At 36.3% G+C, this 115,343-nt stretch carries 98 protein-coding genes, 1 tRNA gene, 2 pseudogenes and 1 other annotated feature (2 of these 102 cut by a window edge); of the genes and pseudogenes, 36 read left to right on the top strand and 65 right to left on the bottom strand.

What is annotated here, in order from left to right:
- The 3 genes in view from Q5O24_06565 to Q5O24_06555 are tightly spaced (at most 10 nt apart) and all read right to left on the bottom strand, a layout consistent with a single transcriptional unit that may run on beyond the window.
- On the bottom strand, positions 1-160 hold the 5' end (the start) of the coding sequence (locus Q5O24_06565) for a YwaF family protein (protein ID WKY48974.1). 635 nt of this gene lie to the left of the window's left edge; only the first 160 of its 795 coding nucleotides appear in the window; the start codon lies at positions 158-160; the stop codon falls past the left edge of the window.
- Positions 161-170: 10 nt separating this feature from the next.
- Positions 171-2,504, bottom strand: a complete 2,334-nt coding sequence (locus tag Q5O24_06560) for an FtsX-like permease family protein (protein ID WKY48973.1) — start codon at positions 2,502-2,504, stop codon at positions 171-173.
- Positions 2,505-2,513: 9 nt separating this feature from the next.
- Positions 2,514-3,671 carry an ABC transporter ATP-binding protein gene (locus Q5O24_06555; GenBank protein ID WKY48972.1) on the bottom strand — a complete coding sequence of 386 codons (1,158 nt, stop codon included), beginning with the start codon at positions 3,669-3,671 and terminating at the stop codon, positions 2,514-2,516.
- 1,018 nt (positions 3,672-4,689) lie between these two features.
- Between Q5O24_06555 and Q5O24_06550 the strand changes: the two genes are divergently transcribed.
- From Q5O24_06550 to Q5O24_06520, 7 genes and pseudogenes are all read left to right on the top strand, one after another.
- The gene (locus tag Q5O24_06550; GenBank protein WKY48971.1) at positions 4,690-5,820 is read left to right on the top strand and encodes a hypothetical protein; all 1,131 of its coding nucleotides are present in this window, start codon (positions 4,690-4,692) and stop codon (positions 5,818-5,820) included.
- Positions 5,808-6,044 (top strand): hypothetical protein, encoded by a 237-nt coding sequence (locus tag Q5O24_06545; GenBank protein WKY48970.1) that lies wholly within the window; start codon positions 5,808-5,810, stop codon positions 6,042-6,044. The genes Q5O24_06550 and Q5O24_06545 overlap by 13 nt, the downstream gene beginning before the upstream one ends.
- Positions 6,045-6,076: 32 nt before the next feature.
- Positions 6,077-7,024, top strand: a pseudogene (locus Q5O24_06540) (DUF3387 domain-containing protein).
- A gap of 149 nt (positions 7,025-7,173) precedes the next feature.
- On the top strand, positions 7,174-8,382 hold the full coding sequence (locus Q5O24_06535; protein WKY48969.1) for a GTPase domain-containing protein: 1,209 nt from the start codon (positions 7,174-7,176) through the stop codon (positions 8,380-8,382).
- Positions 8,383-8,670: 288 nt separating this feature from the next.
- A complete protein-coding gene (locus Q5O24_06530) occupies positions 8,671-9,279 on the top strand; it encodes a methyltransferase domain-containing protein (protein WKY48968.1) in 609 nt (202 codons plus the stop codon).
- A gap of 190 nt (positions 9,280-9,469) precedes the next feature.
- A complete protein-coding gene (locus tag Q5O24_06525; protein ID WKY48967.1) occupies positions 9,470-11,038 on the top strand; it encodes a hypothetical protein in 1,569 nt (522 codons plus the stop codon).
- Positions 11,039-11,141: 103 nt separating this feature from the next.
- Positions 11,142-11,914 (top strand): annotated as a pseudogene (locus tag Q5O24_06520) (IS5 family transposase).
- An 84-nt stretch (positions 11,915-11,998) separates the two neighbouring features.
- Here the strand turns inward: Q5O24_06520 and Q5O24_06515 are convergent.
- Positions 11,999-12,223 (bottom strand): hypothetical protein, encoded by a 225-nt coding sequence (locus Q5O24_06515; protein ID WKY48966.1) that lies wholly within the window; start codon positions 12,221-12,223, stop codon positions 11,999-12,001.
- 425 nt (positions 12,224-12,648) lie between these two features.
- Between Q5O24_06515 and Q5O24_06510 the strand changes: the two genes are divergently transcribed.
- Positions 12,649-15,330, top strand: coding sequence for a hypothetical protein (locus Q5O24_06510; GenBank protein ID WKY48965.1), 2,682 nt, complete (start codon positions 12,649-12,651; stop codon positions 15,328-15,330).
- A gap of 110 nt (positions 15,331-15,440) precedes the next feature.
- On the opposite strand, the gene Q5O24_06505 is transcribed toward Q5O24_06510, so the two are convergent.
- Positions 15,441-15,647 carry a hypothetical protein gene (locus Q5O24_06505; protein ID WKY48964.1) on the bottom strand — a complete coding sequence of 69 codons (207 nt, stop codon included), beginning with the start codon at positions 15,645-15,647 and terminating at the stop codon, positions 15,441-15,443.
- A 203-nt stretch (positions 15,648-15,850) separates the two neighbouring features.
- On the opposite strand from Q5O24_06505, the gene Q5O24_06500 reads away from it, so the two are divergent.
- The 5 genes from Q5O24_06500 (at position 15,851) to Q5O24_06480 (ending at position 19,770) form a co-directional block, all read left to right on the top strand.
- Positions 15,851-16,423, top strand: coding sequence for a hypothetical protein (locus Q5O24_06500; protein ID WKY48963.1), 573 nt, complete (start codon positions 15,851-15,853; stop codon positions 16,421-16,423).
- 125 nt (positions 16,424-16,548) lie between these two features.
- Positions 16,549-16,698: a hypothetical protein gene (locus Q5O24_06495; protein ID WKY48962.1), complete on the top strand. Its 150-nt coding sequence runs from the start codon at positions 16,549-16,551 to the stop codon at positions 16,696-16,698.
- Complete coding sequence (locus tag Q5O24_06490) at positions 16,691-17,248, top strand: exonuclease domain-containing protein (GenBank protein ID WKY48961.1); 558 nt, start codon at positions 16,691-16,693, stop codon at positions 17,246-17,248. The genes Q5O24_06495 and Q5O24_06490 overlap by 8 nt, the downstream gene beginning before the upstream one ends.
- Before the next feature lie 463 nt (positions 17,249-17,711).
- On the top strand, positions 17,712-19,082 hold the full coding sequence (locus tag Q5O24_06485) for an AAA family ATPase (GenBank protein WKY48960.1): 1,371 nt from the start codon (positions 17,712-17,714) through the stop codon (positions 19,080-19,082).
- Entirely contained in the window at positions 19,075-19,770 is a 696-nt protein-coding gene (locus tag Q5O24_06480) for a hypothetical protein (protein WKY48959.1), read from the top strand. The genes Q5O24_06485 and Q5O24_06480 overlap by 8 nt, the downstream gene beginning before the upstream one ends.
- A 52-nt stretch (positions 19,771-19,822) precedes the next feature.
- Here the strand turns inward: Q5O24_06480 and Q5O24_06475 are convergent, their stop codons facing one another.
- The 3 genes from Q5O24_06475 to Q5O24_06465 form a co-directional block, all read right to left on the bottom strand.
- Positions 19,823-20,479 carry a hypothetical protein gene (locus Q5O24_06475; protein WKY48958.1) on the bottom strand — a complete coding sequence of 219 codons (657 nt, stop codon included), beginning with the start codon at positions 20,477-20,479 and terminating at the stop codon, positions 19,823-19,825.
- 412 nt (positions 20,480-20,891) lie between these two features.
- Positions 20,892-21,074: a hypothetical protein gene (locus tag Q5O24_06470; protein WKY48957.1), complete on the bottom strand. Its 183-nt coding sequence runs from the start codon at positions 21,072-21,074 to the stop codon at positions 20,892-20,894.
- A 48-nt stretch (positions 21,075-21,122) separates the two neighbouring features.
- Positions 21,123-21,290 (bottom strand): hypothetical protein, encoded by a 168-nt coding sequence (locus Q5O24_06465; protein WKY48956.1) that lies wholly within the window; start codon positions 21,288-21,290, stop codon positions 21,123-21,125.
- Between the two features lie 415 nt (positions 21,291-21,705).
- Here Q5O24_06465 and Q5O24_06460 point away from each other — a divergent pair, with 415 nt between their 5' ends.
- Positions 21,706-22,959: an Nramp family divalent metal transporter gene (locus tag Q5O24_06460; GenBank protein WKY48955.1), complete on the top strand. Its 1,254-nt coding sequence runs from the start codon at positions 21,706-21,708 to the stop codon at positions 22,957-22,959.
- Between the two features lie 208 nt (positions 22,960-23,167).
- Here Q5O24_06460 and Q5O24_06455 read toward each other — a convergent pair whose 3' ends face one another.
- Positions 23,168-24,250 (bottom strand): uroporphyrinogen decarboxylase family protein, encoded by a 1,083-nt coding sequence (locus Q5O24_06455; protein WKY48954.1) that lies wholly within the window; start codon positions 24,248-24,250, stop codon positions 23,168-23,170.
- Positions 24,251-24,931: 681 nt separating this feature from the next.
- Between Q5O24_06455 and Q5O24_06450 the strand changes: the two genes are divergently transcribed.
- The 6 genes from Q5O24_06450 to Q5O24_06425 all read left to right on the top strand — a co-directional run bounded on the left by Q5O24_06450 (position 24,932) and on the right by Q5O24_06425 (position 32,030).
- Positions 24,932-25,471 carry a nitroreductase family protein gene (locus tag Q5O24_06450; protein ID WKY48953.1) on the top strand — a complete coding sequence of 180 codons (540 nt, stop codon included), beginning with the start codon at positions 24,932-24,934 and terminating at the stop codon, positions 25,469-25,471.
- A gap of 26 nt (positions 25,472-25,497) precedes the next feature.
- Positions 25,498-27,093 carry a C39 family peptidase gene (locus tag Q5O24_06445; GenBank protein WKY48952.1) on the top strand — a complete coding sequence of 532 codons (1,596 nt, stop codon included), beginning with the start codon at positions 25,498-25,500 and terminating at the stop codon, positions 27,091-27,093.
- A gap of 516 nt (positions 27,094-27,609) precedes the next feature.
- The gene (locus Q5O24_06440; protein ID WKY48951.1) at positions 27,610-28,800 is read left to right on the top strand and encodes an MFS transporter; all 1,191 of its coding nucleotides are present in this window, start codon (positions 27,610-27,612) and stop codon (positions 28,798-28,800) included.
- Positions 28,801-29,043: 243 nt separating this feature from the next.
- Complete coding sequence (locus tag Q5O24_06435; protein WKY48950.1) at positions 29,044-30,330, top strand: 3-isopropylmalate dehydratase large subunit; 1,287 nt, start codon at positions 29,044-29,046, stop codon at positions 30,328-30,330.
- A 7-nt stretch (positions 30,331-30,337) separates the two neighbouring features.
- Positions 30,338-30,859, top strand: a complete 522-nt coding sequence (locus tag Q5O24_06430; protein ID WKY48949.1) for a 3-isopropylmalate dehydratase small subunit — start codon at positions 30,338-30,340, stop codon at positions 30,857-30,859.
- Positions 30,860-31,526: 667 nt separating this feature from the next.
- Positions 31,527-32,030, top strand: coding sequence for a GNAT family N-acetyltransferase (locus tag Q5O24_06425; protein WKY48948.1), 504 nt, complete (start codon positions 31,527-31,529; stop codon positions 32,028-32,030).
- A 73-nt stretch (positions 32,031-32,103) separates the two neighbouring features.
- Here the strand turns inward: Q5O24_06425 and Q5O24_06420 are convergent, their stop codons facing one another.
- Positions 32,104-32,643 (bottom strand): hypothetical protein, encoded by a 540-nt coding sequence (locus tag Q5O24_06420; GenBank protein ID WKY48947.1) that lies wholly within the window; start codon positions 32,641-32,643, stop codon positions 32,104-32,106.
- A 408-nt stretch (positions 32,644-33,051) separates the two neighbouring features.
- Between Q5O24_06420 and Q5O24_06415 the strand changes: the two genes are divergently transcribed.
- From Q5O24_06415 to Q5O24_06405, 3 genes are all read left to right on the top strand, one after another.
- Positions 33,052-33,486: a helix-turn-helix transcriptional regulator gene (locus Q5O24_06415; protein WKY48946.1), complete on the top strand. Its 435-nt coding sequence runs from the start codon at positions 33,052-33,054 to the stop codon at positions 33,484-33,486.
- On the top strand, positions 33,479-34,654 hold the full coding sequence (locus Q5O24_06410; GenBank protein WKY48945.1) for a glycosyltransferase: 1,176 nt from the start codon (positions 33,479-33,481) through the stop codon (positions 34,652-34,654). The genes Q5O24_06415 and Q5O24_06410 overlap by 8 nt, the downstream gene beginning before the upstream one ends.
- 355 nt (positions 34,655-35,009) lie before the next feature.
- Positions 35,010-35,984, top strand: coding sequence for a tyrosine recombinase XerC (locus Q5O24_06405; GenBank protein ID WKY48944.1), 975 nt, complete (start codon positions 35,010-35,012; stop codon positions 35,982-35,984).
- Positions 35,985-36,037: 53 nt separating this feature from the next.
- Here the strand turns inward: Q5O24_06405 and Q5O24_06400 are convergent, their stop codons facing one another.
- Positions 36,038-37,474, bottom strand: coding sequence for an MFS transporter (locus tag Q5O24_06400; GenBank protein ID WKY48943.1), 1,437 nt, complete (start codon positions 37,472-37,474; stop codon positions 36,038-36,040).
- A gap of 685 nt (positions 37,475-38,159) precedes the next feature.
- On the opposite strand from Q5O24_06400, the gene Q5O24_06395 reads away from it, so the two are divergent.
- Positions 38,160-38,708: an AAA family ATPase gene (locus Q5O24_06395; GenBank protein WKY48942.1), complete on the top strand. Its 549-nt coding sequence runs from the start codon at positions 38,160-38,162 to the stop codon at positions 38,706-38,708.
- Positions 38,709-38,795: 87 nt separating this feature from the next.
- Here the strand turns inward: Q5O24_06395 and Q5O24_06390 are convergent, their stop codons facing one another.
- From Q5O24_06390 to Q5O24_06360, 7 genes are all read right to left on the bottom strand, one after another.
- Positions 38,796-39,152, bottom strand: a complete 357-nt coding sequence (locus Q5O24_06390) for a hypothetical protein (GenBank protein ID WKY48941.1) — start codon at positions 39,150-39,152, stop codon at positions 38,796-38,798.
- Between the two features lie 227 nt (positions 39,153-39,379).
- Positions 39,380-39,928 carry a hypothetical protein gene (locus Q5O24_06385; protein ID WKY48940.1) on the bottom strand — a complete coding sequence of 183 codons (549 nt, stop codon included), beginning with the start codon at positions 39,926-39,928 and terminating at the stop codon, positions 39,380-39,382.
- A gap of 208 nt (positions 39,929-40,136) precedes the next feature.
- Complete coding sequence (locus Q5O24_06380; GenBank protein WKY48939.1) at positions 40,137-41,348, bottom strand: IS256 family transposase; 1,212 nt, start codon at positions 41,346-41,348, stop codon at positions 40,137-40,139.
- 228 nt (positions 41,349-41,576) lie between these two features.
- Positions 41,577-43,352: a DUF4153 domain-containing protein gene (locus Q5O24_06375; GenBank protein ID WKY48938.1), complete on the bottom strand. Its 1,776-nt coding sequence runs from the start codon at positions 43,350-43,352 to the stop codon at positions 41,577-41,579.
- 283 nt (positions 43,353-43,635) lie between these two features.
- Complete coding sequence (locus tag Q5O24_06370; protein ID WKY48937.1) at positions 43,636-45,774, bottom strand: clostripain-related cysteine peptidase; 2,139 nt, start codon at positions 45,772-45,774, stop codon at positions 43,636-43,638.
- Positions 45,771-46,265, bottom strand: a complete 495-nt coding sequence (ybaK, locus tag Q5O24_06365; GenBank protein ID WKY48936.1) for a Cys-tRNA(Pro) deacylase — start codon at positions 46,263-46,265, stop codon at positions 45,771-45,773. Before ybaK ends, Q5O24_06370 begins: the two co-directional genes overlap by 4 nt.
- A 110-nt stretch (positions 46,266-46,375) precedes the next feature.
- Positions 46,376-47,248: a nitroreductase family protein gene (locus Q5O24_06360; GenBank protein WKY48935.1), complete on the bottom strand. Its 873-nt coding sequence runs from the start codon at positions 47,246-47,248 to the stop codon at positions 46,376-46,378.
- A gap of 217 nt (positions 47,249-47,465) precedes the next feature.
- On the opposite strand from Q5O24_06360, the gene Q5O24_06355 reads away from it, so the two are divergent.
- The 4 genes from Q5O24_06355 (at position 47,466) to Q5O24_06340 (ending at position 53,144) form a co-directional block, all read left to right on the top strand.
- Entirely contained in the window at positions 47,466-48,992 is a 1,527-nt protein-coding gene (locus Q5O24_06355) for a hypothetical protein (protein ID WKY48934.1), read from the top strand.
- Between the two features lie 211 nt (positions 48,993-49,203).
- On the top strand, positions 49,204-51,057 hold the full coding sequence (locus Q5O24_06350) for a diguanylate cyclase (GenBank protein WKY48933.1): 1,854 nt from the start codon (positions 49,204-49,206) through the stop codon (positions 51,055-51,057).
- A gap of 361 nt (positions 51,058-51,418) precedes the next feature.
- The gene (locus Q5O24_06345; GenBank protein ID WKY48932.1) at positions 51,419-52,630 is read left to right on the top strand and encodes an IS256 family transposase; all 1,212 of its coding nucleotides are present in this window, start codon (positions 51,419-51,421) and stop codon (positions 52,628-52,630) included.
- 94 nt (positions 52,631-52,724) lie between these two features.
- Complete coding sequence (locus Q5O24_06340) at positions 52,725-53,144, top strand: hypothetical protein (protein WKY48931.1); 420 nt, start codon at positions 52,725-52,727, stop codon at positions 53,142-53,144.
- On the opposite strand, the gene Q5O24_06335 is transcribed toward Q5O24_06340, so the two are convergent.
- From Q5O24_06335 to Q5O24_06305, 7 genes are all read right to left on the bottom strand, one after another.
- Positions 53,110-55,782, bottom strand: a complete 2,673-nt coding sequence (locus tag Q5O24_06335; protein ID WKY48930.1) for an EAL domain-containing protein — start codon at positions 55,780-55,782, stop codon at positions 53,110-53,112. The two genes, Q5O24_06340 and Q5O24_06335, sit on opposite strands and share 35 nt — an antisense overlap.
- A gap of 128 nt (positions 55,783-55,910) precedes the next feature.
- Positions 55,911-57,605: an HD domain-containing protein gene (locus Q5O24_06330; GenBank protein WKY48929.1), complete on the bottom strand. Its 1,695-nt coding sequence runs from the start codon at positions 57,603-57,605 to the stop codon at positions 55,911-55,913.
- 147 nt (positions 57,606-57,752) lie between these two features.
- Positions 57,753-59,087, bottom strand: a complete 1,335-nt coding sequence (locus Q5O24_06325; GenBank protein WKY48928.1) for an ATP-binding protein — start codon at positions 59,085-59,087, stop codon at positions 57,753-57,755.
- Between the two features lie 29 nt (positions 59,088-59,116).
- A complete protein-coding gene (locus tag Q5O24_06320) occupies positions 59,117-60,211 on the bottom strand; it encodes a HAMP domain-containing sensor histidine kinase (GenBank protein WKY48927.1) in 1,095 nt (364 codons plus the stop codon).
- A gap of 128 nt (positions 60,212-60,339) precedes the next feature.
- Positions 60,340-61,011: a response regulator transcription factor gene (locus Q5O24_06315; GenBank protein WKY48926.1), complete on the bottom strand. Its 672-nt coding sequence runs from the start codon at positions 61,009-61,011 to the stop codon at positions 60,340-60,342.
- Between the two features lie 136 nt (positions 61,012-61,147).
- Positions 61,148-62,731, bottom strand: a complete 1,584-nt coding sequence (locus tag Q5O24_06310; GenBank protein ID WKY48925.1) for a cation:dicarboxylase symporter family transporter — start codon at positions 62,729-62,731, stop codon at positions 61,148-61,150.
- A gap of 33 nt (positions 62,732-62,764) precedes the next feature.
- Complete coding sequence (locus Q5O24_06305) at positions 62,765-63,070, bottom strand: hypothetical protein (protein ID WKY48924.1); 306 nt, start codon at positions 63,068-63,070, stop codon at positions 62,765-62,767.
- A 209-nt stretch (positions 63,071-63,279) separates the two neighbouring features.
- On the opposite strand from Q5O24_06305, the gene Q5O24_06300 reads away from it, so the two are divergent.
- On the top strand, positions 63,280-63,963 hold the full coding sequence (locus Q5O24_06300; protein ID WKY48923.1) for a hypothetical protein: 684 nt from the start codon (positions 63,280-63,282) through the stop codon (positions 63,961-63,963).
- Positions 63,964-64,075: 112 nt separating this feature from the next.
- Here Q5O24_06300 and Q5O24_06295 read toward each other — a convergent pair whose 3' ends face one another.
- The 5 genes from Q5O24_06295 to Q5O24_06275 form a co-directional block, all read right to left on the bottom strand.
- Positions 64,076-65,449, bottom strand: coding sequence for an MATE family efflux transporter (locus Q5O24_06295; protein ID WKY48922.1), 1,374 nt, complete (start codon positions 65,447-65,449; stop codon positions 64,076-64,078).
- Positions 65,450-65,534: 85 nt separating this feature from the next.
- Positions 65,535-65,987 carry a MarR family winged helix-turn-helix transcriptional regulator gene (locus Q5O24_06290; protein ID WKY48921.1) on the bottom strand — a complete coding sequence of 151 codons (453 nt, stop codon included), beginning with the start codon at positions 65,985-65,987 and terminating at the stop codon, positions 65,535-65,537.
- Between the two features lie 448 nt (positions 65,988-66,435).
- Positions 66,436-67,182 carry an ATP-binding protein gene (locus Q5O24_06285; GenBank protein ID WKY48920.1) on the bottom strand — a complete coding sequence of 249 codons (747 nt, stop codon included), beginning with the start codon at positions 67,180-67,182 and terminating at the stop codon, positions 66,436-66,438.
- Positions 67,172-68,734 (bottom strand): IS21 family transposase, encoded by a 1,563-nt coding sequence (istA, locus tag Q5O24_06280; GenBank protein ID WKY48919.1) that lies wholly within the window; start codon positions 68,732-68,734, stop codon positions 67,172-67,174. The genes Q5O24_06285 and istA overlap by 11 nt, the downstream gene beginning before the upstream one ends.
- Before the next feature lie 364 nt (positions 68,735-69,098).
- Positions 69,099-70,550 carry a transposase gene (locus tag Q5O24_06275; protein WKY49222.1) on the bottom strand — a complete coding sequence of 484 codons (1,452 nt, stop codon included), beginning with the start codon at positions 70,548-70,550 and terminating at the stop codon, positions 69,099-69,101.
- A 163-nt stretch (positions 70,551-70,713) separates the two neighbouring features.
- Between Q5O24_06275 and Q5O24_06270 the strand changes: the two genes are divergently transcribed.
- Positions 70,714-71,151 (top strand): CrcB family protein, encoded by a 438-nt coding sequence (locus Q5O24_06270; GenBank protein ID WKY48918.1) that lies wholly within the window; start codon positions 70,714-70,716, stop codon positions 71,149-71,151.
- Between the two features lie 19 nt (positions 71,152-71,170).
- Positions 71,171-71,512, top strand: coding sequence for a fluoride efflux transporter CrcB (gene crcB / locus Q5O24_06265; protein WKY49221.1), 342 nt, complete (start codon positions 71,171-71,173; stop codon positions 71,510-71,512).
- Between the two features lie 204 nt (positions 71,513-71,716).
- Here crcB and Q5O24_06260 read toward each other — a convergent pair whose 3' ends face one another.
- The gene (locus Q5O24_06260; GenBank protein WKY48917.1) at positions 71,717-72,232 is read right to left on the bottom strand and encodes a DNA-deoxyinosine glycosylase; all 516 of its coding nucleotides are present in this window, start codon (positions 72,230-72,232) and stop codon (positions 71,717-71,719) included.
- Between the two features lie 232 nt (positions 72,233-72,464).
- Here Q5O24_06260 and Q5O24_06255 point away from each other — a divergent pair, with 232 nt between their 5' ends.
- A complete protein-coding gene (locus Q5O24_06255; protein ID WKY48916.1) occupies positions 72,465-72,956 on the top strand; it encodes an ECF transporter S component in 492 nt (163 codons plus the stop codon).
- A gap of 80 nt (positions 72,957-73,036) precedes the next feature.
- Here Q5O24_06255 and Q5O24_06250 read toward each other — a convergent pair whose 3' ends face one another.
- On the bottom strand, positions 73,037-74,362 hold the full coding sequence (locus tag Q5O24_06250) for an HAD hydrolase family protein (GenBank protein WKY48915.1): 1,326 nt from the start codon (positions 74,360-74,362) through the stop codon (positions 73,037-73,039).
- Positions 74,363-74,628: 266 nt separating this feature from the next.
- On the opposite strand from Q5O24_06250, the gene Q5O24_06245 reads away from it, so the two are divergent.
- Positions 74,629-75,093, top strand: coding sequence for a dCMP deaminase family protein (locus Q5O24_06245; GenBank protein WKY48914.1), 465 nt, complete (start codon positions 74,629-74,631; stop codon positions 75,091-75,093).
- Positions 75,094-75,200: 107 nt separating this feature from the next.
- On the opposite strand, the gene budA is transcribed toward Q5O24_06245, so the two are convergent.
- The 4 genes from budA to Q5O24_06225 all read right to left on the bottom strand — a co-directional run bounded on the left by budA (position 75,201) and on the right by Q5O24_06225 (position 81,636).
- On the bottom strand, positions 75,201-75,944 hold the full coding sequence (gene budA / locus Q5O24_06240) for an acetolactate decarboxylase (protein WKY48913.1): 744 nt from the start codon (positions 75,942-75,944) through the stop codon (positions 75,201-75,203).
- Positions 75,945-75,999: 55 nt separating this feature from the next.
- Entirely contained in the window at positions 76,000-78,000 is a 2,001-nt protein-coding gene (locus Q5O24_06235) for a S8 family serine peptidase (GenBank protein WKY48912.1), read from the bottom strand.
- 39 nt (positions 78,001-78,039) lie between these two features.
- Complete coding sequence (locus Q5O24_06230; GenBank protein WKY48911.1) at positions 78,040-79,269, bottom strand: aminopeptidase; 1,230 nt, start codon at positions 79,267-79,269, stop codon at positions 78,040-78,042.
- An 84-nt stretch (positions 79,270-79,353) separates the two neighbouring features.
- Positions 79,354-81,636, bottom strand: a complete 2,283-nt coding sequence (locus Q5O24_06225; protein WKY48910.1) for a methyl-accepting chemotaxis protein — start codon at positions 81,634-81,636, stop codon at positions 79,354-79,356.
- A gap of 305 nt (positions 81,637-81,941) precedes the next feature.
- Here Q5O24_06225 and Q5O24_06220 point away from each other — a divergent pair, with 305 nt between their 5' ends.
- Both Q5O24_06220 and Q5O24_06215 read left to right on the top strand, forming a co-directional pair.
- The gene (locus Q5O24_06220) at positions 81,942-82,718 is read left to right on the top strand and encodes a hypothetical protein (protein WKY48909.1); all 777 of its coding nucleotides are present in this window, start codon (positions 81,942-81,944) and stop codon (positions 82,716-82,718) included.
- A 55-nt stretch (positions 82,719-82,773) separates the two neighbouring features.
- Positions 82,774-83,106 carry a hypothetical protein gene (locus tag Q5O24_06215; GenBank protein ID WKY48908.1) on the top strand — a complete coding sequence of 111 codons (333 nt, stop codon included), beginning with the start codon at positions 82,774-82,776 and terminating at the stop codon, positions 83,104-83,106.
- A 37-nt stretch (positions 83,107-83,143) separates the two neighbouring features.
- Here the strand turns inward: Q5O24_06215 and Q5O24_06210 are convergent, their stop codons facing one another.
- From Q5O24_06210 to Q5O24_06185, 6 genes are all read right to left on the bottom strand, one after another.
- On the bottom strand, positions 83,144-83,971 hold the full coding sequence (locus Q5O24_06210) for an MBL fold metallo-hydrolase (protein WKY49220.1): 828 nt from the start codon (positions 83,969-83,971) through the stop codon (positions 83,144-83,146).
- Positions 83,972-84,021: 50 nt separating this feature from the next.
- Positions 84,022-84,495, bottom strand: a complete 474-nt coding sequence (locus Q5O24_06205) for a nucleoside-diphosphate kinase (GenBank protein WKY48907.1) — start codon at positions 84,493-84,495, stop codon at positions 84,022-84,024.
- Positions 84,496-84,609: 114 nt separating this feature from the next.
- Positions 84,610-84,813 (bottom strand): hypothetical protein, encoded by a 204-nt coding sequence (locus Q5O24_06200; protein ID WKY48906.1) that lies wholly within the window; start codon positions 84,811-84,813, stop codon positions 84,610-84,612.
- A 227-nt stretch (positions 84,814-85,040) separates the two neighbouring features.
- Positions 85,041-86,366: a ribosome biogenesis GTPase Der gene (der, locus tag Q5O24_06195; GenBank protein WKY48905.1), complete on the bottom strand. Its 1,326-nt coding sequence runs from the start codon at positions 86,364-86,366 to the stop codon at positions 85,041-85,043.
- Between the two features lie 84 nt (positions 86,367-86,450).
- Positions 86,451-87,785, bottom strand: a complete 1,335-nt coding sequence (locus tag Q5O24_06190; GenBank protein ID WKY48904.1) for a DUF512 domain-containing protein — start codon at positions 87,783-87,785, stop codon at positions 86,451-86,453.
- A gap of 123 nt (positions 87,786-87,908) precedes the next feature.
- Positions 87,909-88,616 (bottom strand): 4Fe-4S double cluster binding domain-containing protein, encoded by a 708-nt coding sequence (locus Q5O24_06185; protein WKY48903.1) that lies wholly within the window; start codon positions 88,614-88,616, stop codon positions 87,909-87,911.
- Between the two features lie 87 nt (positions 88,617-88,703).
- On the opposite strand from Q5O24_06185, the gene Q5O24_06180 reads away from it, so the two are divergent.
- Positions 88,704-89,228, top strand: a complete 525-nt coding sequence (locus Q5O24_06180; protein ID WKY48902.1) for a DUF4364 family protein — start codon at positions 88,704-88,706, stop codon at positions 89,226-89,228.
- 21 nt (positions 89,229-89,249) lie between these two features.
- Here the strand turns inward: Q5O24_06180 and Q5O24_06175 are convergent, their stop codons facing one another.
- The 23 genes from Q5O24_06175 to Q5O24_06065 form a co-directional block, all read right to left on the bottom strand.
- Positions 89,250-89,441 (bottom strand): type II toxin-antitoxin system prevent-host-death family antitoxin, encoded by a 192-nt coding sequence (locus tag Q5O24_06175; protein ID WKY48901.1) that lies wholly within the window; start codon positions 89,439-89,441, stop codon positions 89,250-89,252.
- Positions 89,442-89,541: 100 nt separating this feature from the next.
- The gene (locus tag Q5O24_06170; protein ID WKY48900.1) at positions 89,542-91,113 is read right to left on the bottom strand and encodes a tetratricopeptide repeat protein; all 1,572 of its coding nucleotides are present in this window, start codon (positions 91,111-91,113) and stop codon (positions 89,542-89,544) included.
- A gap of 85 nt (positions 91,114-91,198) precedes the next feature.
- Positions 91,199-94,288, bottom strand: coding sequence for an EAL domain-containing protein (locus tag Q5O24_06165; protein WKY48899.1), 3,090 nt, complete (start codon positions 94,286-94,288; stop codon positions 91,199-91,201).
- 587 nt (positions 94,289-94,875) lie between these two features.
- Positions 94,876-96,192 carry an IS1380 family transposase gene (locus tag Q5O24_06160; GenBank protein ID WKY48898.1) on the bottom strand — a complete coding sequence of 439 codons (1,317 nt, stop codon included), beginning with the start codon at positions 96,190-96,192 and terminating at the stop codon, positions 94,876-94,878.
- Positions 96,193-96,505: 313 nt separating this feature from the next.
- The gene (locus tag Q5O24_06155; GenBank protein WKY48897.1) at positions 96,506-96,769 is read right to left on the bottom strand and encodes a late competence development ComFB family protein; all 264 of its coding nucleotides are present in this window, start codon (positions 96,767-96,769) and stop codon (positions 96,506-96,508) included.
- Between the two features lie 164 nt (positions 96,770-96,933).
- Positions 96,934-97,317: a dihydroxyacetone kinase phosphoryl donor subunit DhaM gene (gene dhaM / locus Q5O24_06150; protein WKY48896.1), complete on the bottom strand. Its 384-nt coding sequence runs from the start codon at positions 97,315-97,317 to the stop codon at positions 96,934-96,936.
- Between the two features lie 117 nt (positions 97,318-97,434).
- Complete coding sequence (gene dhaL, locus Q5O24_06145) at positions 97,435-98,067, bottom strand: dihydroxyacetone kinase subunit DhaL (protein ID WKY48895.1); 633 nt, start codon at positions 98,065-98,067, stop codon at positions 97,435-97,437.
- A gap of 14 nt (positions 98,068-98,081) precedes the next feature.
- Positions 98,082-99,074: a dihydroxyacetone kinase subunit DhaK gene (gene dhaK / locus Q5O24_06140; GenBank protein WKY48894.1), complete on the bottom strand. Its 993-nt coding sequence runs from the start codon at positions 99,072-99,074 to the stop codon at positions 98,082-98,084.
- A gap of 227 nt (positions 99,075-99,301) precedes the next feature.
- The gene (gene trpA / locus Q5O24_06135) at positions 99,302-100,078 is read right to left on the bottom strand and encodes a tryptophan synthase subunit alpha (protein WKY48893.1); all 777 of its coding nucleotides are present in this window, start codon (positions 100,076-100,078) and stop codon (positions 99,302-99,304) included.
- On the bottom strand, positions 100,071-101,255 hold the full coding sequence (gene trpB, locus Q5O24_06130; GenBank protein ID WKY48892.1) for a tryptophan synthase subunit beta: 1,185 nt from the start codon (positions 101,253-101,255) through the stop codon (positions 100,071-100,073). The genes trpA and trpB overlap by 8 nt, the downstream gene beginning before the upstream one ends.
- A complete protein-coding gene (locus Q5O24_06125) occupies positions 101,252-101,872 on the bottom strand; it encodes a phosphoribosylanthranilate isomerase (protein ID WKY48891.1) in 621 nt (206 codons plus the stop codon). Before Q5O24_06125 ends, trpB begins: the two co-directional genes overlap by 4 nt.
- Positions 101,862-102,647 (bottom strand): indole-3-glycerol phosphate synthase TrpC, encoded by a 786-nt coding sequence (gene trpC, locus Q5O24_06120; GenBank protein WKY48890.1) that lies wholly within the window; start codon positions 102,645-102,647, stop codon positions 101,862-101,864. The genes Q5O24_06125 and trpC overlap by 11 nt, the downstream gene beginning before the upstream one ends.
- A complete protein-coding gene (gene trpD / locus Q5O24_06115; GenBank protein ID WKY48889.1) occupies positions 102,644-103,672 on the bottom strand; it encodes an anthranilate phosphoribosyltransferase in 1,029 nt (342 codons plus the stop codon). The genes trpC and trpD overlap by 4 nt, the downstream gene beginning before the upstream one ends.
- Positions 103,673-103,675: 3 nt before the next feature.
- Positions 103,676-104,248 carry an aminodeoxychorismate/anthranilate synthase component II gene (locus Q5O24_06110; GenBank protein ID WKY48888.1) on the bottom strand — a complete coding sequence of 191 codons (573 nt, stop codon included), beginning with the start codon at positions 104,246-104,248 and terminating at the stop codon, positions 103,676-103,678.
- Complete coding sequence (locus tag Q5O24_06105; GenBank protein WKY48887.1) at positions 104,245-105,711, bottom strand: anthranilate synthase component I family protein; 1,467 nt, start codon at positions 105,709-105,711, stop codon at positions 104,245-104,247. The genes Q5O24_06110 and Q5O24_06105 overlap by 4 nt, the downstream gene beginning before the upstream one ends.
- Positions 105,712-106,264: 553 nt before the next feature.
- Positions 106,265-106,350: transfer RNA gene (locus Q5O24_06100), tRNA-Leu, on the bottom strand.
- A gap of 66 nt (positions 106,351-106,416) precedes the next feature.
- Complete coding sequence (gene coaE / locus Q5O24_06095; GenBank protein WKY48886.1) at positions 106,417-107,013, bottom strand: dephospho-CoA kinase; 597 nt, start codon at positions 107,011-107,013, stop codon at positions 106,417-106,419.
- 61 nt (positions 107,014-107,074) lie between these two features.
- On the bottom strand, positions 107,075-109,714 hold the full coding sequence (polA, locus tag Q5O24_06090; GenBank protein ID WKY48885.1) for a DNA polymerase I: 2,640 nt from the start codon (positions 109,712-109,714) through the stop codon (positions 107,075-107,077).
- A 172-nt stretch (positions 109,715-109,886) separates the two neighbouring features.
- Entirely contained in the window at positions 109,887-110,447 is a 561-nt protein-coding gene (zapA, locus tag Q5O24_06085; GenBank protein WKY48884.1) for a cell division protein ZapA, read from the bottom strand.
- A 74-nt stretch (positions 110,448-110,521) separates the two neighbouring features.
- Positions 110,522-111,406: a DNA-processing protein DprA gene (locus Q5O24_06080; GenBank protein WKY48883.1), complete on the bottom strand. Its 885-nt coding sequence runs from the start codon at positions 111,404-111,406 to the stop codon at positions 110,522-110,524.
- Complete coding sequence (gene pheT, locus Q5O24_06075; GenBank protein WKY48882.1) at positions 111,387-113,762, bottom strand: phenylalanine--tRNA ligase subunit beta; 2,376 nt, start codon at positions 113,760-113,762, stop codon at positions 111,387-111,389. The genes Q5O24_06080 and pheT overlap by 20 nt, the downstream gene beginning before the upstream one ends.
- 12 nt (positions 113,763-113,774) lie before the next feature.
- Positions 113,775-114,794 carry a phenylalanine--tRNA ligase subunit alpha gene (gene pheS / locus Q5O24_06070; protein WKY48881.1) on the bottom strand — a complete coding sequence of 340 codons (1,020 nt, stop codon included), beginning with the start codon at positions 114,792-114,794 and terminating at the stop codon, positions 113,775-113,777.
- A gap of 90 nt (positions 114,795-114,884) precedes the next feature.
- Positions 114,885-115,100, bottom strand: a binding site (T-box leader).
- 7 nt (positions 115,101-115,107) lie between these two features.
- Positions 115,108-115,343: the final stretch of an RNA methyltransferase gene (locus tag Q5O24_06065; GenBank protein WKY48880.1), read on the bottom strand. 541 nt of this gene lie beyond the right edge of the window; 236 of the gene's 777 nt are visible here — the last part of the coding sequence; the start codon falls outside the window, past its right edge — the gene reads right to left on this strand; the stop codon is at positions 115,108-115,110.

Below are 115,343 nucleotides of genomic sequence, written 5' to 3'. Positions count from 1 at the left end.
TAATCGTGTACGAAACAATCAAGAGACCGCTTAAAATCAGCAGGGCTTTACGTCTGGTTTTTTCATCCTTTTCACGGAGAAAAAACCAGAGTAGAAAAATGGTCAGAACAATCAGGCCCAATAGAGCCATCAGAGTTAAATTGAAGGGTTGGGCGATCATAAAGTTCTCCTTATTCGCGGGTTTTTAACGATTCAATCAGGTCCAGTTTGTAGATTCTAGTTACCGCCAGAAAATGACCAAAAGACATAAAGGCAAAAACGGCCAGGGCGATCAGGACAAAGACGCTCATGGTATTGGCATTAAAATAGGTGATATTGGCCGAGTTCATATTTTGTAGCATAGCATCGGCAAAAACATTACCCAGCCCCAGACCAATGATGATAGAGATAATAAACTGGATCAGAATTTCCAGATAGGTTCCCCGGGCAATAGCCCCCGGACTGATACCCAGGACCCGCATAATGGCATAATCTCTCAGTCGCTCCTTGATATTAATCAGGGACATGTTATAAATAATTAAAGACCCGACAATAAAGGCGCAGATAATAATTGTATAAACCCCGGCATTTGTGGTGGCAAAGGTGGACGCAACACTTTGTTCCTGAATCGAATTAAATGACAGGTAATCAAAGTTTTCGGCACCTGACAAAGCATTATAGAAGCCAATTTCATCAGCTGGATCGGTCATTGTAACCAGGGCAGAGTTGATGCTTTCAGCCCCGAATAATTCTTCAAAACTTTCTAGGGAACAGTACTGAGTGTAGTTGATATTCTCTTTAGAAATGGCCGAAACAAGAATTTCTTTTCCTTCGATTATAACCTTGTCCCCAACAGCTAGACCCAGATCAGTGGCAATCCGGTCTTCCAGGATAATCCCTTCTGCAGGAATCGTCAAAGTGTTCCGGCTAGCATCGGAAACAGTAATCATTGAAGTTTCAGGTTGAAGACCACAAACCAAAGCTTCTTCTTCCATATCGCCATAGGAAATGGTGACACTTTTCATGCCAACCGCCTCGATTTCAGAAATTTCTGTAAAACCATCCAGGCGCAATTCAATCCCAGCCTGATCAGTCGCGTCATCAAAGAAAATCTGGGCATCATAAAGGTAGCGGTCATTAAAAGTATGCTCCAGAATATCCCTTACCGCAAAGGAATAGGAGAGGGATACCAGGATCATCAGGCTGGTTAATATAACCGACAAAAGAGAGATAAATACTCGCCGTTTGTTGCGAAGACTTGAGGAAATCGCCACCTTGGCTACCGAATTAAAGGAAGCTACCAGTTTTCTGGCCGCCGGAGCCGAAACCTGCTGGGCCGATTTTTCCCGCATAGCTTCAGCCGGACTGATTTTTAAGATTGATTTAGCGGAAATATAGGTCCCCATCAGGCCAGTCAGGGTCGTCACCACCAGGGCCAAAACCATGACCCGAATATCATACACATACTGAAGCTCAGGAATCCCATAAACTATTTTATAGGTATCGCTGACATACCAGGTTAATGCTAATCCTGCTGGAATTCCGATGACCGCCGACACCGCCGAGATGGCTAAAGAAAAGGCAAAATAGAGATTTCGAATCTGAGCCGAAGAAAAGCCCAGGGCCCGCAAGACCCCGATCTCATGCCGCTGCTCCTGGATCACCTGATAGATAAAAAGATAGGTTATTAAAAGGGTAATCAGATACAAGAGGGGGGGAATAGCAAAGCTAAGAGTTTTTAGCGGAATAACGCTGGAATCCAAAACCGATTTTTGAGGCGAATCCTCGTAGGTATAGGCGTCCAGAATTTCCGAGGCTTCAAGGTTTTCAATTTCCTCAAGGACTGCCGTATCTATGTATGTGTCTTTAACCGAAACAAAGATCTGATTGCTTACATCAACCGGACTGTTTAAAAGTTCTTCCAGGTCTTGATTTTCAAGATAGACGTAGCCGAAATCCATGGTGTCAAAATAGGTGAAGTCGTTGCGTGTCACACTAGTTGACTCGAATGCCGAAACAATTCTTTCCACATAAGCCGAATGAGTCTCTCCGTTGACTGTAATATCCAGAGAATCCCCAACCCCAAGTTCGTTAAGGCCGGCAAAATACTGGTCCGCCGAAAGGCCAATACCATCACCTTGGCCGCCTGATTCGATGACATTGATGGTATTAAAAAGATCATTATCGATGTAACCCATCATCCGGCCCGTCAAACCCCGGCCATCCGAACGCGTCAACTGCATATCAGCCACCATCCGCGTCTCCACGGAATCAACCCCATCAATTTCCTTAATCCTATCGATCAAACTGTCATCCTCAGTCAGCAGGCTGGTACTGATGGTAATATCGGGAAAACCGTAATTAAGCCTAAAATCCTCCAGCGACGCGGTTAGTGTCTGGTAGGAAGAAAGCAAGGCAATAAGGGTGATCATGCCCATCGAAGCGATCAGAGCGATGGAAATAAATATTTTAGTATTGCTTTTAATAATTGAGGGGAGTTTGCTTTTGATTAAGTTTCCTTCCATTGCAGCCTCCTAATAGTCAATCTGGTCGGCACTGATGGGCGAGAGGTTGACGATTTCCTCGATGATTCTGCCGCTATCCATATGGATGATCCGATTAGCCATGGAAGCAATGGGAGTGGAGTGGGTAACGATCACGATGGTCTGTTCCTGTTCTTTGCAGATTGACTCTAAAAGTCTTAAAATCTGGCGACCGGTTTTGGAATCCAGGGCCCCAGTGGGTTCGTCGCACAAAAGAAAATCGGCCCGTTTGACCAGAGCACGGGCAATCGATACCCGCTGCTGTTCACCGCCACTCATCTGGGAGGGGTAAGCCTGAGCTCGGTCAGCAAGCCCCACTAAAGCCAGTGCCTCATCCACATCCATGGGGTTGTTGGATAATCCAGCCGATAGGGCGACATTTTCCCGAGCGGTCAGGTCCCCAATTAGATTATAGAACTGAAAAACAAAACCGACGGTATTGCGCCTAAAATCCGTCAGCATCTTTTCGTTGGCCTGGCAGAGATCAATCGAGCCAATCTCGACCTTGCCCGAGGTCGGGGGCGTCATCCCGCCAATAATATTTAAGAGGGTGCTTTTACCCGAACCGCTTGATCCGAGAATGACAATCAGCTCACCCCGGCCGATGTTAAAGCTGACATCGTTAAGGGCCTTGACCTGTCCAATTCCCTCACCATAAAATTTATTAAGGCTCTGGGTAGAAAGAAAAATGTTACGGGGTTTTAAAACCCGGGCATCCACTTCGTTTTCGTTCAAATAATAGACAAAAGCTTCCACCACCACTTCCGCCATGCCCAGGTCTTCTTCATCAAAATCGCCATCTACTTTATCGGTAAAGAGGGCACAGGCAAAGACCTGTTCCGGTCCGTTAGACATAGGAATGGCCATCAGCTCCCGGACCAATGAAATATCCTGAGACAAAGAGGACTGTGCCTTCTGACAGGTTTCCAGCGCTTTTTCTTCAAAAGCGATCTTATGTTCATCAGAAAAGAGGCCGCAGTTATCTCCACGGACCGAAAAAAGACTGACCGATGCGTTTTCAGGATGATAAAAATAAATAGCCACGGTAGAAGCATGGGTCGAGCGCAGCAGGCGTTTTAACAGAAGCGTATAGATTTCATTGGCATCAACGATATTCAGTAAGCTGTTTTGTTTAAGTTTATCCGACATTTTAACCCCCGTCATATTTATTCACATTATTCTATTATATGTTAGAACGAAACCGGAAACAAGCTTGAAAGTGTTAATGGCTATAAAACAATAAATGTTTCAACTGGTCTGTGAGTGGGCATTAAATGATTCGTGGAATTGTTGATGTGAGAACAACTATTTTTATTATTTACGAATTATTGTGAAAACATACACATTCGACCAGAGGATAAGTTTTTTAACCACAGGTGGCCAAAAGCTAAAAATACCCTGGGATCTGACGATGAAATCAAATCGATTGAAATTCAAGGAGGTTGCGGTCAGTCAGCTGATACAACAACCACAAATGAAAGTTGACTAGTTTATTTCTCACTTTCCAAATAGTCATTTATAGAGAAGTAGCACTTTTCGCTACAATCAATTTTACCATCATTAGCTAACACGACGGTTTCAATCTGCAGATAAATGCTACCAATCAAGTTTGTTACCCGGTCAAATGCTATAGTTTGTCTTTTGTTTGAAACTACTGCGGCTTTTTTCTTTTTTTTGCAACTTTTTAAAAGGCATAACTTCCTATTCTTTACAAAACTTTACTCTAATATTTACTATAAAATAGTTAATTGTAATGAATTTTTCGGTATAATAATAGCATACAATGAACGCAGGACCAGGCTAGGACTTTAGCATCAGCAACCCCAACAGATTTAACCTCTAAGACGAAAGGCAAGACCCCTTAAATAAACGAGAGCCACCAGCTGTACTGACGGTTTATTGAAAAATTTAGTTGTTATAACTTGATTAAGTAGTAATTAAATCTGGTCGAAAGGCTGTTAACGATGGATAAGAAAAACATAAAGAGAATGATTTTGAATTTTTGTAAAAACTACATTTAAAATTCAGAATTTATTGGCAGTAGAATGGTAGCGATAAATAAATTAACTACAGTGTAGTTATGCCAGCCTACTTAATATCAAAAATACAAACTTAGTTAGTAAAGAGAAAAAGGTGCAGAATGAGATTAAAAGTTGTGAGTTTGTGGATGATTCTATTATTAGTTATATGTGTCCAAACGACTGTTGTTTTGGCAGATGAAGAAATTGAAACCAGTAATCTGGGAGTCTCCTATCGGGCCCATATGCAAGATATTGGCAATGTCCCGGTGCCGGATGGTAGTTTTGTTACTGGTCCAGTGGCAGTTGGCAGCAGTGGACAGGGACTCCGACTTGAAGCTTTATGGATTGAACTAACTGGAGATGTCCCGGAAGATGGAGCTATAACCTATCAGGTTCATGTTCAAAATATGGGTTGGCTGGACCCGGTCAGTAATGGTGAATTTACAGGATCAACAGGGGAGAATCTGCAAATTGAAGCGATCCGGATTTCGTTGACGAATCTAGACGATTATGATGTCTATTACCGGGGCCATGTCCAAAACAAAGGGGATCTGCCTCAGACAGACAATGAATGGGGCTGGGTTAAAAATGGTGAAACCCTCGGAACTACCGGTGAGTCACTACGTCTGGAAGCACTGGAAATAAAAATTGTAAAACACGATTCTGAAATGAGGGAGGACGAAGAAGCGACAGTAATTCTGGCTGAGGGTTCTTTTGGCACTGCCGGTGATGGAGAAATAACCGATTTGCCTGCTGGCGAATATATTTACGCTAGCGGAGATTATTGGTATCTTGATATTCAGAATGTTTATACGTTAAGTTACAGTGACCTGGATACTCCCGTGTCCTATTTGTCGTCCAGTAATTCCTACGCAGAGATAGACTCGATCACCGGACTGAAAAATGGCCAGGTATATGACGTTTATCAGGTTGTGAAAGTTGATGGTTTCCAGGAAATCGAAATCCAATTTGACAAGAACACCATCTTAGATTTAAGTGAAATGCAAACGAACTATTTAAATCTAATCCCCGGTGATCACATGAAAACAGTATATGTATATACCGGCACATTTAATACCAGCCCTTATACGGACGAACCGCTTGCCAATCAGGAATTTTGCCAATACTATTATTTTGTAACAATGCATAACGCCGGTGTCACCGTTTCAGCTGATAATATGAAAAATCATTTAAAAATGGATTTTAGCGATTATCAGTCGTCCTTATATAAGTTGTTCTTTAATTCACAAATAAACTATGCAAATTGGTTAAACTGATCCTGTGCACTTGCCAAGAAACTCAGGGGACGCTGATATCATATTTATCCACTATTGAAGTGTTCGTTGGATCTTCGGACCGTTTAAATATGTTAGCTGATGATATCATTGCCCACTATGAAGACAGGCAATACGTATTAACCGGCAAGGCAATGATTGTGAGTATGACTCTTCGAATTACCATCAATTTGTATAAAACGCTTTTAGAAAAACGTCCTGACTAGGATAAAGTGCCGATCATGGCATTGCTTATTCAATTGCAATGGCAAAACTGGAAGTGATGCGAGATATGTTCTATGGCTTTGATTATCTTGATTTCTTTGGAAAATCTGATGTTCAAAGACTAAAAGTGATTGCTGACGGTGTTGAATTTGCACTTGGATTTGAGGAAGAAGAGTTGAAGGAATACATTGAGGAAGCAACAGCACTCAGTCAGGCAGAGACCCTTTGTCGTAGTCTTTTAGATGATTACACGAAAAAAGAAATAGAATTTTTTAAGTGTGTAAAGGCTGGGCTTTTTAAAGTAGGTGGCAAAGGTAAAATCACCGCTAACGAGATTAATGCGCGTATTCTAAAAATGCTAGAACAGGCAATTGAACAGGATGGTGTTGTCAATATTTTTAAACAATCGGGACAGAAAAATCCGGAAATTTCTTTATTGTCTGATGAGTATATGGCGCAAGTGCGAAGAATGAAGCATAAAAATATCGCTGCAGAAATGCTACGCAAACTGTTGGAAGATAACATCAGAGTGTTTGCAAGAACAGGGGTTGTCAAGGCGCAGCTTTTTTCAGAAAAAATGCAGAGCGTTTTAAAACGCTACAATAATCGAATGATAACCAGTGCAGAGGTCATTGAGGAACTGCTGCATCTTTCAAAGTAAATGACGGAAGCTTATGCTGCCGGTAATGCAAAAGGTTTGTCGCAAGAAGAATTAACTTTTTATGATGCCCTTGTTGCTGATCCGGAAGTGCTTAGAAATATGGAAGATGCCACGCTAGTAGAGATGGCCCATGAATTGACAAGGCTGATTCAAAAAAGCAGGACGTTTGATTGGGATAAAAAGCAATCAGCAAGAGCTTATATGAGAACGCAGATAAAACATCTTCTGCATAAATATAAGTATCCACCAGATCAGGCAAAGAATGCAATTGACACAGTCATTAAGCAGGCTGAGCTGATGAGTGCAAGTATTGTGGTGTAGAAACATTATACTCATTCACCTAAATCAACTAACTTAGCGAAAAACAGTACAAACTCCAGGTGAATTTGTATCAAATAAATGAGCCGAGCGAAATTTGCAATTACTATAATGAAAAGAGAATAAATAATGCCATTTATGAGAGGTGAAAAATGGAAATTGAAAAATCCACAATGTGGGGAAATGTTCTGGTAATCGGAAATCAGGAAGTTGGTAAATCTACATTGATACAGGCTGTTCTCGGTGATGAAACCACAGAGAAAGGATGGGGTCCTGTTGATGATATCGATGAACTCGATATTTTTGAAAGTCAAGTAATTCCTTTTAGACTGGTTGAAACAGTTTGTTTCGAACCGTCAATTATTAAGCAGCAAAAGACAATTAACGCCATTAAAAAATGGACTAAAGAAGGTGTAAAAGAAGGTCATAATGATAATCAGATCAATGTGATCTGGTTTTGTGTAGACGCTACAAATAGTAAAGAGTTTAAAACATCTATGAAAGATCTCTCAAAAGCAACTTCAACATGGAAGTCGGTTCCTGTAATTGTCGTTATTACCAAATCATTTGCTCTTCCTGAACGAGATACACATATCGAATTGATGAACCAGATAATAGAAAGTAAAGAAAAAGCTTTTAAAAATTTACGGAAGATAATTCCAGTTGTTGCGTCAGTATATGTCCTCAATGAAACAGCTTTTGCACCACCGATGGGTATTGCAGAATTAATTGATGCTACAAATGTATTAATGCCAGAGGGCATTCAAAAAGGTAAACTGGCTGTATCCAAATTTATTCTTAACCGCAAAAGAGCAATGGCACACAGTCTAGTTGGCGCGGCAACAGCAGCAGGTGCAACAGTTGGGGCAGTACCAACTATACCATCTGCTGATGCATTCATACTCGTTCCAATTGAAATGGGACTAATTAAAGGGGTAGGCAGTATCTACGGCATAAAAGATGATGAAAACTCCAAAATGTTTTTTAATACAATTGTTGATGTTGGTACAGTAAGCCTTGTTGCCAAAGGTGCAATCGGTACCTTGAAACTTATTCCTGGAATAAACCTGGCTGCGATACCTATTAATGCGATCATTGCCGGCGCTATTGTTGCAGCAATTGGAGAAGGGGCAATTTACGTATTTGAAAAAATATATTTGGGTGAAAAGAGTTTAGCCGATATTGATTGGGTTAGAAAAGTTATGGAAGAACAATTATCATCAGGGTTTATAGAAAAAATGACGCCGATCATTGAGAAGGTTTCAAAAGATCCAAAAGACATTGGTAAAGTTATACCCGATTTGTTAGCAGCATTGTTTAAAGGCTCTGATAATAAAAAGGAACCAGAAGAGCAAATTTGAATAACAAATAATTATAAGCTAATGATCGTTTAAATCTGTCGTTAACCGGTTATAGTTATCTAAAAAATGGTAAAAACGTTTGTTTAATGATAGTAATTACCACTCAAAAAATAACGACCGGAACACATAGAAACGGTGGTGCAGTGTTCATTAGATGTAACACATAAGAGCCGTCCCTTTGAGTTCTCGGGTAAAGTTGTTAATACTTATCTCCCAAAACAAAATATTAATTCTAATATTAATCAAACTAACCAATCCAATTACCGCAAAAATACTTAGGAGTCACAGATGGACAAAAAAACCGAACAATCAAGACAATCCTATAATCTGAAAGCCAAAGACTATCAGAATTCGCCGGAAGGCCGGTTTACGCTTTCCTATAATCACTTGATCAGCCAGCAGGCGCTACTTCGCGACGGTGATACTATTTTAGATGTAGCCTGCGGGGATGGCCGCATGTTACAGATGCTAGCCCGTCAGGCCGAGGTGAACGCATATGGCATTGATGTTTCCGAAGAAATGATAAAAACAGCGCGGGCGGCCAATGAGGGAATGGTTTTTCAGGTTGCTACGGCCGATCAAATGCCTTTTAAGAACGATCAGTTTGATCTGCTGACCGTTTGTTGCGCTTTTCATCATTTTACCCGGCCGGCAGCCTTTATGGCAGAAGCTTATCGGATCATCAAGCCGGGCGGGCAATTACTGATTGCCGATCCGTGCCTGCCACCAGTGATCAGGCAGCTTGAAAATCTGTTTCTACCGTTTCTGAAAATGGGCGATGTCAAATGTTACAACCAAAAGGAGCTCAGAGACTTTTATGAAGAGAGTGGCTTTAAAAAGATTTCAGCGATAAAGAAGAGGACACAGCTCCTGATGACGGGTGTAAAAATCAGTTAACAATACCTTAAAAGGATAATGCAAAGATGTGAGTTAAGGTAGTATGGTGGGTCCCTATGTGCTCTAATTTTGAACAAAAGCATACACAGAATTCAATAAATATACAATATGTTTACCATTTACTTTGATTTTACGTTTATTATTATGTTAGAATAATTAATAAATATTATTTTGAAGGAGTGTAAACGTTATGACAAAGAAGTTACTGCCTCTTATGCTTATTTTAACCTTGTTGTTTTCGGCCTGTTCAAATTCAAATAATTCAGATACTAGTGAAACGGACCCCCTTGCTGACGGAACTGCCTACTTACAGGAAGAGATGGACTCATTGCAGTTGATGCTTTCCGATATCGGAGCCTCTATCGGGGATGCGGCAGCTGGTGATGAAGAAATCTATGCTTCACTTAATGAGAGACTTAACTCAAAAGCATATTTTTACGATATCCTGGTTACCGATGCCCAGACAAATATAACGCAAGTCGCCACCAAAGTCGATACTCCCTATATCGGTCTGAACTTGAAAAGCGTCAACCAGTTAAATGAACTCTTTGTTGACACCCCGATGCTGATCATCAAACAGAATTCCAGTTCTGACAGTACACCCTTTCTCTATGCGTCTGTTCCAATTGAGAATGGGGGATGGGTCATTGCCTATATTGACCCCTATTCTTTTGGGGCTGAATTCAGTCAGTTTGCCATTGGACAGGATCTGGATCTTGGCATCCTTGATACAAACGGCACTAATATCTATACCAATAACATGACCGAAATCGGAAAAAACATTTTAACCGATCATATGTATGATTCGTTTGTAGGCATGCAGACCCTTGTGCAGAAACAAATCATCCCGAATGCACAGGGCCAAGGCTCTTACACCTACAATGCGACAGGTACAAGTGAACCGGTTGAAAAAGAAATTGAATGGAATACGGTCAATGCTTTCGGGCAGGACCTTCGCGTTTATGCTAATACGGAACCGGGAAGTGAAACCACCGTATCCGAATTGCGATCTTTTAATGCCGAAGAATTGGCCTGGTTTGATGAGGCTTCTGACTATATTTATGATGAATTCACCACCCTTGAAACTTTAACGGATACAGCTGTAGTCGCTTACCAGGAATCTGGTCCCGACAGTGACGCTTTTTCAACGGCCCTGGCGCAAGTATCTCAGAATAGTTTAATTGCCAAGGCTGTCGTTTTTGTTGACACCGATAATATGATCATCACATCCTATCCCAGTTATTATGAAGGGAATTCATTTGATTTATATGATCTTGATATACCTTCTTTAACATCTGACAGACAGCCCTTCATTACTGAAATAAGTTTTTCCGATGCTCAGACTTCCGCATTGCAGCAGTTGGGCTTTATAACACCGGTTGTAAAAGATGATGAAATTGCCGGTTATATTGTTGCACAGGCTCGTCTGTATGATTTTGCTGCAGATCTTACAAGTCTTAAAGATATTGGCCAAGATGTCAATCTCATGCTAACGGACAGTAATGGTACAATTTTATTCGATGGTGATATTGCTGAAGTCGGCAAGAATATTTATGATGATGACCTATATTCGGAAGGCACCCTTCAGGACTATCTGCAAAATGAATTTAAGGTCAACAGCGAAGGTGAATCGAGTTATGAGTTTTATGGTGCCGGCATGACCGAAATTATCCCCAAAGAAGTCACCTGGAAAACAATTACTTTTATGTGGCACGATTTCAAATTATCGATGAACTCAGAATGGAAACCGGCTGAATAATTTCTTGCATTTCAGACAAAGCGACACTAGGGCGTGTCTGAAAACAAAATCTTTACAATCACCACAATGCGTTTTAAAATAAAACCAAAACGTTGGGAGCACGATAATGCCATCAAAACGCTATGAAATTACAGACGAACAATGGGAACAGATTAAAGCTTTATTTCCCAAAGCGAAAACTGGTCGACCGCCAAAAGATAATCGGTTAATCTTCAACGCAATTTTATGGATTGCGCGAAGTGGTGCTGCGTGGCGAGATCTTCCCGAACGTTTTGGTTCGTGGAAAACGGTCTACAGCCGTTTCTGTAAATGGCGTGATGACGAAACACTGGCAAATATTTTTCATGCCTTAAATACCGATGCTGACTTTGAAAATCTCAGCATTGATTCAACCATTGTAAAAGCGCATCAGCACAGTGCTGGTGCTAAAAAGGGGCTGTAAATGCAGAAGTGAATCAATACATCGGTAAAAGCCGGGGCGGTAACACGACTAAAATTCACGCAGTCGTCGACGCTCTGGGTAATCCGATTCACTTTGAACTTTCAGGCGGCCAGATTAGCGATAATACCGCTGCAATTGGTCTACTGGCAAACATTGAAATCAAAAATGCCAACATTTTGGGTGATAAAGCTTATGGAACTAAAGAGATCCGGACTTATATCACTTCACAGGGTGCAACCTATACAATTCCGCCAAAGTCAAACACCAAAGAACCCTGGGACTGTGACTGGTGGCTTTATAAAGAACGCCATCTGGTTGAATGCTTTTTCAATAAAATCAAACATTTTCGTAGAGTTGCGACTCGTTATGACAAGCTGGCATCTTCGTTTTGTAGCTTTGTTTACATTGCTGGCATCTGGCTTTTGTCAAAATAATTGGTGTTTTGACTTTTCAGACACACCCTAGCAAATATTTCTTATGACACTGAAAAAGAGACATCTCTATAAATGTCTCTTTTTTTATAGAATAAGCCCTTCATAATAGATAACGCCCAGGGTCGCCATGTCATGAGCGTTACCTGTTTCGGCCAATTGGTGATAAACATTTAAACCCTCTTGCCTGACTTGAAACGAGAGGGTTTGTTTGTTGGTTTTAAAATAATAATAATCGGCTAATTCCTGTAGCGCCACTTCATCACCATCATTGACTAGCATACGGAGTAAATTGAGTTTGTTCTCGTTCATCTGTCATCCTTTTATTAAAATATTTTATTCATTATAGCATAACTCAAATCAAAGCAACAGTTCCTCCGATAACTAGACAAGCTGATCCAATAAAAGTAATATTATCCCCTTTTCTTGACTGTCTATAGCTCATGATTTAGTTAATTTTTTTGTATTTACTTGACATTTTTGAAAAGTTGTTTATCCGGGTAAATAAATTTGTTTTTATGATTTTTTGATGAAATATATAAGAAAACAAATCTAAAGAAAAACGATAAATTGACGATAAAGTTACAAAGACTCTATTCAAAAATAGGAGCCAACAACCCATTAGGTCTAACATGAAAACAATCTTCTAAAAATTATCGAAATCAAAGATTAAACAGATTCTAATTATAAGGATAAATAAACCTAGAACTATCTGGTTACATGAGAGGTAAACATTTGTGAAAACACTACTTGATGGAATTCAAAACGTTGGTCAATCAGAAGCAGTCAATGAACTTGCTGAATTGGCAACATTTAATACTGATACTTATATCAAAGTCCTGTTTTATAATATAAAGAGAATTATCATTACATTTTTAGCGTTGTTTTTTCCAAAACTAGAGGAAAAAAGTGATAGCTTAAAACCAGATTCCGTACAGCAGCGTTATGAAAAAAAACAAATTGAGTATTCGGATTATTCAATGTCAGCCTTAAAAGAAGAATATAAAAGACTTCTGACAAAAGCTGTCCGAGGAAATGACTTTCAAAGCGATGACGAATTACTGGCGAGCGTTACCCAAAAATCATCACGCATACTTAGCAAGAATGAGATTAAGGGAAAATCAGTCTATGAGATCAATGATTTGCTTTTTCAAAAATATCCCAATCTAACAAAGCCGGACTTCGAGAATTTGTTATTAGGAACGATACTTTGTGAAGCATTACTTTTATTAGCACTACTTCTAGCAATAGTCTATTGGAATTTACCAGCTTTATTATTGATTGGTATTTTTTTCGCAATTCAACCGCTTATCTATTCTTTGATTAGGGCAAGGCTTTCGACTTGGAAACTGGCAAGATTTGTATGGCTTGCTGCATCTGGTGCTGGTGGTTTCAACGAGAGTAAAGGTAAACTGCCATTGGATCTAATCAACAATACAACCAGACAAAAAATGCTTTTAGACGTGCGTACCATCCATAATCTTTGGAAATCAGTCAATAATATGGCGGCTGAAAATGATGATATCAAACAAAGAATAACTGCCATTGAACGTCAAATTATTTCCAATAATAAAATTATGACAGACAATAATTCGGCAAAAAAAAATAGTGATTCTTTTCGAATTATTGAAGATAAGAAAATCGAAAACAAATCACTTACTGAGGAAAAGACAGATTTGCAGCAAAGCCTTGAAAACAAGACCCTTGACTTAAAAAAATACCAGCAATTGCTGAATTTTATTGAAACAGACACCTCCAATACGATCATTGGGATGTGGAAAAAAATATTCTGTAATGCTGAATTTTCTCAAGACTTTGTCTTTGACCTCATAAGAAAATTCTCCCTGGCAGATTTCAGCCTTGTCGAAAAGAGAATATTTGAGGTTTGTAACACAACATCACCGAAATCTTTGGCAAAACGTATTACAGGAGGGTATTCACTGTCATTTTTGACGAGTACCATGGATCTTGCAACCATGACGTTTAGCTTGAACCATTCATCAACTCCAACATTCTTTAAAATTGATAGAGCAGTAGCACTTCAGGAAACTCAGTTATCCCGTGAGGAATTACAACAGGTAATAAGCATATATGAAAACTCCGGTTCAGATAAAAATAAAGATCTATTGACGGAGTATGAAGTTCAAATTATGGAATTACATAAGCAACAAAATATATGGGACCTAGAGCGACAAAAAATTAAAGATGAAGCAACTGATTTTGAAAATCAAAAAGAAAAATTGTTGTCAGATATTAAATTTTCTTACGATAAGATCGACGACTTACAGAATCAAATTGTTGCAAAAGAAAAAGATTGTGAGGTTTTGCAGAAACAACTGGAAAAAACAACGACATCTGATGAACTAAGTAAGTCTCTTGCAGAGCAAACAGAGGAGCTCAGAAAATTGGAGAGCAATTATGAAGTGAAAATTGATGAAAATGACAAACTATTGGAAGATCTTGAATACGTGAATGAGCAAAAAGAGAAACTGCTACAACTATGTGACAAACAGGATGATGAGATAAATGAACATCAGCAAATAAATAGTGAGTTTAAAAATGAACTCGAAAGTAAAAAATTAGAAATTAATAACAAAGAACAGGAGCATAAACAAAAATCACTTGATATTTATTTAAAATCAAGGCTGCTTGAGAAAATGAAAACTAATAAAATAAAAGACAAGGAAATTACGCAAAATCTTAAAAATGACATCACTTTACTCAAAAAAGAGAAAAAAGAATTAGAAGAAAGTATACAAACGCAAATAAGAAATATTTCTACTATCGAGGAAGATTTGTTGAAATATGAGAATTTCTTTAGCGTTGAAAAAGCAAAAGTTGTCAAATTAAGAAAAGAACTCGAAGGAATTAAGGCGAAGTTGCTGACTAATCAGGATTTTGATGATGAATTGTATAGGCAGATTGAAGCAGCACGCAAATATATCTATATAGTAGATCCTATTTTAGATGACCGGCAATTTAACAATTTGCTTAATAACTTAGGAACGGCTATGTCGAATTATCCTGATTTAAAAGTGAGATTATTATATGGTATGAAGGTTCGACCTGGAAAGGATCATGAGGAAGATATGTATGCTTCTGAAGCAGAGTTCAAAAAAGCTTCCAAACTAGAACTTAGATTAGGAAGAAATGCAATTACAAAACGCGGCAATACATATGCAAAAGTTATGCTTTTTGATGACAAAAGCTTTATTTTAAGTAGAACAAATGTTATATCTGCTGGCGAAAATTATAGAAATGAAGCCGAGATAGATGATAAAGCAAAAGATGAAACAACTACGGCTGAAACTGCAAAAGACATTGCTTCTATAGATGAAGCTTCGTTGAATGAAGTCTCTTTATTTTCAACAGATGTCAGGATATGCCAGCAATTGAAAAAACAATATTTTGACTGGTAACGCGGAACTCGCGAGGGACGGTGGTATTGAGCGCGAAGCTCAAAAGTGCCGTCCCTTTGCGTTCAATACAAATTTGTCACATTAACTAAACTCACTAAAAAGTCTAGTCACTAATCAGCAAATAAGGCCATCGTTTCAAGATATTTCGGGGTCCTTTTATTACGACTATTAAAGTAATTAAGCATCATAGCAACATACATTTGTCGCATATAATTGGCTGAATAATTGGGGTTAGCGTAGATTGATGCATCAAGACCATCGATAAAACCACTTTTTATAATTCTTTTCTGTTCCTCATTAAATTTTTCTAACATCATTTTTCCCTCTTTAATTGTATTTGCTCATTGTTTAAATTAGATTATCAATATTTTACGCTAGCAATGTGTTGCTATAGTGTTCAAAATTTAAAACCTATGTGTATCAATTATGAAAAAAGATAAAAACCACATATTTGGGGTAAATTTATAATAGGCTTTAAATAAACATTAGTCGTAATATATTAAAATGAAAGGAAACGATGATGAAAAAGAATACTCTAGTGATGATTTTATTGATGACGGTGGTGTTATTAATGTCCGGCTGCGACGGTAACAGTAGTGAAACAGCTATAGAATCCTCTGAAACGACAATTGCTTCCAGCGAAATTGTGTATGAATTTTATGATCGCATTCAATTTGGACAATCAAAAGAAGATGTTGATGCGAGTCTTCAAGTCACGCCTGAAGAGAATACAGGAATAGAAAACAGTTATACTTATGTTAATGAAGAAACTGGCTTTGGCGTGAGCGCCTTATTTGATGAGGATGGATTGTTAATCAGCAAGACACTATTTTATCCTAGTCATAAAGACCTTGCTTTTTTGACAAGTAAAACTGTAACAGAAGATCAGGCTGACAGTATTCCTGTTGGTTCCACTTATGATGAGATTGTCAATATTCTGGGGTGTGATGGAACACAGATTGATGCAACTCAAATCCCTTTTGAAGACAATCAGATTAGCTACATTTATGTATGGGTTAACCCTGACGGTTCATTATTGCAGGCAGTTATTTTAACGGATGGAACCACTAATAATGTGACGTTTTATGATTAACCAAAGCTCATATGCTGCCATATACGTAAAGAGTTTCTAATAAAGGATCCAAAGCTGGTGCCATAACGATGTTTTAAAAAAGCTAAACCGACTGTTCGGTCAAATACTATACAAAGTGAGGAAACATGAAACGAAAATACTATTTTGATTACTATTACTGTCATCTTAACCTCAATAACTGGAAAATTTTAAAGCTAAATCAGAGTCAGTCAGCCATTGATTACTGCCTTGATCAGCAATCTGGTATTATTGTAAAAGGAGCAAGCCATGAGTAAATTTGCCGTCATTGATACTGAAACCACCTGGGATGATGCAGTAATGTCCGTTGGAGTTGTCGTTGCTGACGCAAAAACCTTTGATCCAATCGACAAGCGTTACTATATTTTAACACCCTATAAAGACCACGGCGGAATGTACTCCCATGCCCTTTATACCACGGGGATCGTTCCTGATCTTGAATGTTCGCGACGCGAAGCAATGACTAATTTGAAAATTTTTTTGGCAGATTACAAGGCCGACTCGATATTTGCCTACAACGCTGCATTTGATCACCTCCACCTGCCGGAATTGGGACATCTTAACTGGTATGACATCATGAAGATCGCTGCCTATCGGCAGCACAATCCAAGCATTAAGGATCATTTTGAATGCTGCAAATCCGGCCGCATGAAGCGCGGCTATGGTGTCGAAAATATCTATCGGATTTTAAGTGAAAAACACCAATACCATGAGCTTCACAATGCCTTGACTGATGCGATTGATGAGTTGATGATCATGAAACTCCTCAACCATAAATTTGAGAAATACTCTGTTGCCAGGTTATAAGAGTGATGATACTAATCCAATCAACCATCGATGATACAGCCAGCTACTGGGTACTGAATTTTTCCAAGCTCAGCGCTATTAACGCTACTGACTGGGACTACAATGAAGGATATGTTGAAATATCGATAGAAAACCCTCCAATGAGAACGGAAACTTGCTTGTACCTTCTGATATTAGTGAAGATATTACAAAAAGATATTTACTGCCAATATATTTCATTAACTTAATTTCCCAGGATAATATAATGAACGAATCATATATCAAGTCGGATTTGGAACTTATACTATCGAATTGAACGAATTCTTTATAATTGCCTATCATGACAAAGCATATTTAATCTGTTCTGTTTCTTCAATCATGAGATTCGAATTAATAATTGTGTCGTTTATCTAAATGAAGAAAGGGAATAAAATTACTATCAGCTATCAGTTCTAATGTACAGAAAATTAAAGGGGGGTGGAGAATGAAAGATATCATAGTCAGAATCTGCACAATTGAAATTAACAACATCAAAAATGTCTGCTACGGAAAAATAGATCATCTGGGCAAGCTGGCTGAGCCGATTGATGAAATGAATGCCGATATTCTAGGGATTTATGGCCAAAATGGTTCAGGTAAAACAGCTGTTATCGAAGTGCTGGATTTCCTAAAGAGGTTGATGTCGGGAAGCTCCTTACCACCTGAAATAATGAATTATCTAACCAAGGGGGAAAAATCAGCTGAGTGCCAGTTTTCCTTTTGGATCAGTCATAATGGCGATGCCTTTAATTTTGACTATCGCTTTAAAATACAAAATTCGGAAAACCGTCCCGCAATCACCGAGGAAAAACTTTTCTTTAAAAGAGCGCTCACCGATAGTCAAGTGGTAAAGCTGGAATATCAAATCGATAATCAAGAGCTACTCTTTACACCACAAGAGCAATTTAATGCCTTAATTCAAAACAATCAGGATCGTTTCATCGATGCTGCCGTAGCTAAAAAACTGGCATTTAAGGAATGTCGCTCCTTTTTCTTTTCTGACGAGCTACTCCATCTTTTAGAAACAGCAGATATCCCAGATTTATCTCTCCTTTTAACGATCTTAAAACGTTACGCTACTAAAAATCTGTTTGTCATTAAAAGCATTCACTCCAGCTTTATCAACCTCAATATGGTCATGCCCTTTTCATTTATTCAGGAATATGACAACCGGGACGTTTTTGGCGATCTGCCCATTTCACTATCCGAACCTTCAATTTTTCCCCAAAAAACATTTCAACTGCTTCAACAAATAATCGAAAGTATTAATCTGGTCATCACCGCCATGATCCCTGACATGGCATTAACTGTTAAAAATTATGGACCCCAGATGACAGCAAGTGGGGAGGAAGGGATTCGTTTCGAAATCCTGTCTGTTCGCAATCAACATCAAGTCCCCTTAAGATACGAGTCCGAAGGGATTAAAAAAATTCTATCAATCCTAAATCTGCTCATCGCTGTTTACCATTTCCCCGGAATCTGCGTGGCCATTGACGAATTGGATGCCGGTGTTTACGAATATCTCCTTGGTGAACTGCTGGAAGTCCTTGAAAAAAATGGCAAAGGCCAGTTATTATTTACCTCGCACAACCTGCGACCGCTAGAAATGATTCATAAGTCTTCAATGCTTTTTACCACCACCAATGCGCAAAACCGCTATATTCGTTTTTCCGAAGATAACGGCGACAATAATATGCGCGATCTCTATTTGCGCACAATTAACCTGGGCGGCCAGAGAGAAGAGATTTACGCCTCTACCAATGTCTTTGAAATTAGTCGGGCCTTTAGAAAGGCCGGGAGGCTTTTGCATGACTAGAAAAAAAGTTGTTCTCTTTTTAGTGGAAGGTATTACCGATCAGGTCTCGATGGGTTTGGTTCTCACCAGGCTTTTAAAAAACAGGCAGGTACATTTTGAAATAACAGAAGGGGATTTGACTTCTCGTGATGGAACAACAAGCAAGAATATTGAAGAGAAGATCTGGCATCAGATCAAGGTTTTTATGGGGAAAAAGCGCTATAACAAACACGATATTCAGCAAGTGATTCATCTGATTGATACGGATGGCGCCTTTGTTCCTGATTCAGCTGTTGTACCTACAGATCGGACTAAAACCCATTATTCCAAAAGTAAGATTTATGCCAGGGACTGCCAGGCCATGATATTAAGGAATCACTTGAAAAAGGAGATCGTCACCAGACTTCATAATAAAAAAGAAATAGCCGGAATCCCATATCAGATATATTATTTCTCTCGCAATCTTGAACATGCCCTTCATAATCAGATTGATGAACTATCAAATAGCCATAAGAAAAATCTTGCCGAACAACTGGAAGACCATTTTTATGAACACCCCTATGACTTTATAAAAATTTTAAACCGCAAAGACCTAAAAATAACTGGAAACTATCAGCAAACCTGGAAATATATCAAATACGGCTATAACTCTCTCCATCGAGGCAGTAATTTCCATCTTTATTTTAAAAATATAAAAAAACAGAAATAAGCTTGGATAACTTATTTCTGTTATATAAGGGGTGGGGGATAATCTTAATAAACTAAAAGGCAGAAGGTCTGATTTCTCGCTTTAAATTTTCGATATTCTTATAATTTAATCTCATATCGACTTTATTGCCATCGGAAATTGCCAGTATCAATTTTTTCTTATCTAAAGATAGTTTATATTCCAGTTTTAAAAAATTTAAAATATTTGGATTAAATTCTTCCAGATCATCTTCAGAGAGTTTGTCCAAATCGAGAACAACCTTTTTAGACCTAATGATTACCCTGTCTCTGGTAAAATCAAAAACGAAAGGGATTTTGATATACTGATTGAATAAGTGAAAAGCACTCATCCCCAAGACACGATCTTTGTCCTGGTCATTTTCGTAGGAAATAGCACACTTATCTTCTTTATGTTCTACATACCCAGATAACTGAATCGTATAACCATATTTTTCATAAATTTCTTCAAATTTTGAAAGCGATACTTTTCCTGGATTATCAACAGTCAATCGTTTAAGCTCTGATTTTGTGATCATAAATACGCTTAACACCAAAAACAGAACAAGGGGAATGCTCTCTAATCTTTCACTGACGAAGTTGGTTAAATAATAATTTAATCCTAAACTGGCAATCAGACAGATTGTAAAAAACACTAACTTTATTGACAATGGTTTAATGGTTTCTTTGTTGTTTTGATAATACTCTTTCATAATTCTATCCTCTAATTTTCACTTTTTACATTTATGAAATTTATAATGATTCTTATTGTAACATCAGTAATGTAAATTTTCAATTGAAAACGAAACACAGCTTTCTTACAAAGCTGATTCTAAAGGTTTTTTTAAACATTTCTATGGTTATGGATGGTGAAATTTTGCAGTAAAAATATTCTAATCCATCGTGCTCATTTACTTATGACTGATAATGTAAATTTATTATTCACATTAGTTTAATCTTGACCACCAATTTGGGGAAAGTTTAAACCAATTTATCAATTTTTTAGCCACCAAAGTACATACAAAAAACCTGGATTATCCAGTTAACTGATTAAATCCAGGTTTTTTCTAAAAAAATATTTAATAATTGGCTGCAAGATAATAACTGTTTAATGTATTTTTAGCTCTATATTTCGGTCATATCTTCTGCCATAAAGGCTACCGAAATTCCAGTTCCATCTGCGTTCATCCAAACATAACGCTTGATAACCTGATGCAGATCTTCGGGGTTTTTCATTTCGAATAATTCTAGACCATCGGATCCTAACAAATTTCTTACTTCTTTTTCTGTTAATCCTTTCGTAATCATCGCAACCTGATCTTCAGTTACTTGAGTATCGCCACAAAGCTTTAGAATCTAACTAGTATTGCTGTTATATAAGGTTTTAATCCTGACCTGTTCACCAGAATCATAAACCACCGAAACACCAAATCCCGTTTCATTATCAACATAATTATATAAGCCACTGCCAACATCTGAACCGACACCCAAATCGCTTTCGATATCTGCTTTTGATTCACTCAATGAGACTTGATTATTGAAAAATTAGGGAGCGCTTTTTAAACTGCTGTCGGCACTCGTATTGTCAATGCTTATTGAACATCCGCTTAAAATTACAATCAACACCAACAACATGACGCTGAAATTTAAAAATAACCCTCGCTTCATTTTCTTCTCCCTTCTAAATTTAAAAATGTATCTTTATATTGTGTTACAATATAAATGTTCTGCAATAACAATAAACTTTCTAAATATAAAAATACCCATGTTTTCTAGGAAAATGCAGCGGTATCTTATCCGAGCAAGTTAATTGGCATCACTATATAAAAGTTACAAATTAATGTCATATTATTCATTTTTTACGCTATAATAGAAAAAATAAGTTTAAGAGGGGAGTGAACCCGGTTAGCTAAAAATCTTTAGCTATAACCCGAATTTTATGGATTGGTTGACGAAAAAACTTGGAACAAATCATCTTCCCAATTTGGGGATCAAAAACATTCTTAAATACATCGGGCCCGGTCTTTTAGTTACCGTTGGCTTCATCGATCCCGGCAATTGGGCATCTAATATTGCTGCCGGTTCAGAATATGGATACAAGCTTTTGTGGATGGTCACCTTATCAACCATCATGCTGATCATTCTTCAGCATAATGTGGCCCATTTGGGCATTGCCACCGGCGAGTGTCTGGCTGAATCGACCAATCGCTATCTGCCTAAACGTCTTTCTCAGTTTACTCTGGGAACTGCCCTGATCGCCTCGGTTTCAACCGCCCTGGCCGAGATCCTTGGAGGGGCTATCGCCCTGCAGATGCTTTTTAATATTCCCATCCGAATCGGATCAATCATGATTCTGACCGTCACGATCTGGCTCCTCTTCAGTCATTCATACGGTCGCCTGGAAAAATACATCATCGGATTTGTCTCGATCATCGGCTTATCTTTCCTCTATGAACTAACCCTGGTTGACGTCAACTGGTCGGCCACGGTAACCGGTTGGACAACCATTAGCTTCCCCGAAGGCTCCATGCCCATTATCATGTCGGTGCTGGGTGCAGTAGTTATGCCTCACAACCTTTTTCTCCATTCAGAAATCATCCAGAGCAGACAGTGGAATCTAGAAGATGAAACAATTATTAAAAAGCAGCTCAAATATGAGTTTTTGGACACCCTTTTTTCGATGATTACCGGATGGGCAATCAATTCGGCAATGATTATTCTGGCTGCTGCAACTTTTTTTGCCAACAAGATACAAGTGACCGAGTTATCACAGGCTCAGGAGATGATGATCCCTCTTCTGGGAGAACATGCCTCCGTGATTTTTGCGGTTGCTCTGCTCTTTTCAGGAATCTCGTCCACCACTACGGCAGGAATAGCAGGGGGGACAATTTTTGCGGGAATGTATGGAGAACCCTACGATTTAAAAGATAACCATACCCGTTTTGGCGTGGCTGCCATTCTCATAATGGCAACCATTGTGATCTTTATCATTTCTGATCCTTTCAAAGGCCTGATCTATTCACAAATGCTTTTAAGTATTCAATTGCCAATTACTGTCGTCTTACAGGTTTATCTGACCTCTTCGGAAAAAGTCATGGGCTCTCATCGTAACTCACTGCCAACAGCCGTCACCCTGGTAATTATTGCCCTCATCCTGACAGTTCTAAATGTGATGCTTCTATTTAGTTTATAAAAAATCATAGCGTATGAGCATAATATCTCCAATAAAACAGCGATTTAGTTGAAGCTTCTTTCGCCAGTAATTTCTGCACTACCAAAGACCCAAAACAAAAACGGCGCGAAATCTATTTTCGCGCCGTTTTTTAGTTAAATCTTTTCTGTTAAAACCACGGGGGAATGATTTAAACATCAGGATAATGGATAGTTGAAACTGTAAATTATTAGTTTGAATAGATCATTCGTGACTGTTTATACAGCTCTTCACGATAGGCTGGAGTCATAATACCCTGCATCAGACCGTAAATGCTGACCATTGAAGATTTGCCAGGGACACATACTGATTCTGCAAAATCTTTTGCATATTTTCGCTGTTCTTCTTCACTAGTTGTTTCTGGGTTGAAAGCCTGAGGAATCATACCAATACAGATCTTGTCACCATAATCTTCGAATAATTTCATGGTATCGTTCATATCCTGAGGACTCCATGAATCCCATCCGGCATCGATCAGGCACTGAATTCGTGACTCGATATGACCGCAGCTGTGTAAGTCTGCCCATAGTCCTTTTGAGTGGATATGGTCAGTCAGTTTACGCATATAAGGAACAATCATTTCCTGAGCTGTCGCTTCTGAAAAGAAAGGTGATCGCTGAGAACCCCAGTCATCATGAACTGTAAATCCATCAATATTTTCAAAATGTTCAACTACTTTATCAACGATGCGGCAGGCCAGATCAGTTGTTGCTTCAAAAATTTCTTTAACTGCATCCTGCTGGTCTTCATCTACTAAAGCTTCTGCTGCGCCTTCAAAGCCCATGAAAGAGATTAAACGTTCAAACCACCAACCATTAATCATCCATGCCAGCATAAAAGAATTACCGCTTAGATAAGTCCCATTATTGGCTTTAGCGCTGCCTTCCCAGTCCCAACTGTCAATATCTGGAAATTTAATAACTTCTTTCCAATCATTAGCATCTTTCAGGACATGATTGCCTGGTCGCACCATTGATCCCTGAGCATCCGGTACATATTCCCAAGGAATTCCAAACATATCTACACCATCTTGGGGAGGCATCATGTTTGCTTCAAATACAAAAGCTCTGGCAATATTATCTGGAATTACAGAAGGACAGAACAATGCCCCTTCATTACCAAGACATTCCCAAACTGGTTCTTTCTTCATGGTTCGAATCATATTTTCTCTCATGCTTACCGGGAAATCATAAAGGGGGTCGGTAGCTCCAAAAAAATTAGGAATTTCAGCGACTACTTGTAATTCTTTTTCTTCAAAAGGTATTTTCTGCATTATTAAGCTCCTTTAAAATTATATTTAAAAGCGATTTGTGTGAATCACCTTTAAGACTTATATTGTGAAATTACAGCCGAACAAACGATTACATCAAATAAGAAACAGGCACTCATTACTAGGCGCAACCAATGTTGAAATTTATTCGTGTTTAATTTTCTATTATTCTATCCTTTTACGAAACATTCGTCAATAGTTTTTTTTGTAAATATAGATTATTTTTTATTTTCAAATTATTGACTATATACTTCTCTAAATTTACAATTATTACTTATCTTGTATTTATCAAAATTGTCTCATGAAGCATAATCAGAATGCATGCGTGTCTTTGGTGTGATCTGGTTCTTAAACTGATGATGTTAATCCGTTTTGAAATATATTTTCAACCGATAAAATCAGATTCCCCTCGATTTTAAGGAGTCAACTTGCGCTTGTTTAATCTTTATTGCCATGCTAAAATGAGGGTAACCTGATCTTCCTTAATCTGATATCTTTATGATTAAATAAGTCATAAGAACTTGTATGGTTTCAACACCTTCAATCAAAAAAGGGTGATAACTTTCATCTTAAAGTATCCAGAAACAGGTTAAAGATCACTAGCTGGATTTTTCCGGTTTTTAGACACTCTACTATCACTGCGTGTCAATTCTAAAGTACACCAAGTACAGAAATGAGGTTATGATGGATTTACAAAAAACATTAGAGAATCGTGTTAGCGTGCGCACCTATGATGCTTCAACTAAAGTTTCTCCAGCCACACTGGAAGATCTTGTAAAGGCTGCTCAATTAGCGCCTTCCTGGAAAAATTCCCAGACTGCACGTTATTATTTTGTTGTTACCGAACCGCTGCTGGAGAATTTAAAAGCCACTTGTCTGCCACCATTCAATCAAAAAAATGCTGCTGACGCTCCTGTTCTTCTGGTCACAACCTTTATCAAAGATGTTTCCGGTTTTGAAAAAGGCGGGGAAGCAATTAACGAATGTGGTAACGGATGGGGATATTATGATCTGGGACTGGCCAATCAGAATCTTTTACTAAAAGCCTCCGAGCTGGGTTTAAAATCACTGATTATGGGGATTCGCGATGCTGTGAAAATTCGTGAAATGCTTTCAATCGATGAGACTGAAGAAATCGTTTCAGTGATTGCTCTCGGTTATTCTGAAGCTTCTCCACAACGACCTAAACGGAAGGAAATCGCTGAAATCTCTAAATTTTTCTAACTTGAATTAGCGATAAACCCACATATATGAAAAAATTATTACCTTACCTCTTATTACCGCTGCTTTTGCTTTTTTGCTGGTCACCGGTATTTGCACAGGATCTTCCAGTTTTAAATTACCAAACCCATGTTCAAAATGACGGATGGCAGGAAATTTTGGAGGCCGGTGAAATGAGTGGCACCACCGGTAGAAGTCTGCGGCTGGAAGGGATTAAGATTTATCTGGACAACAGCGGTTATGATCTGGGAATTTCCTATCAGACCCACATTCAAAATATCGGCTGGGAAGAAAACAGCACCAGGTGGAAAACAAATGGAGAAATGAGCGGAACCGAAGGCTTGTCCTATAGGCTTGAAGCTATCCAGATCCGGCTTACCGGATCTGATGCTGAACTATTTGATATTTATTATCAGGTTCATGCTCAAAATTTCGGCTGGATGAACTGGGCCAAAAACGGCGATAGTTCGGGAACAGCTGGCTATTCCTATCGTTTAGAAGGAATCAGAATTGTGATTGTTCCCAAAGGGGAGAGTCCACCAGTAACTAATATCGACCAGAATAAGGCTTTTCTTGAGCGGCCAACTGTTTCTGGAAATCTGTTGCTTCACGATTCTACCGATCTCTTTAATAAATATGCTCTCGGGCTGGATTCTGTTGTTCTGACTAATGAGGGGATTACACTTGATTCCTCAGCTATCTTTGGTGTATACACTTCGGTAGAGATGAAAACCAGTCCCTTTAATAAAATGGTCTGTTCCTGGAATGTCACCACTCCAGAAAATTCTCTGATCCAATTAGAAGCGCGAGTTTATACCAGTTCAGGCTGGTCAAACTGGCTTTCCTGGGGGCAGTGGGGGTCTAATATTCAAAGGCTTTCCGGAACCGGCATCACCTCCGATGCCATTGCTTATGTAGACGTAGATACCTTACAAGTGAAAAACGGTCTGACAGCCAGTCAGCTCCAATATAGAGTTGTTCTCGTGTCGCCGCGGGCAGGTGTTACACCGACAGTCTCATTAGTGTCGGCAGCCATTCGAAACACCTCTGCAACCATTAATAAAACTTACACCGATTCGCCAGACCTTTCAAATCTGCCGATTCTAGCAGTGCCACAACTTTCACAGATGCTCCGTGATCCGTCTATTGCAGATTCTATCTGTAGCCCCACTAGTATGGCGATGATTCTAAACTATTATGGTTACAGTGTCTCCCCAGAAACTGCAGCCTGGGCGATTTATGACTATGCTTATAGGGACTTTGGCAACTGGCCTTTCAATACTGCCTATGCCGGCAGTCTAGGATATCAAGCCTATGTCGACTATTCAACCATTGAAGGATTAAAAAGAGAAATCGCTGCTGGTCATCCTGTTGCTGTAGCCGTTGCCTACAAAAATTCTTCCAGTGCATATGGTAACTTGCCGATAATCGATGGTGCTCCCATCAGTTCAACTTTCGGCCATCTTATCGTCGTATGTGGTTTCACTACAATCAACGGCGTTGAATATGTTGTTATTAATGACCCGGCTGCCAGTTTTAATGCTGGTGTTCGAGTAAACTACCGGTTGGACCAATTTTCAAGCGCCTGGGGACAATCTGGAAATATTGCATATATTGTAAAATAAACTTGTAAAAGCTTTCACTGATTCTTATCATGAAAGCTTTTTTTAGTCCAAATTTACAGTTAGTCCTCTTATCCTGATTCCATCAAACCGTAAATTCTCTAATTTTGATATTATTTTAACATTTTACAAGTCTTAGTCAGAATCAGTTGCAACTAATATTTGTTTAGAAGTAACGACTATTTGGCTTTATTAAGTTGAATTAAACAGCCTGTCTATACATCCTTAGAACGGGATTAGACAAATTTATTAATCATAAGAATTTGAAATTATTTTAATCAAGTACAAAATTATATCAGTTTAAGTTCTTGACAATTCGTAAAAAACCGATTACAATACAGTTACTGAACCGGTTTAGTAGAAATAGTCTTGTTTTTAGCATGGGTTGATCTGTACTCAAATTTTCATAGTTTGAGTTATCAGACCTAAGTATTTCAGTCAACCGAACTACTTAAATTAATAACGAATGTTATATTACTATTTCGTAAAATCAGCATTTGTTTAAACAGGAGGAATAATATGAATCAATCTGTCAAACCTATCTCTACATTTACGATTTTGGCCATGGCCTTTTTTGGAATGGGTGTCGGAACCATTACCCCAGCTCTTAATGCAATTTTTGTTCAATTCTCTGATCTACCGATCACTACGCTTTTACTTGTATCGACCTTACCATCACTGACGGTCATTCCCGCAACTATCATCTCTGGCTCGATTGCCGGTAATAAAGTTAGCTTTAAAATTTTGGCAGTCATTGGTATGACACTCTTTATCATCGGTGGTGTTGCTCCATATTTTATGACTGACTTTACCAATATCTTAATTCAACGTGCGATATTTGGAATCGGCCTTGGTATCATGTCTCCACTTGCAAACGCATTGGTTATGGGCGTTTATGAAGGTGATAGAATCGCTACAATGACCGGGATTGTTACCTTGTCTATGAATATTGGTGGTATGGTTCTCCAGTTCCTGGGCGGATACTTAGCTAATATCGGTTGGAATTATGCTTTCCTGCCTCACGCATTAGGCGTTGTTTCGTTATTAATGGTAATCTTTTTCTTACCTGAACCACCAAAAGCACCAGTACAATCAGAAGCTGCTGCTGCTCCTAAAGATAAGCTGCCAATGAAATTATGGATCATCGTAGTCGTTTATGGTGTTTACACTTTATCAATCTATCCAATGCTTGTTAATATGTCAACCTTGATTGTTGATCGTGGTCTAGGTACAACAGCTACCGCTGGCATAATTTTAGCACTCTTAACCATCGGTGGTATGGTTGCTGGTTCTGTATTCGGTAAAGTGTTTAAAATGTCCGGCCGCTTTATTATGGCTGTTGGATATGGTCTTGGCGCTGTTGGTCTGGCACTTGTTGCTTTCGCAGGAAATATTGCACTTCTTTCAGTCGGCGTTTTTATTGAAGGTTTTGCAATGTCTACACTGATTCCTGCCAGTATGATGCTTATTTCAATGACCGTTAAACCTTCGCAAATGGCATTGGGAGTATCAATCTTTATGGCTGGTATGAACCTTTTCGGTTTTATGTCAACTTACTGGATTGGCGCAATTGCGTCAATTACCGGCGACGCTGTAACTGCTCCAATCATGGTAGGAGCTGCCGTTGTTGCTGCCTTCTTTGTACTTTATCTGTTTGTTAACCCGCTAAAAGGCGAGGCTCCTAAACCTGCAGAAAATACAGAAGCCTAAACAGTTTAATCTCGTCGAGTGTTCAGAACTTTCTGAACGACTCGGCGTTTTTTTTATGATTTAAAGTCTTGTTCTTTTCAACACAATCCAGGATCTTGCCATAGCTCTGTTCTAGTAGAGTCTCTACATTATATTCTTTAAAAAACCGAAAAATTTCAATAAAAAGGGGATAGCATTTGCTTTTATAAAGGCATTTATGTCATAATAGTATCACACTAAAAAAGAGAAAGAATGGAGATTAAAATGGGAAAAACTATTGCAGAAAAAATATTTGATGCACATCGTGTGGAAGAACCATTTCCAGATACCCATGTTTTAAAACTGGACCGGGTTTTCTGCCACGAAATTACAACACCAATTGCGATCACTGATCTTATGGCCAGAGGCATGGATCGGGTATTTGATCCTACTAAAATAAAAGCTGTTATTGATCATGTTACACCAGCTAAAGATTCTAAAACTGCTACTCAGGGAAAAATTTTAAGAGACTGGGCCAAACGCCACGAAATCAAAGACTTTTTCGATATCGGAAAGAATGGTGTCTGTCATGCTATTTTCCCGGAAAAAGGCTTTGTTCGTCCTGGATACACCATCATAATGGGAGACTCACATACTTGTACTCACGGCGCTTTTGGAGCATTTGCTGCAGGTATTGGGACAACCGACCTGGAAGTTGGTATTTTAAAGGGAGTTTGCGCTTTCCATTTTCCAAAGACCATCAAAATTGTATTAAATGGCCAATTAAAACCAGGTGTCTATGCAAAAGACCTGATTCTTTTCATAATTAAAGAATTAACGGTTAATGGTGCGACTAATATGGTAATTGAGTTCACTGGCCAAGCGATTGATGATATGTCCATGGAATCACGAATGACCTTATGCAATATGGCGATTGAAGCCGGCGGAACCTGTGGGATCTGTTATCCAGACATGACCACCGTTGATTACTTATGGGATTTTATTCAGGATGAATTTGACTCCAAAGAAGCAGCTCTTCAAGACTACTCCAAATGGGTTTCGGATGAAGATGCTGAATATGAGCATGTACTGACCTATGATGTATCTCAACTTGAACCTATGATGACTGTTGGTTACAAACCTGACCAGGTTAAAACAGTTAAAGAAATGGAAGGCACCAAAGTCGACCAGATTTATATTGGCTCCTGTACAAACGGCAGAATCGAAGACCTCCGTGTTGCTGCCGAAGTACTTAAAGGTCATACAATATCTGCTGACGTTAGAGCTATTGTCAGTCCGGCTACACCAGCAATCTACTCTATGGCCCTTAAAGAAGGGATTATTGAAATTTTTCAGGATGCCGGTTTTTGTGTGACAAATCCAACATGTGGCGCCTGTCTGGGGATGAGTAATGGTGTTTTAGCCGAAGGTGAAGTCTGTGCTTCTACAACCAATCGTAACTTTAACGGTCGTATGGGTAAGGGTGGAATGGTCCATCTAATGAGTCCAGCTACCGCTGCTGCGACAGCAATCAGTGGCACTGTAAAAAATTCTGAAATATATAAAGGCTAGGTGAACTATGAAAAATTTCGACGGTAATGTTTTATTTTTAAATCGCAGTGATATTAATACGGATGAAATCATTCCGGCCAAATATTTGACAGAAATTACAAAAGAGGCCTTAAAACCTTATCTTCTGGAAGATCTTGTTCTTAATGGTTTTGAACAGAAAGATGTTCTGGATAAGGCAGTTATTGTTACCCGTGAAAACTTTGGATGTGGTTCATCCCGTGAGCATGCACCATGGGCACTGGAAGTCAATGGCATTAATACTGTTATTGCCGAAAATTTTGCTCGAATTTTCAGACAAAATATGTATAACTGCGGAATGTTCGCTATCGAACTTCCAAAAGAAACGATCGATCATCTCTTTAATAAGTACGCAGGAAAGTCAACTTATGTCAAAATTGACGTAGATTCCAGTAAAATTACATTAGAGCAAGATGGGGAAGAAGAAGTCATAGATTTTTCCGTCGGAGAATTTGACCAAACACTAGTAAAAGAAGGTGGATGGGTAGGTTACGCTGACAAAAATTATTAAACCAATTTTTTAAATTACTATCATTATTCTTTAAAAAAGCGTATCATCGCCTGATATCTGGCCTGATACGCTTTTTTATTTGTTCAAGGGATCTACTAAACCAAACAATTATTCTTAAGTATTTCTTAATCCCTAACTTTTATTGTCTACTTAAACCTATATCGACTACCTAAAACTTGTGTAATTTTTTTCTTTTTTTATGTATTATCAATCAATCACGACAACTTCAATTTATATCCTACACTGTTATAAAATTCTTTATGAGTAATTAATCATCAAACTAATCAAACTAATTATCTATGTATGATACTTTTATTATTATTAAATATTCCATTTTATGATAATTTTGATAATATATATATAATTATTATTATTTGTACTCATTTATTATATTTATGTAAATTGGCATATTAACGGTAATGTAATCGTTATTTATATAACATTCATGATATTGTTTGAGAAATAACAAACATAAATGAAATTATTTTGTTGTAAATCGATAGTATATTGACATCATCAAATATTAATGTTACTCTTAATGAAATCTTCGGCCGAGAGAAACATTAAGAAGGGAAGTAGTTGAATATTTTTAAAGCTTTACTATGTTTTGAAAAAAATTAAAATCTGAAAACGTTACTAAAATCTTTTAAATCAGGAGGAAAATAAAATGGATTATATTTTAAGACCTTGGAAACTCAGTGATGCGGAAAGTATCGTTCCTTTAGCTAACAACGATAAAATTGCAGGAAATCTTAGAAATACTTTTCCTCATCCTTACACATTAGATGATGCGCATATGTTTATTACAAAAAGTATTCAACTCAATAAACGAAAGCAACTCAATCAGGCCATAGTCGTCGATGACAGTCCAATTGGATCCATCAGCCTCCTGTCACAGGATGACGTGAGCTGTCGCAGTGGAGAGCTTGGCTTCTGGCTAGGTGAACCGTTTTGGGGTAAAGGGATTATGGTCTCAGCGATCAAAGATATTTGTGAAAAGGGTTTTAGTGATTTTGATATGCTTCGAATCTATGCACGTCCTTTTGAAAAAAACACTGCTGCTAGAAAAACCCTGGAAAATGCCGGCTTTGAGCTGGAGGGAATATTTAAGAAAAGTATTTACAAAAATGGAGAAATTCTAGATTCCTGTATGTATGCAAAAACAGTTTAACTCAGTTACCACAATTTATATTGATAACCATACAAAAAAAAGAACAGTGATAACTGTTCTTTTTTCATTTACTTCAAAAGAGTTGATTCGCTTGGGCCGGTTCTGGCTGTTTTTTCAGCATAGCTGGATCAGGTGCTTTAGTTTCCTGAGGAGCTGGATCACTTTGTGCTAAAACATCAGCCCTAGCACTAGCCTCATCATTATACTGGGAAGCTGTGATTTTGCCTTCCTGAAAAAGCGCCCTCAGTTCCATACTGGTATAACCAGACAAATCCTCATAATCTGAGCTATCATCCGCTTTCTGACTGTTTCCAGTCAGTTGTTCTATTGCATTTTGGATTTCTTCAGAAATAATAGATTTCTGGGGTGATAGTTCACTTGAGTTTTGAAGATTCGTATCTCCATCAGCGCTGCTATTTTCATCTTTGGTTTTAAAATTCAAATAGCCCTCACTGAGATCCAAGGTATCATAACGATAATTACTGTTAGCCTCCGTTGCTGAAGCCATTCCTTCGTTTTCACCAGCAACAGATTTTAGTTCAGTGGCACCAACCTGACTGGTTGTATTCATGTTGGTCTGAAGTTTCACGGTATCCATTTGAAATAATTCCATTATCATTCTCCTTTCATAAATTAGATACAACATTATAAGAAGGCAGTCGCTCAGTTTGCATTTATATATCAGTATATTTTGAGCAATTTATCGAATCTGAATCTTTTCTTAATGACATACTATTAGAACTATTATAACACTTTACGCTAGAAATTCAAGTTACATCATAGATCATTAATAAAATATCTAATTTAATATAATATGCTATAATTTTTAACAAAAATTGCTTCAAATGGTTGATAGACAATCCGATATTTTCGGTTATACTTATTTTATAAGAAATTTATTAAAAACTGTCTATCTGAAATAAACTGATTATATAGAGATCTATAAAACATATTATTTAATGCTTCACTTATTAACCAAAATATTTTTAGTATAAGCGCTAGCAACGAAATGAGGAAAAATTTGATCGATAAAAATATTCGTATCTTAAGAAAAAGCAAAAACTGGTCACAGGAAAAACTGGCTGAAAAGGTCGATGTTTCTAGGCAAACAATTGCAAAATGGGAAAATGGCGTATCCGTTCCAGATATCTACCAATGTCATATTTTATCAGATATATTTGAGATTTCGCTGGAAGCATTGTGTTATGATCATGACGAAGATAGTCTGTTGTCTTTAGCACCTAAAGGCAAACATTTTTTTGGGGTTATAAAAATGAATGAAAACAGAGAACTGATTTTACCCAAAAATGCCTGTGAATTATACCAGTTTTCAGCTGACGATAAATTAGTAATTCTAGGTGATGACGATTCTCAGGGGATTGCAATAATCAAAGCTAATAGATTTCTAAATTTTGCAAAAATGATCGAAAAGGCGGGGAGGGACTGCGATGAATAAAATTGTTTTTTTTAATATTCCTGCGCATGGTCATACCAATCCAACAATTCCAGTCGTTAAAGCTCTGGTTAAATCCGGATGTGAGGTTACCTACTTTTCTTTTGAAATGTTTCGCGAAAAAATAGAATCTGCTGGGGCCTTTTTTGTCGGATGTGACGTATTTTTACCACAAGCCAACCAAGATGAGTTGGATAAAAAAGCTGGTAAAGATTTTTCTGCTTTAATTAAAATGGTTACCGATACTACCATTAATATGGAAAATGAAGTTCTTAATCAAATTAACGCTATTAGTCCTGATTGTATTGTCTCAGACTCTGTCTGTTTCTGGGGAAAACTGTTTGCACGAAAACTAAATATCCTATATATCAGTTCAACAACGACATTTGCTTTTAATATGTATTCGGCAAAAATGATGAAACCAGGCATAAAGGAAATCTTTAGAATGTTTCTGGGAATGCCTAGAATTAGTCATTCAATTAGAAGGCTAAATAAACTTGGCTACGAAATCAATAGTTTTGTTGATATCATTCAAAACGATAATAATACCAATACGATTGTCTATACATCAAAACTTTTTCAACCAATGTCTGACACCTTCTCAGACAGATTCGCATTTGTTGGACCTTCTCTATTCGAACCTTTAAACAACTGCCGGAAAAAAAAATCTCGAAAACTAATCTATATTTCACTTGGAACAGTACTAAATCAGAACGATAAATTTTATCAGCAATGCATTGAAGCCTTAAAAGATTCTAATTTTGATGTAATTATGTCAGTTGGTGAAAAAACTGATCTAAAACAATTAGAAACACTACAGGAAAATTTTAAAATACAAGGTAGAGTTAATCAAATTGAAGTATTAAAGGATACCGATTGTTTTTTAACACATTCTGGTATGAACAGCGTTAGTGAAAGCCTTTATTGGGGGGTTCCAATGGTTCTTTTCCCACAGCACAGCGAACAGGGAATAGTAGCCAGCCAAACTGAAAAACTAGGTGCTGGTATTAGACTTAAAAGAAGTGACCCAAATGATATTAGAGATGCAGTTAACCAAATCATCAATCAACAGACTTATCGAGAAAATGCAGAAAAAATTGGAAAAAGTTTTAGGACAGCCGGTGGTTCAGATGCCGCATGTAATTTTATTCTGAGTAAAATTATTACGTAAATAAGGGATAATTTTCAAATAATATGTGAATTACCGTCTATAAACGATACGATTCAAATTAGGATTTATAAAAATATTTAAGCTAGAAAAGTATAAATGAAATAATTCAAAACATCGAGAAAAATATTTGCCATTTTATGTATAACTGCTTTTAGCGTAAATTGTTCAGTCACTAATTAAAGGGACCTAATTTATCTTTAACGATAAAAGTAGTGAGTATAATTCAAACACTTAAAACACATAAAATATAATGTCACGAAATGTAAGTTTCGTGACATTTATTGCATTTTTTGTTATAATATGGTAAAAGTCACTTTTGTAACACAAAATCAAATCCAAACTTATGAGGTCAACAATGGTTCAAAAAGAAAACTTAGTTAAATTCCAAAATCCGATAATCGATGAATTTTTAAATTATCTACTGACCATCAAAGGTTATTCAGAAAAATCAGCTAAAGCTTATGAATATGATCTGATTATTTTTTTTCGGTTCATCAAACGCTATTTTGCTATGGTTCCACAATCTCAGGATTTTGATCAGATTCAGATCAATGATGTCTCTTTGGATGACTTAATGGAAATTAACTTAGGCATCCTATACGCATTTTTGTCATATGTCAGTAAAGAGCGTAATAATTCAGATTATGCCAGAAGTCGAAAAGTCTCTTCCCTACGCTCGTTTTTCAATTATCTATGTAATAAGCAAAAATACTTTGGTCCTAACCCAGTTATTGATCTGGAAATGCCTAAACTTCCTGCCCGACATGCAAAATATCTCGAATGGGATGAGGCAGTAGATCTGCTAAAAGGAATTAAAGGACGACATAAAGAGCGTGATTTTGCGATTATTACCCTCTTTTTAAACTGCGGAATGCGTTTATCTGAGCTAACCCAGATTAAAATGACCAATATAAAAAATGACACCTTAAAAATTATTGGTAAGGGCAATAAAGAACGTACAGTCTTTTTAAACCACGCCTGTCTTAAAGCTATAAATGCTTATCTGGTTATACGGCCAGAGTCTGATTCACCCTATCTCTTCCTCAGCCAAAAAAATGGACCGATCAGTAATCGGGCAGTGCAGCACATGGTTAAAAAACATTTGCTGGAGTGCGGCCTCAATGCTGATGAAATTAGCGTTCATAAATTGCGCCACACGGCAGCTACCCTCATGTTTCGTTACGGTAATGCCGATATCAGATCGGTCCAGGAAATACTTGGTCACGAAAATGTATCAACTACCCAGATTTATACCCATACTAACGAAGAAGTGTTAAGAGAAACAATGAATAATAATCCCCTATCACAATTGGAGCAAGACGATCAGTAGTAACAAAATTCACTTTTCTTTATATAATAAAAAGAGGCATTACGCCTCTTATATTATTGTGTAACGACTACAGTTTCTTCTTCTCCGGGAACATCAGGTCCTTCCGGTGCGCCAGGAATTGGCATACCCATTGCTTTAGCATTTTCAGCCGCATACATTGCTGCATCTTCGTCTGAAATCTTATAACCAAAGAACATAACTACTGCACCGAATAAAGCAATAGCTCCAGGAGCGATCCCCAAAATAATCATAAATTTACTGATAAAATCAGGACTAATTTCAGCCCCAACTTCGTAACCAGCCCATGCTAAACCGAATGCACCAATAGCTCCTCCAAGTGCTAAACCGATTTTAATAGGGAGGTTAAACATTGACATGGCAACAGCCCGATTATCTTTTTTGGTTGTATAGAAACCATATTCACCTGCATCAAGCATATAGTTGACACCAAAACTGTTAAACAGATACATCGCCATGATATTGACAACTGAAATTGCGATATAAATAGGAAATGATTCTGCCGCAAAGAAAGTGATCATACAGGACATTATCCCGTAAATACCTAAACCAACCACCATAGCGCGCTTTTTACCAAGCTTTAAACCAATTCTTGGAATAAATACACTGGCAATAAAGCCAAATAATGTATTAACTGTTAAAGTGATCGTCATTAACATAAAGTCACCTAATACATAAGTAAAATAATATGCCATAACGCCATTTAAAAGAAACATACCAGTATAAACACATGAGAATACGATAATCAGAACTACAAGCTGTGAATTAGTAACTACTGACTGAATCATATCCTTAACGGTAACTTTAGGTCCCGGTGGTGCAACAATAGCTTTCTCTCCGATTTCGTACTCTTTGACACCCTTGGCTAAAGAACCAATGCCCAGGAAAAATGGGAGCGTAAAAGCGACAGCAACTAAAAGGTAAGCATTTGTTGGCCCAATGACTTCTCCGAAATAAGTAAGCAAAGGAATAATTGCCATAGCTGTTACGATACCGCCAGCAGCAAGCCCTTGAGCATAACGTCGGGCGATGAGATTTCGGTCATCCATATTGGTTCCGGACATTGTTGCTAAAGAACCGAATTGCGCAGTCGAGAGGAAAGTCATCGATGCGTTCATTAATACATATCCGATTAAAACAATTCCTAAACGAATCGGTAAAGCTAAGTTAGCGGTATTTACAAAAATCAGAATATTACCTGCTAAAATCACCCATCTGAAAACCAGTAGCCATGAACGATATTTACCCCAGGGCATTTTTATCCGTTCAATTAGACCTCCGGCAATGACAGCGATTATAAAATCGATGACTCGACCCGCAAGTAAAACTGTTCCCATCACTGCTGCAGGGATGAGTAATCCATCAGTCATAAAAATTGTAATATAAGTCATTTGAAGCGCCACAGCCAAAGATGATGAAAAACCGTACATCGTCTGACGGGTGACATTTAATTTTGATACTCTGTTATCCATGTGTTTTCTCCATTCATAAAATTTTTCAAAGTAAAATCAATTGGCAAAGGTCTATTGAAAAATATTTATCGGCAAGAAGATAACATTTACTATTAAATCACTTGTGTTCGTTAGTAGCTGGAAAATTGATCAAAAATGAAGTATAATAGTAATGCGAACGGGACAGGGATCGGTCAGCTGCCACTGCAATGGCAGTAATAATAATGACCAAATGATTTCTGTCTTGTTTTTTAAGGTTGCCCATGATGGCTTTCTAAAAAAATAATTGCCGAATTGGTTTTGCATTTAGCAAATGCTTTGAAAACGTTTTTTTAATCACCTCCTGGAATTTGTCTAAATTCTTCAATGTTTAATAATGACTTTTGATTAAGCATGCTTAATTTAATGATAGTATAAGAGACTATGCCCATATTGTCAATACATTTTAGTAAATTAATACATATTGATGTTTTTATCGTTTACATATATCGTTTTACGTTTGTATTTTCGTAAATAAACATACCATTGCTAATGAGCTGGCAACTAGAACGCGAAACATTATTTATAATTAATTTGCATTTGTATGATTTTCAAATTATCCATAATTTTTCTTGATAATAATCTTATTACGATATCGAAAAATAAATACGAAAATAAAATATTTATGTTTGAATGATTTTATATTCTAGATTTTTGAAGGAGCTTTATGAAAAGAAATACTGTTATTATCAATTTGTTTGGAGCACCCTGCGCTGGAAAAAGTACGAGTGCCGCCTATCTATTTTCCAGATTTAAGCAGGATGGATATCGCTGCGAATTGGTCACTGAATATGCCAAAGATCTGGTTTATGAAAATAACACTGTAGCCCTGGCTGATCAGCTTTATATTTTCGGAAATCAGCATTTTCGAATTTTTAGACTCATGGGAAAAGTTGACATTATCATTACTGATTCCCCTATCGAAAATTCAATTTATTATAATACAAATTCTTTTATTGCCGAATCACTGGAAAACTTAATACGTGATGTCGCCACTCAATATCAGTCAATCGGCGTTTTTTTGCATCTTAATAGCGTTGATGACTACGATCCTTCAGATCGTCTTCAGTCAAAAGAAGAAGCATTGAAAATGGAACATCTCTTATTAGAAAAAAGCCGACCATTTATTGACTTTGAAAGTAATAAATACATCTTGGGAGCAGATTTAGGCTATAAAAAACTACTTACACTTCTGAAAAAGAAATATGAACAATAAACATGTTTGAAATCCCTTTTACACAAAGGGTGTTTCATTTCAAAAAAAACCGGAAGCAAAAACTGCCTCCAGTAGTTTAAAAAACGATTAAAATGCTAGCATAACCTGAAAATAGATAAGGATTAAACTTAATCCAATGATAAACACATAAGGTGAATATTTATAAAAATAGTCATTCATCATGAAGATAAACAGAACAAATAAACCTAAAATAAAAAAAACTATTCCAAAATTAAAAATCAAGGTAATCAGACCGAAGAAATAGTTAGCTAACACAAAATCCAGCAAAAAACTACTTTGTGATAAACAGATCAAAAAAAATCCGATTGCGACAAACATATTTGACCATTTGATGCCTTTCTCAAGTCTCAATATTGAACCTTTTATTTCAGCAAGAGATATCAGCGTAAAAAGTCCACTAAAAACTACTAAATAATCAACCATTTTTTCTCCTTCAGCAAATATAAATGGAATTGGACTTGTATAATTATATGATCATTTCATTTATTTAGCAATCATGAAATTTGATTTGTTCCCAACCACTATTCATAAATAAAACAAATTCTTATATTGTCGCGAAACGTATTTTCGCGTCGTTTTTGGTGATGTCTGACTAAGAAAGCCCCGATTTATTATATAAATCGGAGCTTTTTTTTCATTCTAATCATTAACTAAAAACGTCTTCCTCTGCTGGAACTAGTTGTCTGGATGCTTGTACTTCTATCAAGATTCTTTTGGAAAGCACTCAGGTGATTTTCTGACGCAGCTTTCAGTGATTCAAAAACGGAACGGACATCGTCAGGAAGATCTTGGGCTAAAAACTTATCGTACATTGCAATATTGTTAATTTCTGCAGAAACTCCAACCTGATAGCCGTCTGGTAAAGATGCAGGAACCACAACTCTATTAGTTGCATCATTAATTGGAATCGAAAAACAATTAGCTTCAAACAAAGGTTCCAGTGCTGCAATATGTTGACCTTCAGCCAAGACAATATTGGTATATGGTTTCACAGAACCAAATGTACTAATGATTTGTTTATATTCAGCTTCAGCTATGTACTCATCTTGTATTGAATAAATTAGCATTTCTTCGAGCGTTAGATCCTGATCTGCTAAAGCCCCTTCAGCTCCATAACTATTTTCTTCTGCCATCACAAATCCAGCTGTGCCAAGTAGCAACGAAAATACAACAATTAAAACAAATAGCTTCTTTTTCATGATAATTCTCCTTTCACATCACTTTTTGTTTCTTTGATTAATTTAATATTACATGTATACTATGTCAATTTAGTGACATTTTCAGCTTTTTATCTCTATTAAAGTTATAACCATCCCTCTTTCTATCATCATATAATTTTTCTAAATGATCACGTTTCAATTGTAAAGTCAAGTCCAAAATAGTGTGTAAAAACCTCGGTGGGTTTAACTAGGCTGCTGATGAAACAGCAGCCGTCTGTTCTTTTAAAAATTCATAGTAATCCTGCATATCCAGATATTTTCTGCCGGAAGACCATTTTTCATCCTGTTCCATAAGCAGCGCACCCAGTAAACGGATAACCGATTTTTCGTTGGGATAAATGCGGATCACGCGATCACGACGCCTGATTTCCTCGTTGAGTCGTTCGATACTGTTGGTTGTGCGCAGTCTTTTCCGGTATTTCTCAGGAAGACTCATTACAGCCATCACATCATCAAAACCTTCTTCGAGTATTTCAATCGCTTTTGGTGCTTTGGATTCAAAATGTCTCAGTGTGTCTTTCAGCAGGTTGCGGGCATCTTCAATATTTACTGCATTGTAGATGCGTTTCAGATAGGATTTCAATTCGGACTGCTGATTTTTGGGCGTTTTATCCAGTACATTTCTTGAGAAATGTGTCTGGCATCTCTGCCAGGTGGATCCCTGAAAATGTTTTTTAATCGCATTTACAAGTCCTTTGTGATTATCGGATACTATCAGATCAACGGCTGTCAGACCACGCTCTTTGAGATTTTGAAAAAAATCTCCCCAGCTTGATTCTGTTTCGGTATCATTCAGCTGAAAACCAATTACTTCACGATTGCCATTTTCGTTGACTGCGGTTGCTACCAATAGACCTTTTGACCGGACTCTGCTGTCTTCGCGAACTTTGAGATATAAAGCATCCACAATTATAAATGGATAATGCTTTTCAAGCGTTCGGTTACGAAAACCGTTTACTACCGGATCCAGATTTTCACACAGCTTTGAAACTGTTGATTTTGAAAAGCTCTGGCCACAAAGTTCTTCTGTAATGTTTTCGATTTTGCGGGTTGAAACCCCATTAATGACCATTTCGATCATTGCCAGCATCAGAGCCTGCTCGCTCCGCTGGTAGCGCTGAAACATCGTCGTGCTGAATTCGCCGTTACGATGACGAGGGATCCGCAGGGTGATACCACCGATTCGCGTTGTTAATTCACGATCCCTAAAACCGTTACGGTAAGCTGTCCGATCCTCGCATCGCTCATAGCGTTCAGCACCAAGTTGCTCAGCCGATTGCGCTACAAGCACCTGGTTAAGAATTGTTTCCAGAAGCTTTGAAAAAGCCTCATCCCGGGAATCTTTTGTAAAAAGTCCGTGCAAAAGTTCTGTGTCCAGTGTAATATTTAATTGAGCCATTTGTTCATCTCCTCGATTAGGTATTGGGTGGTACTTTTATTTTAACCGAGGTTTGAGCTCTTGGCTCATTTTCTTTTTACACCATTATACGGACTTTATCAATTGTAAAACATTTATTTTAAACTTATAATATTTGCCGATAAGTAAAAACGGCACGTATCATTGTTTGATACGTGTCGTCGCTGAAATTTTTAATTAGTTAAAAGTCTGTCGCCATCGAATACAATTCTATTTGACCTTCACCAGCACATAAAAATCTCCATAATAGTTACTATCATCTTGACTTCCTTCAACTTCAAGAAAAATAGGAATAAAGGAAATAGTTGACTGTTCATTTTCAAAAACAACTGTTACCTCTTCCGGCGAAAGAAGATTTTTGCTGTTTACAACATCGTCCTCAGTTACAAGAGTCTTAAACACCTTAATCATCTCAATTATCTGAATCTCATTTCCAGATTTATCATAAAGTTTCAGTGTTCCCGGGCTTAAATCTGAATCCAAAACTAAACGGTATATTCTTCCGTCTTTTTCAAATTCAAAACTTTGTGACTGATAGATATGGATCATCATAAGTTGATCATAGCTATTAATGTTGATGGGTTCTTCCTGGTTAAGACTTAAAAATAAGTTTTCTTCCTCGCTTTTCTCAATCGCATTAAAACCAAAAATTTCATAAAAGTCACTGTAAAAATTAAAATTTTCTCCTAGAAAATCAATCTCAGCACTATAGCCCATCGACCATAGGTATTCAGTCGCCGAAGCGACCGTCCTCTGGTCATCTTCGTTAACCTGCGAATTTGGAATAATCATACCATCTGTCAGCATCTGATTTTCATTTAGTACTGAGACAAGACGACTAGTTTGGCTTTTTCTTGAGACAGTAAAAGCATCAAATGGTGGAATGATGGATATCATCAGAAATATGATTAGTAACGCGCATACATATCCATTTTTTCTTATTGGCATAATATTAAAAAGTACTCCAGCAATTACCGCAAAAATACCATAGAGAATCACATCATAACGTGTAAACGTAATTCCCGTATCCTGAATCTTCCATGCGGAAGCAATAATCTGAAAAATTGCAATCGGAACTAACAGCATGGGGAAAACTTTTCGATATAAAACGGTAAATTTATTTTCAATTTGGCTGACCAGAAAATAGACAAAAATGACTGTAATCGAGAATCCAACCAGCATCGGCTCCAGAAGGTTGTCCTGCCAAAATTCTGCTCTTACATTGATGGCGATGTAAATCAGCAAAATAAATGTATATAAAGTAAGTAACGGTATCACTACATAGGAAAGAAGAATTTCCAGGAATCGTGGAATTTGAAAAGCTTTTGAGGTATTTACTTGCAAGAATTCCCGCCTTTCTGCTGAAATGTTTACTTTTAATGCTCCATCATAAAATGGAATGGAAGCCAAAAAAAACATTGGTGAGAAGATCATTCCAATCAAATTTAAAATGTGCAGATAGACAGTCTCAGGTAGCGAAAACAATAAAATATCTATTGCTGCTACAATTAAAAACATTCCAATTAAAAGTACACCGGAAAATAGCAGTGTTGAAAAAAATAATTTAAAGACTGCCATAAAACGCTGGTTAAAGTCCTCCTTAGGATTGCGAATAGTTGGAATCCAAATAAAAGCCATAAATAGTACAAAGACTGCTACGATAGTGCGGATTTGAGTTTCTGGATTAGAACTGAAACGACTGATTACAAGAAAATAATAAACTAATGCAGATATAATAGCCAGACCATTTAGCAGCAGTCTCAATTGTAACTTCTTAAAGAAACGCTCCCAAACAGCTTCCATAACAATGCCCCAAAATGCACCAATCAGAAATGTAAAAAAAAGGTAAAGATTATCACTTTCGTTTTCAATCGACCAAAAGTTTACGACGGATGCCAAGAAAAAAAATGTCAATCCAAGAGGATAACGAAAAATCGCAGTAAATAGACTATGAAACTTTTCTGTAATTCTCATCAATGCTTTCATTTTCTCTCCTCTTATAAACTTTTAATTATAAAACTTTTACCCGCGTGTTTGAAAAGTTAACGCTCATGACAAAAAGCCGGTCATGATCAAGTCTTACTTTCAGAATAAACAGCTGATATCCTGTTCTCTGTTTCGCAACAATAATCATTTCCGGCTAATAAATCGCTTAGAACGTATTTTATAATCATTTCCAGCATTAAATTGATTTAATTTGTGACTATCAAAGTCGTTTGACCGCAATCTTGCCAATTATTCACAACTTTTAGTCTTGAAACTAATTTTATTATTCATAAAAGTAGATTTCCCCATAAGCGTCAACATTAAATACTTCAAAATCAGTATAAAGTGATCCACCAAAAATATCGTCAATCTGGAAGGAATAGTAATAATCACCTTCTGGTAACAGTTCCTCATAAATAATTGGGTCGTTGTCAAATACATATTCGTATCCCACATATTGACCATCATAATCACCATCGTAGGTATAGGCATCATACAGGGGAATAATTACATCACCCGTTTTGAGCTTCTGGATTTCTCGGGCTGACTGTCCAGTTTCCGGGTCAATCCCATCCCAAGTTCCAATAATCTGAATCACATAGTCTCCATCGTCATAGAAATCGAGTCTAATACGCAGATTAGTGTCTTCTCCATTTACCATGACCGGCGATGTATAAATGTTGTAAGTATCACCCTGTTCCACAATGTAAGTAGCAAGCGGTTGCCAATCGGGTAAAGCGAACCAGTATCCACTGAAATTATCTTCAAATTCACCGGTATACCAGTCAGCTGTAACATTATCATCCAAGCCTAGTTCGAGTATCGTTTCATCATCAGGCATATCCATAAAGACATCACAATAAACTGCATCAATATAATCCAGCGTATTAGGCGTAATGGCAAAAGCATACATTCCATACTCATTAAGTGCTGGTTCACTGGCAAACGTAACCACTGAACTATTTTCATCAAAATTATAGGTCTCAACATCTTCATAGCTATAACCAGACCAATAGGAATCATCAATAGTTTCTGAATAGCCACTTCCCCAGTAAGGAGATTCACTACCCAACCAACCCGAATCATTATAAGCTGTTAAAATCCCGTTTGTATCATTTGCATATGCCATTTTATCAACAAAGGTCATATAATATGGACTGATACAGATATCTTTAAAAATCCCTAGTTCCATAGTTCCCTGAATCGATAATGGATAGTAAATTGCCAGTCCGTGAGCATCAGGCTTATTACTGCCGTTTTTCATATAAACAACACAGTCATCCAAAGCTGATAGGGCCTGATCTGTACCAGGAACAGTTCCTGAAATATTCTCCAGAATTGCCCCCAGATCCACCATATTAGTATAGCCTTCTGACTTATTGTTCCCTCCGTAATTTTCTGCCGAGGTGAAACCTTTTATAATTGCCGATAAAGAGTTGCTGTCATCGCTCCCTGCATAAACATTTTCTGCTACCGTATTAAACGCGTAAATCAGCTCATCAATTTTTGAAAGATCGATACAGGAAAGGGTCGCCTCTGATTCGCTTTCTGTCTTCACGCAATTATCATAAAATGAATCAACTACTGTCACTCCTAATTGGGCGCCAGTCTGACCAGTATCAGCTCCAATGGCATTTCCAATTGCAGTATAATCCCAACCTTCACCTGGCTCCAATTCTTCCGAACCGTAAAGATAACGGGCATGGGGTGCCAAAATGTTAGCCGTCTCAACGGTCCCCATCAGGCAGGCATCAAATCCAATAAATTCAAATGAGTCGGTCATATTAGGATAGACTGAAGCCAGCGAATTTTCGATCTCTAACAGAGTTAAACTATCATATTCATTCAACTCATCAAAGCAGACTCCAGCAATACTGCCACCACCATGATTCCAAAAAATCAGCCCCATATTTTCTGCCGGATAATTAGCAACACCCCAATTGAGAAAATCACTTAGTGTTGCTGAACTGGCCATATTAGTCAAATCTGATTCTTCAATCAGTTGAATATCCTGGTTCTGAATCAGAAACCGTTGATTCATAGATTCATCAACTAAATTATTATCCCAATAATAAGTACCGCCTGTTTGGACGATATAACGAACATTTTTGTTGGATGTTCCATCCATCATTTCCTGTAAATCTGTAGTTGCAAGACCTGAATCACTTTCCAGATCTGTTCCGCACATATACACAAAAATAGTCCAGGTATCTGGATCTCCCATACTAACTATTTCATTTCTTGAAACCCGTTCAATCGACAAACCGCCATCATCTCCAAGCGCCATTTCTGTACTTCTAGCAATAGAAGTGTCTATCCCTGATTGCCGATACATTTCACCATCTGAGATTTCCTCAGAAAAACAGCCAGTTAACAGGAATGACAAAACTAAAATGATAAAAAGACAAACCTTTTTCTTCATAAAATCTCCTTTAATGCGGTATTTTCGACCAGATCACATAACTCAAAACGAATGACTTTTTTTAGGCTCTCAAGGCTCAATTCAACTTGAATACCAATTTTTCCAGCACTAAAAAAGATCGTCTGATATTCTTTTGCAGACAAATCAACAGTTGTTATAAAATACTTTTTCATACCAATTGGCGAACAGCCCCCATGAATATATCCGGTGAGGGGTAGCAATTCTTTTGATTTTATCATCGCCACAGACTTTTCCCCCACCGCTTTTGCCGCCTTTTTTAAATCCAGCTCCTGATTAACAGGAATAATGAATACATAATTAACTCCCGATTTTGAAACTGTTACAAGAGTTTTAAAAACCTGTGCCGGGTTTTGCTTTAACATGCCAGCTACTGCTTCTCCACTGATGTCGCCTTTCGTATCATATTCATAGTGACTATACTTGATTTTCTTTTGATCCAGGATACGCATTACATTGGTTTTCTCTGCCATTTGGTCTCCTATATTGTCATTTTATTTTTAGAAATCTACTGTATAATCATAACCATTTTTTAAATTTTTCTCAATACTAGTCGCCACTTATTAATTATCATTTTCAGCTCTTATAAACTAATACTTGCTACAACTTTATATTCAGGGTTATCTGATTCATCTTCAATATAATCCCATTTGGCTGGAAAACTTAATTCCCTTGCTAATCCCTGAAGCATAAACATCGATACACCCGCATCAGTATAATTTTCCTCGCATTCAGGATGGATAATCGCTAAATCAGCTGAGCCATTCTTGAGGATCAAACGACATGGCTGTGAATTCATATGTGATGGTGAATTTCTGACATAATACAGAATATCCAATACACCCCGCTGTTCCATTACTGAATATGGAGCTACACTTCCCCATTCCTCAAAAAAGATGGTCTCAACTAACGAACGGCGAGCTTCTTTCGTATTAATAACAGCTAGTCCATAAGGATCCTGTTCATATTTTTCATCTGTATTGATAACTTCATGGTGCTTTTCAAAAAATGTCTCTTTCTCATCTGGTCCACCAAAAGCCAGCAGATACTGAATTGTTCCCTTTTTACCCTGAAGCAGCGTTTCCATCTGTTCTTCGTTAGCATCCATCACAGTAACCCAACAGCTGGCAACTCTAAGGTCATATAAATCTTTGACAAGTTCCTGCATATAAAATGCACCTAAAAACTCAGTTCGATGATTCACTTCATTGAGTACAAGACCAATATAATGAGGAGCATTTATCATCAGTCCATTATATCCACCAACACCATCCAATAAATTAAAAATACTCTCTCCATCCTCATAATAATTAAATGAAAATCCCTCCTCTTTGCCGACCGTCGAGTTCAAAACTTTTATACGATTCTGAATTTTTTGAAGTTGTTCTTCATTGAGATAATACGGTTCAAACTCTCTGATAGATCGATTATTAATAGTAAATTCTCTAAATTCCATTGTAGTTTCTCCTTCTATTTTATTTTTATTATATTACCCGAATCAATATTTCTAAAACGAGTAAAAATTAGTTTTTATCTTTTAAAATTTTCAAGAACTGTATTATAAGGTGTAAATAAATACTTTTGGGGTATATACTTTTAAAATTCGTTTATGTTAATGCGTCTTTAGCGAAAACTAAACGCTTATTTAAAATTGTAAGATGAAAGGAATACAAATGAAGAATTTTCGTAAAATATCCCTAATGTTTTTATTGTTTTTGTTTATCTCTCCCAACCTTTTTGCTGCTGAAGATCCAGCATCAACTGAAATATCAATTTCAGATTCTCCATCTCCTGTAACATTCACAGATTCTGAAGAGGATTTAGATCAGGAGGTATATGAAGCTTTATGTATAGTCGTGATAGACCAGAATTCTAATAAAATTGATTTTACAAAAGAAGATATCCAACTAACCTATAATCGGGAAATTGGAAATCAGTCTGTTAAAGTTGACTATCTGGGTAATGACAATTATGCTCCTAGCTCAGCTACTGGTACAGTTTCTATCACCGAACCAACAAAACAAAACAGCCAGCTAGTTCTGATTGCCAATCCACCTGCTGTTTCTTTTTCAACAGATAATGCCACTTTAGATGCGGCAGTCTTAAAAGCATTAAGTGTTCAGGTAGTTGATGAAAAATATGACAAGATTGATTTTTCGGATGATCAAATTAAGCTCGAATATACCCGAAATGTCGGAAACCAGACGGTTCAGGTCACATATTCCGGAAACGACCAATATAATGGGAGTAGCGCCAGTTCAGTTGTTTCGATTACACCACTTGTAAAAACTCGAGTCATTTTAAACCTTAATACTCCATCTGTAAATTACACAAACAATTCTTCTGCACTTGATGTCTCTGTTTTTCAAGCTTTAAGTGTTCAGATCGTTACACAGGATAATATTGCCGTTGATTTTACAACCAATGATATCCAACTTTCCTATAATCGTGAAACAGGAACACAGGACGTCACCGTCAAGTATATCGGCAACAGTCTTTATTTTCCCAGCCAGGCAACAGCAAATGTTCAGATTGTTGGTCAGGCCCCCAATCCTCAACCAGAAAAAACTAACACCGTTATTAATTTGACAATGCCAAAATCGACACTTGCCTTGAATGAAGATCCAGATACAATGACAAGCGAGGTGTATAATGCAATTAATGTGCAAGTTGTAGATAACACAGGAAATAACATTGTTTTTACACCATCAGAAATTGATTTAAGCTTTAACCACGCGTCTGGCGATCAGGTTGTCACTGTTCGCTATATTGGAAATGATCGCTATAATGCCAGCCAATCAAATGTTACAGTCACAATTATTGACCCTCAGCCTACATATCTGGTTTTCAGCGCACATACTATTGAAGTTCCATATGACAAAAACTCGCAGCTCCTTGACGAATCTATCATTGATGCTTTAAATCTTAATCTAGTCGATTCTGAAAATAATCCTATTGATTTTCAACAATCGGAAATCACCTTAAACTATGATCGCGAAAAGGGTGCACAGGAAGTAACCGTTAGATTTGTCGGCAATGATCAATATCAATCAGCCACTGCAACAGCTGAGGTATATATTGCTGACGAATATACCCTGGGAATCTCAACTACGACAATGATTATTATCATAGTTTCCGTTATTATTGTTCTTTCTATTATTGGTGTACTGGTCTATCGAAAGCGAGCTAAAGCGAATTAATATATTTTAGCAAATTATATAAAATTGATGGATACCATAAATTAGATTTGATATAATACAATAATATGTTTAGAATTCTACTTCTCTTATTATCATCGAGGTGCTAATGAAACAAAAACATTTTATAATTGTATTAATTTTGATTTCTCTGTTTCTTACAGGCTGCCAAATTCAAGATTCTGCAAACCAGATCAGTAAGGGGCAAATCGATTTGAGTCAAATTAATTTTGATGAAAATGTAGTTGCCCTCGATGGTGAATGGGAATTCTATTGGAACAAGTTATTAGAACCCTCTGATTTCAACACTAACCAGTTTGCCCAGTATGAAAAATTCCCATCTTCCTGGACGAAATACAGTAGTAATGAAAATGAAATCTCCGGTGATGGTTATGCGACATACCGCATCACTTTCAAGCTTTCTGAAAACCAACTCATGGCTCTTAGAATTCCAAAGGTTCGTACTGCCTATAATTTATACATAAACGGCTCTCTAATCTCATCCGTTGGACAAGTGGGCGTCACCCGTGATTCAATGAAACCGCAGTATCTACCTCAGGTTGTTTCTTTTTTAGCAGAATCTGGAGATAACGAAATTGTCATCCAGATTTCAAACTATTATCGGCCTAGTGGCGGGCTTTTGTATAGTATCCAACTTGGCAGCCAGTCAGTTATTTCAGCTGCCTATACTCGACAAGTTGCTTATGAGTTTCTAATCTTTGGTGCATTGCTAATGATGGGAATTTACCATTTAACCTTATTTGCTTTCAGAAAAAAGGACCCCTCTTCATTATATTTTGGTATCCTTTGTATAATGGTCGGAATACGAACAATGCTTGTGGGAACTGCCTATTTTCAGGTTTTATTCCCCAATCTTTCATTTGAATTTTTTCATACGGTCCAAACCAGCATTTTTTATCTATGTATACCACTAATCATCGTATACTTAAATTCAATCCTACCAGGTAATATTCATAATAGAATCATTCAATTATCCATTATCATCGGGGTTGCTTTTACTTTATTTGTTTTGCTTATGCCTTCCTTTATCTTTGCAATGGTCAATCCCATTTATCAGGCATGGTCAGTTTTTCTGATATTCTATATTACATGGGTCCTAATAAAACTCGTCCGAAGCGACTTTAAGAAAAATTGGCTGGTCGTAGTAGGCAGCCTTACGTTGATAACAACCAGTTTAGTCGACATTCTATATTTGAGCCCCTTATATAGTGACACATGGCCTACTTTTTTGAAATTTCTAATTCAAAGTGATAATAACAGCTCTACAGGACAATTTATATTTGTTATCTGTAATGCTATTATGCTCGCAAAGGTTTTCTCAGAAGCATTAACATATAAGACAAATATGAGTGAAAAACTACAGGAAATCAATATTCATCTTGATGAAGTAGTTTTGCTAAGAACACAAGAACTCACCAGTTCTAAGAAAAAAATAGAGCTGCAAAACTCGGAACTTGAACGAATCAATCAGGAACTAAAAAATCTATCATTTATTGATTCATTAACAGGAGTCTGGAATCGTCGAAAATTTAATGAAGTTATAGAGACTCAATGGTCAATATGCAAAAAGAACCATTCTCCACTATCATTACAATTTATTGATGTCGATTATTTTAAACGTTATAATGATACTTATGGTCATATAGAGGGAGATAACTGTCTTAGAAAAATTGGCAAAAGCCTGAGTAATAAACTAACCAGATCTTCGGATATGGTTTTTCGATACGGCGGTGAGGAGTTTATCATAATTGTCCCAAATGAAGACTGCGCTGAAACGTTAAATATGGCAGAACGGTTAATTGATGAAATAGAGAAACTTGCAATTCCCCATGTATCTTCACTTGTAAAAGAAATAGTAACTGTAAGTATTGGAATAGCTTCATTAATACCTAACGATTCTAATTCCTATGAAATGCTGATTAACCTGGCAGACCAAGCTCTCTACCACGCCAAAGATAAAGGCCGAGACAGAGTTGAAGTAATCTGTGGAGATTCAATTCAGCTACCGGTTGTTTTAAAAGCCGAAAATTACCAAACTTTCAGATAAACTTGGATCTATACTTCTGTAAATAAAAGCTTTGTTATTACTTGCCAATGATAGGCGCATAACAATACCACTAATTTGTCAATTAAAAGAATCCGTCGGGTTTATACGACGGATTCTTTTATGATAGAAGAACTATTTAATTATCAGTTAACTAATGTTTAGGATTTTTTATAAAAAATGATTGTAACCGTTGACTCATCGAAAACTCATTTATCTTTCACATAATAATCAGATTGCCAACATTTCAAACTCAATTCTCTGGATAAAGTCCGTATAATGGTGTAAAAAGAAAATGAGCCAAGAGCTCAAACCTCGGTTAAAATAAAAGTACCACCCAATACCTAATCGAGGAGATGAACAAATGGCTCAATTAAATATTACACTGGACACAGAACTTTTGCACGGACTTTTTACAAAAGATTCCCGGGATGAGGCTTTTTCAAAGCTTCTGGAAACAATTCTTAACCAGGTGCTTGTAGCGCAATCGGCTGAGCAACTTGGTGCTGAACGCTATGAGCGATGCGAGGATCGGACAGCTTACCGTAACGGTTTTAGGGATCGTGAATTAACAACGCGAATCGGTGGTATCACCCTGCGGATCCCTCGTCATCGTAACGGCGAATTCAGCACGACGATGTTTCAGCGCTACCAGCGGAGCGAGCAGGCTCTGATGCTGGCAATGATCGAAATGGTCATTAATGGGGTTTCAACCCGCAAAATCGAAAACATTACAGAAGAACTTTGTGGCCAGAGCTTTTCAAAATCAACAGTTTCAAAGCTGTGTGAAAATCTGGATCCGGTAGTAAACGGTTTTCGTAACCGAACGCTTGAAAAGCATTATCCATTTATAATTGTGGATGCTTTATATCTCAAAGTTCGCGAAGACAGCAGAGTCCGGTCAAAAGGTCTATTGGTAGCAACCGCAGTCAACGAAAATGGCAATCGTGAAGTAATTGGTTTTCAGCTGAATGATACCGAAACAGAATCAAGCTGGGGAGATTTTTTTCAAAATCTCAAAGAGCGTGGTCTGACAGCCGTTGATCTGATAGTATCCGATAATCACAAAGGACTTGTAAATGCGATTAAAAAACATTTTCAGGGATCCACCTGGCAGAGATGCCAGACACATTTCTCAAGAAATGTACTGGATAAAACGCCCAAAAATCAGCAGTCCGAATTGAAATCCTATCTGAAACGCATCTACAATGCAGTAAATATTGAAGATGCCCGCAACCTGCTGAAAGACACACTGAGACATTTTGAATCCAAAGCACCAAAAGCGATTGAAATACTCGAAGAAGGTTTTGATGATGTGATGGCTGTAATGAGTCTTCCTGAGAAATACCGGAAAAGACTGCGCACAACCAACAGTATCGAACGACTCAACGAGGAAATCAGGCGTCGTGATCGCGTGATCCGCATTTATCCCAACGAAAAATCGGTTATCCGTTTACTGGGTGCGCTGCTTATGGAACAGGATGAAAAATGGTCTTCCGGCAGAAAATATCTGGATATGCAGGATTACTATGAATTTTTAAAAGAACAGACGGCTGCTGTTTCATCAGCAGCCTAGTTAAACCCACCGAGGTTTTTACACACTATTTTGGACTTGACTATTCTCTGCCGTAGAATAAGTTTATAAAATAACTACGAGAAGGATGTTTAGAATGAAAGCATTAATACTTAGCATCAATCAACAAATAAGCGAAAACCCAGTTGAAATTAAAAAAGCCTATTTCTCATTAATTGTCTATATAAGTTTCTATATTGCTATTATTACTCTTAATGGAATCCTTCCATACAACCTAAATGTAGTCGGGATTGTTATTCTGATACAAACTCTTGTTTGCGGTCACTTAACGTTTAAATTTGAAAGCCATAATAGACTTGTATCTATTACCCTCATCTTACTGGGAATTGTTATTATAAATTGCGCCGATGAGTTAAACCGTATAATATGCGAATCAGCCAACCTTTCTATTATGCTTCAGATTGGCAGCCACCTTTTCTTTGCCCTTCATTACTACAGAACCATCATTAAAAGTATAACTATTAACAGACTGTCATTTTTTCAGCGTATTCAATAAAGTCTGTTAAACATAATGGTTTACTGTAATAATAACCCTGAACAAAATGACATCCAATTTTCTCAAGATAATTAACCTGATCTATTGTTTCAGCGCCCTCTGTCAAAACGGTTTTATTAAGCTTTTTAGACATATCGACTAGAATTTCAATTAGTGTACCGTCGTCAGTTTCTGGATAGTTTTTGATGAAGCTACGATCAATTTTGATTTTATCTACCGGCAGGGCGTTCAAATATGAAAGCGAGGAATATCCTGTTCCAAAGTCATCAATCGAAATTTTAATTCCCAGATCCCTAATTTTATTCAGCGTTTCTACATGTTTATTGTGGTTTCTCAGTAAAATGCTTTCAGTGATTTCTACTTCAATTTGGGAGTGATCGATATGATTTTCATTCAGTATTGACAACAAATGTGTGAGAAATCCATTTTCTTCCATTTGTATTGCTGAAATATTTATAGCGCAACGAAGTGTAGTTTTAATATTAGGACAGGTTTCATTAATTTTCACCAAATCCTTGCAGACATTCTCAATAACCCAGTTTCCAATTTCAACAATCAGATTACTTTTCTCTGCAATTGGAATAAAGACAGCTGGTGAGATTTCTCCCATTGCTTCACAATTCCATCTAAGCAGTGCTTCCATCCCAATTAGGTCACCAGTTCTAATTTCAATTTGCGGCTGATAAACCAAGTAAAATTCATTCAACTCGATAGCTTTTCGCAAATATCCTTCTATTGTATTATCCTGATTTAGTTTATGAGTCATCTCTTCTTTAAAAAACACAATCTCAGAATCTAAATTTTTTTGTGACCAATCAAGTGCAATCATTGAGTTAAGCAAAAGTTTTTTAAGATCATTTGTATCTTCTGGCCAGTAAGATATTCCAATACGGATTTTAAAGAACAGATCGCGTCCGGAAACATTCATTACCCGGGTGATTTCATTGTAAAGTTTTTGGGCAAAACGCTCAGAGCGGATACCCAAATTATTAAGATTAACCATAACAACAAAAAGATTTCGACCTGTCTGTGCAACAAAATCATCATCGTGAATGAGTGGTCTAATTAGGCTGATAAAAACATCCGAACTGTTGAAGTTGGTTCCTTCGAAGGATGAAATCAGCTGATTATAGTTTTCTATTGCAATATTCATCACCATTATATTCAGATTATCACCGGTGATGCTCTGTTCCAATAATTCCATCATCATATTCTCGTTTGGCAAAACAAGTTGTCCTTCGTTAAATTGAAGGGCCTGAAAAATGTCTGACTTTCGCTTATTTGATGAAAGATCTGTGAAAATTCCGATATAGTGATGAGCCTTTCCTTTATCTCTACCTCTTACAGCAATAATATGCAATTTTTTGGGGTACAGCAAACCATCCTTTTTTCGATCCCACAGCATCCCTTCCCAATGTCCCGTCGCATTAATCTGACTCCACATAGCCTGATAAAACTGGGGGCTATGTTTTCCCGATTTATAAGCGCTGGGTTTTTTTCCTAATACTTCTGACATCGTATAACCGGTAGCAGTTTCATAGGCTTGATTTACATAAGTAATTACTGTTTTCTCATCAGTAATAATTACAGCATCATTACTTGATGCAGCAATTTTCATCGTAATTTTAAGTTGATTGTCCTTCTGTCTAATTTTCTCTAGAGCAAATCCCATACCTAAACATAAAGCCAGAGTAACGAATAAACTTATAATATTCTTAGGTTTTGCCGCTTCACTCAAAAATGCATTGACTGAAAGCAATTCAGAAGTGTCAACAATATGCAGTAGAAGCCAGTTGTCTTGATAATCAGGATAAACCTGTTTGAAAGTGTTAAGTACATCATAATAGGTGATAAGCTCTTTGCTATTTTCTATCATACCAGAAGTACTATTCGCTATTTGAGTTTGAATTTCGCTTATTTGCTCTAATTCAGATCTATCTGTTTGATTAGCTTCGGAGTTGAAAATAGCCTCACCGCTTCCAGTTAAAATTATAAATTGATCAGGCAATTCATTTATTGTGCCATTTTGATTTATAATTAAATCACGCAGAAATGATGCATTATAATCAATAATTAGAATACCTTTAAACTGATTGATTTGATTGTAAATAGGTACCGCAAATCTTAAAACATCTAGTTTAGAACCATCATCAACGGCAGTTACTTGATCGATAGAAGAAATATAAATCTGATTTTTTTTAAGTTCTTTTGAGGCTTTAAAATACTCACTATCCGACTGATCAAGAAGACTAATATTTTCATTCCCAGATCCATTACGAACAACAGAAATCAATTCAAAACCATTTTCATCGATAAAACGTATCTTGTCATAATCTGGTTTATTGTTCATTACCCTGCCAAACATAGCATTTAATTCTTTAAAATCCGAATCAGTCAGATTGTTTGCGTAATTATTCATTTCATTCGCATCACGAATTACACTTAAATTTTCAATAATCTCCGTCATATATTTTTCAATAAGAATTGATGTATTCTCAGCCTTCAGTAATGTTTCTGAAGAAATCGCTTCAATAGTATAAGCTTTTTCCCGTGATAGATTGCCAATAATTATCCCTAAACCAATAATCAGAATTGGGAAAAAAATTATTAGAAAATTTTTAAGTATCTTCTTTTTCATTCAATCACCGCCACATTTTAAAGAATATTTTACAAGTCTTATTCCATGCTATTATTTGAACACTTTTAACAGCCATTGTAAAGCATTTTTTACCTATTCAGTATTATTCCATTTTATTAGATAAGAAATCAGCTGTCTGTCACTAATCGTTTTGCTGTTTGAACAAAATTATTAATGAATTGTTGAAATAAATTTTTATTACGCCTAATTTCATCTGTACAATATAAATAGAAATGTTTTCGTGAATACAAGTCATCAAAATTTCTTTGCGGAATTACATCAGTAAACAATTGGTTAGTGTAAACATCCTTTTCATCTTTACTCATGATTGCACTAGACTTAACATAAATAAAAATCTGCTTAATATTATCCATCGTATAGAAACGGTTTGATCGTGGAATAATATACAAGTCTCCATGGGTCAGATCTAGCTCAATGAATTCATTTCCGCCATTAGAAATCATTTCTTCAACCAATTTTGCACGAAATTGGTAATCGTCTGAACAGATCTTATTAACAACTTCATTTCTGATATTCTCATCCGCAAAATTTTGATTCATAAACAGATTAAATTCAAAAATTGTCTTCCATACCGGTTTAAGATAAACCCGCTCATAAATCTGCTGACCAATTTTAGTTTGAATTTCAAATAGCTTTGACTGCTTAATTTCACATTCATGATGTATACATGAAACACATCCTTTTCGTTCTCTTAGAGCCAGATATTTTTTCTTCATTAAATGTAATAAATCAGCATCTGATATGTATTTTTTCTCAATAGAGTCAATAGAGCAATAAAAATTTACATCTAGAACTGCAAAATCACTGTAACATAAGTCTTCATTGTCCCAGGTATCTTTTAATACACATTTTAAAAAAGCTTTATTCATGGTTCTCAAAAAATAATTTGATAAAAACTCTGTATAAATAGAAACATGATGATTGTAAACAAAAAAATAAAGATTATTTCTGGCTTCAATAATATTCTGAATTACTGAAATTGCACCGGCTTTATATGTAATAGTCTTTAATTCATGATGAATCGTCATATTTTTAAAAAGTCTTTTTGTGTCAATAGGTGGTATACTTACGCCTGTATAGTAAGCATCGCGCATTATATAATCAAGTTTATCCATATCAATTGTCTTTGAGTTTAAAAGATTGATCACAACATTTTTTGCCCAATGGCTCTGATCACAATATAAATAACCCAAAATAGCCCGTATGATCAATTCTATATCAGCATCATTTTCTATCAATAACTTGCTGTATACTTCGAGTATTAAGACAACAGAAATCATTTCATGCAATGATTGATGCTTATTCAGTCTACTGAGCATATCCTGATCCAACGAATCATTAGAACAGAATATATTATGAGTTTGATATTTTTGATTGAAAACCTCTATTGCAGAAATTATTCGCTTAACAACTACATTAAATTGATTGTCACCAGTGATCTCATACATAGATTCCCCCAGATGAGATTGCGGCAAATGTCCAATATCGTGTAGCAATCCTGCCAATCCTGAATTGATCCACAATTCACACCAGTCAACATTCTCTAAGAAAATCTTTTCGGTATTTCTGGCTAAATGTTTGACAGCCTGGCGGCATAATTCCATTACCCCAAGTGAGTGTTCAAAACGGGTATGATTTGAACTGGGGTAAACTGTTTCGCTAGTCAATTGTTTCACATCTTTTAATCGCTGAAACTGAATGGAATCGATGATTTTAACATCAATTTCCAATAAATTGACATAATCATGAACGACATCCTTAATTGAGTAGTTATCTTTTTTTTCACAGTTAATTCCTTGCATCGTTACCTCTTATGATTTATTCTCTTTAAATAATTGCTTTCTTTAAATTTCTAACTTATATCTCTTTTCGAAAACTCATTATTGGAAGCTCAGGCTTAAACTATGATTCATTTAATACGGTTTTATTTATATATACTTTTAACTCCATCAGTTTTTATTTAATTGCTGTAATGACGAAAGATGATTTATAAACTGCTGTGCTGTACGTCCAGATATTCCTCCGTGATGCATTTCCCAAATATTAGCTTCTGCTTTTAAAGTTTCTATATCGATATCAATTTTTTCTGATTTTGCAAGCTCTTCAACAATATGAAAGTATTCAATCTGACTTGGTCTCTCATAAAAAATGCTGACACCAAAACGATTTACTAAAGACAGTTTTTCCTGCATTGTATCTGAACGGTGTAAATCCTGAGAATTTTCCATATCATTTCGGTCATTCCATGTTTCTTTAATCAGATGCCGTCGATTCGATGTAGCATAAATCAGGATGTTATCGGGTTTTGTTTCAATCCCACCTTCAATTATCGCTTTTAAGAATTTATATTCAATCTCAAATTCTTCAAAAGACAGGTCGTCCATAAAAATAATAAAACGGTAATTTCGGTTTTTTATTTCGGCTATTATGTCTGAAAGATTTTCGAATTGATGTTTATATATCTCAATCATTCTTAAACCCTGATCGTAGAATTCATTTACAATTGCTTTAATACTTGTGGATTTTCCTGTCCCACTATCGCCAAAAAGCAGTACATTATTGGCGCGGTATCCCTTTACAAAAGCGCTCGTATTTTCAATTAATTTCTTCTTTTGTAGATCATATCCAATTAGATCATCAAGCATAACTCTATCCAGATTATTTATAGGTATGAATTCCACTAAACCTCCAGTTTTAGAATTATTTATTCTGAAAGCTTTATTTACAGCAAATTTTCCGACCCCATAATCCTGATGGAACTGTGTCATCAAATCAAAAAATTCACGTCCATTTTGAGCAGCTTTAAGCTGCTTGTAAAGATTCATAACCAGCTTACTTACATTTTGATTGTAAGAGAATTCTGGTTTTTTAATCGCCTGATAACTGCTTACACTCGAAAAACAATCAATCCCCAAAGTTTCTTCAACTTTTGAAAAATCAAAATTATAGAGTTTGTAGAATATTTCAAAATCATTCTGCGCAAAATGATTAACACTACCTTCACTTTTTCCGACTTTCTCACAGGTCAGGCTAAAAGGATTTTCATTCATCATAATATAGTAGGTTAAATAACACTGCCATAGATTTTCATCAAATCCGAAATCAGTTGAAACTTCCAGCAGTTTTTTAATCAATCTGAATGCTTCAATGGTAAGATCGGCTTTCTTTTCATTGTTACAGGCAAGACGATTAAAAAAAGTGCTCATTTCATATAACAGATTTTTCGTGTTATCATCTTTCATTTCGTTAGTATAAAGTATTAAATTTGAAATTAAATGATTCATATTCCCTCCAGAGTCATACCTCTTCAGATCTAAAAGAGCATTTCAAAACAGATCCAACTACCTGCTTCACCCTCAACCCAAATCTTTCCTTCATGTGCTTCAACTATTGATTTAGCAATCGCCAGGCCTAAACCATAACCACCGGTCTGTTTTGAACGAGAAGCATCTACACGATAAAATCTTTGAAATATTTTTTCTTTTTCAGATTCACAAATGCCTTGTCCTGTATTATAAACCGCAAGTCTTCTATGTTCATTTTTCATCTCTAGAATAACCTTGATCATACCACCATCGTTTGCATACTTGATAGCATTATCTAATAATATAGACATTAACTGTTTAATTTTTTCTGAATCCCCTTTGAAATTGATATTCTTCTGAATTTCAGATTGAAGTCCTTTATGCGCTTCATACGCACAACTTTCAAATGTCAGTACCACTCCTTCTATAATCTGACTTAGATCAAGAGTATTAAATTGACAACAGGATTTTGTACTATCCATTCTGGCCAAAATTAAAAGATCATTTACCAGGTATTCCATTCTACAGGATTCAGACTGTATAAATGATAAATAAGAATTTTGTCCAATTTCACTTTCAAGAACATCTGCATTAATTGCAATCACTGATATTGGCGTCTTAAGCTCATGACTAGCATCTGAAATAAATTGTTTCTGCTTGTCAAACGCCTCCTCAACAGGTTTAACTAAAAGACTGGAAAGGAAAATAGCAATAAAAAGGAAAACTAAAAGTCCTAAACCACCAATAATAAGCGAAGTAATTAGCGTCCTGCGATTCATTGCATTAGATATGCGTTGGTCAACAACGGCTAAAATATATCCTTCTTGGTCTGGAACAAAAAGATACCGATACCCATCCCAGATTCCATTATCTGCACCTACACTGAGAATCCCTTTAACAACCTCAGTCCAATCATCAGTCAATTCAGAAGATCCCTGAGTACCAATTATTTCTATAATATTTCGATTTTTATCAGTTTTTACTGTAATAAACTGTTGAAATTCAAAATCATTACGTGGATATAAAAATGGCATCTTATCTGTTTGGTTGATATCTGTCTTCAGCACACCTTCATTACTGATAAGCGTTTTTAGTAAATTCAAACTGTGAGATCGGCTGTATGAATAATTAGTATAATTTATTGCTGCAATTATTAATAAAAAGACCACACCTAATAAGACCATTATTGTAATTATAAATCTTCGTTTTAATTTTTTAATCATTAATCTATCTATTCAACATCTAGAAAATAACCGAGACCTCGATTAACTTTTATAAGAACTTTCGAATTTATGAAGTTCATCTTTTTTCTAACAAAAGAAACATATACTTCCACATTATTATATTCTGATTCATTATCGTATCCCCATACTTTATCATAAATCTGCTCTTTCGTAACCACCTGTCTAGCGTTGAGCATTAATGTTTCAAGTAATAAAAATTCCTTCTGTGCCAGTTTTACCGAATCTTCCAAGCAGAATAGTTCTCTAGTATCCTGACGCAAAACAAGATCTCCAAAAGTCAACCGTTCTGATCTTACTTCCTTTTTTCGTCGCAAAATCGCCCGAATTCTAGCTAGTAATTCTCCAGAGTGAAAGGGTTTTGTTAAATAATCGTCTGCTCCTGCATCAAGGCCAACTATTTTATCTTCCAGTTCTGTTTTCGCAGTTAACATAATAATCGGCGTTTTTATATCTTCTATACGAAGGACTTTTAAAACCTCAATCCCATTCATTTCAGGTAACATGATATCTAGGATTATCACATCATAAATCCCTGTTAACGCGCAATCAAGGCCGGTAACACCATCTAGTGCTAAATCAACCGCGTAATTTTCTTTTATTAAAATACTTTTTAAAGCCTCTGATAAACCTGGTTCATCCTCAACTAGTAAAATTCGCATTCAGTATTTCCTCCACTTATGCATCTAAATAAAATTTAATGTAGCTATTAACAGTTTAACCGAATTAAACAAAACAATCTCAAATATTAAATCAGTCTCATAATACTAACAATATTTCTAAATGCTGATAACAATCTCAATCTTTTTTTGATAAAAAATACTCAGTGTGTAACATTCCAATATTTGTAACCAATATATTACCAGCAGTTTCCGGATAATCAATAAAAATTGATACTGTCACCGCCAGGGCAAGCCCATCCAGCGGAATTCCCAACATATTAAAGACTACTGTAAATAAAAACGCTCCCATACCAGGAGATGGCGGAACTGCTACAGATAATATCATACAAAGAAATACAACCGGTATTAAACTGGCCATTGTAAAAGTTATACCATAAAGCTTCCCAATAAAAAGAGATGTTAATAGAAGCATCGCTATGGCACCTTGTTTATTGAAAAGCACTCCAACCGGAATTGAGAAGCGTACTACGTAATCACGAATATCCTGTTTCATTGTGGCAATCATCGAATGACTGGCGAATGTCGCACTGGAGCTGGCAGTAGAAAATGCGATCAACACAAAAGGAAAGACGGTTTTAAGATATGTTATAGGATTAATTTTTTCCAGCAGAAGTACAGATAATAAACCAAATATTAGCATCGCAGCCAACACGCCAATAATTAGAACAAGTAAACTGACTGCTCCTAATAATTCACTGGCAGCACCAGAAAGCACCATATTTAAAATACTGATAAAAACAATCACTGGCATTAATGAACAAACTCCGTCTAAAATAGTTGAAAATATTAGATTTCCTTCCATAATAAATTTTGAAAGCATCGGAAACCTTCCTTTTAAAGTGAGCATTACAATTCCTGCCAAAATAGCTAAAAACATAATTTGTAAAGTATTCCCATCCAAAAAAGGCTGGAATATATTTGTTGGAATAATTCCAAACAACATCGTACCAATTTGATTCCACAAATCTGCATTGGATCCTGAAACCAGAGATGACTCATCACTGACCAGAAAAATATTCGCTGCCAGCAGTGTAAAGAGCGCTGCAACCACAAGCATCGTTACACACCAATAAATAAGCAATCGAAAGATACGCTTCATCTGTGATAAATTCTCCATATTAAATATACTGCCAATAGCTGAAAAAAATAACACCGGTATCACGATCGCATTCAAAAAACTAAAAAATGTAGAACTAATGGGCGTCAAGATTTTTGTTCCGATTGAATTACTGAGATCTGGAGAAATATTTAATAACATTAACCCTAAAACTACTCCTGCAACAAGAGCAGTAGCAGTAGAAACTGCTGGATTAATCGGTTTTTGCTTAATTGTATACGCAATTTTATTGCAACCATTTTCGTAAGAATAAGTAACTGACGACAAGCCAATTAAGATACTCTGACTCAAAGCATCATAATCATCCTGATTTGGATATGTATCATTTGCCATCAATGGATTTAATGATTCACCACAAAAATTAAGTGTTAGCGTAATCGTCTTAAAACGTTTTGTAATACTGACTTCAAATTGATCATTTGTGTGTTTGTATCTTTCCCAAAAGACAATTGCTTCTTCCACAAATAATTGCGCCTTTATATTATCATTTCGACTACATTTATATTTTGTCAGAATTTCATTAACCATCTCATTTGTCTCTTTAATGCTTGAGAGGCTTAACGGGAATGAACTTGATTTCATTTCTCCTCCTAAAATTAATACAATGCCTAAGAATTATTTTTTCAAATAATCTTTAATTTCACTGCTTAATATGGTTATATCGATATAATTTGCGTCTACTATCGTTAATAATGAATCCAAGATATCATCGTTAAAAGCTTCAACTACATACTCAACAACAATAATATTTCCATTTTCATCACTCCATACAGTAGAATTTTTCCCGGGAGCTGAGTTTCTAAAAAAGCCATCCATTTTTTCAATCTCAAATGGAAGTTTATAACCCTTTGATTCTAAACTACCTATTAGATCTCCCAGTCTATGGTGATACCCCCTTAACTCTTTTGCAAATCTTTTCATATCTCTTTTCCGCCTTTTTTGAATATTATAACATATTCAAGACAACAAAAGAATAAGACTAAAAGTCATAGATTGATTAGATTTACTGCTTTACGTAAAGGATTCCTATGAAAAATCAACTTTCTTGATTAACAATCCGTTTTTTGGTTATAATATATAGTAATCTAACTCATATTTGAAATTAATTAAACTTTTTAAGGAGAATCGTGATGAAAAAACATTTCGAAAAAACAATTAATTACCTGGTCATTGTATTAGCTCTAATTTATATGTTCCCTTTGAGCGTCAATGCCAACCCAATCATCGATCCACCATTGCCTGTTCAAAATAGCCCTCTAACAGTTTTCGCTGATGAAGAAACCGATAACACATCTGATTCTACTGATGATACGACACAACCAGAAGACGAAACTGATGAAGAAACAGAGCTTGTTCAGCCGAGTATCCAGTATTGCACACATATACAAGATAACGGTTGGTTAGCTTGGGCACAAAATGATGAAATTAGTGGAACGGTAGGCCAAGGTCTTCGAATGGAAGCATATGGAATCTCATTATCAGAAGGTGATTACGATCTTGACATCGAATATCAAAGTTTTGTCGAAAATTTCGCCTGGTTGGGTATTCGTAACAGCGGACAAGGTAGCGGTACTGAAGGTTTTGGTCTCAGACTGGAAGCTACTCATATCGAGTTAACTGGTGAAGATGCTGATTTATTTGATATTTATTATCAAGTTCATGCAGAAAATATTGGCTGGATGGGATGGGCCAAAAATGGAGAAAATGCTGGAACTTGTGATCTTGGACTTCGTCTTGAAGCGATACGGATTATAATTCAACCTGTCGGAACGGCTGCTCCAGGTGAAACTGATAATCACTTTATTCAAGGCTAGACCTGGCAACATAAAATTGTAAATCAATTCTAGAACTAGTGAATATAAATGTGCAAAAATCTCCAATATAAATTAAAAATGAAATTTATATTGGAGATTTTTAATTTATCTATTAAATACAACTATCTTCAACTGCTATTGAACTGGGTTCCGTCAACTCACTTTTTAGCTTACGATAAGTGAATGCATACATAGTTACAGCCAAAATCACCGAAAAAATATCTGCTAGAGGCTGAGCCCAGATTATCCCTTGTAGTCCGAAAAGCGAAGAGCCAATAATCAAAACCGGGAAAAATGCTAATCCTTGTCTGGTAACTGTCAAAATCAATGAAGGAATAGCCTTTCCAAGGGCCTGATATACTGTCATTACAATAAACTGAAGGATCAAAATAGGACTAACAATCATTTGAATTACAAGCATATGCGAACCATTTAGAATTACTTCTGCATCATTAATGAAGAATGTTACTATTTCAGTTGAGAAAAGCATCATGATAACCATAATAACAGTCCCCATAATCATTCCCACAACTGCAGTGAATTTTATTGCATCATTCATTCGATGATATTTCTTCTGTGCATAGTTATAACCAATGAAAGGTTGAATGCCCATTGCTAACCCTATAGAAAGCATGACAACAATAGAAAAAACTCGACCTGCAACTCCTAGTGATGCAATAACAATATCACCATAAGCCGATGCAAAATTATTTAAAATCATCATCGAAAAACTCATTAACACATTATTTACTGAAGCAGGGATTCCGATTGCAAAAGTATTTCTTAGAATATGCGACTCCACCCTAAAATCTTTAGGATTAATCGATAAAACATCACTATGACGCATAATATATATAATAAAATATAAGACCGCACATGCATTTCCAATAATTGTGGCCCACGCCGCACCAACAACACCCAAATTTAAAAATAAAATCATAATTGGATCTAGAATAATATTAATAATCGTTCCCAGCATCATACCGATCATCGATTCTTTGGCAGCCCCTACTGACCTTACTATTTGTGAAAGCGTACATTGAAGCGTTACCGCTACTGCTCCAATTGCAATGATTCTCAGATAGCCTGTTGCAAAACCAATTGTATATTCACTGGCACCAGCTACGCTTAAAATCGGTTCCATAAATAAAATGAAAATTAGCATTCCGACAATTCCAATAGCTATTGCACCATAGAAATTAAAAGATGAAGTGTGCTTTATATCCTCTAGTCTGCGTTCGCCCAGAAGTCGAGAAATATAAGCACCTCCACCAATTCCAAAAACATTACCAAATGCCATTAATAAAAAGAATATCGGCATAGCAAGTGTAACAGCAGCAACCTGATTAGGGTCTCCAGTTTGTCCAACAAAAAAAGTATCTGCCATATTATAAATAATCGTAACTAACATACTTAACATAGTTGGTATTGCCAAAGTCATAACTGCTTTGGGAATTGGATATTTTTCAAATAAGTCCTGTTTCATGATTTTACCTTTCTTTCAAATAAAAATTTTATTTATAAAATTCTAATAAACTATTTTTTAGAATATTATTCATACCACCGGTTGTTCAACTAAATGTTTCAGTGGAAATGGACATTAGATTTTCTTGTATCTGCTTTAACAGGTTTTCCAATGTATTTAATTCACTTTCCGAAATATTATTAAGTGTTTCTTTCTCCAATCGTTCGACTTCCTGACAAACAATTCTTTCAAGTTCAAGCCCTTTTGAAGTTAATGTCAAATAATTTACACGTCTATCTGTTGAATCTACCTGCCGAACAATAAAAGACTTATCTTCTAATCGTTTTAATATGCCAGTCACCGTTGGACCCTTTAATAAAAATACTTCTTCAATTTTTTTCTGATTTATTTTAGAATCCTGATTCTGAACTAGGTACATAATCACCGAAAACTGTGAATATGTTAGATCCCACCTTTTTAAAGATTTATTAAATCGTATTTCCATAATATTATTTAATTGTTTTACCGTTGCTCCAAAATTAAATTTACTTTCTTGCATAATTTCTCCATTACTTAGCACGCTATCTATTTTATCAGAATAAATTTTAATGTCAATTAAATTATTATTAAAAATAATTCACCGAATTTGTGGGATTTCCGCAATGTCAAAAATGTCATTGTTAAATAAGTTTAATTTTCAGCGAATGGCTTATTAAATCATCTAGTAATTTCAGCTATACTATATTGGATATCATCTCCAGAACACAAGACCTAAAGACTGAATGATTCAACTTATATATTCTTATTTTGATTTCGATTTCAATACCTGATTAGATTGACACTATTAAACACGCCATGTTAGCATATTATCATTGTTTATTCTATAAAACTGTATATTATGAAGCGACAGAGCCAACCAATCTCCTGTGATAGAGCCAGGTAATCTTTTATCGAGAGCCAGTGCTCCGAAAGAGGGAGCCACTAGAGATAGCTCCCTGGTAGTTGAATTATTTAATGGTTCGTTTTCGCCAGCGCATTGAAACATCGCCATCAATAATCATTGAATAAGCAGATGGAACAATGCGGTCAAGAATTGAATCAGCCAGCGCACCACCACCTAAACGTTCATGCCAGCCTTCGGCAGTTAGCTGTGAACAGATAATAATGGATGCCTGATCACAACGACATTCCACAAGTTCCAGAAGATCCCGCTGCTCAGTATCTGTAGTTGGGACAAGCAGAAACTCATCCAGAATCATCAGAGAACATTTTTTATACTGATTGAGAAGATGATGATACTTCCCCTGAATACGGGCAGCTTCAAAGGCGCTAAAGAGATCCGGCAAACGAATATACCGGGTCTTGTAACCGGACTGACAGGCGTTTACCCCGAGGGCATTGGAAATATAGGTTTTTCCGCAACCGGTGGCTCCGACAAGAATGACGTTCAGCCCCTGACGGATGTATTCATTAGTGGCCAGACTTTCCAGCAATTCACGGTTTAAATGGCGATCCGGCAGATATTCGATATTACCAAGAAATGCTGCTGAGTTGTTGAATTTCGCCTCCTTGATAAGCCGTTTAATATTGTTATTATGTCGGGAATCAAACTCCGCATCAACCATCAGAGCCAGTCTTTCCTGAAAAGACATTGAAAGATAGGCCATTTCATCTTCAAGCTGGTCCTGGTAAATTTGCGCAAAAACCGGCAAACGCATATGTTTCAGCTTTCTTAGCGTATCGTTATTCATCATGGTCACCTCCATAATAAGCTGAGCCACGAACATAAGCATATTTGTTGATCGTTTCAGAAGATGATGGTTCAGATTTGGTTTGATTTTTAACGCTGGCTGAATCCTGCCCTGCTTCCAGAATCAGTCTAATATTCTTGTACCGTGGATTGGGAATATGTTCAAGTGCGACGCTGCAGGCATTTTCCAGACGAATGTTTGTATAATGATCAGCCAGTTTTAACAGAGACAGACACCCCTTGTAAGCCTGTTCTTCAACACGATAAGAAGCAAACAACTTTTGGACCACTTCTCTGGTTGACGGACCAATACCTTCGGCCCATTTTAAAAAACGGTCTGAATCCCATTCACTGTAAAGCTGGTGGTTGATCGGCATATGATCCACATTAGTTGAATACTGGCCTCGTCGTCCGTATAGCCGCTTGTGACTGCAAAGACGGGTTCCTTTGTAGAAAACTTCAATGATATTTTTGGTATAACGTAGATCCACTTTCTTTCGGACATATTCATACGGCGTCGAATAATACTGATGGTCAATTGAAACGTGGTAGTTCATCTGCACCGTTGCTGTTTTCCATTGGGCAAACTCATAGGGGAATCTGGGAAGCGACTGCATAAAGGGTAGTTCTTCTTCCTCGAAGACAGAGTAGCGGGAACCCTCCTTTTTTTGAAAATCAGAATGATTGAATTCTTCCAGTTCTTTATCAATCGCCTGATTCATCTCCTCCAGTTTGAAAAACTGACGGTTACGGAGTCTTCCAATTACATGACTGGTCAGCAGACCAACTGAGCCCTCCACAGCAGCTTTGTCTTTTGGCGATAAGATTCGAGCTGGCAGCAGAGCCGTATGATAATGATCCGCCAGTTCCTGATAAGCCCGGTTGATGACTGGATCTTCATGCTTTTTATGGCTCAGCACTCCAACTTTCAGATTGTCGGGGATGAGCAGCCGTGTTGACGCTCCAAAGTAGTCATACATACTGATGTGGGCATTAATCCAGTCTTCTTCCTTCATCGTCAGACAGGCTCTTGCAAAACAGTACATACTAAACGGCAGCGTTGCAACAAAGAGATATACCTTGCAGCTTGCACCCGTAACCTGATCATATAGCGGCATGGTCGAGCCTGCCCAGTCAACCATGATTTTGTCGCCTGGCTTATGGTGAATGTGCATCGTTAGACGGTTCTGACTGACATGATCCTGATATAGCTTGCAGAATTGAGAATACATATAAGGCGGCTTGCCTGTCTGCCGACAGGTATCAACGTATTCTTCCCACAGCAGTTTTAAGGTCACCCCATTTCTCAGCAATTCTTTGTGGATGTAATCATAGTCAGGAGGTACCATCACTGGAATTTTTTCTTCTTCCGGAAACAGATGGCTGTGTAACTTTGATTCATCAATTGCCTGGAACTCCGGATCATCAATTGGATGAGCTTCCCATGCTTTGACCACCTTGGATACCGTGTTTCGGGATACTTTTAAAGTATCCGCAATTCTTCGCTGGCTGAATCCTTTAAGGCGGAGCTGCAAAATTTGTTTTTCTTTGGACATAATTATGTCCTCCTTCCGTAAGTATAACGGTTATCCCGCATCTTCATTTTAATACTTACAAAAGTGGCTCTCTATAGCGGATTTGATTTTTTAAACAGGTGGCTCTCAGCTTCGGATTGCATGGTTTTGGGTATCGGATTGAGTGGCTCTACATCGGCAGAATACTCATAAAACTGAATAAAAAGCGATTCTATATAATAGTATTAGGTAATTGCGAAATGAAAACAAAAATGAAAAAAATGAGAAAGTAGAGCATGAAGAGAGCTGATTAAAAAAGTATGACAAAAAAAGCAGGAAGCGTTGCAAAAAAAAGGCGCAAAAATAAAAGCCTGAGAAAAGCCTGAAAAAAACTTTATTTTAGCAGTTAGGCAATCAGTTTTTTAAGACTGCGGATGTATTGAAGCTGATGAATGTTGTCAGCAAGAATGACAGTAATCAGCTGGGTAATGCCAGCCAGGAGCAGATCCGCGCGAAGCGTCCGAGCATTTCTTGTTTTGCGACCGGCAACACAGAAAGAATCTTTGAAATGATTGAGTGACTGTTCAACAACACCGCGAATTTTATAGATTTGCTGCCACTCGTCAGTACCCCGAAGCGTACCTGGGTAAGCTCTAAGGTTTTTTTCAGGGTAAACATAGAACATCCGGCCACAGGAAGAAGGTGTGCAGGGTTTTTCGCAGAAACACTGACGTTTGGATTTACCGGATTGCTGCCTGACCCATCGGGTTTTGGGACAGGTAAATTTAAAGCGGACGAGACCATTTTTACGCCTGGTTTTACCTTCCGGTTTCATGGGAAGTGAAGGGTTGTCCGGACAACAGGGGATACCATGCTCATTAACCGGGCAATCGGAATAAGAAAGGGAGCCCCGCGAATTGAGGGGAATGAAGGCTTTTTCAAACTTTAAATCAGTCAGCAGCGAGTGATAAATGACTGAGCTGTCAAAAGCGGCATCACCAATAAAAAGTTTGGGAACAATCAGCGGATGCTTTTTAAAAAAGTCGGAAAGAACAGGAATAAGTGCTTTGGTATCATGGAGCGACTTGTCCTCGTCGGGAGAATCAGACTTTTTCTCAACAGCAATATCAGGATGATCAACCAGAAAGTTGGCATCATAAAAAGAGATATCCCGGACAATGCCAAGGCCGTTGGTGATCATGCCGAATTTATAGACATAACAGAAATGACCGTTGATATAAAGCTGTTTAATAGAAGAATTGGCTTTAGCGTGGGTGGGCATGGCGCCATAGGCGGCCTTGTAGGGATCATAGGAATCATTCAGCTGATGGGTTTTCTTGAAAGCTTTGAGCTGTTTGATGATTTTATTGGCAAATTTGGGATTATTTTCAGTAACATAGGCTTCAATTCCCGAAGTATCAAAGATGGTCATCATGGCCTTATGAGCATCGATCTTTTGGCAGATTGGTTCAGTTACATCAACAAGTTGATGAAAAAACGATTGTAAGTCCGGAAGATAATCTTGCTTGAAGCGAGTCAGCTGGGATGCGTGGGGAACTCTGCTGAAACCGCAGAAATCCCTTAATTCGCTGGAAAACTTGAGAAAAGTGATCAGCAGGGTGTCAGTGGGAATGGAAAAAATTCGCTGCAGAATGAATGCCCAAAGAATGGAACAAAGCTCAAAATCACGGTGTCGCCCATTACAAGCATAGTAATGACTGTAAAAAGAATGTGGAACCAGAGCATGAAGGTCAAGTTTTTCTTCCAGCAGTGAAAGAAAGTGATGTTTGTCCTGTTCAAAAAAATGAGTGCAATCAGCATAAATTTCAGCAAACGAAAGCTGTTTTTGTGGTAAAATATCCATATATAACTCCTTTCAGGATGATGGATTGTTGTGGTTGTAACTCAATTTTATCATAATCTGGTGAGGAGTTATATTTTTTTATGTTAAAAATATCCCGCTATTATGCGGGTTATGGCATTTCGCAAATGCCTATATAATAGTATGATATGGAGGTAAAATGAAAAAATATTATATCATCGGCGCGGGTGGTGCAATCGGTGCATTACTTCGGTTTCAAATAAAAAATATTCCCACTTTGTTCAACTCACCTGATCAATTAGTTAATGTTTCTTTGAATATTCTTCTAATAAATTTGATTGGGAGTTTTCTATTAGGTATTTTAAACGCTTTATTTTCGAAAACCGATCGTATCAGTGATGATTTGAAGTTGGGCTTAACAACTGGATTGATTGGCGCATTCACAACATTCTCAACTTTTTGCAAGCAGAGTATTCTAATTTTAGATGCCGATTATATTACTTTCTTTGGTATCTATCTTACTGCATCAATTTTCTTGGGGGTATTATTTGTCTATATAGGCCATCTTTTAGGAACTTATGTCCTTCATCCCTATTTTAATGGCCTACAAGCTCGCTCCGAATTAGAACAATCTTAACTTAAGGTGAGCATATATGATAGAAATATTCTGTGTCTTAACTGGTGGTGCATTAGGTAGTATTACACGATATTCTCTTGGAAAAAAATTTTCATCAATCCAAAAAAATATTCCTATTGGCACTTTTTTTATCAATATCACTGGCGCTTTTTTACTAGGCTTAGTTAGCCATTTAAATGTTTCAAACTTATCTTACCTTTTGTTAGCTGAAGGATTTTTAGGGGCTTACACTACATTTTCAACTTTTATGTATGAAGATTTTGTCCTGATAAAAAATAATAAAATTTTTAGTGCTTTCATTTATGTTTTTTCAACCATACTTTTAAGCTTATTGTTTTTTTACTTTGGATATCATCTTTAAATATATTTATTGAGTCAATTCGGCCAAATATTCAACCTATTTAATACTTATTCTTTGACCTTACGAACAAAGTAAGGTCTTTTTTAAATCATTCTCATCAAGATAAAGAATTCTCATTTACAATTTCTTTAATAGGTATAGAAATTGCTGCTATTTCTACTTTAATAATCGCACTAAGCCAACCTTCAAGCATCTTGTTGCATATTAAATTTTAATTATTTTCCATTGTTCTATCAGTTTTTCCAACGACCATGCTGCATTGGCTGGGCTTGTAGAAGGTAGTTTGACAATAGTTTGCTTTGTGTTATTAAAACAATTACGATTGTACAATTCATACGCTTTACTCCCATTAGCAAAAATTTTATTTATATCTGATTCACATAATACCTTTTCAATTTCGTTTGCAACAACATTTTTTATTGAGCTATCGCTAGAACCATTAATTTCACAAGAAGCTATAACATCCCAAAGTGCAATTTGATTAGTTTCCAGAAACTTCATCTGTTCTGCAATTGTGTCTGGTTGAGGTTGAGCAAAAACATTTGATAATACTTTCCAAAAACGATTCTGTGGGTGTTGATAATAAAACCCTGCTTCCCTGGATTTAACTGATGGAAAAGACCCCAAAATAAGAATCCGAGAATTATCTGAATAAAAGGGCCTAAACTTATGGATTTCAACATTTAGTAATTTCTTTTTGTCCTTCTTTTTACAATCCATACTTTGCTCTTCCTTCCTATTTTGAAATATTTCAATAGATTAATATCGTTATTCTAAACTCAGATAATCTGAACTTGTTGTATATTTAATAATTCTATATATTATGGTATCAGATTTACCCCTAAACCAAATGAATCAAACCCTTGTAACGAGCTATTTATCTGCGATAATTATAGCAGGACAACTATTATAAGAAATCTTCTTCATTTTAAGTAAAGAAAGAGGTACGTCAATGAACGAACAGACAAAAAAACTAACCTATACTGCTTTATTAACAGCACTCACTTTTATTATGACATCCATGATAAAGATTCCCCTTCTTACCGGATATATCCATCCAGGCGATGGAGCAGTGCTCCTATCTGCCTACATTTTAGGACCTGTAGGTGGAATGGTTGCAGCTGCTATAGGATCTGCTGCAGCTGATTATTTTGCAGGCTATGGAGCTTATATCGTTCCAACTTTAATTGCTAAAGGTTTGATGGCATATATATTTGGCTATCTGATGAGACGTTTTCCTGAAAAAAATATTCTTTTTTCTATGTTGCCAGCTATTGTAACAATGGCTGCCATTTATTACATTTCAGAGGTTATTATGTACGGAAATATTGCCGGTCCATTGATTAATGTTCCATTTAGTTTGCTTCAAGGAGTTTTTGGTGGCACTCTAGTATTTATTTTACACAAACCCCTCAATCGCTTTCGTTTAAATCTAAATCAATAACTTCTTATATTGATATAGTACACAGCATATTCTTAAAAGCCATAAGATTAATTATTGTTAATTGTTCTTGTGGCTTTTTGTTAATTACTTAAAAATCTGTTGTAAAAGTGTTTAGTCATCGTTTTAACAACTGCATCCTGGTCATTACTGTCAATTTTAAAATAATCTTTCAATTTTAAAGAATCTGCAGCATTATCGAGAACATATGGATAATCTGAATAATCAAGCATTGGCATATTGCGAGTTTCACTTCCAAATGCGATAACTTTTGTGACTTCTAAGTCATTTTTAAGCCATTCTACTGCATTTTTTATTGAAGCTTCACAACTTGTAATCTCAATATAATAATACCCTTCATGCTCTTCATCCGGGTATGTTGTAACATTTATCTTCCCAGATACTTTTAAAAACTCTAACTCGCTCTCCATCTCCATAATCATTTCTTTCTGATTAACTGCAACAACACTCAAAACACTTTGTTGTTCAGGTAAATCTCCACATATAAAACTCTGTTCGGGCATTCTTTTCTTAGAATGGTAAACCTTTTGTTCAACAGGATTAATCAGTCTGGAGTAATAAACATGCAACACATCATTAATAATTGCGTAAGTAAAACAATTTAAACCTTTTCCATCAAAAAGATCAATAATTTGTCTCGCTATATTAGAATTCATTTTTATACAGTGTGAAAATTTTCTTTTCTCTAGATCATATAGGACTGAACCGTTCATTATAATAATAGGCAGGTTAATTTCTACGCCTTTTAATATTGGAATTATTGTTTCAACGCTTCTACTCGTCGCGACAGTAAACAAAGCGCCCTGCCTTATCATCGTATTGAGTTTAATTTTTGTGTAATCACTGACCTTTCCATCTGAGGCTAGAAGTGATCCATCAAGATTAGTAACAAAAAGTAAATTTTTATTTCTTTTTCGGGGGAGATGGAAAATATTTACAGCTAAAGATACAAAGATTCCGATTAATGTATCCAGGATTCGATCAAATGTAAAAATTACCGGATTTATATCGGCTCCATGGGTTACCGTAATGCTCATGAAAACAACGCACGTTATATATGCCGCACTTGGTTTATTGATTTTAACGGACAAATAGATTAACGGGATTACACATAAAGATAATATCAAATATTGAAGTGCAAGCATATTATCAGGAATTAAGCTCCTCTCTAATAGGAGAAACAAAAGGCCCATAGCTCCCCCCATAAATGTACCGATAGTTCTGTTAAGAGCTACATTTAAGCTATTCTGTACATAGGGTTGCATACATAAAATTGCTGCTATGCTTGAATAAAAGGGTGATCCTTGTTCTCCCCTCAATAAATAAATTATAAAGCAAAGATAAACTGCGACAAAAGTTTTAAAAATTCTCATTCCAATTTTGGGCATTGTTTCTCCTTTTCTACTCTACAATATAATATTTAATTTCCTCAATTAAAATCACATCAATATTCATTAATGATGTTAATTATTATTGAAAGAACGGACTAATTTATATATACTTTAATTATATAACAAATAACTATCTCAAATCTACTTGTCTGGTTGGTAACTGAAATCTAGATGCTAGATCAGTAAATGCTTACAATATTTCTATAAATCAGACCAGCACTTAAAAAAATTAATCGTAAGAATTTAAAAGATATGGAGACATTATGAAACGAAAAGATTATATCTCATGGCATCAGTATTTTATGGGCATCGCCCAGCTTTCAGCAATGCGAAGTAAAGACCCAAACACTCAGGTCGGCGCCTGCATCGTCAATGAAAATAATATTATCTTATCCACTGGCTATAATGGCATGCCAAAGGGCTGTAGTGATGATGATCTACCATGGGACCGAGAAGGCAATTTTGAAAAAACAAAATACGCATATGTCTGCCACGCTGAACTAAATGCTATTTTGAATTCAGATGGCCGTTCACTTGCTTATTCAACCCTCTATGTCACCTGTTTTCCGTGTAACGAATGTGCTAAAGCAATTATTCAAGCTGGTATTCAAAAGATCATTTATCTGGAAGATAAATATCCAGATTCTGATCAAGTTAAAGCAGCAAAAAAACTCTTTCGTATGACCGGCGTACTTTATCAGCCTTTTACTCAACAACCTGTTCTTTAACTCTTGTATAATTATAGCTGTAAACAGACAAATTTAAAAGACCGATTTTCTTCGGTCTTTTAAATTTGAAAACTATTACTATGGATTATTCTAATCATATTTTAAATCTATTCAACTGAATCGATAGCCTCTTGTACGTTGTTAACTTCTTCTCCTTCTCCAGTATCATAAACTGCCATTTCAAAGCCGTTGCTTTCATCTACTGATACTTCTCCAGCTGTTAAAGCAAGATCTAAGACATGACCGGCTTGACTACGATCTTCAGAAATAAAATGAAAATGATAGCCTGATACATTAATACCACCAAGATTATCTGGACACCAGAAACCAACTAATGTACCTGAACTCTTTGAGTAGTCAAATACTGATTGTTTTTCTACAACCTTACTTAATACCGGATAAGGCTTTTCCTGCTCTGAAACAGAACGAACCTTGATTGAATCAAAAACTGCATCAACTCGGAATACATAAAACAGGTCTTTACTGGTAATAAATTGATCAAGCTGCTCTTCCAGCTCGTCAAGACTTGCAACAGATTGTAATTCAGCCGTATTATCAACATCAAATGATGTTACAACAGAAAACGGAGTTTTTTCGTCATCTGCGACAATGACAACTGAGCCATCATCTTTTGCCTGATATACAATATTTTCAATCATAATCATCTCACCATCAACAGCTTCAAAAGTGCCAATTCCTACATCACCCAGTTTTTTCAATTCAGAAAAGCTTACATATCCGTCATAATTCCCTTCAAGTAGTGCCTGAATCGTCGAAACCTGGAAAATTGTGTCATCTTTTTTAAGTCCAAGCTCTGCTTCTTTCGTCTTATCTGTACACCCTGTCATCATAAAAAAAATTATCAAACAGAGACATGCAATTCCTTTTTTTGATTTCATATCCACCTCAATTTAAGCTTATTAAGAAAGCTTTTCCTGTATCTCCAGGAGAAGCACTCCCTTTCGGAAGAATCTCAATTCTAACAGCTTCTAAACGATATCCATATCCCTCGCTACCAGCCGATTCTCCATTTTGGGCATAATCTAACCATCCTAAATTTTCAACCTGTACCTGATAATATACGTCAAATAAATTTGCATCTTCACCAGTCAGAGAAATTTCAACAGCCTCCAATCGTAGACCATCTCCTACTGTCCCACTTAATTCATCATTCTGTACAAAATCCTGCCAGCCAAGATTCTCAACATGCGTTCGATATTGAATTCCCAAGTCATAGTTATCTGTAAGTGTCTCTATTTGCAGCGCTTCTAACCGCAAACTTTTTCCAACAGTCCCACTAATTGCACCATCATTCACGTAGTTCTGCCAGCCTTCATTTTGAACGTGCGTCCGATAAACTACAGAAACTGACTCAGGAGCTTTTACAACAAAATTATCTATTGATTGTTGTACTAATAGTCCCTGTGCATCAAGAACTTGCACCCAAAGTGTGTAAATTCCAGTGTTCATCGGGGTGAATACTACTGAAGCATATTCACTGAATGGCTGTATCAAAAATTTCTCACCATCTAGTTCATAATAAAAGCTGTATGTGTACGGTGCACTCCCTCCACTAACCAGGGTACTTAGTGTTATTGCTGTTCCTAGCGAAATATCCGGTTGCTGATCTATCTCAAATGTATCGATTGCCAATGGAGTATATGGCATCACCTGTTGAAGCGCCTGATCAAGCTGTATCATACCATATCCAAAATAATCGTCTCTTCCCGGTTCACCAAAATCGAGTGCAGTATCTTTTAGAATTGTTTCAACCTCCGACGGGGATAATTCAGGATTCTGAGCTAAAAGGACCGCACAAGCACCCGCAACGATAGGACTCGAAAAAGATGTTCCATTTACACCTTCATAGCCACCATCTGTAGTTGTAGTATAGACATTTTTTCCTGGCGCACTAAGGTCAACAAGACTATTATGTTGCGAAAATGACGCAGTTTGATTATTAATATCTGTTGCAGCGACTGAGATAACGTTGTTATAAGAAGCTGGAACAGCCATCTCTCCACTATAGTTTTCATTACCTCCTTCATTACCAGCTGATGCCACCAATACTTTACCTGCATTTGCAGCATGAGCTATAGCAGTTCTCAATACGGTTGTTACACCGTACCCACCAAAACTCATATTTATAACCCGCACATCATCTCGGCTCGCAGCATCATAGAGAGCTGCGCAAATATATCCAACATCTAGCTGAAAATCGCCTTCTTCTTTGCCACCAACCCGATATGGCGCGACTAAAATATTAGCATTACCAGCAATCCCAGCAATTCCAGTGGCATTATTAGCCGTTGCAACAATACAGCCTGCAACCATTGTGCCATGTCCAGCTATATCAATTGCAGTTGTTGTTCCGTTTATATAATCATATCCAGTAACTGTTCGACCAACTAAATCCTGGTGATTAATATTAACACCTGTATCAATTACGGCAACAACAACTGCATCCCGATTTTCTACCTGATTCCAAGTTTTGTCTGCCCCGACTCGTTCAAACTGCCATTCCTGGGGCAAATCCGGATCATCAGGCAAAGCAGAGGCTGTTATTGTACTGTTTTTCTCGACGGCAAGGATATTAGGATTATCTGCTAATCTATCGACTAACTCATCAGCGTTCTGAGAATCTGCCACTTCAATCAAATCAACCTGAACGCCTAAACTTTCACCTGCTTTCACCTCATTAGTCGTAAGCGCCAGATCGCTGATACTTGCCGAGTCTTTATATATGATAACAATCTGATCACTAATCTGACTGTCAACTCGAATATCGTTAATCTCATCTAAACTTTGAATCATAAGTGTATCTGATTCAAAGTTTGCTAATGTTATCGCCGGAAAAAACATACCTATTAAAACGGGAATTAGAATAAGTGATAGTAATTTTTTCATTTTCTCTCGCTTTCATGCTTATATACTTGTAGAAGTAATTTAAATCCAATTTCCATTTTTAAAGATTGGCACTATTTCACCCTCTTCAGTAATACCGGAAATGTTCAAGTCAGACGTGCCGATCATAAAATCAACATGAACTTGAGACTTATTACCGCCAGATGACTTAAGTTCCTCAGTTGATAACTTTTCGCCGCCACAAATAGTCGTAGGATAACATTCCCCAAGAGCCAGATGACAAGCTGCATTCTCATCAAATAAAGTCTCATAAAATAATATTCCCATATTGGAAATTGGAGAATTATCCGGAACTAAGGCCACTTCGCCTAGACGTTTGGCACCTTCATCACTTTCCAGAAGAACTTTTAAAATCTCTAAACCAATTTCAGCACTGTAATCAACGACTTCTCCATCTTTAAATGTAAGGGTAAACTTATCAATAATATTACCCTGATATGACAATGGCATCGCCGCAACAACACGACCGTCAGCTTCATAACAATTCGGACATGTGAATATCTCTTCTGTAGGCATATTGGCCACAAAATCTATACCATCTTTAGAAATTTCAGCTCCACCCTCCCATTGATGTTTCGGATGAAGTCCGATGGTCAAATCTGTCCCCAAACTATTGGAATAATGGAGACTTTTAAAATGATACTTATTTAATTGTTCACACTTCTCTCTTAAAAATGAATTATGTATTTGCCATTTCTCTACTGAATCGCCATCATCAACTCGGACAGCAAAAAGAATTGCTTCCCACAATTTATCCATTGCTTCTGAATCAGCACAATCCGGATATACTTTTTTAGCCCAATCGAGTTGTGGAACTGCAGCTACACACCATTGCACTTCGCTGTTCATTGTCTTTTTGTAGTAGGTTTCAAAAGCCTTATGGGTAGCTTTGGCATTTAACTTCAGCTTTTCGCTATCAACCCCTTTAAAGGCTTCTGGGTCATTTCCTGTAATATTTATAAAAGCTGCTTTCTTCTGAGCATAGTAATTTCTGGACTCTGCCAACCAGTCAGGTACCTTTTCAAATATATCAATATTGCCATAATCATATTTCATTCTGCTTGTTTCGATATCATTCCAAAAAACAATGACTTCTCTTGCTCCCGCTTCGTAAGCTTCTTTTACTAGCATATGGGCAAATTCAAAATTGGTAACTGAGATGCTGACAACAACATCCTGATTTTTTTGAACATTAGCTCCGGTACGTACAATTAGTCGAGCGTATTCTTTTAGTTTTTTTTTTAACTCCATGTTAACTCCTAATTCAATCTTAATCCTAACGTTATATAGCTTATCTTTAATATTAATGGATACCTCAAACGTATCCATTAATGCCTATCGTAAATTGAACTTATTAATTCGTTCCTTCAGTAATGTCGCCTGGCTAGATAGTTCTTCACTGGAAGCAGCACTTTCTTCAGCGGTCGCCGAATTCTGTTGTACCACCTGAGCAACCTGTTCAACGCCAGTATTAATCTGTGCTATTCCAGATGCCTGTTCATTTGATGCAGTAGCAATATTGCCAATTAAATTATTGATCTGATCTATTCCAGCGACAATTTCATTAAGAGCCACTGCCGTTTCATCAGCTATCTTAGTCCCTTCCTGGACTCTAGAAATGGAATCTTCAATTAGTATCGTCGTTTCTTTAGCCGCATCTGCACTTCGTGCAGCCAGCGTTCTTACTTCCTCAGCAACAACTGCAAACCCCTTTCCGTGCTGACCAGCACGGGCTGCTTCAACTGCTGCATTCAAGGCTAATATATTTGTCTGGAAAGCAATGTCATCAATGACTTTAATAATTTTTGTAATATCTTCAGAACTTTGATTTATTCCAACCATAGAAACTTGCATTTCCGACATCTGAGCATTTCCTCTTTCAGCATTCACCATTACGCTATTAGTTAACTGACGCGCTTTATTAGCATTAACTGCATTGTTTTTAGTTTGATCTGCAATTTCAGCAATTGATGCAGTAAGCTCCTCAATTGAACTGGCCTGCTCAGTAGAGCCTTGAGCCAAACTCTGTGAACTGTCAGCTACTTGTTCTGCTCCAGAATTAACCTGCTCTGATGCGTTATTAATATCCTTAAACAGGCCATTTAGCGTTTCAATAATAATATTTAATGCATTTGAAATCCCATCAAAATCACCGCCAAATGAAGATAATCTGTCAATAGCTAGATTACCCCGACCAATTTCGCCAGTAACATTTGAAATCAGTTCAATTATTTCCTTAAAGCGCACTGCCATCTGGTTAACCGTGTTTTTCAGATCCTCAAAACGCCCGTTATACTGGCCTTCAACTGCTAAATTAAGATCTCCATTAGAAATTGCTTCCATTACATTGGTCACTTCTTCAACTGGTAGACTAACACTTTCTAATAGAAGATTCATGCCACTAATCAAATCCTGCCATGCTCCACTAAAAGCTGCCTCATCGGATCGCGCGTCAAGATTTCCATCAACCACCGATCTGGTCATTATCGACACCTCATCAATTAGCGATCCAATAGATGATTTTACATTTTGTAAGTTTTCAGCAATTCCCTGGAATTGAGCTTCAGTTTCACCTGTGAACTCATTACCTTCAGCTATTGTAAGATCCAAATCAAGGTTACCTGCTGCAAGACTCGCCAGATTTTCATCAAGTCTTTGAACTTCAACAGCAGAATAAGCAGAAACACTGGCTGTAGATGTCGTATCATGGGAAATATCTACATATCCAATTTTTTGACCACTTCGATTTAACAGCGCTACTGTATCCATACGATAGTGTCGATCCATGAAAACAAAAGGGTATTCCGTTAATCCTTTTTCATTTAATCGTCTTACACCACAATTTTCATTCCCGCACATTTCCAAACCACAATCTTTACATTTAGTCCCCACCATTTCGCTGCGATCATGTTCTATCGACCCAGTAAATAAACATAAATCTTCTAGTGTTTTATTAATAAAAGTAATCTGCATATCAAGATCAATCCCGGTAATACGATACGGCAATGCGTCTAGTAAAGCCAGATAAAAGTCTCTTTCTTTCATAAGAGCTTCAATAACACCCAGTATTTTTTTCCCCGAGGTGCCAAAAGCTCCTGATAAAGCAATCGCAGGTAATTCTCCTGTCTCAATTGCCTTAGATAATTGTTCTAATAATTCACTAAATTCAGATACGCTCATTTCCAAGCAATACAAGCTCTTACCCAAACTGTCTTTAGGTTGTGTAAATTCTAAATCGCCCTTCCTGTTACCATCTTCCAATCTTTGAGCAAATTGTAGATTTTGTTGATAAGTACTGCTTAAATCGCTTACTATTTGATCTAGCTTTTCAATGGAATTTGTATTTTTTTCAGACTGATGATATACCGAAGAATTTTCAGAATATACATTCTCTAATCTCTGACTTATTCTTGCTATTCGAGTTGATAAATCATTAATTCCTACAATGATTATTATGACTATTACGAGAACACCAATTCCAATAATTAATAATAGCTGAGCTGTCCCTGTAGTCTCTACTACCACAGCTGCGATTGCAGCCATAACAATGCCAACTACTATAACCGGCAATACCAGTGTAACAAGCAGTTTTGATAAAATACTTTTCTCCTGTTCCAATTCATCTTCTCCTCTTCTTATATTGTTATCAAAATTATAAAAAGTAATAACTATGCATGATAACGCCGAACTTCCAATAACCTCAATATTCTAATTATAGAACATCCACATAACTATGTAAACATTTTCGTTTATTTAGTTTAATTACAAATAAGTCGATATAAATTATTATGCGCCGCCATCAAGCTTTTAGCTTAAATTTCTATCATTTATATAATAGGTAATTTTATATAATTATTATATTTTGTTTAATAATTGAAAATTAGGGTATTTTTCTCATATAGAAAAGAAAGTGAGGATTATCGATGAAAAAAAAATTATTCCCCTTATTTGTACTTTTATTGTTTTTAGTTCTTTCTCTAATTGGATGTAGCAGCAACTCAGAAGAACCGTCTCAGACAGATTCTTCAGAATCCAAAAGTGAAGAGACATCCGCTGCTGTGGATGAAAGTCTAACTGGAACTGACCTATTAAATAGTCTAAATATAGGTCAACCTGAATCATTATCGATGACATCTGTAACAAGTGGTATTTATGGTACTGATACAACAATGACAACGATGATTCAGAATGGAAATTCAAGGATGGAAATGGATATTCCCGACGTTGGAAAACAGATAATTATTTATAATGCATCTGAAGGTCTTACCTATCAATATATTGAAGGACAAACAACTGGGATGATGTTTTCTGATACTGAACTTAGTAGTGAATCAGATCTATCCAGCGAATTTGAAACAGAGGAAATGACCAGTTCTTTTTCCGACCTGACTGATAATCTTACCGGAGATTTTACTGCACGAGTAGAAGAATTAAATGGTGAAAAGGTCATATACATTGAAACTACTGAGGATAGTGGGGATGGTGTTATGGTCGTAAAAATGTGGTTTTCGACTCAATATGGTGTTCCTTTGAAATCTGAAATCTATTCTTCAGAAGAATTAATTGCCAGTACAGAGGTGACAGAAATATCTTCTGAAAAATTAGACAATAATCTATTTGAAAAGCCGTCAGGTATTGAATTCACAGACTTTGCTTCTATGGATTTTAGTGATTTTGGGGATTTATATGATGTTGAGTAATATCATTTATTAAGGTTGTATATGTTATTATTTATTTTTGAAAGGAAGCGTTAAAATGAATTTTGAATTTGGTATGAAGGGTTATTCGTTTGGATTAATCGCAATCATTTGTTGGGCAGTGAATCTTGTTCTTGGTTTCATCACATCTAGTTTCGATCTAGGAGCAATATCAAGCATTTTATCATTTGGACTGGGAATTGCTGTTCTGGTATTTGGCGTTCTAGCTTTTGTTAATGGAAAAAAAGAACTAGAAGCTGATCCTGACAATAAGAAGGCGAAAACCGGAAAAATTATTGGTCTCGTTATTATTATTCTTGAAATTGTAAGCATTATATTTGTTCTACTAATCGGAGGACTTGCTATTTGGGGATTATCAACCCTTATTTAAACTTTAAAAAAAGCCGACAAATTTTGTCGGCTTTTTTTTACAATTCAAAAATTTCCAAATCGTCTGGAATCAAAATGTTTCCAGAAAAAAACTTCTTTGCTTCCAGAAAATACAAATATTTTCGCATTATTATATTTTTATCCTCTGTATGATAGAGTACCAGGTTTTTTATATTCAAATCAACTGCATTTTCGCAAGCCTCTTTAACCGTAACATGAGATTTATCATACGGTAAAAATATTTCTCGCTCTTCATAAAGACAAAATGCTTCATGAAGTAGCCAGTCTGCTTTATTCACATATTTTTTTTCGTGTCTATAAAAAGGCTCATCACCAAGAAATGCCAATTTCTTGCCATTCATCAACTTTATAACAAAACCAAATTGTCGCTCCTTTTTTGATTTTATATCGAAAAACGTAACCGGATAAGCCATAATTTTTCTTGTTTGACCATCTTTTATTTTTCTAAAACAGATCTTATCATCCAATAGTTTTACAATTTGCTTCTGAACAGTTAATTTTACAATCTTTTTAATTGTCCGAATTAATTTTGGGTGTGTATATATTTTTAATTTTCCGTTATATTTTCCGTTTAAAATTTGTGCGCCAATCATACGAATTAACCAGATTACACCTAATAAATGATCAGTATGTCCATGGCTGATGAAAATTTCATGGATTGCATTTAAAGGAATATCAGCATGTTTTAATTGCCTTAAAATGCCATTTCCGCCACCTGTATCCACTAGAAAATATTCATTCTCCTTTTCTATAGCAAAACAGGTATTATAACATTCGGTAACTGCTGCATTTCCTGTCCCTAAAAAAATAATTCGTTCATTCAAAGACTTCTCCTTTAAACACATCATTATTTAAATATAATTTAACACTTACAATACTTTAAAGTATTCAAAGTCTAATCTAAAAACTTTTCAATTGCATTTTGATCAAACCAAAGCTTACATTCAGATTCAAAGGACTCCTTTGAATCCGAACAATGAATTAAGTTAAAACAACTTCGTTTTTCAATATTTGCCTGTTCCATTGAATCAATGCCGAAATCCCCTCTGATCGTTCCAGCGTTAGCCTTCGCAGGATCAGTTGCTCCGGTTAAATTTCTAGCATCTTCAATAGCTTTTGCATTGTCCTTACTTAGAACAATTGGAATCATACCTTTTCCCACAAAATCATTTATAATTAACAACTTGAACCAATCTCCCAGCTTTTCAATCACTTCCGAATAATGACTTAGAATCAGCTTTTGATTAACCTTTTTATAACCAACTAGTTCAATTTTAAAACCTTTTTCCACGAATCTTGAAACTATCAGCTCTGTTAATTCCCTATCAAGTGCATCCGGCTTCATAATAATCAAAGCATAACTGTTCATTTCTTCACCTGTTTCTTTAGATTTTATTAAGCGTAACACTCTAGAATAAATCTGTCAATAGAACAAAAAATACTTGTAAACGCAAACTTTGCTCGAAGATTTTGGAACAATAATTTAAGCCATCAAAACTTTGAGCTTTCTCATTTCTTTATAAGCATATTTTTGACCTTTTTTGCAGCCATCACCTTCTACATATAAAACAGAACATCCGTCCATCAACAAGGTCATTTCGCAATTTCGATTACAATTAGAACAAGATAATTTTTCTTCATATACTTCAGTAAACTTATTGCTATCCGTTGTTCTTCTCCTATCCATGCGGTACCTCCAGCTATGATCAATCAATTTCACAACAAGCCATACATTTATTGTTATTATTTTAACAATCTTACTTGTGAAATAAGTCCTTTATAATTAAAGGACTTGTCACATTATAACATAAATATAATAGAATTACATCTTTGAAAACGTTAGCTTTTTTATAATATTTTAATTTTCAAGTTCGCCCTCTCAAATCTCCATATCTATACTCTATTCTAACACATTTATTCCTTTTCGTTTCTCTCTCGCATAATAATACGAATAGGAGTTCCGAAAAAATCAAAAGTCTCACGAATTTTGTTCTCAAGATAACGTTGATACGAAAAGTGAACTAAAGTCTGATCATTTACAAATATAATAAATGTTGGTGGGTTGATCGCAACCTGTGACGCGTAAAATATTTTTAGCCGTCTTCCGTGCTTGGCTGGAGGTTGTTTCAGCATTACAAATTCAGCGATAGCTTCATTTAGTTTTCCAGTAGTAATACGCTTTTCGCATTGTTCTTTTACAAATTGTACCATCTCAAAAATCTTACCTAAACGTTGACCTGTATGCGCTGAAATAAAAAGAATTGGAGCATAGTTCATAAATGACAATTGATCTCTGATTTCAGCCTCCATCTTTTTCATCGTCTTGTGATCTTTTTCAACTGCATCCCATTTATTAACAATTACAATTGAAGGAATCCCGCGATTATGTGCAATTCCGGCAATTTTTGAATCCTGTTCAGTAATGCCTTGAGTTGCATCAATCAGAATTAGTACTATTTGACTTCGTTCAACTGCGGCAACAGCACGTACAATACTATACCTTTCAATATCTTCGTATATCTTCTTTTTCTTTCGTAATCCTGCTGTATCGATAAGAACATAGTCTTTTCCATCTACTTTGACAGCTGTATCAATAGCGTCTCTGGTTGTCCCTGGAACATTACTAACTATCAATCGCTCTTCACCTAATAATCTATTTATAAGTGTCGATTTTCCGACATTTGGTTTACCAATTACTGCTATTCGCAGCCGGTCTTCGTCCTGTTCCTCTTCATCATAGTATCGTTTCATACGATCAATTATTTCATCCAGAAGATCACCTAATCCCAAACCCTGTTCAGCTGAAATTGCCATGGGTTCACCGATACCAAGATTATAAAACTCATAAAGGCTCAAATCCATATTAACATGATCAAGCTTATTTACTGCTAGTAAAATATCCTTATCATGTTTTCTGATCATATTCACAACTTCATTGTCAGATGCAGTCAAGCCTTCTCTTCCATCTACCATCAGAACAATCAGATCCGCCATATCAATAGCCAGTTCTGCCTGAATTCTCATTTGCATCAAAATATCATCTTTGGTATTAGGTTCAATCCCCCCAGTATCTATTAATGTAAAATGGTGATTCTGCCATTCAGCATCCGCAATAATTCGATCTCTGGTGACTCCTGGCGTATCTTCGACAATAGCTATACGCTCACCTACAAGTTTATTAAACAGTGTCGATTTTCCAACATTCGGACGCCCGACTACTGCTACAATTGGTTTTGGCATTTTATTCCTCACTTCTATTTTTCTTCAGCTAAAAATATGCTGAATTATCATTATTTTTGACCAAACTTCTTAATATCGGACTTCTCAAGAAGTCTGAGACTTCTTCTGATTAAGAAGAGCTTCTACAAGAACTCTTCCATTTACAGGCGTTTTAGTAATATTCACCTCTAACAACCGACTTACTTTTTCTAACGTATAATCATCCAACAGTAAATCAGAATCCTTTTTGAACGCATTTTCTGGAATTAAAAGCTCATCAAATTTGTGGATTTTTAATAATGGCTTTATCTGGTTAATTATGTCCTGCCCAGTTATTAAACCCGACACGGTGATCATTTCTCCGAAAAAATAATTTATTATTGGAATAGTGACTATTTCTGCCCCTTTATATTTAATATTAAATCTGCTAATTAATTCCTTAATCTCATCATGAGCTACCTGACTAGTCAAGATACCAATTTTCTTCCCTACATTATGAAAAGTATCTTCTTCTTCCAATTTATCACAAAAATCGTGTTTAAAATCAGCGATCATTCCCACTCCATTTTCAATTTGCAAGAAATCATCATAATATTTAACGTCTGGTATGGGTACATCTGCCATTTTAAAAAATTCATCAGCAGGGTAAACAAAACCCCTGCCATATTTTTCCAGCATTTTATTATGTACATTGTTAATAATTTCAATTGTTCTTTTTGCTTCTTCCTGACTGAAAGGTTGTAATGCTTTCAATCCTCTACGATGTTTTGAAAGTCCAACTGGTACTACCGATACTGATTGGAGAGTAGGATAGTAATTCATTAAGTCATCTAGCGTTCTGGATAATTCCAGATTATCGTTATAACTTGGAACAAGTACTATTTGTCCATTCATCATGATATTGTTCTCTTTAAATCTATCCAAAAATTCAAGAACTTGACCAGCAAAACGATTATTAAGCATTTTACAACGCAATTCAGAATTAGTTGTATGGATTGAAATATTGATCGGCATTATATGGTAATCAATGATTCTCTGATAATCATTATCTGAAAGATTAGTAAGCGTAATATAATTACCCGTTAAAAATGAAAGTCGCTCATCATCGTCTTTTATATATAGGCTTTTTCGTAAACCTTCAGGTAATTGATCAATAAAACAAAAGATGCAATTATTTTTACAGGTTTTTATTTCCATTTGATCTTCTTCAAAATGAAGACCTAGATCTTCTTCATATTCTTTTTCTATTTCAAGTTCCCAAATTTCTCCGTTTTGTTTTTTAACTTCTACCAAAAGCATTTCATCTGCAATAAGATACCGATAATCAAGAATATCATTTATTTCATGTTCATTAATAGAAATTAGTTGATCTCCGGCTTGCAGTTCTAATTCAGTTCCTATGCTATGAGGATCTACTGACATTATTTTAAATTTTTTCATTGACTCACATTTTCCATGAATTTAAAAAACTGCCAGACAAACCGTCGACAGCTTCTTTTACTATTATATAACAAATTAATCCATTTGAAAACCCAATTAAGATTAATTAAACCCTATTAGATCTTATCGCAAATATATATTATCTTTTTTTCCTATTGGACAAACAGCCATACACAAACCGCACACAGCACCCCGACCAATATGCTTAAAAGCCTCCTTCATATACACACTGCAGGCATGAGCATCATATAATTCATTTCTAATCATGCCCATTCTCCAATTTTTTCCTTCAATAGCCAAAGCCGGGCATACTTTAACACACGCAGAGCATGATGTGCACTGACTTTTTTTAATTGGAGTACCAGGTAGTACCGGAGCATTTGTTAGTATTGTACCAAGACGTACTCTAGGTCCATATTGACGATGAATTAACAAAGCACTTTTTCCAATCCATCCCAAGCCTGACAGCACCGCTCCGGTTTTATGGGAAAATGCGCTGGAGTAGGGAGAATGATCATCACCATTGATGGATTGAGATGCAGGAATCGGCATTGAAGGAAAGCCCTGTGATTCTAAATATAGGCCTAGCCGCAATGTGATATGGTCGATAAGACGGTTAACTGCCCGATAATGGCTAAAATATGTATGCGTAGGTTCATCTTTTATTTGATCAATTACACCGTTAGCCAATCTCACCACTACAGTTACTGCGTACCTGTAATCAAAGCGATCTTGAGCGTCCATTACCATTAAGTCTGAATAACCCAGTTCAGTAGCGCCAAGTGAAATCGCCAGTTCATTCAAATGTGTAATAATCTGATTATTTTTCATCATTTTTCTCCTTTTTCACATTGATCATATCCCACAAGCTGTTTAATATGTTACAATATAATCATAAAATGAAAGTGGTGATCCGGAATGCTCTTTAACTCAGAACAACAGGCAGAAAACAAATTAATTATTTTATATGTATTAGATAAAATGAAATCTGCATTAACCCGTGAACAGGTTGCCCTTATTGTTATCGAAAACATTCAGATAACTTATTTTGATATTCAATTTTACATTGATGATTTGATTAAAGACGATTTTATTAACACTATATCACTTGATGAAAAAGTAGTTTTAAATCTTTCAGATGTTGGAAAAGCCAGCTTAGATATTTTTTTCGAAAAGATTCCTGTCTATATTCGTGACATGATTGACCGTTATCTTCAGGAAAACTACGAAAAAATATTTAAAGAAATCAGAGTAACTGCAAATTACCATAAAAAAAGTGAAAATGAATATATTGTAGAATTAAAATTCTACGAGAATAATTTAATGCTGATGGAAATTTCATTAGATGCACCAACATTAAAGCTCGCATTAGAAATTTGCAACCGCTGGAAAGAGAATACACAAACACTCTACTCATCAATACTTAGAACACTAACTTCTTGACATTTATTATAGTTTTTTGAATCAGGTTTTACGATTTTTCATTTTGTACAATTCTTTAATTACTTCTTCGCGTTTTTCAAACGCTTCGATACTCATTAATACTGTATCATTTTCGCCATTCTTTGTAATATATACAGGCTCACCCGAAGTTCTGGCTAATTTCGAGATTTTTTCATAATCCGCCAGCAACATCGATCTTGATCTGACAATCATATTCCCACCTCATCCTTTTAATAATTAGATTATACGGTGGATTGGTATTTTTTTCAATAAAAATAGTTTAACTGTCAAAAGTCAAAATCCAAAATATATTTCAAATATTCAGTTTTAATTGTCTGATTCGTTCGCGAGCTTTTTTATCACCTTTAAATGCCGCTTTTTCCAACCAATACCGAGCTTTCTTGATGTCTTTCTTTACCCCTTTTCCGGCATAAAACATCTCTCCAAGATTTAACATTGCCTGAGTGCAACCTGAATTGGCAGACTTTTTCATATATTCAAAAGCCTTCTCATAACTTTGTTCCAATCCAAAACCGTTGTAATACAGGTCACCTATGTTTAATAGTGCCATCTGATTTCCGTCATTATCGGCTGCCCTCTTAAACCAATATAATGCCAGTTGATAACTTTGGATGACACCAAAACCTTCAACATAACATAAACCCAAACGATTTTGAGCATCACTATTCCCATTTTCTGCAGCTTTCTCATACCAAAAAACTGCTTTTTCAATTTGATCTAGTTCTAACTCATAAATTTCCCCTAAATATTCCATCGCCTCAGAAAAACCTGACTTTGCGCTCTTTATCAACCAATGCTCTGCACTTCGAATATCTTTTGTTGTTCCAATTCCCAAATAATAACAAATCCCCAACTTATAAAAAGCATAAATATTATATCGAGTAGAAGCTTTATAAAACAGCTCAAATGCCAGTTTATCATTTTTTTCGAGATCACCATCAGAATACATACTACCTAAATTAACCATTGCATCGGTGTTATCAAGCTCCATTGCTTTTTCAAAGCAATCTCGAGCTCTATTTAAGTTTTTGTTGACCAGTCGGCCTTTTCTATAGATTACTCCCAACTCATTTAAAGCACGGTCATGATCATGCGAGGCAGCCAGCTCAAGATACTCGACCATTTTTTTTATGTCTATCACAGTACCAATACCTTCGTAATAACAAAATGCCACTTCATATTGTGCTTCTGAACTCCACTTTTGAGCTGCATTTTTTAAAAGATTGAAGCCTCTTTCTTTATCAGCATTTTCAATCAAACCATGTGTTAAGCATATTCCCAACATAACTTGAGCATCAAGGTTATTACTTTTAGCTGCTTTTTCATACCAATAAACAGCTTTTTCATAGTCATGTGGACAATAATAACCATCATAATAATAGCTTCCCAATATAAACTGAGCAGGTAAATATCCCTGTTCAGCAGCTTTTTCACACCAATAAATTGCCGTTTTAATATCTTTCAGAACTCCATTTCCATAAAAATAACAAGCACATAAAGCATACTGTGCTTCTACAACATCTGACTCTGCAGCTTTTAAATACCATCGCACTGCTTCTTTTGTATCAACTTCAATACCTTTGCCATTGAAATAACAGCTTCCTAAATTGCATTGTGATTCCGAATCACCTGCTTCAGCACCCATCTTATACCATCGATAAGACTCCTTATAGTTAATAGGTGTCCCTATCCCCTGTTCATAGCAAAAACCTAGAAATAATTGGGCTCTTGCATGAAAAAGATAAGCAGCTTCTTTAAAAAAAACTAACGCTTCTTCATATGATCCACCGCTATAAAAATCGACCGCTTTTTCGAATAAGTCCTGACTTTCGGAGGTTATATAAGGTTTAATTTTCTCTTTCATAAAATCTCCTCCTTTTCAAATGACTACTGAAACGCCGAAAATATTTAATTATTTTATACCCTAATTCCAGATATAATCACGGCTTTTACCAAGATTCCGGATCTTTTTCGCCTCTAAGAATCTGTTCAAGAACTTTCGAATCAAGTGGTCGATAGTAATAATAACCCTGAATATCATCACATTGTGTATTTTTTAAGAAGTCTTTCTGATTCTCGTCTTCAACACCCTCAGCAACAATTCTTAGGTCTAAACTTTTTCCTAAATTTATAATCGCTTTTGCGATCGCCTGGTCTTTTAAGTTAGTGCCAATCCCATCAACAAACTGCTTGTCCATTTTTAGTCTTGATATTGGCAAATTTTTGAGTCTGCCCAGCGATGAATATTCTGAACCAAAATCATCAATAGCAATTGATACTCCCTGGTCACCTAACTCTTTAAGTTTTGTAACAATATCCTTAAACTCCTGTATGGCAATTGATTCCGTTATCTCAATTTCCAAATACTCAGGAGCTAAACCTGTCTCTTGCAAAACAGTCATTACATCTTCAACAAAATTCGGATTCTTAAATTGACTTGCTGAAATATTCACACCCATAATTATTTCAGGCAAGCCCTTTTTTTGCCATTCAACTGCCTGTTGACAAGCAGTTCTCAAAATCCAGTCACCAATTGGATTAATAAGACCCGTACGTTCCGCTAAGGGGATCAATACGTCAGGAGCAATTCTTCCCATTTCTGGATTATCCCATCTAAGCAGAGCCTCAACACCTATTATTCGCTCGTCTTCCAATGATACCTGCGGTTGGTACTGAAGAAACAACTCTTCCCTTTCCTGCGAACGATAGAGTAAATTTATTATTTGGTTCTTTTTCATTGCGTCATTCTTTATACTGTCTGAACAGATGAAATATTGATTACGACCTACTTCCTTAGCTTTAAAACGTGCAACATCCGCATTCATAATGAGTGTCCCTGCCTCTTTTCCATCCCTTGGATAAATGGCAATCCCTGTACAGGCAGTTACATAAAACGACTGTCCCTTCAAAATAAAGGGTTCATAAAAAATCTGCATTAATTTTCGTGCAATTGGTATGGCATCTTGTTCGTCAAAAATTCCTTTTACCATCATGACAAATTCATCACCGCTAAATCGTGACACAACATCATTTTTTGATAAGATCAATTTTATTTTTTCACCGACGGAATTTAACAACTCATCCCCAATTGTATGCCCAACTGTATCATTAATCGTTTTAAACGAATCCAGATCAAGAAAAAACACAGCTAAACCGGTGTTTGTCATCTCCTGCTTAATCATATCAAAATATAGGTAATCCTCAAACAAAGTTCGATTTGGCAAGCCAGTAACCTGATCATAGTAAGCGATGCGGTTTATTTCGTTCTCAGAATTTATTCTTTTCAAAGTGTCTCCCAGAATATTTGCTAATAATTTAGCAAAGTATAAATGATCATCCGACCATTCATAAGTTCTAAGTCGAGTGTTCATTCCCCAAAATCCAAGCACTTTTTCCTGCACTGAAATAGGAATAATAATCTGAGAATAAATATCTGTTAATCCATGTTTCTCGAGTTCATAATTAACAAATTCCGGGAGTTTAGAAAGATCTGAGGATACAAATACTTCATTATTTAAGATTTTTTCCATTCTCCAGTGTTTCTCATCGATAGGGATTTTTTGCATCTCCTCTTTTGTGATATGGGCAATGATATTTTTACCAAAATATTCAGCAATAGTAGAATATGTTTTATCGTCATTAAATGTAGAAATATAAGAATGATCTACATTAAAATACTCGGCTATTTCACTTAATAACCCGTTGACTCGATCACTAAAATTATTAGAATTTATTCCAATACATTCAGTCGAAACATGTGCAATGAACTCTTGTAAACTAATTTTCTTCTTACTCTCTTCTATTCTATTTATAAATAATCGATTCAAAAGAAATGACATCACAACAAACATGGAAAAAATTAAAATTCTGGTAATATAATCCCCTGCATTAATATTTACATCAACTTCCGGTACTAAAAACCAGATAATAATTTGCGTAAGCAATGTCGAGACTGAAATGATGACCATCAGGATTTTTTGCCTGAAAATAAGCAATGGCAATAAAAGAATAAATGAAAACGCCCAGACGCTTACAGCGCCATACATAGAAAAACTGATCATAATTAATGGGATTAGAATACCGGTTATTAAACTGGTGAATAAATCTTTATGTTGGGCTTCAATATGTAAATAATTTATTAAAAGAATTAGAAAAGCAGAAAAAATAAGCAGTATTGATCTGCCGGCAATCAAAACAATGTTATCTTGATGATATAAAAAATAAAACACAAAAATATTTAACAGGCCACCAATAAAAAAAGAAGCGCTAACCAAATATGAAATTGCCCTTCTAGAAAGACCACCAATAATTATTTCTTGAATATTCTTTCGGCTATCGCTATAAGGGCTTATACGATATAACAATATGTTGATTATAAATAAAGGTAATACGAAAAGAATCGGTGTGATCTGGGTAAAACTGACTCCAAATTTAGTAATGAACATAATTTGAATATATATATCTGCAAAAACAGCAATAATTAAAGCTATTACTGCTATGAATGCGCTTCTGCGTATTAACTTATCACTTAGTTTAACGACCCAACGCGATAATAAAATAGAACCTGTAATAAAATAAAAAGCGCTGTAGATTCTAATACAATTTTCTATACTATATGATCGAATCAGATCAAAATTCCCCCACTTAATTTGAATAAAATTCGTACCAGCATCGAAATTTTTAAATAAAAGAATAAATGCAGAAAGTATTCCTGGTAAATATAGTAAAAATAACATAACTGGCCATTTTAATTTTTTTCCATCGCTAGTAATAGTCAATATAAGATGAAAAAATACTATAAAATAAAAACTGCCCGCTATTTTTGATACCAGTCTCCAGCCAGTATAAATAACATCAGTATCAGCATTGATACTAATAGCATCTCCCATTAACCAGATCGCACCCAAAGTTAATAGCGTTAAAAAAATATCATTAATCTTTAATTTCGGTTGCATATAAAAAACATACAATCCTATAAAAATATAAAATACAGCAATAATAAAAAAAATAACTGCTAAAAAATCGGGACTATTGAGCATCCTTACACCTCGATTAGGCATACCTTAGATAGTAGCCATTTTGTACAACACCGTTAAAACTATAGACCTATTTATTATAGCATAAATTATCAATAATTTTTTAGAAAATGATTTGCGTCAATATTTATATAGCACAAATTTCTATAAAAAGTCATAGCAAATGTACACAAATTATGCTTATACCTTGTTTTACTTTAATCAGTGTTTAGTGACAAAGCATCTGTATTGGGAATAATGAACGGCTCTGTCACTTCATAATCTTCAAATGTTGACTAAGTTTCAGGGATGAGTAAGGACTGCTTTCACTTTATATAAAAACCACTTTGTTAAATTAAGATTAGAAAATTTGAATACTTAAGAAAAACAAACTTTAATGCGAAGAAATTCTATAAGACAGATTAGCAAACTATTATTATCAAAAATTAGCCTGAATTATTCATCCAGCAATGAGCAATCTTAAAATCGAGAAACAACATCTTTTTCAAGGATTAAATACACAGACGGTTGAATTTCAACCCAAAAAGGGTAGACGAATCCCGTAGATGTTATTTTCAAGATTTTAAGTTGCCAAAGATCATCAGTTACTGTTATTCCAGCTGCGGAAGTTGTCTGATATTTTCTAAAGTTTTATAAAATTCATCTTTGTAGGGACAACTGCTACATAGCTTGAAATAAATATAGCTTGCTGCTTTTACGATTTTCGAAGCAATTTTTAGCAGCTTTAAACGAATGGTATCGATCTGCATCTTTTTCATGCTCTTCGGCAGAACCAATCGTCTGAAACAATTAAACAGATTATAAGCCAACACATGCAGTTGCAGTCGGTTGGCATTGACTACTTTGGATTTACTTCCGGTAGAAGCGAAGCCAAATCCGGACTTGCTTTCTTTGATGAAATTCTCCATAGTGCCTCGGTTACGATAGTATCTTAGGATTTCTTCAGGTTTCAAGTCCATATTGGTTACAATGAAGGAATGCTGAATGGTGAACTGATTGCAAGGTTTCTCCACTTTAACAACTACCCTGCGCGGGTACTCCCACTTGCCTGCTTTGTAATAAAACTCATCATAGCGGACAATATACTGGGACATATCTTCTTTCATCGCTTCAAATATTTCATGATCAAGATGTTTCGCTTTGTCATTTAAAACACTGTTCGCTTTTAAACGGATCGCATAAGACACACCATTGGTTTCGCATTGCTTGTACAAATCAGGCGTTGCAAACCCGCTGTCACCACGTAAATACAGCTCTATGTCGGGATACTCCGTGAAATATTCATCAAGTAGAGGTTGCATAAAATCAACAACCCCAGTGGAACTGTAGTCCGTTCCATCACGGAGATCTGCTTTCAGCAGATCACCGGTTAATCCGTCGTAACAAAGTAATGGATGATAACCATGTACCCTGTAATGATAGTTGAAACCTTCACCTTCCTGTTTTCCATAGGTATTCAATAGGGTGGAGTCCAAATCCAGCAATACCTGTTTTGGACGTTTTATTTTATAAGCAGATGTCCGCATTGCTTTAATGATGGCATCAAATTTTGGCAGCGTTTTATCATCCATCCGGTTCCAGAATCTTAACAGAGTCGGTTGAGAAGCCAGTGCTTTTTTACCCAGAATGTTTGTAAAGACAGGTTCATTTGTCAATTCATCAGCATCGTCATCTTCAAAGTAACCAGCAATGATCTGATATACCATTTGGCACAGGTTTTGATCATCCTTATGCTGACGACTGGTCTTCTCATCAGTTTTGAAGTTGCTGACATGTTTATGGAAACTGAATTTATGAGCAAATTCTTTGATCAGAATCAGTCCGGAATCAGAGGATAAATCACCGCCATCGAAATTTATTTTGATTTTTTTATTGCTTTCTAACTGAAGTGCATCTAAACTAGACATATGAAGAGTTTCTCCTTTGTTTGGTTTTGGTTTGGTCACTTAAATTTTAACAAAGTTGGAGCTCTTTTTCTATTGTCTTAGCTTCACTTATTTAGTGAAAAGCAAAAATAATCAAAAACACTGTATCTATGCGGCACAATGTGCCGTTAATTGTATCTGGATGAATAATTCAGGATTAGTATATAAATACTTTTGACAAATTTTCAAAGAAAAAAGCCTTGCAAAACAACTTCAGGAAAAATCAACCACTCCTGTAAAGTAATTTTCGAAGGCCTTAAAAACTAAAAACAACTACATTAAAATCAAAAATGATTTATTGATGCATGGGATTTTTTGAAACAATCTCAATAGCGTTGGTCAGTTCATGAATCACATCTGTCTTGGATTGGACAAGAGTTTCTTCCATTTTTGTAAAAAGAAAACCCTTGTGTGATACAAAATATGCCGGGCGAAGTTTGTTAAGTGCAATAGCTCTGATATCATCCTTACACTTCTCACAAGTACAGATCCCTTCATAAGACGCCAATAGTTTAGGCAATATGTCTTCAACAACTTCTTCCATATAATTTTTAACCATATAAGACCTCTATTCAAGATTTAATCGATAACACAAGAATTATATCAGTTTGATTTTAAATAATCAATATTATTCATCATAAATATCAGTTGATTTCTATAAATTAAAGCTAACAGTAGTATTTAAATACTGTTAACTTTAATTTGAAACTTAATCTTTGTATCTTAGAATTTTTTGTAGGCTTTTACTTCCTCAAAAACTTCCAGCATTCTCTCCATCGAAGCACCAATTGTAGATTCTACAGCGCCAAAAATACTTGATTCAATAATCGGTGCATCAATTATTTTAATGTTTTCATTTTCATCTAACATTTCAATAGCCATTTCTGAACTCATTACTGCACTTCCTAAATCAACAAGTATAACGACTCCATCTTTTGAGTAAACCGATTTTATAGCACTCATTATTTTATTAATATCAGTACCAATTCCTCCATCTTCCATCCCACCTGCAGCGACCAGCTTAGCTTCAGGGGCCATCTGAGATGCCAACTCTACAGCACCTTCAGCAATTTTTTGACTGTGTGAAACAATAACAATACCTACCATAATTTTCCTTTCAAAAAAAATAATTGAGGTAACTGCAAAATAGATACAGATTGCATCTGTCTATTGCAGTTACCTTTTTTGCATCTAGAATTTTTCGATAATTATCTCACTATAACGTTATTTCGCATCAGCAACTTCTTTTGCAGCCTGAAATAAATAAGCCATTGAAGTAGCCCCTGGATCCTGATGGCCAAGACTACGTTCGCCTAAGTAACTGGCTCGTCCTTTTGTCGCTATAATAGTCTTTGTATACTCTACACCATCCCAGGCAGCCTGTTCACCTTTTGAAATTGCAACCGCTATAGTATCCCCATTTTCGATTGAGTCTTTAACTGCGTCTAACGCAGGCATGATGCTGTCAAGCATTGTTTTTTCACCCTTGACTGCTTTACCTCGAGACTGAATACCAATGATTGCTTCATGAATCATATTTATGATATCCTGGTCTGACAATTCTTCTTTGCCTTTTACAGCCATCCCAGCCTTCATAAAAGCGGTTCCATAAAGAGGACCTGATGCTCCACCAACTGTCGAAACTAAAGTCATTCCTACTGATTTAAAAATTTCGTCCACAGCTTTTTCTTCAAAGGTTGGTAATTTTTCCATTACCGCTTTCATTCCGCGACTCATGTTAATCCCATGGTCACCGTCTCCAATTGCCTGATCTAAATCTGTTAATTCCTGTCTATGTTCTGTCATTTTATCAGCAAAAAGTCTGACAAAATCAAGAACTTCTACCTTTGTTGCCATATGATCCCTCGTTTCTACATTTTAAAGCCGATAGTATCAGCTTCAGCAACTAATAATTCTTTTAATTCATCATCCATTTTCAATAATGTAATTGAAGCACCAGCCATGTCTATGGATGTCATATAATCGCCTACGAAAGTTTTAAACACTTTAATTCCTTTTTCCGCCAGGATCTGCTGAACACGTCGATTAAGAATGTATAATTCCATCGGTGGAGTAGCACCTGCACCATTGACCATTACAGTAACTTCATCTCCAGCTGATGGATTCATATCTTTTAAAATTCTTTCCATTAAATAGTCAACGATTTGATCTGCAGTCTGAATCGGTTTTCGTTCAGTTCCCGGTTCACCGTGAATTCCAATTCCCAATTCCATCTCTTCTTCTGTTAATTCAAAACCTGGCTTACCAGCAGCCGGTACTGTACAAGGTTTTAATGCTACACCCATGGTTCTGACATTAGCAATTACTTTTTCTGCAACGGCCTTTACTTCTTCAAGACTTGCTCCTGTTTCGGCTTTTGCACCAGCAATTTTATGCACAAAAACTGTACCCGCAACACCACGTCGGCCAGTTGTGTATAAACTGTCTTCAACAGCAACATCATCATTTGTTACTACGTTAGTAACTTTAATCCCTTCACCCTCAGCTAGTTCTGCAGCCATTTCAAAATTCATAATATCGCCAGTGTAATTTTTGATAACTAATAAGACCCCTTCACCGGCATCTACAGCTTTAATTGCTTCAAATACCTGATCTGGTGTAGGAGAGGTAAAAACGGACCCAGCAACCGCTCCGTCAAGCATGCCTTTTCCAACAAAACCGCCATGAGATGGTTCATGACCACTGCCACCGCCACTCACAAGTGCAACTTTTCCAGCTTTTTTATCCGATCGTACAAGAACATCGAAACCTTCCAAACGTGTTACATATTCGGGATGCGCCAGAACAATACCTTCCAGCATTTCATTTTCAACGTTTTCAACATCATTAATAAATTTTTTCATAAGACATCCTCCTAGAATCATTATTAGTACTATTATTCATACTATAACATTTTTCTACCCAATAATAATATAAAATTAATGCTGATAACCAGCATTATTTTGCCTTTCAATATCATATTATTTCATATCAAGATAAATTTTCGTTAATTTTTCCTTGCAAAGTCTAAGATTTACCTACTTTTTACGACTAATTATACTGAATTTCTTATTTAACTTAATAAAGGGATTTAAATTTCTGGCAAATTTTCTTTCAGTTTTTTCAAATACTCAGATAGATATAAGTCTGCTTCTTTGCCATACTCTTCAATAATTCTTACAATGGCACTACCTACGATTACTCCGTCAGAATCTTTACCTATTGCCTGAACCTGTTCTGGCGTAGATATCCCAAATCCGACTGCTACAGGCGTTTCACTTACTTTTCTTATTTCTGATAGAATTGTTTTTAGATCAGTGTTAATTTCTTTTCTTACTCCTGTAACTCCCATTGAAGAAACAAGATAAATAAATCCGGTCGCTGATTTAGCTAATTTAATAATTCGGTCATGTGACGTCGGTGCGATTAGGGTGATCCGATCAACTTCGTATTTTTGAGATAAGGCCAGCACCTCATCTCTTTCTTCATAGGGAAGGTCAGGAATAATCACACCGTCAATACCTACTTCCAGACAAGTTTTAAAAAACCGTTCTACGCCGTAGACAAAAACAGGATTCATATAAGTTAAGAAAACCAATGGAATCTGCGTTTTCTCTCTAATCTTTTTTACCATTTTGAAAAGCGAATCTGTCGTTGTTCCCGCCTGAAGTGCCCGCGCATTAGCCTTTTCAATTACAATCCCTTCAGCTACCGGGTCAGAAAAGGGAATTCCTATTTCGATCAAGTCAACACCAGCTTTTTCCATTTCAAAAATATAATCTATTGTTTTTTCTATTGAAGGATCCCCCCCAGTTAAAAATCCAATTAGTGCTTTTTTTTGTTTAAAAGCCTGTTTGATTCTACTCATAAATATTTTCCCCCTTATACCGGGCAATTGCTGCCACGTCCTTATCTCCTCGTCCTGAGATATTAATAACCATGATCTGATTTTTTTTCATTTTAGGTGCCAGTTTAATGGCATGCGCTACCGCATGAGACGATTCAATCGCCGGTATTATACCTTCGACTCTTGATAAATATTCAAAGGCCTCAACCGCTTCATCGTCAGTAACTGGTACATACTCCGCACGCTTTGTGTCAAAAAGATAAGCATGCTCTGGTCCAATCCCTGGATAATCCAGTCCAGCAGAAATTGAATAAACTGGAGCAATTTGCCCATATTCGTCCTGACAAAAATATGATTTCATTCCGTGAAAAATTCCTAATGTACCCTTTGTTAAAGTTGCTGCATGTTCTTTAGTATCAATCCCTCGTCCTGCTGCTTCACATCCAATCAGTTTTACTGAAGCATCATCCAGAAAGTTGTAAAAGGCTCCCATGGCATTACTACCTCCACCTACACAGGCTAATACAACATCTGGCAGACGTCCTTCTTTTATAATAATCTGTTCCTTTATTTCTTTACTAATCACGCTTTGAAAATCCCTGACCATTTCCGGAAATGGATGTGGCCCCATAACTGAACCCAAAACATAATGTGTATCATCAACCCGTTTCGTCCATTCTCTAAAAGTTTCATTAACAGCATCTTTTAAAGTCATCGTACCGGAAGTTACAATGTTGACTTTTGAACCAAGTAGACGCATCCGATAAACATTAAGAGCCTGTCGGTCTGTATCTTCCTTGCCCATAAAAATCTCACATTCCATTCCAAACAGAGCTGCCGCTGTAGCCGTAGCCACCCCATGCTGACCAGCACCAGTTTCAGCTATCAGACGCGTTTTACCCATTTTTTTAGCGAGAAGGGCTTGCCCAAGGACATTATTGATTTTATGTGATCCTGTATGGTTTAAATCTTCTCTTTTTAAATATATTTTTGCACCATTTAAATTTTCAGTCATCTTTTTTGCATAATATAAACGTGATGGGCGCCCCGCGTATTCATCAAGAAGTGTTTTCAATTCTTTATTGAACTGCTCATCATTTTTATAGAAATTATAGGCATTTTCTAGCTCTATTATCGCATTCATTAGGGTTTCAGGTATAAACTGACCACCATGTACCCCATATTTTCCTTTACTCATTTGATTCTCCTGACTTTTTCAACTATTTCTTTAATCTTCTCAGTATCCTTTAGACCATCGCGTTCAACACCACTGCTTAAATCGATACAATATGGATGAAGCTGCTTAATGGCAACTTCTACATTTGACAATTGTATGCCTCCAGCTAAAAAATAAGGCTTATCAATATCTTTTATAAGCTCCCAGTTAAAACCTATTCCAGCACCACCATAATGACTTTCAACATAAGTATCAAATAGATAATAATCAACCAGATTATCAGTTTGTAAAATTGGTTTGCTTTTTACTCTAATCGCTTTGATAATTAAGTTTTTTTCGGAGGGTAATTTATCTTTTAAATCCCGAATATACTCATCAGTCTCATCACCATGAAGCTGTACGATATTGATTGCCCCAGACTTAATGATCTCAACCACCTCATCAACAGGATGATTAACAAAAATACCCACAGCTTCAATTTGGGGGTCTAGTTTGTTTTTTAAAACTTCTGCCCTTTTTAAATCTATTTGACGCCGGCTTTTTGCAAAGACAAAGCCAATATAGTCTGGTAAATAAAGATTTACAGCTTCAATATCTTCCATCCGACTTAAACCACATATTTTTATTTTAGATTTCATGTACTAAACCCTTTAGCTGATCGAGCATATCTTTTTTATTTTCACTTTTCATCAGCGTTTCACCAATTAAAACGGCATCAGTCTGGTTTTCTCTAAGCCTCTTAATATCTTCTGCATTTCTAATCCCACTTTCAGAAACGAATAAAATCGACCTGGGAACAAATTTCCTAAGTTCAATACTGTTATTAATATTGACGTCAAACGTCTTTAAGTCCCGATTATTGACACCGATAATTCTAGCCCCTGAATGCAAGGCCATTTCTATTTCCTTCTCGTTGTGCGCTTCTACTAAGGCAGATAACCCAAGATTATCTGCTATATCAATAAAGTCTCTCAACTGATCTTCTGTTAAAATAGAGCAGATTAGCAGGATTGCATCAGCTCCAATTAAAGCAGCTTCATAAATCTGGTAGGCATCGATCGTAAAGTCTTTTCTGATTACAGGGATCGAAACAAGCGCCTTAACATCTTTTAATATTTCGTCCGAACCTTTAAAATACTCCGGTTCTGTCAAAACTGATATCGCATCGGCTCCCGCTCTTTCGTATTCCTGAGCGATTGATAGGTAGTCAAAATCCGGATCAATGATCCCCTTGGATGGTGACGCCTTTTTTATCTCGCAAATAAAAGAAAGCTCGCTATTCCTAAGTGCTTTTTCAAACGCAAATGGTTCTTTATTTATTAAAATTTCATTTTTTAATTCGTTCAATGTTTTTTCAGACTTAAGCTTTTCCAGGCGACGTTTTGTGGATTCAACAATTTTATCAAGAATCATGCTTTTCTCTCATTCGTGATATCTTGCGTAAGACTAATTAAGTCATTTAGTTTGTCTAGTGCCGCGTTTGAATCAATCACTGATTCTGCGATTTTAACACAGTCTTTTAAAGTTTGTCCTTTTTTTGCCAGATAAAGTGAAAAGGCTGTATTCATCACAACTATATCTCTTTTAGGATCCTTTTTACCCTTTAAAATGGCTCGTGCTATTTCTGCATTTTCCTGGACATCACCGCCTATCAACTCATCAAGTTTACATCTTTCCAGCCCCAGCTGTTCTGGCGTGATTAAAAAGCTATTTAACCTCTCATCGCCTATTTCACATACTGAAGTGGTATTAGTGAGCGTGATCTCGTCTAATCCATCGTGTCCGTGGACTACCATTCCTTTTTTCACTTTTAATTTCATTAGTACTTTTGCCATCGGTTCAACCAGGCTTTCATCGTAAACTCCCAGCAATGTCATATTGGCACCAGCAGGATTTGCTAATGGTCCAAGAATATTAAAAATGGTTCTAATCCCCATTTCTTTTCTTACAGGCGCCGCATATTTCATAGAAGAATGATAGGTAGGAGCGAACATAAAGCAAATTCCGAGTCTTTTTAGGATTTCCTGACTCTCATTAGCACTCAGCATAATATTAACCCCTAGAGATTCCAACAAATCGGCGCTCCCACATTTACTGGAGACACTTCGATTCCCATGTTTTGCAACTGGGACACCTGCGGCTGCTATTACAAACGATGAAATAGTCGAAATATTAAAGGTTGCAACTTCGTCACCACCTGTTCCGACGATATCAAGAACATCGCCGTTCGGAAAAATTTTCGTACTCTTTTCCCGCATCACCATAGCCGAACCAGTAATTTCATCAATCGTTTCACCTTTACAGCGAAGCCCTGTCAGATATGCACTAATTTGAGCCGGAGTAGCATTCCCACTCATGATTTCGTCCATAACTGAATGAGCTTCTGTAAGACTAAGGTTTTCACCATTTACAACTTTGTAAATTGCCTCTTTAATCATTGTTCAACTCCTTAATTCTAAAAAATTTTTGATAATACGCTCACCATTTTCTGTCAGGATAGATTCTGGATGGAACTGTATTCCATAGATTTCATAATCACGATGTTTGACGGCCATCACTTCCCCTTCATCATCCTCAGCTATTATCAGGAGTTCGTCTGGCAGGCTTTCCCGTACCGCCGAAAGTGAATGATACCTTGCTCCCTGAATAATTGGTGCAAGACCGCTAAAGATTGGACTGCTGTTGGATATATGGACATTACTCTTTTTCCCATGCATCAAGGTTTTGGCTAAAGAGACTTTGCCACCGAATACTTCACAGATAGCCTGATGCCCCAAGCAAACTCCTAAGATGGGACAGCTGCCTTTCAGTTTTTGAATTACCTCTTCGCAGATGCCAGCATCTGAAGGTTTACCCGGGCCTGGAGAAATGATAATCGCATCTGGATTAAACCTTTTGACCTCATCAACCGAAAATTCGTTATTTCGGATCACCTTAATATCTGGATCAAGCATTCCTACATACTGATACAAGTTATAAGAAAAACTGTCATAATTATCAATCAATAAAATCATGCTTCAATCTCCTGTCCTTTTTTGATCGCAACAAACATCGCTTTGGCCTTGTTGTTCGATTCAATAAATTCCTTTTCGGGAATACTATCAGCGACAATTCCAGCACCAGCTGAAATAAAAACTTTTTCATTCATTCTGACTGCCATTCTAATAGCTATACACATATCTAAATTTCCTGAAAAATCAATATAGCCAACTGCCCCTCCATAAACGCCTCTTTTTTGCCCTTCAAGAGCATTTATGATTTCAATAGCTCGATGCTTAGGTGCACCTGATAGCGTACCTGCCGGCAAAACAGCAGTTATTGCATCTAACTGATCCATATCAGCTCTCATCTTGCCTGTTACAGTTGAACAAATATGAGAAATATGAGAAAATTTTAAAACTTGTTTGTAATTCTCAACTCTGACTGAACCAAATTCACTAATTTTACCAAGATCATTTCTTCCTAGATCAACCAGCATATCGTGTTCAGACAACTCTTTTTCATCTTTTAATAATGCACTAATATTTTTTTCATCCTCTTCTGATGTTTCTCCACGTGGACAGGAACCAGCAATGGGAAATGTTGATAGTTTTCCGTTTCTTAAAGATACTAGAGTTTCAGGTGATGCTCCAGCTACCTGCATAGAAAGAAAATCCAGATAAAACATATAGGGTGACGGATTAATAGTTCTTAATATTCGATAAGTTGATAACAAATCACCCTCAAAGGACGCTTCAGCCCGGTTTGATATTACAGCCTGAAAAATATCTCCCTGAACAATATGGTTCTTTGTTTTTTCGACCATTTCACAATAGTATTCTTTTGAAAATAATGACGAGAATTCTGATTTCAATTTACCTGAAAATAGTTCCTGTGGCTTATTGTTTTTTATTAATGACTCCATTTCTTTCAGTTGAATCACTCCATCTATATAATTCTTTTCAAATTCATCTGTTCTAATGTTAACAATCAGTATCATCTTTTGTTTTAAGTGGTCGTAAGCTATAACTTTATCAAAGAGCATTAGATGAAAATCATCGAATTTTTCAGGATTTTTATTTTCAAAACTTAGATTTGGTTCAAAATACTTTACAAAGTCATATGCAATACTGCCAACAAAACCACCGGTAAAAACTGGAAATTCAGATAATTGCGGACTTTTATTTTCTTCAAGAATTTTCCGGATGACAGCGACAGGATTCTCTATCGAATTCATTATTCCATTCTCATCCTCAATCTCAATGCTCCCATCTAGACCTTTTATACTGAGTTTAGGATCGTATCCAAGAAAAGAATAACGTCCCCATTTCTCACCACCCTCAACACTTTCTAAAAGAAACGTTCTCTTTCCTGTTGATTTTAAAGTTCTAAGTACTTCAACCGTGGTCTTAATATCTGATAACAACTCCATACTAATGGGAACAATCCGATAGTTTTTTGCATAGGTTCTAGCCTCATCAATAGTAGGTTTAATCATTCTCAATTCCTTTCCAACTGATCCTACAGTTGCATAATTTAAATTTCCATGGGTTTAGCAGCTAATTATTCTGTCTACAAACTTTTCAAAAAAATAAAAAATCGCCCTTATAAAAAAGGACGAACTAGCCGCGGTACCACCTTAATTTACAGTAACTCAAAAGTACTGTACACTCTGCAGAATACTAACATATTCCTCGCAACTTACGTATGCGTCACGTCGTAGGATAATCAGATTACTCCTTTCACTACGCCCTCTGTGGTCCATTTGATGCGCTGCGTTGTACGGGATCTCAGCATTCCCCGCTCTCTGTAACTGCACGATACACCGTTATCTCCACTTCAACGGTTTATTCATATTATTTTATTGAAATAATCATAAACTATTCATCTGAAAATGTCAATATTTCAATTGTAAAATTAATTTAAGGTTAGGAGTCAATATTATTAATTCTGATTAAAAGGATGAATCATTATACTCTATATATTATTAATAGTTTAATAGTGAATTAAAAATAAAAAAACAGCTATCAAAGCTGTCTCTAAATTCATAATGGTGCGAGGAAAGGGATTTGAACCCTCACTGCATTGCTGCAACAGATCCCTCAAACCTGCGTGTCTGCCGTTCCACCATCCTCGCTAACAGTTTTTAACCTGTTTTATTATTATACTAGATCGCAAATGAATTTTCAAGTCTTTTTTAAACCTAAAGTTTTCGATTTGTCAAATAGCAATCCAGGGTAATGATTAACTCATCAAATGTACCATTATTTTCAATTACAACGTCTGCCATTTTTTCTTTGTCTTCATCTTTCATCTGCATATCAATTTTTTTTTGTGCTAATTCTTCTGATACCTTATCTCTACTCATAATTCTCTCTAAACGAATTTTTTCGTCCGCTACCACTAAAAATATCTCATCAACTGTGTTGGTCAATCCAGATTCACATAAAAGCGGACAATCATAGAATATACTTGGCAGATTTGTCTTTTCATATTTTTCAAACTCCAAATTGTATAACCGCCTCACCTCCGGGTGAACAATAGCATTGAGCTTTTCTCTGGCACTCTGGTCCTCAGCAATCATTTGTCCCATTTTAGAACGATTCAATTCATCATCGTTAGTTAATATTTTTTTTCCAAAAATCTCAACAATTTTTTTGAGGCCTGGCGATCCTTTTTTTACCGCCTCACGAGCTAGTTGATCAGCATCAATAATTTCATAGTGATATCTATTCCTCAAAATCTTAACGACCGTTGATTTTCCCGAAGCAATCCCACCAGTTATAGCAATGATTTTCATTTTTTTCTCACAATCTATCTCAGATTCATTCTTTATATGACATTTAAACATACTCGTTAACTTATTTTATGTCATACCATGACTTACCCGTATTCACATCCACTGTCAACGGAACTTTTAGACTGGCTGCATTTTCCATTTCTTCTTTTATTATCGTTTCCACAATATCTTTTTCATCGATCGGAGTGTCAATCATCAACTCATCATGCACCTGTAGGATTAGTTTAGCTTGCAAGTTTTCCTTGTCCAGACGTTCATAAACACGAATCATAGCTAATTTAATAATATCAGCGGCACTGCCCTGAATCGGAGTGTTTAAGGCCATTCGTTCTCCAGCCTGAACTAAGATCCCATTTTTTGAATTCATTTCTGGAATATAACGACGACGTCCCCAAATTGTAGTAACATATCCTTCTTCTTTTGCCTGTTTTATAATATTCTCCATATAAGCCTGAACCTTAGGATATCGTGCGAAATATTTATCAATATAGTCCTGCGCTTCATTTCTGCTAATTCCCAGATCTTTACCCAGGCTAAATGCCTGCTTTCCATAAATTAGGCCAAAATTGATTGCCTTTGCCTGACCGCGCTGGGTTCTTGTAACCTCTTCAAGTTGAACTCCAAAAATTTCCGATGCTGTTCGAGTATGAATATCCTGCTCTTTAATAAAAGCATCGATAAGATTTTCATCATCTGATAAATGCGCAAGAACTCGCAGTTCAATCTGGGAGTAATCTGCGTCAACCAGAATCCAATTTTTCTGAGAAGGTATAAAAACCTTCCTGATTTTTCGTCCCATTTCAGTTTTAACTGGAATGTTCTGAAGATTAGGATTCGAACTGCTGATTCGGCCAGTCGCTGCTACAGTCTGATTAAAAGTAGAAAATATTTTACCCTTTTTTTCATCAACAAAGCCAATTAACCCTCTTCCATAGGTAGAATCCAATTTTGAGAGCATCCGATAATCGATAATTTTTTGAATCATCGGATGAAAATTAATTAATTGCTCAAGAACTTCAATATTTGTAGAATATCCGGTTTTTGTTTTCTTAATAACTGGCAGTTTCAACTTTTCAAAAAGAACTTCACCCAACTGCTTAGGAGAATTGATATTGAAATCTCCTGCCTCAGCCATTTCATGAATTTCTTTTGTTAAAACTTCTAATGAGCTTTCAAATTCTTCTGCCAGAATTTTCAACTCATCCTGGTCTACAGTTACTCCTAACTCCTCCATCGACGCCATAACCGAGAGCAATGGCAACTCCATTGTTTGAAAAAGCGAAATCATTTCTGTATTAATCAACTCTTCTTCCAATACTGGTTTTAATCGCTTGATAATCTCACAGTTTTTCATCACATAATCTGCTAACTTTTCAGGTTCAATCTCGTTAACTGATAATCTCTTTTTACCTTTTCCAAAAAAATCTTCCTCATCTGTAATACTCTCGTCCAAATAACGATACGCTGCTGTTTTTAAATCATATCTCTGATCACCAGGACTTAACAGATAAGATGCAATCAGAATATCAAATGCATCCCTTACATCTGATATTCCATTTTTATGAAGAATATGTAATAAATTCTTGAGATCATGGCTGATTAAACCCAAATTGGATAAATTTGAAAGTTCATTAAACTGGTTAAAAAAGTTAAGTTTTTTAATCGAAAGATCATCTATAAAAACAAGCTTTTCATTATAACCAATCCCCAGAAATACTGCATTGTCTTCCTGATAAAAATATATTGAAATTGAACTGCATTCTTCAAGTTCAAACATCAATTTTTTCATCGATGCTTCTGTGTTAACGGTGTCATAGAGGATTTCAATGCAACTCTGTTTATCCGAAGACTGATCGATCCTATTTAAAAGCGCTTTAAATTCCAGCTCTTTCAAAAATTCAATACTATCCGGATTGAACATATTCGTGAAACGAAGACATTCATAATCTATTCCTAGTGCTACCCTTGTGTCAATAGTTCCTAAACGACGACTTAAAAAAGCTGAATCTTTTCCCGCGACAAGCTTTTCCTTTTGCTTTCCTTTAATTTCTTCAATCCGCTCGTATAAACCTTCAAGGTCCTTATAGTCCTTAACCAGTTTAATTCCTGTTTTTTCTCCTATTCCGGGTATTCCTGGTATATTATCGGATTTATCCCCCATTAGAGCTTTCAATTCAATGAGATCTAATGGCATTAACCCATATTTTTTATTTACCCAATCTATATTTACAATTTCCAGATCAGTAATCCCCTTCTTAGTATATAGCACTGTAATATTTTCATCTACTAACTGAAAAGAATCTCTATCACCTGTAATAATTTCTGTTTTAAGTCCTTCTTTCTCACCCATTTTAGCGAGAGTACCAATTATATCATCGGCTTCAAAACCTGCTTTTTCAAGAATAGCAATCCCCATTTTAGCTAACAATTCTTTTAATACAGGAAATTGCTGTTCCAATTCTTCCGGCATCTTTTGTCTGCCGCCTTTATAGTCCTCAAAAATTTCATCTCTAAAGGTCGGACCTTTCAAGTCAAATGCAACTCCCAGATAGTCTGGTTTAAACTCCTCCTGAATTTTGACAAGAATATTAACAAATCCATAAATTGCATTTGTTGGCATTCCTTTTGAGTTATGCATCTCTCGTATTGCATAAAATGTTCTGTATATCAGACTGTTTCCGTCGATTAATATGGTTTTCATTTATTCTCCTTCATTTCTGATCCGCAACACATTCAATATTTAAAGCCGACCCAGTTAATTACAGAATTTGTCCACTTATATTGATATTATCAGATAAATTCTTCTATTTCTAAAATTTAGAAGCCGCCACCAAAGTGACGGCTTCATAAACCTTTGTCATTATTAAATGTCTTTAATCTAATTTTATTTTTTCTTCAATACTTTTAAAAGCATCTTTTTCTATACTATTTTTATTTACTTTAACTAACTCAATTTGACTTTCGAACAATTGATTCTGTAAATCCAGAATTGTTTTACGGCTCGCTTCACTATCTGCCTTACTTTGACGCAAATGCTCCCGATATTGAGTTAAAAGCTCTTCCTTCTCTGCCATTTCTTTATCAAGCGCCTTTTTTTCTTCTTCAAGAGTAGCGTACTTCACTCTTTCCGCTTCAATTAAATCATAGGCATCTTTCAGTTCTTCTTTAACTGAATTGATCTCACCTATTTCCTTGATTTTCTGCTCTTCGGCATTTTCCAGTTCAGACTCCGCTTTTAGTAATTTTTCAGTAATATTCATGCATCCTAAAATTGCTATCCGAATATGATTTGTAAAAGGATTCGCTGTCTTTACCCGTTCTAACTCCGTTTTAACATAATTTGCAACCTCAAGAATATGATCTTCATTTTCCGTTGCTTTCAAATTAAAATCTGTATCTAAAATTTTTAATTCAATAATTGATTTTTCAGGCATTTTATTCCTCCTGTAATGAGTAAACTGTTTACTCCTATTATATGTAAAAATTTACAAAAAAACAAATGATTTATTTATAAATGGTTTAAAACATCAATTATATTTGAAAATTTTAAAACCGAATAATCTATTTCTAAAGTATTAAGCTTTTTAAAACCCGAAGGACTTTCGCTGACAATATCTTTCAGCGTATAAATTGGTCGTTGATACGCATGAGCATATTTTAAAGTTTGGATTGTTCCACTACGTTCTGAAAAAGAGGAAACGATGACGATTTGACTTGCCGCTGCCTGAAGTCTATCCCGCTCTACAAAACGATAAGGCAAAGGTTCTGTTTGAAGAGGGTATTCCGTAACTAAGCCCCCTTCCAAATCAAGTATCTGATCTGCAAGCTTTTGATTTTCTGCCGGATATATGTTTAGCAGACCTGATGGTAGAAAAGCCACTGTTTTTCCATTTTCCGCCAGCGCTCCTCGATGTCCGGCAGAATCACATCCAGTTGCCAGTCCACTAATCACTATTCCCTTTTTCAACACTACTTGTCTAGCAGCCATGTAAGCAAAATCATATCCCAGGCGTTCAGGCTTCCTACTACCAATTACAGCCACACGTCTATCACAATTCATACTACTAAGCTCCCCCAAATAATAAATAATTAATGGGCCGTCTTCATATTGGAGATATTCTGGAAAATCATTTTCTAAATAGGTAATGCTTTTTATCCCGTAACGATCGTTCTGATCAAGAATTTTTTCTGCCGCATTTATAGCATCTTCAATATTTTGTTTAGATATCTCAGTTTTTATTATACCAGACTTTATCCCTGACTCTATTATTTCACCAATGAAAGATAGTTTTTTTTCCGCAATGAAAACGAGCTTCTTAATTCGCTTTCGACCAAGCCCAGCAATCTGAGTTAATGCCAGCAGGTTTCTAGTTCTATTCTCGTAACCGTCCATCTAGTTGCCCTTTAAGTTCAGTAAGTATTTTTTCGATTACTGGATTAATATCATCATCACTTAAAGTTTTTTCCATATGCCTGAAACTTAAAGCATAGGCCAAACTTTTATACCCTTCAGCCACTTGTTCCCCAGTGTAAACATCAAATAGATCAACAGATTCCAATAACTCACCAGAGTTTTCTCTGATAATCGCAATCACACTGGAAGCTGGAATTTCATGCCGAACTACAATCGCTAAATCTCTGGACGTTCCCGGGAATTTTGGCAATTCTTTAAAGCGAATATTATTTTTCTTTACCTCAAATAATTTTTCAAATGACATTTCGCATACATAACACCGCTTTGGCAAGTCATAATTTTTTACTACAAGAGGATGTATTTCACCAAGTTCGCCTAATTTTACTGTGCCAGCAAAAATCTCAGCCTTTCGCCCGGGATGATAAAATTCACTTCCGCCTGCAGAGAACAATAAATCCGTTATCCCCAGCTCAGTCAGCATCAGTTCAACAGTACCTTTTAAATCAAAATAATCCGTGTTGCCGTAGCTGCTTAAAACCAAGTTCTTTTCCTGAACGGGTAATTCGCCGATCTTATTATTCTTTAAATAAGTGTTTGCCAATTCAAAAAAACGACCCTGTGAATTTTTTCGATGACTGTTTAATTCAATCACTTCCAGCTGATGACCAATCAATGACTTTCTCATTAAACTGTTCTCTTCTCCAAGTGGATTAATGAGTTTTACCATATCTCCTTGAGATTCCTGATTAAGCCCACTAATTTTATTCTCACTGGTAAATGAACTGGTCATCGTCTCATAATATCCCTGTCCAATCAGAATATTCTTAATTAATGATTCAGTTTTTTGGAGCTCAGATTTTTCTCCAACCTGAGTTTCTCCACCCATTATTGTTCCAGGAATATTATTGTATCCAAAAATTCGTGCAATTTCTTCTGCTAGATCTTCCTTAATTTGAACATCAGTTCGATAATAAGGAGGTGTTACCAAAAGTAGTTCATTTTTTTGTGTCACATCAAAAAACAAACGCTTTAAAAAGCCAACCATATCTTTTGTCGACAAATCAATACCAATAAATTGATTAACCCATTCCGGATCCAATTCAATCTCTGGTTGCTCTTGTGCTTCAGGATACACATCAATAATACCTTCAATCACATCTACTGCTCCAATTTCTTTTAAAAGATAGGTTGCACGAAGAGCAGCAACTATTGCCAAATCAGGATCTACGCCTTTCTCGTAACGAGAAGAAGCTTCGGTTCTAAGACCTAGTTTTTTTGAAGTCAATCGCACACTGCTTTTATCGAAACATGCTGATTCCAAAACAATCAATTCGGTAGCTTTATTGATTTCCGAATTTTGTCCACCCATCACTCCTGCAATCGCAACTGGAAATTTTCCATTTGTAATCATTAACATTGTTTGGTCAATTTCTCTTTCCTGTTCGTCAAGTGTTGTGAACTTTTTATCATCTGTTGTCTTTACAACAATTCGGTCCGAGTCAAGATTTTTATAGTCAAATGCGTGTAGTGGTTGTCCCAATTCTAACATGACGTAATTTGTAACATCGACAATATTATTAATTGGACGTACCCCACTATTTAAAAGTTTAACCTGCATCCAAAGTGGAGATGGTTCGACTTTTTTGACTTGCAGCATTTTCCCAACATAGCGCATGCATAAGTCACTTTCAACCTTTATAGTTAAATATTTTGAAATAACATCCTCAGTTTCCTCTTGACTATAAATTTCAAATGTATTAAGCCCCTGATTTAATGTAGCAGAAGTCTCTCTGGCTATTCCCAATACAGACTGGCAATCCGGACGATTAGCAGTCAATTCTATATCAATAATGGTATCATCTAACCACAGTAATGATTTAACTGACTCTCCTAAAACAGTATCAGCCGGTAGTATATATATCCCATCCATTACATCTTTGGAGAATAAATCCTGATTCATCCCCAATTCTTGAATTGAACAGAACATACCTTGTGATAAAACACCTCTAAAATCACTATCGTAAATCTTTTCTCCATTTGCGAGAACCGCGCCATCTAGTGCCACTGGCACTACCGCACCTTCAAACACGTTTTTTGCTGCAGTCACAATTGTTTTTTCAAAATGATCAAAGCTTACCTGGCAGACTACAAGTTTATCTGCATTTGGATGTTGATCTATCTTGGTGATTTTCCCTGTCAATATATTTTCTATTTTCGGTGAAACACCAGACATTGTTTCGACTTTTGTCCCGGACATCGTCAGGGCTTCTCCGAGTTCACCCGGTTCACAATTAATTTTTACATATTCTTTCAACCACTTTAATGATACTAACATTGTTTCCTCCTACTAAAACTGTCCTAAAAATCTCAGGTCATTTTCAAACAACAAACGCAAATCATTGATGCCGTATTTTGTTAGGGTGATGCGGTCGAGGCCCATCCCAAAAGCAAATCCACTATATATATCAGGATCGATACCACAATCTCTCAAAACATTAGGATGCACCATCCCGCAACCAAGGATTTCAATCCATCCTGTGTTACTACAAACCCTACATCCTTCACCACCACATTTGAAACAGGTTACATCCATTTCAGCACTTGGTTCCGTGAAATAAAACTGATGAGGCCGAAACTTAGTTTTGGTCTGTTCTCCAAAAAGCTTCTTGGCAAATAAATCTAATGTTCCTTTTAGATCACTCATGGTAATCCCTTTATCAATGACTAGGCCTTCCATCTGGTGAAAAACCGGAGAATGAGTCGCATCAATTTCATCGCACCTGTAAACACGACCGGGAGAAATAATTCGCATTGGCGGTTTTTTTTGTTCCATTACCCGCACCTGTACTGGAGAAGTCTGGGTTCTTAGAACAATATCTTCATCAACATAAAAAGTATCCTGTAAATCTCTGGCAGAATGCTCTTTCGGTACATTAAGGAAATCAAAATTATACTTTGCCCATTCAATATCAGGACCATCTGCTATTGAAAAACCCATCCCTAAAAATATTTCTTCCAGTTCATTAATTGTTTTAGTTAACGGATGAAGTTTTCCAACACTTTTCTTTGTACCGGGAAGTGATACATCAATAGTTTCCATTGATAATTGTGCATCTATTTTTATTTTTTCAAATTTTTCTTTTTGCGCACTCAGATTTTTTTCGATTGACTCTCTGACATCATTAGCGATTTTTCCTATCACTGGTCTTTCCTCAGACGATAATTTCCCCATCCCCTTTAGTGCTGCAGTCAATTCTCCCTTTTTTCCTAAAAACTTAACACGAATCGCGTCAAGTTCTTTTAGATCCTTTACTTTTTGAACCTCATCTAAGAACCGCTCTTGAATTTCTTTTAATTGACCCTTCATAAATTCTCCTTAATTAATTTTCATACTTTTATAACTCTATTTTCATCATGTATTATATGACTCAAATTTTGACAAATAAAAAAACGCCCTTAAAAGGACGAAATCTTTCCGCGGTACCACCTTAATTAATACATATGTATTCTCTTTACTATCGTAACGTGATAAACGTTAAAAACTACTGACATTTTGCGTTCACTTTTAAACTCCTGAGGGAATTTCGGATGATTATTGCATAAAATCTTTCAGCCAAGGATTTTTTCTCTGTACTGCAATCAATTACCTTACTTGCTCATTCATCGATTTAATTATTTAATTATTTTGCCAGCTGGTACATTACAATACCTGCTGCAACAGCTACATTAAGGGATTCTGCCTGCCCATAAATTGGAATCTGATATAAATGCTCACATTTAGCCTTTAAATCACCGCTCATCCCTCGAGATTCATTTCCTAGTACAAGGGCGAAAGAACTAAAATTTGTAGTCTGCTCAAAAATATTTTTCCCGTCAAGTGCTGTTCCAATAATAATTACACCTGACTTTTTTAATT

It is taken from the genome of Eubacteriaceae bacterium ES3, from assembly GCA_030586155.1.
GTDB lineage: Bacteria > Bacillota > Clostridia > Eubacteriales > Eubacteriaceae > Acetobacterium.
Note: the sequence above shows the minus strand (reverse complement) of the source record. Positions and strands in the feature narration are given on the sequence as shown.

Coding starts and splice junctions, on each gene's coding strand:
- Q5O24_06215 (WKY48908.1), top strand. CDS start 82,774: ATGAATTTTGAATTTGGTATGAAGGGTTATTCGTTTGGATTAATCGCA.
- Q5O24_06390 (WKY48941.1), bottom strand. CDS start 39,152: ATGGTTGATTATTTAGTAGTTTTTAGTGGACTTTTTACGCTGATATCT.
- Q5O24_06505 (WKY48964.1), bottom strand. CDS start 15,647: ATGATGTTAGAAAAATTTAATGAGGAACAGAAAAGAATTATAAAAAGT.
- polA (WKY48885.1), bottom strand. CDS start 109,714: ATGAAAACCATATTAATCGACGGAAACAGTCTGATATACAGAACATTT.
- Q5O24_06375 (WKY48938.1), bottom strand. CDS start 43,352: ATGAAAGCATTGATGAGAATTACAGAAAAGTTTCATAGTCTATTTACT.
- Q5O24_06325 (WKY48928.1), bottom strand. CDS start 59,087: ATGAATCATTTAATTTCAAATTTAATACTTTATACTAACGAAATGAAA.
- istA (WKY48919.1), bottom strand. CDS start 68,734: ATGTCCAAAGAAAAACAAATTTTGCAGCTCCGCCTTAAAGGATTCAGC.
- Q5O24_06395 (WKY48942.1), top strand. CDS start 38,160: ATGAAAAGAAATACTGTTATTATCAATTTGTTTGGAGCACCCTGCGCT.
- Q5O24_06355 (WKY48934.1), top strand. CDS start 47,466: ATGAAGAATTTTCGTAAAATATCCCTAATGTTTTTATTGTTTTTGTTT.
- trpA (WKY48893.1), bottom strand. CDS start 100,078: ATGAGTAGAATCAAACAGGCTTTTAAACAAAAAAAAGCACTAATTGGA.
- Q5O24_06490 (WKY48961.1), top strand. CDS start 16,691: ATGAGTAAATTTGCCGTCATTGATACTGAAACCACCTGGGATGATGCA.
- Q5O24_06080 (WKY48883.1), bottom strand. CDS start 111,406: ATGGACGGTTACGAGAATAGAACTAGAAACCTGCTGGCATTAACTCAG.
- Q5O24_06555 (WKY48972.1), bottom strand. CDS start 3,671: ATGTCGGATAAACTTAAACAAAACAGCTTACTGAATATCGTTGATGCC.
- Q5O24_06420 (WKY48947.1), bottom strand. CDS start 32,643: ATGGAATTATTTCAAATGGATACCGTGAAACTTCAGACCAACATGAAT.
- trpD (WKY48889.1), bottom strand. CDS start 103,672: ATGATTAAAGAGGCAATTTACAAAGTTGTAAATGGTGAAAACCTTAGT.
- Q5O24_06210 (WKY49220.1), bottom strand. CDS start 83,971: ATGTGTTTAAAGGAGAAGTCTTTGAATGAACGAATTATTTTTTTAGGG.
- Q5O24_06440 (WKY48951.1), top strand. CDS start 27,610: ATGAATCAATCTGTCAAACCTATCTCTACATTTACGATTTTGGCCATG.
- Q5O24_06550 (WKY48971.1), top strand. CDS start 4,690: ATGATTCTATTATTAGTTATATGTGTCCAAACGACTGTTGTTTTGGCA.
- Q5O24_06315 (WKY48926.1), bottom strand. CDS start 61,011: ATGCGAATTTTACTAGTTGAGGATGAACCAGGTTTATCAGAGGCTTTA.
- Q5O24_06535 (WKY48969.1), top strand. CDS start 7,174: ATGGAAATTGAAAAATCCACAATGTGGGGAAATGTTCTGGTAATCGGA.
- Q5O24_06345 (WKY48932.1), top strand. CDS start 51,419: ATGGCTCAATTAAATATTACACTGGACACAGAACTTTTGCACGGACTT.
- Q5O24_06385 (WKY48940.1), bottom strand. CDS start 39,928: ATGAAAAAGAAGCTATTTGTTTTAATTGTTGTATTTTCGTTGCTACTT.
- Q5O24_06445 (WKY48952.1), top strand. CDS start 25,498: ATGAAAAAATTATTACCTTACCTCTTATTACCGCTGCTTTTGCTTTTT.
- Q5O24_06470 (WKY48957.1), bottom strand. CDS start 21,074: ATGATTACGAAAGGATTAACAGAAAAAGAAGTAAGAAATTTGTTAGGA.
- Q5O24_06430 (WKY48949.1), top strand. CDS start 30,338: ATGAAAAATTTCGACGGTAATGTTTTATTTTTAAATCGCAGTGATATT.
- budA (WKY48913.1), bottom strand. CDS start 75,944: ATGATGACAGGGTGTACAGATAAGACGAAAGAAGCAGAGCTTGGACTT.
- Q5O24_06310 (WKY48925.1), bottom strand. CDS start 62,731: ATGAAATCAAGTTCATTCCCGTTAAGCCTCTCAAGCATTAAAGAGACA.
- Q5O24_06485 (WKY48960.1), top strand. CDS start 17,712: ATGAAAGATATCATAGTCAGAATCTGCACAATTGAAATTAACAACATC.
- der (WKY48905.1), bottom strand. CDS start 86,366: ATGCCAAAACCAATTGTAGCAGTAGTCGGGCGTCCGAATGTTGGAAAA.
- Q5O24_06425 (WKY48948.1), top strand. CDS start 31,527: ATGGATTATATTTTAAGACCTTGGAAACTCAGTGATGCGGAAAGTATC.
- ybaK (WKY48936.1), bottom strand. CDS start 46,265: ATGGCAGAGAAAACCAATGTAATGCGTATCCTGGATCAAAAGAAAATC.
- Q5O24_06230 (WKY48911.1), bottom strand. CDS start 79,269: ATGGAGTTAAAAAAAAAACTAAAAGAATACGCTCGACTAATTGTACGT.
- Q5O24_06525 (WKY48967.1), top strand. CDS start 9,470: ATGACAAAGAAGTTACTGCCTCTTATGCTTATTTTAACCTTGTTGTTT.
- Q5O24_06250 (WKY48915.1), bottom strand. CDS start 74,362: ATGCCCAAAATTGGAATGAGAATTTTTAAAACTTTTGTCGCAGTTTAT.
- Q5O24_06460 (WKY48955.1), top strand. CDS start 21,706: ATGGATTGGTTGACGAAAAAACTTGGAACAAATCATCTTCCCAATTTG.
- Q5O24_06220 (WKY48909.1), top strand. CDS start 81,942: ATGAAAAAAAAATTATTCCCCTTATTTGTACTTTTATTGTTTTTAGTT.
- Q5O24_06335 (WKY48930.1), bottom strand. CDS start 55,782: ATGAAAAAGAAGATACTTAAAAATTTTCTAATAATTTTTTTCCCAATT.
- Q5O24_06380 (WKY48939.1), bottom strand. CDS start 41,348: ATGGCTCAATTAAATATTACACTGGACACAGAACTTTTGCACGGACTT.
- coaE (WKY48886.1), bottom strand. CDS start 107,013: ATGAAAATCATTGCTATAACTGGTGGGATTGCTTCGGGAAAATCAACG.
- Q5O24_06165 (WKY48899.1), bottom strand. CDS start 94,288: ATGCTCAATAGTCCCGATTTTTTAGCAGTTATTTTTTTTATTATTGCT.
- Q5O24_06500 (WKY48963.1), top strand. CDS start 15,851: ATGAAAAAGAATACTCTAGTGATGATTTTATTGATGACGGTGGTGTTA.
- Q5O24_06495 (WKY48962.1), top strand. CDS start 16,549: ATGAAACGAAAATACTATTTTGATTACTATTACTGTCATCTTAACCTC.
- Q5O24_06205 (WKY48907.1), bottom strand. CDS start 84,495: ATGAACAGTTATGCTTTGATTATTATGAAGCCGGATGCACTTGATAGG.
- Q5O24_06455 (WKY48954.1), bottom strand. CDS start 24,250: ATGCAGAAAATACCTTTTGAAGAAAAAGAATTACAAGTAGTCGCTGAA.
- Q5O24_06450 (WKY48953.1), top strand. CDS start 24,932: ATGGATTTACAAAAAACATTAGAGAATCGTGTTAGCGTGCGCACCTAT.
- Q5O24_06270 (WKY48918.1), top strand. CDS start 70,714: ATGAAAAAATATTATATCATCGGCGCGGGTGGTGCAATCGGTGCATTA.
- Q5O24_06360 (WKY48935.1), bottom strand. CDS start 47,248: ATGGAATTTAGAGAATTTACTATTAATAATCGATCTATCAGAGAGTTT.
- dhaL (WKY48895.1), bottom strand. CDS start 98,067: ATGGCAACAAAGGTAGAAGTTCTTGATTTTGTCAGACTTTTTGCTGAT.
- pheT (WKY48882.1), bottom strand. CDS start 113,762: ATGTTAGTATCATTAAAGTGGTTGAAAGAATATGTAAAAATTAATTGT.
- Q5O24_06155 (WKY48897.1), bottom strand. CDS start 96,769: ATGGTTAAAAATTATATGGAAGAAGTTGTTGAAGACATATTGCCTAAA.
- Q5O24_06515 (WKY48966.1), bottom strand. CDS start 12,223: ATGAACGAGAACAAACTCAATTTACTCCGTATGCTAGTCAATGATGGT.
- Q5O24_06105 (WKY48887.1), bottom strand. CDS start 105,711: ATGATTAAACCTACTATTGATGAGGCTAGAACCTATGCAAAAAACTAT.
- trpC (WKY48890.1), bottom strand. CDS start 102,647: ATGATTCTTGATAAAATTGTTGAATCCACAAAACGTCGCCTGGAAAAG.
- Q5O24_06480 (WKY48959.1), top strand. CDS start 19,075: ATGACTAGAAAAAAAGTTGTTCTCTTTTTAGTGGAAGGTATTACCGAT.
- Q5O24_06370 (WKY48937.1), bottom strand. CDS start 45,774: ATGAAGAAAAAGGTTTGTCTTTTTATCATTTTAGTTTTGTCATTCCTG.
- Q5O24_06530 (WKY48968.1), top strand. CDS start 8,671: ATGGACAAAAAAACCGAACAATCAAGACAATCCTATAATCTGAAAGCC.
- Q5O24_06405 (WKY48944.1), top strand. CDS start 35,010: ATGGTTCAAAAAGAAAACTTAGTTAAATTCCAAAATCCGATAATCGAT.
- Q5O24_06260 (WKY48917.1), bottom strand. CDS start 72,232: ATGGATTGTAAAAAGAAGGACAAAAAGAAATTACTAAATGTTGAAATC.
- Q5O24_06255 (WKY48916.1), top strand. CDS start 72,465: ATGAACGAACAGACAAAAAAACTAACCTATACTGCTTTATTAACAGCA.
- Q5O24_06305 (WKY48924.1), bottom strand. CDS start 63,070: ATGAAAAGATTTGCAAAAGAGTTAAGGGGGTATCACCATAGACTGGGA.
- Q5O24_06300 (WKY48923.1), top strand. CDS start 63,280: ATGAAAAAACATTTCGAAAAAACAATTAATTACCTGGTCATTGTATTA.
- Q5O24_06435 (WKY48950.1), top strand. CDS start 29,044: ATGGGAAAAACTATTGCAGAAAAAATATTTGATGCACATCGTGTGGAA.
- trpB (WKY48892.1), bottom strand. CDS start 101,255: ATGAGTAAAGGAAAATATGGGGTACATGGTGGTCAGTTTATACCTGAA.
- Q5O24_06410 (WKY48945.1), top strand. CDS start 33,479: ATGAATAAAATTGTTTTTTTTAATATTCCTGCGCATGGTCATACCAAT.
- dhaM (WKY48896.1), bottom strand. CDS start 97,317: ATGGTAGGTATTGTTATTGTTTCACACAGTCAAAAAATTGCTGAAGGT.
- Q5O24_06175 (WKY48901.1), bottom strand. CDS start 89,441: ATGATTGTCAGATCAAGATCGATGTTGCTGGCGGATTATGAAAAAATC.
- Q5O24_06185 (WKY48903.1), bottom strand. CDS start 88,616: ATGAAAAATAATCAGATTATTACACATTTGAATGAACTGGCGATTTCA.
- Q5O24_06125 (WKY48891.1), bottom strand. CDS start 101,872: ATGAAATCTAAAATAAAAATATGTGGTTTAAGTCGGATGGAAGATATT.
- Q5O24_06290 (WKY48921.1), bottom strand. CDS start 65,987: ATGCAAGAAAGTAAATTTAATTTTGGAGCAACGGTAAAACAATTAAAT.
- Q5O24_06160 (WKY48898.1), bottom strand. CDS start 96,192: ATGTCTAGTTTAGATGCACTTCAGTTAGAAAGCAATAAAAAAATCAAA.
- Q5O24_06560 (WKY48973.1), bottom strand. CDS start 2,504: ATGGAAGGAAACTTAATCAAAAGCAAACTCCCCTCAATTATTAAAAGC.
- Q5O24_06340 (WKY48931.1), top strand. CDS start 52,725: ATGAAAGCATTAATACTTAGCATCAATCAACAAATAAGCGAAAACCCA.
- Q5O24_06330 (WKY48929.1), bottom strand. CDS start 57,605: ATGCAAGGAATTAACTGTGAAAAAAAAGATAACTACTCAATTAAGGAT.
- Q5O24_06190 (WKY48904.1), bottom strand. CDS start 87,785: ATGAAAAAATTTAAAATAATGTCAGTAGATCCTCATAGCATAGGAACT.
- Q5O24_06245 (WKY48914.1), top strand. CDS start 74,629: ATGAAACGAAAAGATTATATCTCATGGCATCAGTATTTTATGGGCATC.
- zapA (WKY48884.1), bottom strand. CDS start 110,447: ATGCCTGAAAAATCAATTATTGAATTAAAAATTTTAGATACAGATTTT.
- Q5O24_06200 (WKY48906.1), bottom strand. CDS start 84,813: ATGGATAGGAGAAGAACAACGGATAGCAATAAGTTTACTGAAGTATAT.
- Q5O24_06285 (WKY48920.1), bottom strand. CDS start 67,182: ATGATGAATAACGATACGCTAAGAAAGCTGAAACATATGCGTTTGCCG.
- pheS (WKY48881.1), bottom strand. CDS start 114,794: ATGAAGGGTCAATTAAAAGAAATTCAAGAGCGGTTCTTAGATGAGGTT.
- Q5O24_06235 (WKY48912.1), bottom strand. CDS start 78,000: ATGAAAAAATTACTATCACTTATTCTAATTCCCGTTTTAATAGGTATG.
- Q5O24_06400 (WKY48943.1), bottom strand. CDS start 37,474: ATGGATAACAGAGTATCAAAATTAAATGTCACCCGTCAGACGATGTAC.
- Q5O24_06180 (WKY48902.1), top strand. CDS start 88,704: ATGCTCTTTAACTCAGAACAACAGGCAGAAAACAAATTAATTATTTTA.
- Q5O24_06295 (WKY48922.1), bottom strand. CDS start 65,449: ATGAAACAGGACTTATTTGAAAAATATCCAATTCCCAAAGCAGTTATG.
- Q5O24_06170 (WKY48900.1), bottom strand. CDS start 91,113: ATGAAAGAGAAAATTAAACCTTATATAACCTCCGAAAGTCAGGACTTA.
- Q5O24_06475 (WKY48958.1), bottom strand. CDS start 20,479: ATGAAAGAGTATTATCAAAACAACAAAGAAACCATTAAACCATTGTCA.
- Q5O24_06110 (WKY48888.1), bottom strand. CDS start 104,248: ATGATTTTATTGATTGATAATTATGACAGTTTTTCTTATAACTTGTAT.
- dhaK (WKY48894.1), bottom strand. CDS start 99,074: ATGAAAAAATTTATTAATGATGTTGAAAACGTTGAAAATGAAATGCTG.